Genomic DNA, 115,343 nt, shown 5'->3' on the forward strand with positions numbered 1-115,343 from the left:
AGCGTGGTGCCCAGCAGCGTCTCGGGCTCCATCGCCGCGATGTCCGTGGTGTTGAACCCGGCGGTGCGCGCGACCGTCGAGTGGAAGAACGCGTTGAGCAGCTTGCCGCCGACGCTGAACGGGCCGAACGTCTCGGCGTTGGACCACTCGAAGGCCAGGGTCAGCGCGATCCCGGCGACCAGCAGCAGCGCGCTGGTGGCCAGGGTGAGGCGAAGATGGAGCGACCAGCGGTGGAAGCCCCTGGTGCGGCGGGTGGAACGGGCCCGCAACAGCTCGATGATCACCGGGAAGCCGAGGCCGCCCAGCAGCGCGGCCAGCGCGATGGGCAGCAGGGTCCAGGGATCGTGGGCGAAGTGGGTGAGATTGCCGGGGTAGGGGCTGAGGCCGGCGTTGTTGAACGCCGAGATCGCGTGGAAGACGCCGTGGTAAAGCGCCTCGCCCAGGGGTTCGTGGTAGCCGATGGCGAGCCGCGCGGTGAGCAGCAGCGCGGTCACCGCCTCCACGGTGACGGTGATCAGCGCGACGCGGCGCAGCAGCCGGCGGATGTCGCCGCTGCCGGCGCTGGTGTCGGTGTCCAGGCTGAGGGCGGTGCGCAGCCGCAGCTTTCCGGCCACCACCAGGGCCAGCAGCGAGGCCAGCGTCATGATGCCGAAGCCGCCGATCTGGACCAGGGCGAGCACCACCGCGTCCCCGAAGCCGCTCCAGTAGCTGCCGGTGTCCACCAGCAGCAGCCCGGTCACACAGATGCCGGAGGTCGCGGTGAACAGCGCCGTCAGCAGGCTGGGGGACTCGCCGTGCGCGGAGGCCACGGGCAGCTTCAGCAGGATGGTGCCCAGCACGATGGCCAGGGCCATGGCCAGCACCACGAGCCGCGCGGGGTGGGTTCTCGCGAGGAGACGACGCAGGCGGGTCGCGAGGTGCGCCACGGGCATCCCCGTTTCTGCTCGCCGACGGAAAGCTTGGTTTGCCTGGGTTGGCGTCGCCGTGGGAGGGGCACGGCTGACAGCGAGTCAGCATAGCCAGTGCGCGGGGCTTTTGACCGTTTCTGGGGCGGTTCGCCGGAGTGCGATGCGGAAGTGTACTGGCGCGGACGGGTGTTAAGGATGTATTAATATGGTCAAGTGACCTCGGGGGGGTGACATGGGCGACTTCTTTTCCACCGCGTTGGAATTTCCCGCTGTCGTCTTCTCCATCCCCCTGGCCGTGGTGTTGCTCTACTGGCTGTTCGCCCTGGCCTTCGGCGTGGGCGCCGGCGCGGTGGACGCCGACGCGCCCGTCGACGCGGGTTCGGCCGGCGGCTTCGGCTGGTTCGGTCTCGGCGGGGTTCCGCTCGCCGTCTCGCTGTCGCTGCTGGTCGCGCTGGCCTGGTTCGTCTCCATGGCGGGCACGGAGCTGATCGACGACGGAGTCGTTCGGGCGTTCGTGCCGCCGGTCGCGCTGTTCGTCGGCTGGGCCGGCAGCTGGCTGGCCGTCCGGCCGCTGCGTCGGCTGTTCGTGGCGGAGAGCGGGATCTACCACCAGGACTTCGTCGGCCGGGTGTGCGAGGTGCGCACCAGCCGGGTCACCGGCGGCTTCGGCCAGGCCGAGGTGGCCGCCGACGACGGCGGCACCGCGATCATCCAGGTACGGGCCGAGGGCCCGGAGGCGGCTGAGTTGGCCGCCGGGCACCGGGCGATGATCTACGGCTACGAGGCCGACGGCGGGTTCTTCTGGGTGGCGCCCTATGACGCCGGTCCGTTGGCGCTCGACGCCGCGGACGTGCCCATCGAGGATCCCGATCCGGACGAACCGGGGCCCGGACGAAACCGGGCACGGGGCTGACGGCGTCCTCGTCTTCGGTCGGACGTTCCACGCTCCATCACCTCGATCTCGCACCACACCACTTGTCACAGCCGTCACACCCCGCCGGCCGGCACGACGCGGACCAGCTCCGCGAACACGATCCACGCCGGCCGCGCGACCGGGCGTCAGGCGTCCGCGCGACGGCACAGCTCACCACCGGGCGCTCCGCACCGTCGCGACCCACCGCGAACGGGGCGCCGCCGTGCGGGCCTCGCCGCCCGCCGAACTGAACACACAAGGGGGGCCAACCTCATGGACACTCTCGGGACCAGCCTTGGCGTGCTGATCGCCGCGATCCTGATCATCGTTCTGGCCACGTTGTTCCTGCTCACCCGGCTCTTCCGCAAGGTGGAACAGGGCAAGGCGCTGATCGTCTCCAAGGTGCGCAAGGTGGATGTCACCTTCACCGGGGCCGTGGTGCTGCCGGTGCTGCACCGGGCGGAGGTCATGGACATCTCCGTGAAGGCCATCGAGATCGGCCGGACCGGCCACGAGGGCCTGATCTGCCAGGACAACATCCGCGCCGACATCCGCATCTCGTTCTTCGTGCGGGTCAACAAGACGGTGTCGGACGTGATCAAGGTGGCCCAGGCCATCGGCACCGAGCGGGCCAGCGACCGGTCCACGCTGCAGGAGCTGTTCAACGCGAAGTTCTCCGAGGCGCTGAAGACCGTCGGCAAGCAGCTGGACTTCGCCGACCTCTACACCAAGCGCGACGAGTTCCGCGACCGCATCATCGCCGTCATCGGCACCGACCTCAACGGCTACAGCCTGGAGGACGCGGCGATCGACTACCTGGAGCAGACCCCGCTCGGTCAGCTCGACAAGAACAACATCCTGGACGCCCAGGGCATCCGGAAGATCACCGAACTCACCGCCGCCCAGCATGTGTTGACCAACGAGTTCCGGCGCAACGAGGAGAAGGAGATCACCCGCCAGAACGTGGACGCCAAGGAGGCCGTCCTGGAGCTGGAGCGCCGGCAGGCCGACGCGGAGATCAAGCAGCGCCGCGAGATCGAGACCGTGCGGGCCCGCGAGGAGGCCGAGACCGCCAAGGTCCAGGCCGAGGAGCGGCTGCGCGCCCAGGCCGCGCACCTGAAGACCGACGAGGTCCTCGGGGTGCAGAACGAGAACCGCGAGCGCGAGGTCGCCGTCGCCCGGCTCAACCGCGACCGGGTGGTGGCCATCGAGAACGAGCGGATCGAGAAGGACCGCATGCTGGAGGTCATCGCCCGCGACCGGGAGACCGGCCTCAACCGGATCGCCGCCGACAAGGAACTGGAGGGCGAGAAGCGGGACATCGCCGATGTGATCCGGGAGCGGATCGCCGTCGAGAAGACCGTCGCCCAGCAGGAGGAGGACATCAAGCGGCTGCGCGCGGTCGAGGAGGCCGAGCGGCAGCGGCAGGCCGTCATCATCGCCGCCGAGGCGGAGGCCCAGGAGCGGCTGGTCAAGGACATCAAGGCCGCCGAGGCCGCCGAGACGGCCGCCGTGCACCGCGCCAACGAGACCCTGACCATCGCCGAGGCCCAGCGCAAGGCCGCCGAGTTGGAGGCGCAGGCCGCGATCCGGCTGGCCGAGGGCAAGCGCGCCGAGGCCGCCGCGCCCGGCATGGCCGAGGCCGAGGTGCAGGAGCGGATGGCTCAGGCCATCGCCGCGACCAAGCGGGCCGAGGCGGACGCCGCCCGGGAGATGGGCCTGGCCGAGGCCGAGGCGCTGCGCGAGAAGATGGGCGCCGAGGCGACCGGCATCAAGGAGAAGGCCGAGTCGATGGCCGTGCTGGACGCGGCCAGCCGGGAGCACGAGGAGTACCGACTGCGCCTGGAGGCCGACAAGGACGTCAGGCTCGCCGGCATCGACGTGCAGCGGCAGATCGCCGAGTCCCAGGCCGCGCTGGTCGGCGCCGGCCTGGAGAACGCGAAGATCGACATCGTCGGCGGCGACACCGTGTTCTTCGAGAAGCTGGTCGGCGCCATCTCGGCCGGCAAGAGCCTGGACGGCTTCATCGACCGCTCCGAGCACGCGCAGGCCCTGGCCGGCCCGTGGCTGGACAAGGAGAACTCCACCTTCACCGAGGACATCGGCCGGATGGTCGGCGGCCTGGGCGCCGGCGGACTGCGGGACCTGACGCTGGCCGGGCTGCTCAGCGGCCTGATCGCCAAGGGCGGCGACGCCGGCGGCCAGTTGGGCGGCCTGCTGGAGACGCTGCGGGCCCAGGGCCTCGGCGACACCCGCGTCGCCGAACTGGCCGGCGCCAACGGCAGGTTGGTCAAGGGCGACGGACCCCGCCTGGAGAAGTAGGGGGACGGCGCCCCCGCCCTCCCCCGGCCCGGATGCCGGGGGAGGGCGGGGGCGCCGCGCGGGGCTAGGACGGCACAGACACGGCTGGGGGTAGCGAAGGTGACCACGCGGGTGGCGGAGAGCACCACGGAAGAACGGCTTGACCACGGCACCTACGAGGTGCTGAGAGACCGACTGACCACGGCCGCCGGCGAGTTGGCCGAACGGGCGCGGGCGCTCAACACGGAACGCGTGGCGACCTTCGGCGGCCGGGAGCTGGAGCTGGTCGCCACCGACCGGCTGCGCACCGAACGCGACAGCCTCCCCCGCGATCTGGTGCGGGTCGGCGACGCGCTGCTGCTGGGCTACCAGGTGCCGCCGGCCCCCGGCCAGTCCACCGACGTCGGCGATGTCTTCGGCCTCTACCGGCCGGCCGGCGAGGGCTTCGTGCCCGTACCGCCGGACGCCGTCCCCGGCCTGCTCGACGACCCCGCCTTCCGACGGGACTTCGCCGAACTCTTTCGCTACTTCCAGCAGTCCAGGCTGCTCAGGCTGCGGCTGGTCGGCGCACTGCTGCTCGCCGTCTTCCGCACCGGTGAACGCCTCGACGACATCCGGGTGTTGCGCTGGCGGCTGCACCCCGACGGCCGCCCCGAGTATGTCGACGCCAAGGGCGAACGCGACCATGTGCTGCCGCCCCCGCACGAGGTCGTCTGGGTGGCGACCACCCGCGAGGACCATGTCCCCGGCAAGCACCCGCATATCGCCATCGACGACACCGTCTATTTGGCGACTGCCGGCGGCACCCTGACCGTCAAGACCGAGAACGACACCGGCACCGCCGAGGGGCGCTACAGCGAGCCGCTGGCCGAACCGCTCCAGTCGCTGGCCGACGCCCAGGTCGCCTGGGCCCGCGCCGGCGCGCTGCTGCTGCTCTCCGTGCTGCCGTACAACGAGAGCGCGCACCGCTATCTGGTGTACAACTCCCGCACCAGGGAGATCGTCCGGCTCGACGGCCTCGGCCAGGGCTGCCGGGTGCTCCCCGACGACCAGGGCGTGATCTTCCCCGGCGGCTACTACCTCTCCGCCGCGCCCGCCGGATCCGCCGCCCGCGTCTTCGACATCGACACCGAGGACCTGGAGTACGAGCAGCTGCTCCGCTCGCCCAACGGCGAGGACCTGCTCTATGTCTTCCGCGCCCACGCGCGCGGCCGCGCCCTGCTGCTGCCGTACAACCTGATCGACAAGTCGGTGCGCAACCCGGTCAGTTGCCTGGGCTTCGCGCTCTTCGACGACGGCCGTCTGGTGGTCTGCCGCGCCGAGGCCGCCGAGGCGTCCCGGGTGCATCCCGTGCAGCTGTGGCACACCCCGTTCGCCAGCGAGGAGCACGCCGCAGGGCAGCCCGCCGGCACCGGGCCGCTCGCCCGGATCGGCAACGCCGACCTGGTGCGCGGCATCTCCGACGCCTTCACCGTCGCCCGGATGGCCGGCGAACTCGAACCGGACACCGCCGTGTTCGAGGCCGTGGTCGCGGCCTGCGACCGGCTCACCGACCAGTACCACTGGCTGACGCTGCCCGGCACCCACGCCCTGCACGAGCCGCTGGCCACCGTCCGCGCGTCCGCCGACCAGGTCATCGACGAGTACGAGCGGATCAGGCAGCTCCGCGAACAGGCCGCCGCCGCGCTCACCGAGGCGCGGGACGAGATCACCGCCCTGGTGCGGCGCGCCAGGGGCGAGGCCCCGCGCGGCGCCGCCGAATGGGTCACCCTGCTCACCCGGCTCCGCCGCGCCCAGGGCCGGGTCGCTGCGCTCCGCGACACCCGCCATATCGACACCGCCGGGCTGGACGCGCTCGACGAGACCCTGGCCGAGTCGCTGACCGCCACCGGCCGTCGCGCCGTCGCCTTCCTCTCCCGCGAGGACGCGTTCGACGAGAGCCACGCCGCCATCGCCACCCTCACCGAACGCGCCGGCACCGTGGAGAGCGTCGCCGACGCCGCGCCGCTCGCCGCCGAATGCGACGAGCACGCCGACGAACTCCGCACCGTCACCGATGTGATCGGCACCCTGGAGATCGACGACGCCCTGGTGCGCACCGATCTGCTGACCCGGATCGGCGAGGTGATGGGCGCCGTCAACCGGGCCCGCGCCGTGCTGGACGGACGCCGCCGGGAACTTCTGGAGACCGAGGGCCGCGCCGAGTTCGCCGCCGAGTACGCGCTGCTCGGCCAGTCCGTCACCGGCGCGCTGGCCGCCGCCGGCACCCCCGAGGAGTGCGACGAACACCTCGGCCGGCTGCTGCTCCAGGTGGAGAACCTGGAGGCCAGGTTCGGCACCTTCGACGACTTCCTCACCCAACTCGCCGACCAGCGCGAGGAGATCTACGAGACCTTCGCCGCCCGCAAGCAGGCCCAGCTGGACGACCAGGCCAGGCACGCGGAACGGCTCGCCGCGTCCGCCGAGCGGGTGCTCGACACCGTGGGCCGCCGCGCCACCGCGCAGAGCAGCCAGGACGAGGTCAACGCCTACTTCGCCGCCGACCCGCTGGTCGCCAGGGTCCGCGCCACCGCCGAGGAACTGCGCACCATCGGCGGCCATGTCCGCGCCGACGAGATCGAGGGCCGGCTCACCGCGCTGCGCCAGGAGGCCGGCCGCGCGCTGCGCGACCGGGCCGACCTGTTCGGCGCCGACGGCACCATCCGGCTCGGCAGGCACCACTTCACCGCCGTCCAGCAGCCCGTCGACCTCACCCTCGTCCCGCACGACGGCGGTCTCGCGTTCGCCGTCACCGGCACCGACTACCGGGCCGCCGTCACCGACCAGGAGCTGGCCGCCGCCCGGCACTTCTGGGACCAGCCGCTGGCCTCCGAATCCCCCGAGGTCTACCGCGCCGAACACCTGGCCGCCGCCGTGCTCACCGGGCTGCGCCCCGAGGAGCTGGCACAGGCCGCCGACGAGACGCGACTCCTCGAACTGGTAAGGAGGTTCGCCGAGGCCGCCTATGACGAGGGCTATGACAGGGGCGTCCACGACCAGGACGCGACGCGGATCCTGTCCGCCGTGCTACGGCTGCGCGAGGGCGCGGGACTGCTGCGCTTCCCGCCCGGGGTCCGCGCGCTGGCCCAGCTGTTCTGGGCCCATGGCACCGGCGAGGAGGCCCGCGTCGGCTGGATCGTCAGGGCCCAGTCGCTGGCCCGCGCGCGGACCGTGTTCCAGGGCTCCGGCGGCCCCGACGCCGTCGCCGCGCTCGCCGCCGAACTCACCGAAGCCGCCGACGCGTTCCTCGCCGCACTGCCCCGCTCCGGCGGCCTGCCCGAGCGGGCGCCCGCCGCGCTCGGCGACTATCTGGTCGAGGAGTTGAGCACCGGCAAGCCCGCGTTCGCCACCAGCGGCGCCGCCACCGCGCTGCTGGACGACTTCCGGTCCGCCATCGGCGACCCCGGCAGCCGCGAGCTGGCCCAGGACCTCAAGGCCATCGGGCCCGACCTGGCCGCCCGCCACCAGCTGGTGACCGCCTGGCTCGGCGCGTTCACCGCCGCCCACGAACGGGAGACCACCGACCTGCCCGAGGCCGCCGCCGTCGAACTCACCGGCGAAACGCTGGAACACCGCCAGCTCGACGCCCCGCTGACCGCCACCATCAGCGGCCTGCTGGGCAGCCACCCCAGGCTGCCCCGGGGCGAACTCACCCTGCGGCTCGACGAGTTCCTGGCCCGCACCGACGAGTTCCGCACCGTCCGGGTGCCCGCGCACCGCGCCTATGTGCGGCGCCGCAACGCGCTGCTGGACGCCGAACGCCGCCGGCTGCGCCTGGACTCCTACCGTCCCCGGGTGATGCCGGCGTTCGTCCGCAACCGGCTGCTGGACGAGGTCTATCTGCCGCTGATCGGCGACAACCTCGCCAAACAGCTCGGCACCGCCGGCGCCGACCGGCGCACCGACAGCCAGGGCCTGCTGATGCTGCTCTCCCCGCCCGGCTACGGCAAGACCACGTTGATGGAGTATGTCGCCGCCCGGCTCGGCATGGTCTTCGTCAAGGTGGACGGCCCCGCGCTCGGCCACCACACCACCTCACTGGACCCGAACGCGGCCCCCGACGCGGCGGCCCGCCGCGAGGTGGAGAAGCTCAACTTCGCGCTGGAGATGGGCAACAACGTGCTGCTGCATCTCGACGACATCCAGCACACCTCGCCCGAACTGCTCCAGCGCTTCATCCCGCTCTGCGACGCCCAGCGCCGCATCGACGGGGTGCGCACCGCCGACGGCGAGGCCGTCACCCACGATCTGCGCGGCAAACGCTTCGCCGTCTGCATGGCGGGCAACCCGTTCACCGAGTCCGGCAGCCGCTTCCGGGTGCCCGACATGCTCGCCAACCGGGCCGACGTGTGGAACCTGGGCGATGTGCTCAGCGGCCGGGAGGAGCTGTTCGCGCTCAGCCATATCGAGAACGCCCTCACCGCCAACCCGGTGCTGGCGCCGCTGGCCGCCCGCGAACGCGCCGACATCGAGCTGCTGGTGCGCCTCGCCAGGGGCGACGAGACGGCATCGCCCGAGCGGCTGCGCCACCCCTACACACCCAGCGATCTGGAGCAGATCCTCGCCGTGCTGCGCAAGTTGCTGCACATCCAGGACACCACGCTCCGCGTCAACGCGGCCTATATCGCCTCCGCCACCCAGGAGGACGCCACCCGCACCGAGCCCCCGTTCCGCCTCCAGGGCTCCTACCGCAACACCAACCAACTCGCCGAGCGCATCGTGCCGGTGATGAACGACGCCGAGGTCGAGGCGCTGATCGACGACCACTATCTGGCGGAGGCCCAGACCCTCACCACCGGCGCCGAGGCCAACCTCCTCAAGCTCGCCGAACTGCGCGGCCGCCTCACCCCCGAGCAGGCCGAACGCTGGGCCGACATCAGGGCCGGCTACGCCCGCTGACCCCCGCCGACCACGCCGACACCGCCCTCGCCCCGAGCACAAAGGCGAGGGCGGTGCCCGGATGCCCTGAGGCATCCCGGCACCGCCCTCATACGCGGGAGGCGGGAATCAGCCGCCGCGGATGGCGCCTTCGAGACCCTCGTCGGTCTCGCGGTAGGTGTCAGCCGCGGTCTTCAGGTACGTGCCCATGCCCTCAAGACCCTCGATGACCCTGCGCGCACCGGTGGTGAACTCGCGGTAGGACTCGTCGAAGGCACGGGAGGCGCGGCTCGTCACGAAGCCCGTCTGGACCAGGTTGTCGATGTAGCTCTGGAGCGACGACAGCTTCTGGTCGATCTGGTCCCGCTCATCGATGAGTCGGTCACCAGCCTCCTGCATATCGTCATAAGTCACATCCATATCGCTCATGGCGGTCCCCTCCTCTGGCCCTGGCGGGGGCCTTCCCCCCGCTGCGTGCGGTACGGCGTCGCGGTCACGTCCGAGACGGCACGCCGTCGGACCACAGCCTACGTGTGCGTCAACTCGGACGAAAGCCCCGTCCCCGGCAGCCTCCGCTCGACCTCAACAACACCAAGGACGTCGCCGGTTGGCGGCCGGTTGCGCTGAACCCAGAGGTATTTCGTGGGATTTCCGCGACGTGTAGCGGGAGGCGTTCGCGGGTCGTCCGCAAGCCCGTCACCGGCGCACGATCACCCCTCGCGCCACCCCACGCCCCCCGGGGCGCGGGACCGACAGCGGGACGACGGATTGGCGCCCCCGGCGCTCCCGTTTCGCTTCCAACCGGGACAAAACTGGGGCATCGTGGAAGCCATACGGAAGCACCGGGAACCAGCGGGGCTTTCACCGCATCTCCGCCCTCGGGGCGGCTGGCTCTCCCGCACCCGTCCGGGCTCTTGCCCCCCACGGGCACCATGCGGCGGGATGCGATGATGTGCGGGTTCAGCCAACTGGAGATCGTGTCAGCAACGGGAGGATGAGTGTGCGCCTGACCCTGACAGTAGTAGACCCGGTCGGGGGTCATCGGGCCGATACCGTGATCGACGCCGATCCGGAGACGCAGATCGCGGACCTGACGCCCGAGTTCACCCAGGCCGTGGGCAGTCGCTACGCGGCGGCGGGCGGACAGCAGGGCGGCCACGTCGAAGCGCCGGGTGGCGCCCATCTGTTCGTCAACGGCGAGTATGTCGATCCCGGTCTGACCCTCGCCCTCTCCCCGCTGCGCGAAGGCAGCGTGGTGAGCCTGCACAACCCGAGCGGCTGCTGGCCGCCGGAGCCCAACGGGCTCGTCGAGTTGCGCGTGGTGGGCGGTCCGGCGGCCGGTGCGGTGCACCGGATGGGCGTCGGCAAGGTCGAGATCGGCACCGGCCAGCAGGTCCACATCCAGGTGGGCGACCCGACGCTGCCCGAGCGGGCCATGACCCTGCGCGTCGCCGGCGACGGCACCTGCCGGGTCACCGTCTACAGCGATGAACAGCCCCTGATCGACGGCGAGCCCTTCTACCACACCGAGGGCGACCGCGCGGTCTGGAAGCTCGGCAAGCAACTCGCCATCGGCGACTCGCTGTTCGAGCTGACCCCGTACTTCCCGCCGGACGCCGCGCTCAAGGTCTCCGAGGACGGCGCAGGACTCGACTACAACCGGCCGCCGAGGCTGCTGCCGCCCGAGCGGCAGACCAAGTTCAGCCTCCCCAAGCCGGTCGGCGAACGCGAGAAGCGGCCGCTGCCCTGGCTGATGGCCATCCTCCCGGTGGTCGGCGCCGTCGCCATGGCCAGCATCACCGGGCGCTGGATCTTCCTGATGATGGCGTTCATGAGCCCCATCATGCTGCTGTCCAACTACTTCATGGACAAGAAGCGGGGCCGCATATCGCACGCCAAGAAGATGGAGGAGTACCGCGAGCGCAAGGCCAGGATCGAGAAGGACGCCCGGGACGCGCTGATCGCCGAGCGGTTCGCCCGCCGGCACGCCGCGCCCGACCCGGCGACCGTGCTCACCCAGGCCACCGGTCCGCGCACCCGCCTCTTCGAACGCCGCCGCACCGACGAGGACCATCTGCTGCTGCGGGTCGGCACCGTCCAACTGGACTCCGAGGTGGTGCTCAGCGACCCCGAGCAGGACGAGCACAAGCGCCAGGTCGCCTGGAAGATCGCCGACGCGCCCGTCACCCTGCCGCTGCGCAGCCTCGGTGTGATCGGCTACGCCGGCTCCGGCGACGCGGCCCGCGCGCTGGCCCGTTGGTCCGTCGGCCAGATCGCCGTGCTGCACAGCCCGGTCGACGTCCAGTTCGTGCTCCTCACCGACGGCACCGGACAGTACAGCTGGGACTGGATGCGCTGGCTGCCGCACGCCAGGCCGGCCCCCGAGCAGGACACCAACCTCCTGATCGGCAACGACGCGGAGACCATCGGCGCCCGGGTCGCCGAGCTGACCGGCGCGCTCGACGCCCGGCAGAAGGCCGCCAAGACGGCCAGGTCCAACGGGCCGACCAGCTTCAAGGATCCGGACATCGTCGTCATCTTCGACGGCTCCCGGAAGATGCGCTCGCTGCCCGGCGTGATCCGGCTGCTGCGCGAGGGCCCCGCCGTCTCCATCTTCGCGCTCTGCCTCGACGACGAGGAACGGTTCCTGCCCAGCGAGTGCCAGGCCGTCGTGATCGCCGAGCCCAACCCGGACCGCGCCTCCTCCGGCGGCGCCCGGCAGCCCGGCTACGCCACCGGCTTCCACACCTTCCTCGCCGTCCCCGGCGGCAGCCCGTTCGGCCAGGGCGGCCCCGGCGCGGTGCAGGCCCCGGCGATGACGGCCGACCGGCTACGCGTCGAACAGACCGGCGCCTATCGCCTCCGAGGCGTCCGCCCCGACTGGGTGCTGCCCGAATGGTGCGAGCTGCTGGCCCGTTCGCTCTCCCCGATCCGCGACATCAGCGGCGAGTCGGAGGACGCGGCGTTGCCCTCGTCGTCCCGGCTGCTGGACGTGATCGAGATGGAGCCGCCCAGCGCCGGCGCCATCGCGGCCCGTTGGCGGATGGGCGGCCAGTCCACGGAGGCGGTGATCGGCGAGTCCTACGACGGCGGCTTCGCCATCGACCTGCGCAGGGACGGCCCGCACGGTCTGATCGCCGGCACCACCGGCTCCGGCAAGTCGGAGCTGCTGCAGACCATCGTGGCCTCGCTCGCCGTGGCCAACACGCCGGAGAACATGACCTTCGTCCTGGTGGACTACAAGGGCGGCTCCGCGTTCAAGGACTGTGTGCAACTCCCGCACACCGTCGGCATGGTCACCGACCTCGACAACCACCTGGTGGAACGCGCGCTGACCTCGCTCGGCGCCGAGCTGCACCGTCGGGAGCACATCCTCGCCGACGTCGGCGCCAAGGACATCGAGGACTACCAGGACCTGATCCGGCGCAACCCTGGCCGGCTCACCCCGCTGCCCCGACTCCTCATCGTCATCGACGAGTTCGCCTCGATGGCGCGGGAACTGCCCGACTTCGTCAAGGGCCTGGTCAACATCGCGCAGCGGGGCCGTTCCCTCGGCATCCATCTGCTGCTCGCCACCCAGCGCCCCAGCGGCGTGGTCTCCCCGGAGATCCGCGCCAACACCAACCTCAGGATCGCGCTGCGCGTCACCGACGGCAGCGAGTCCTCGGACGTCATCGACGCCCCGGACGCCGGCTTCATCGCCAAGTCCACGCCCGGACGCGCCTTCGTCCGGCTCGGGCACGCCTCGCTGGTGCCCTTCCAGTCCGGACGCGTCGGTGGCCGCCGTCCTGGCGCCGTCGACGCGGCGGTCTCCCGCCCCTGGTCGGGACAGCTGGACTGGAACGGTCTCGGCCGCGCCGCGCTCAGGAAGCCGCCGGGGGCCAAGTCCCAGGAGGAGGAGATCACCGACCTCAAGGTGCTGGTCGACGCGGTGATCGAGGCCGACCGACAGCTCGGCTTCCCCAAGCAGCACAGCCCCTGGCTGCCCGCGCTCGGCGACGCCGTACTGCTGCGGGATCTCGAACACCCCGCGCCCCAGGGCATGTTGCCGGCCGCTCCCTTCGGAGTGGAGGACCTGCCCACCCAGCAGGCGCGGCGCTCCGCCGCGATCGACTTCCGCTCCTTCGGCCATATGCTGGTCGGCGGCGCCCCGCGCAGCGGCCGTTCCCAGCTGCTGCGCACCATGGCCGGCTCGCTGGCCTGGATCCACTCCACCGCCGATGTGCACATGTACGGCATCGACTGCGGCAACGGCGCGCTCAACGCGCTGACCAAGCTGCCCAACTGCGGCGCCGTCGTCACCCGTAACCAGGTGGAGCGGGTGCGGCGGCTGATCCGTCGGCTGCGCCAGGAGATGGACCGCCGCCAGGAGGTGCTGGCCGCCGACGCGCTGGCCGACATCAACGAGCAGCGCGCCACCGCCCAGCCCGACCAGCGGCTGCCGCATCTGGTGATCCTGATCGACCGCTGGGAGGGCTGGGTCTCCACCCTCGGCGAGATCGACCACGGCGCGCTCACCGACGAGATCTTCGTGATGATGCGGGAGGGCGCCAGCGTCGGCATCCATATCGTCATCGTCGGCGACCGCAGCGTTCTCTCCGGCCGGATCGCCACCCTCACCGAGGAGCGCTACGCGATGCGCCTCTCGGACAAGTCCGACTACTCCAGCATCGGCATGCCGGCCCGCAAGGTGCCCGAAGAGGTCGCCGACGGGCGGATGTTCCGCAACCAGGCGCTCACCGAGATCCAGATCGCGGTGCTCGCCGAGGAGCTGTCGGGCCAGGCCCAGGCGGCGGCGCTGGGCGCCATCGGCGACTGGGCCACCGAACGGGACGCGGCCGTGCCGCGCTCCAGGCGCCCGTTCCGGGTGGATGTACTGCCCAGCCGCCTCACCTTCGCCGACGCGTGGGAGATGCGCGACCCGGAGACGTCCAACTCCCGCCTCTGGGGCCTGATCGGCGTCGGCGGCGACGAACTGATGGGCTACGGCCCCGACCTGGCCCAGGGCACCCCGGCGTTCATCATCGCCGGCCCGCCCAAGTCGGGACGCTCCACCGTGCTCACCATGCTCGCCAAGTCCTATCTGGCGCAGGGTGTTCGCGTGGTGATCGCGGCTCCCCGGCCCTCCGCACTGCGCGATCTGGCCGGCCAGGACGGCGTGGTCCATGTCTTCACCGGCGACGATCTCTACGAGAAGGAACTGCGCGAGGCGATGAGCACCGCCTCGCTGGAGAACCCCATCGTGCTGCTGATCGACGACGGCGAGGACCTGCGCCGCTGCGACGCCGCCGACGAGCTGAAGGTCGTGGTCACCCAGGGCGCCCAACAGGGCCGTTACCTGGTGCTCGGCGGCGACGAGGGCGAGATCTGCGGCGGGTTCTCCGGCTGGCAGGTCGACGCGAAGAAGGCGCGCCGCGGTGTTCTGCTGTCGCCGACCACGCACCGCTCGGGCGACCTGATCGGCGCGAAGCTGCCGCGGAGTGCGGCGGCGGAGCAGCCGACGCCGGGGCGGGCCATTCTCCACCTGGGCGACGGCACGCCGTTCACGGTGACCACGCCGGCGCCCTGACGGGCCGCTGGTTGTCACTGTTTTGAACGCCTGAACGCCCCCGCGCAGCGGGGGCGTTCAGGCGTTGGCCTCTCCGGCCACCCGCGTGGGTTCGTTCACGTGGTGGGAAGTCGGATGCCGATGCCGGCCTCGGCGGCCTCCAGGGCTTCCTGGACGATGCCGCTGTTCAGCGATGCGGCGGGCGCCCAGCGGGCGTCGGGGCTCGTGTCCTCGGTGACATCGGGAACGGTGTCGAACGTCCCGCCGTCCAGCACCCACAACTCGCCGTTACCGGTGGCGGGTTGGACGGTCCAGGTGCGGGTGATATCGGCGAGGTGCCCGGTCTGACGGGCGAGGGTGAGCCGGCCGGTGAGCGCGAGGTCCCCGTGGGCCGGGACGGTTGCCTGCGGCAGCTCGTCGCGGTCGAGGAGGACGTATCCGTTGCGGGTGGTGACGAGGACGATGATCTGCCGAGTCATGTGCTTGTTCTCTGTTCTAGGTGTAGGCGGCGTCGGGGCGTTGGCCGTTGACGAGGACGGGGATGCGGCGTCGTCGGGCGGCGGCGGTGAGGGCGTACTGGACGATGGGGGGTGGTTCGTGCAACTCGCGGAGGGGGAGCCAACCGGCGTTGGGCGGGAGGTACTTGTGCGCGTTGCGGGGGAGGGCGGGCATGTGCCCGCCGTCCAGGACGTAGGTCAGCGTGTTGGTCTTGTGGGTGACGCTGATGGCGTGGGCGTCGGTGACGCCCCGGTCGTAGCCGGTCTGGTGCATCAACGTCTGGCGTGCGGTGAGCACGGGGCAGTGTCCGGGTGGGACGGTGCCGTGCGGCAGCGTCCAGCCGTCGGGCCCCTGGACCATGAGGAGGTGGTCGTCCTGGGTGGTGGACAGGACGAGGAAGGCTATGTTCATGAAGTTGTTTGTCCTTGCTGGTCAGTTGAGGGCGATGAGATAGCCGGTGAGGGCGGTGCCCAGGCACATCAGCCCGACGAAGGCCGGTCCGAATGCCCGGTCCAGGAACGCCAGCACCGGTCTCTGCGGGGGCGGCGGGTTCTCGTCCTCGTGCCGGCGCCGGACCACCTGCCAGTGCTTCTCGGCCCGCGCGAGGAACAGGTCGTGGTCCGGGTGTTGGGCGGTGTGATGGAGGCACCAGACCGCAACGGGCTTCGCGTCGTCGTCGAAGAGGGGCGAGCGGGCCTCGCAGACCATGCACTCCACGCCGTATATCCCGCTGGGCGCCCCGGGCCCGTGATCGTCGGTCAGGACCCAGTCCGCACCCTTGATGATCGGCTCACGGGTCATGACGTCGCCGCCTCGAACTGGTAGGCCCGCGTGAGGTGTTCGCGGTACGTGAGGTGGTCCGGGTGCAGGGCAAGGTGCTGCCCCGCCCACTCCGCCCCGTCCTCCGCGTCCTGCCCCTTCGGCCCGAAGAACCCGCAGGCCACGCACTCCATGACGAACAACGTCGGCTGGTCCGGATCGAGGGCGAACTCCGGGGCACTCACGGCACGTCCCCGCTCTTGATCCGATAGTTGCTCTCACTGGCGGCGTTCCGCTCCCGCAGCCGAGCGAGCAGCACGGCATGCGGGTCGGGCGCTGGCTGTGGGTCCGGACAGATCTTTTCGCTGGCGCCCATGGCCGCGTCAACTGCGTCGACGTGGCGGCTCGCCTGCTCAGGCGGGTGGCGCGAAGTGTCGGTCATAGATCGGCTCCTGGAGCGCGTCGGCGCCTCCGGATGCATGGCGCCGAACTTCGGAGACCGCAGGCTATGGCGACATGGAGCGACCGAACAGCGACGCAGCGTCCCATTTTCTGACTTCCATGGGACGAGGTGGCCGACCCCGCTCAAGGAAATAGGACAGTGTGTCCTAGGCGTCGAGGCCCAGGCGGTCGGCGAGGGCGCTGATGGGTGAGCTTCGGCGGCGTTCGCGGTTTCGTAGTTCGGCTGCTACTCGTCGCGCCGTGGCGTGGTAGCGCAGCCATTCCGGGGCGGTCTGTTCCGCGTTCAGGAGTGCCTGTACCGCGTGGCCGTCCTCCTTGAGGTCGGTGTGTGCGATCGCCCTGTCGACGTGGAAGCGGGCGGCCCAGGTGGGCGGCAAGGTTCCCACGGCGCGCACTTCGTTTGCCGCTCGAAGGGCCTCGCGGCTCTTTTCCATTTCGACCAGGAAGTTGACTTGGGCCACACCGAAGTTGGTGATTCCGAAGGGGGTCGCGTAGACGATCTGGTCCTGTCCCACCCGGGTTGCCGCCGCGCCGGCCAGGCTCAGCAGCTCATTCACCTCGGCTTCTTTCTCCTGCCGCACGGCAGCGGTGGCGGCTCGCAGCAGGAGAATTCCCCAGAGGGAAAGGTCGATTGGGCGAGAGCGAAACCCGGGTTCGATCTTTGTGGCATGTGCCAGGGCGATGTGCTCCGCATCGGCGAGCCGTCCCTGTTTTGTCAGAATCCAGGAGAGTGTGGAGAATCCCACGGTTTCCAGATGAGAGTCGTCGGACTGTCCGGCGGCGTGCATGGAGCGTTCGAGAGCGGTGAAGGCCGCGTCCTCCTTGCCCAGTGCCGCCAGGGTTGTGGCTCCCACCTGGTATGCCTCCGCGAGCACCGCCCAGGCGGCTGCCCTGTTCACGCCCTCGGTCACCTGCACGGTGGCCTGCGCATCGCGAATCAGGCTGGGCAGCATGGCGCCGATGTCGGCCAGGCGCCCCTCGCGCCGGATCCGCTCGGTGGACCGCAGCGACTGCCGCAGCCGTTCCAGGGTGGGGGGATCCTCCGGGTCCGGATCGTGGGCCTCTCCCAGCAGATCGTTGACGGGGGAGATGGCCTGTCTGAGCGCGAGCACCGACGGCGGATCCTCGCTCTCCTTCGCCTCGAAGGTGTTGAGCTGCCCCACCAGTACGGAGGTTTCCACGTCCAAGGCGTGAGCGAGCGCGTTGAGGGTCGCGAGCCGTGCCGTCTGCCGCCGTCCCTGTTCGAGTTTCCGTACGACATCGACCGAAAGCCGTGCTCGATCCGCCAGTTGCTCCTGCGTCAGCCCGCGCCTGACGCGAAGCCGTGCGATCCGATCGCCGATGCTTGACTCTTCGTGCATTGCGCCATCCCCGCCAAAGGTCGAATGCCAACGCTACGCCGGGGGATCGGATGCTGTCATGGAACAGGTGGAGTGATGGGCCGTCAGTCAACGGAGGGTGTATGGAACGCCTGGTGTTCTGGGATATCGACCACACTCTGGTGGCGATGCGGGGTGTAGGCGGGGAGTTGTTCGGGCGGGCGTTCGCCCGGGTGACCGGGCGGCGTATGGAGCGCATAGCCGCTGTGGACGGAATGACCGATCCGGTGATTTTCCGGGAGACGGCCGCCCTGCACGGGGTGAGCACCGGGCGGCGTGAGTTCGAGGAGTTCGCGATGGTGCTGGGCGAGGAGCACGCCCGGGCCGTGGCGGAGATCCGGTCTCGGGGAGTCGCGTTGCCGGGGGCGGCGTCCGCGCTGGCCGCGTTGGCGGAGGCGGGTGTGCGGCAGTGCGTCGTCACGGGGAACGTTCGGTCCAGTGCGCGGGTCAAGTTGGCTGCCTTCGGCCTCGACTCATTTGTCGACTGGGAGGCCGGTGCCTATGGGGAGGACGCCGAGACGCGGCCCGAGCTGGTGCGCATTGCGCTGAGGCGTGCAGGCAGTCCGGCGGTCGGCCAGGTGTCACTTCTGGGGGACACGCCTGCAGATGTCAGGGCGGCTGCCGAGGTCGGCGTTCGCGCTGTCGGCGTGGCCACCGGTCGCAGCGGCGAGGAGGAACTGGCAGAGGCTGGGGCCGACTTCACGCTCTCTGGCCTCGAAGACACGGAACACGTCGTCGGCCTGGCCCTGCCGCGCTGACCAGTCCGGAGCAAGCGGGGCTTTCCGGCGCGCGCCGAGGGAGAACCGGCCCAGCTGGAAGTCCGTACTCACTCAGCGGACGGTACCTGAGCCGTGAAGTCCCGGTAGGGGACCGCGTGGTGCCAGGCGGCGTCTCGTGTCTGGCAGACCCGCAGCACCTCCGCCGGATCGGTGGGTAAATCGGGTGCCCGGCGGTGGTGATGTGTCTACGGTCCGGGGATGGATCTGCGTATCGTGACGCTCGCCGAGCGGCCCGGGTTGAAGTCTTCTTTCGCGAGTGCCGAGACCGAGCCTTGGCCCGCGTTCATGGATGAGGACCCCATCGGCAACCTTTACTACAGCGATGTCAGGACGGCGCATCCGGAGTTTGGGCTGATCGCGTATGACGCCGGCGACCCGGATCAGGCGGTGGCCCGCGCGTTCTGTGTGCCGTTCGCCTGGGACGGTGACCCGGCGGCGGGGGAGTTGCCCGTCGACGGGTGGGACGGGGTGATCTGGCGGTCGGCGCGTGATCGGCAGGTCGGGCGGAAGCCGAACCTCGTCTCGGCGTTGGAGATCAGTGTTCCCAAGGATCTCCAGGGCACGGGGCTCTCCGGTCGGATGCTCGCGGCGATGCGGGAGAACGCGGCCCGGCTGGGGTTCGAGCATCTGGTCGCGCCGGTGCGGCCGAACCACAAGCATCTGGTCCCCGACCTGCCGATCGACGCGTACGCCGCGCTGGTCAGGGAGGACGGGCTGCCGCAGGATCCGTGGCTGCGCGTCCATGTTCGGGCCGGTGGACGGATCGTCGGCACCTGCAAACGCGCGATGGTCATCCCCGGCACGCTGGCGGAGTGGCGCTCCTGGACGGGCCTGCCGTTCGACGAGACGGGGCCGGTCGTGGTGCCCGGCGCGCTGGTGCCGGTCCACTGCGATGTCGAGCACGGTGTCGCGGTCTATGTCGAACCGGGAGTCTGGGTGCACCACCGGCTGTGAACGGCCCGTGGCCCGCCGGGTGGTTCAAAGCGCGTTCGAGTGGTCCGAACAGGAGCCGCGTGTGACGTGAAGAACCCGGGGGTGCGGGTTTGGGGGGCGCCGGTGGGGCAGCATCCTTCCGGCGGCGGCCGGGTGCCGTCGACTCGCCTCCGTTTTTGTGGCCGGGAGTTGGAAATGGGACGTCCCGCTGACTGGTCTCCGCTGGATCTGGATTCCGATCCGACGCCGGGGGATCCGGACGAGGTCCGTGAACTCGCGGACGAGCTGCAGGAGTTCGCCGACGATGTCGGGGAGGCGCTGGGCACCATCCGGGGGATGGCCTCGGAGCGGGCGATGTTGGACTGGGCGGGGCTCTCGGCCGACACGTTCCGCGCCGAGTTCGAGAGCGTGCCGGGGAACCTCACCAAGCTGGAGGAGTCCTACTCGCTCTGTTCGCAGGCGCTGCAGGGCTACTGGCCGCAGTTGCAGACCGCGCAGGGGATGGCCGACCGGGCGTTGGACCGGGCGATCTCGGCGCGGGCCGATCTGGCCGGCGCCAGCTTCGCGTTGGAGGAGGCGCAGGACTGGGTGGGCCGGGCCGGCGAGGAGGCCGAGCGGCTGCAGCGCGAGGGCGAACGGGAGAACGTCGAGCCGCCGGACGAGGACACCGTCCGGGCCGCGGCGCGGGATCAGCAGGCCGCCGCCTCGGCGGCCGGCGCGGCGCAGGCGCGGGTCGCGGACGCGGAGCAACGGCTGGACGCCGCACGGCAGTTGGCGCAGGACGCCCGCGAGATGCGGGAGGAGGCGGCCCGGATCTGCGCCCAGGGCGTCGACGAGGCGAGCGACGCCGGCATTCAGAACAAGAAGTGGTGGGAGAAGCTGATCGAGTGGCTGTCCGACGCCTGGGACACGCTGGTCAGCATCTGCAAGGTCATCGTCGCGGTGCTGGGCGTGGTGGCCATGATCATCGGTGGGCCGCTGGCGTTGGTGGTGCTGGCGGCGGCCGTGGTGGTGCTGGCGGATACGTTGGTGAAATTCGCCCAGGGCAAGGCGGGGTTGCTCGATGTGGCGTTCGCCGCGCTGGACTGCATCCCCGGGATGCGGGGCCTGACCACCCTCGGCGGGCTCGCCAGGGGCGTCAAGGGGCTGGCCACCACGGGGATCAAGGGGCTGAAGCAGGGCGCGTTGCGGCTGGGCCGGATCGGCCGGGGCGAGGGCATCCCGATGACCGCGCGCAACGCCTGCGGCGACCCGGTGGACGTGGCCACCGGCGAGCTGTTGATGTCGGCGGTCGATGTCGAACTGCCGGGCGTGCTGCCGCTGGTGCTGGAGCGGCACCATATCTCCAGCTATCGCGCGGGGGGTTGGTTCGGCTCGTCGTGGACGTCCACGCTGGACCAGCGGCTGGTCCTGGAGGAGCACGGCGCCCGGCTGCTCACCGCCGACGGGATGACGTTGCTCTATCCGCGTCCCATGGTGGACGAGCCGGTGCTTCCGGTGGAGGGGCCGCGTTGGACGCTCTCCTGGGACGGGCGGGCCGGCACGCCGTTGACGGTGGACCAACGGGACGGCATCCGGCTGCACTTCGCGCCCGTTGCCGGCCGGCCGGGCAGTGAGCTGCCGCTGGTCGCGATCACCGACCGGCATGACAACCGCGTCCAGTTCGCCTACGACGAGGCGGGCGCGCCGACCGATGTCCACCACTCCGGCGGCTACCACCTGGGCGTCACCACCCGGGACGGCCGGGTCACCGCGCTGCGGCTGCTCAGCCATCCCGAGCGGCCGGTCCTGATGTCCTACGGCTATGACGCGGCCGGACTGCCGCACGAGATCCGACAGGGCGACGACGGGCCGCCGCTGCGGTTCGCCTACGACCGGCACGCCCGGATGACCCGCTGGGAGGACCGCAACGGCTACTGGTACTCCTACGACTACGACGAACGGGGCCGCTGCGTCTTCACCACCGGCACCGACCGGGTGTTGGAGTACCGCTACGCCTACGACGAGGAGAACCTGCGCACCGACGTCACCGACTCGTTGGGGCAGACCACCCGCTACCAGTTCAACGACTGCTTCCAACTCATCGCCCAGACCGACCCGTTGGGCGCGACCACCAGCCACGTCCTGGACCGTTACGACCGCTCGCTGACCAGGACCGATCCGCTGGGCCGGGTCACCCGCTTCGGCTACAGCCCGGAGGGGCACCTCGCGGAGCTGGTCCGTCCCGACGGTCTGGCCGCCCGGCTCGACCACAACGAGTTGGGGCAGGTCACGGAGGTCGTGCAGGCCGACGGCTCCGTCTGGCGGCAGGCGTTCGACGCGGCCGGGGACCTGGTCGTCCTCCAGGACCCGGCCGAGCGGCGCACGCGGTACGCCTATGACGCGCATGGCGGACTGGCCGAGGTGAGGGACCCGTCCGGGGACACCACCCGGATCCGTTCGGACGCGGCCGGGCTGCCGCTGGAGGTGACCGGCCCGGACGGCGAGGTCACCCGCTACACCAGGGACCCGTTCGGCCGGGTCACCGCCGTCACCGACCCCTCGGGCGCCGAGACCCGCTTCGTATGGTCGGTCACGGGCCGACTGCTGAGCCAGACGGACCCGTTGGGCGGCGTCCGCAGCTGGGCCTATGACGCCGAGGGCAACTGCACCGCAAGCGTCGACGAGACGGGCGCCACCACCACGATCGACTACGGCGCCTTCGATCTCCCGATCCGCCGCACCGGGCCCGACGGCGTGGTCCACCGCATCGAACGGGACACCGAGCTGCGCCTGACCGGCGTGATCGACCCGCTGGGCCGGGCCTGGCGGTACGACTACGACCCCAACGGGCGGCTGCTCGCCCAGACCGACTTCGACGGCCGGGTCACGAGCTACCGCAGGGACGCCGCCGGGCAGCTCGTCGAACGGGTCAACCCGGCGGGGCAGTCGGTCCGTTACCGCTACGACCCGTTGGGGCGGGTGGTGGAGTCGGCCACCTCGGACGGCGGCGTGACCACGTTCACCCGCGATCCGATCGGCCGCGTCGTCGCCGCCGAGAGCCCGGGCACGGTGCTGACCCGTTCCTATGACATCCGGGGGGAGTGGCTGAGCGAGACGGTCAACGGCCGTACGTTGACCGTCAGTCGGGATGCCCTCGGGCAGATCGTCGAGCGCACCACGCCGGCCGGGGTGCACAGCGCCTGGGCCTACGCGGGGCTCGCGGCCCCCACCGCGCTGACCGTCGCGGGGCGCACCGTCGCGTTCGCCGGCACGGCACACGGCCGGGGCGCCGCCCGCACCTACGGCGGCCGGCTGACGGTCTCCGTCGAGCTGGACGCGGCGGGGCGGCCGACGGAGCAGCTGGTCACCGGGCCAGAGGGCCGGAACATCGCGGGACAGCGTTACGCCTACCGCGCCGACCACCACCTCACGGGCCTCACCGGCCGGGGCGGCCCGATCGATCTCACCCTCGACCCGAGGGGCCGGGTGACGGCCGTCAACGGGCCTGCCGGCGAGGAGCGTTACGCCTACACCGACACGGGCGACCAGGCCGAGGCCGACTGGGCGCACGGCGACCGTGCGGCGGCCGGGCCACGGAGCTACACCGGCACCCTGCTCACCGACGCGGGACGCACCCACTACACCTATGACGCGGCCGGCCGGGTGGTCGCCAGGCGGCGGAAGAACCTCTCCAAGAAGCCGGACAGCTGGGCCTACACCTGGGACGCCGACGACCGGCTGACCTCCGTCACCACCCCGGACGGCACCGTCTGGCGCTACCACTACGACGCCTTCGGCCGCCGCGCCGCCAAGGAACGGCTGGGCCCCGACGGCGAAACCCCGGTCGAACGCGTCGACTTCACCTGGCAGGACGCCGACCTGGTCGAGCAGACCGCCACCGGCGACACCCGGGGGCCCGCCACCCTCACCTGGGAGCACGAGGGCGGCACCCCGCTGCTGCAACTGGAGAGCACGGGCCGGTCCGCCGACCAGCACGAGACGGACCGACGGTTCTTCGCCATCGTCTCCGACCTGGTCGGCCGGCCCACCCACCTGATCGACGAGGAGGGGGAGACGGCCTGGGAGTCCCGCACCACCCTCTGGGGCGCGCCGCTGCCCGGCGGATCGAGGACGACCGACACCCCGCTGCGTTTCCCCGGCCAGTACGCGGACGCCGAGACCGGCTGGCACTACAACCACCACCGGCACTACGACCCGGAGACCGGCCGCTACACCACCGCCGACCCGCTCGGCCTCGCCCCGGCCGAGAACCCCCGGGTCTATGTGCACAACCCGCTGACCTGGTCGGACCCGTTGGGCCTGGCGCCCCATTCGGCGCTGATCACCGGGTTCCGGCTGCAGACCGCGCACCGGCTGAGCCGGCGGATGCGGGTGGACGCGGCCGGCAATGTCTCCATCACCGGCCGGCAGCATCTGTATGTCAACCTCAGCAACGACATCAGACACACCCTCAACTTCCGTGGCGGGCAGGGGGAGATCGTCTCCTTCCAGCTGCGGCAGAGCTTCCTCGACCAGATCCGGAGGACCGCCATCCCGCAGCGGAACCCCGGCCAGTACACGCCCGAGCAGTGGAAGCAGATGAAACAGACCCACCCGGAGATCTCCGACCCGACCAAGGGAGAAGATCTCTACGGACTGCCGGGCAGTATGCTCGACGAGTTCCAGGAGGCCATCGTCCCCGGCTCCGGAAAGATCATCAAGAACGAGTCGAGTTGAGCCGCGACCCGGCCGACCGAGCGCCCGGAGGAGACGCCGTGGTCCACGCGGAGGACGAGGAGCTGGCGGCCGAGCTGGCGGCCGAACGACACCGGCTCACCCACCGGCCCCCCGACGACGAGGGCATCCCCGCGTTCGCCTATCTGGAGGTGCGCCCCGGGGTGGCCGTCGGCGACTACGCCCGCCACCTCCGCTCGGTGCTCGACCCGACGCTGGCCATCGCCGCGACGGCCGACTTCGACGCGGCCGAGCTGCCGACCGGCGACATCCCCGACTGGTTCGCCCGCGTCTCCGGCCAACCGTCCCAGGAGACAGCGGAGTTCGCGGCAGCGGGACGGGCCAGCTACGCGGACCACCCGGGCACCGACGGGCCCTGGGAGCTGCGGGACTGGCTCTCCCGCTTCGAGCCCGAGTACGGCATGCGCGGCTGGGCCTGGTGGGACCTCACCGCCCCGGCCCCCGACCGGCTGCGGATCTGGGTGGACTGCGGCACCGAGCCCTGGTTCGCCCACCTCGACCTGCTGTGGCTGGCCTACACGGCGGGCGCGGTCTCCGTCGCACCGCCCGAGGTGGTGGAGAGCGACATCTGGGCCGCCGAACCGCCCGTGGGGTGAGCCCCGGGCCGGTTGTCAGTGCCTCCGGTTAGCCTCCGAAGGACACGACATCCGGCACCCGGCATCCCACGGAGGACGGCAGCATGACCGAGAAACACACGGCCGAGGCGACGCGAAGCGGCACCGGCCCCCCGGCCGACGTCCGGGGCGGCGCCAATATCGCCATGAAGATCCCGGCGGCCGACTACGCGGCCACGGTCTCCTTCTACCGCGACACCCTCGGCCTGGAAGTCGTCGACGAGGCCGAGGGCGAGGCCACCGGCGCCGCCACCGTCTCCCACACCTGCGCCTTCCGCTTCGGCCCCACCACGCTCTGGCTCGACCGGGTCGAGGGCCTGGCCCGCTCCGATCTCTGGCTCGAACTGCGCACGCCGGCCCTGGAGTCCGCCGTCGAACGCCTGGCCGCCGCCGGCCACCGCGTCTGTGACGAGGTCGAGCCCTTCACCGACCCGTCCACCAGGGCCCACTGGATCAGAAACCCGGCGGGCGTCGTACACCTCCTCGCCGAGAGCAAGCCGGAGGATTGACCGTCCGCATCGAACACACTATGTAGCCAGCCCTGTTGACAGGGTGTGAGAGGAAACCCGAGGGAACCACCGCACTGTCCTTTTCCTGCCCCGGAGGGCGTGACCGGCGCTTTTTCATGATCTATCGTGGTCTCATCACATGAGCGCGTTCGCCGCTCATACCCGTGACGGCGCCGCCCGGCCTGACCAGCCGGCCCGTTCGGCGCCGAGGCCGGCCAGACCAGCCGGCCGTGTCCCCAGGGGGGTTCGGGATGGTGCGCCCAGCCGACTGGAGTCCGGTAGACCTGGACCGGGATCCGACACCGGGAGATCCGGACGAGGTCCGTGAACTCGCCGACGACCTACGGGAGTTCTCCGACGATGTCGGCGAGGCGCTGGGCAAGATCCGGGGGCTCGCCTCGGAACGCGCGGTGCTCGACTGGGCCGGCCTCTCCGCCGACACCTTCCGCCGCGAGTTCGAGGGCGTCCCCGACAACCTGACCAAACTGGAGGACTCCTACGCGCTCTGCGCCGAAGCGCTCGACGGCTACTGGCCCAAACTCCAGACCGCCCAGGGCATGGCGGACCGCGCGCTGGACCGGGCGATCAGCGCCCAGGCCGATCTGGCCAGCGCCCAGTCCGCGTTGAGCGACGCCACCGACTGGGTCGGCCGCGCCGGCGAGGAGGCCGAACGGCTGCAACGCGAGGGCGAACGGGAGAACGTCGAACCCCCGGACGAGGCCGATGTCCGGGCCGCGACCCGCGACCACCGGGCCGCCGAATCCGCCGCCACCGCCGCCCGGGGCCGGGTGAACGACGCCCAGGAACGGCTCTCCGCCGCCCGCCAACTGGCCCTCGAAGCACGGGAGATGCGCGAGGAGGCGGCCCGGGTCTGCGCCCAGTCCATCGATGAGGCCAGCGACGCCGGCATCCAGAACCGCAAGTGGTGGCAGAAGCCCATCGACTGGGTGACCGACAACTGGGACACCATCGTCGACATCGCCAAGGCCATCGTCGCCGTCCTCGGCATCGTCGTGATGATCATCGGCGGGCCGCTGGCCTGGGTCGTGCTGGCCGCCGCGCTGATCGTGCTCGCCGACACCCTGATCAAATACGCCAACGGGGAGGCCAGCCTCTGGGATGTCGCGTTCGCCGCCCTCGACTGCATCCCGGGGTTCAAGGGCCTCACCACCCTCGGCGGCCTCGCCAAGGGCCTCAAGGGGCTGGCCACCACCGGGCTTCGGGGCCTGCGCGAGGGCGCCCTCGGCCTCGGCGGGCTGCTGCGCCGGGGCGGGCGGCAGGCCGACGACCTGGTCTGCCAGACCGACCCCATCGACATGGCCACCGGCGAGATGGTGATGGACGCCACCGATGTGCGGCTCCCCGGCGTGCTGCCGCTGGTGCTGCGCCGCCACCACCGCACCAGCCTGCGCGAGGGCACCTGGTTCGGCCGCTCCTGGACTTCCACGCTCGACCAGCGCCTCCTCCTTGACTCCGGCGGCGTGCGGCTGACCACCGAGGACGGCATGGTCCTCAGCTATCCGCGCCCCGACGCCGAGTTCGATGTGCTGCCCGTCGAGGGCCCCCGCTGGCCGCTGGCCTGGGACGGCGCCCCCGGCGGCGCGATCCGGGTCACCCAACGCCAGCACGGCCTCACCCTGCGGTTCGCCCCCGTGCCTGGCCGACGCGGCGGCGAACTCCCGCTGGTCGAGATCGCCGACCGGTTCGGCAACCGGATCCGCGTCGGCTACGACGCCGAGGGCGCGCCCAACGAGGTGGTCCACGACGGCGGTTACCGTCTGGGCCTGACCACGGCCGGCCGCCGGATCACCGCCGTCACCCTGCTCAGCGACCCCGACCAGCCGGTGCTGGCCCGCTACGGCTACGGCGAACACGGCGACCTCACCGAGGTGTTCGACTCCACCGGGCTGCCGCTGCGGCTGACCTACGACGACCGCCACCGCATCGTCGGCTGGCGGGACCGCAACGACACCTGGTACCGCTACACCTACGACGAGTCCGGACGCTGCGTCGCCACCGAAGGCACCGACGGCATCCTCGCCAGCCGCGTCGCTTACCACACCGAACGCCAACAGACCGTCTTCACCGACTCGTTGGGCAACACCACGGTCTACCAGTTCAACGACTGCTGGCAGCCCGTCGCCGAGACCGACCCGGCCGGCGGGACCACCCACCGCACCTTCGACCGCTACGACCGCCCCCTCACCGTCACCGACCCACTGGGCCGCACCACCTGCTACGTCTACGACGAGGACGGGCGGCTGACCACCATCGTCCGCCCCGACGGGCGCGAGGTCCGCTTCCACTACGACGAGGCCGGGCTGCCCACCTCGGTGGTCGAGGCCGACGGCTCCGTCACCCGCCAGGAGTTCGACGAACACGGCAACCGCACCGCCGTGACCGACGCCGCCGGCAAGGTCACCCGCTTCACCTACCACCCGGGCGGCGCCCTCGCCGGCACCGTCGACGCGCTCGGCAACGCCACCACGGCCGTCTGCGACGCGGCCGGACTGCCCGTCGAGGTCCGCACCCCGGACGGCGGCGTCACCCGCTACCGGCGCAACGCCCTCGGCCAACCCGTGGAGATCACCGACCCGTCCGGCGCGGTCAACCGCCTGGAGTGGACGCCCGAGGGCCGGCCGCTGCACCGCGTCGACCCGCTCGGCGGCCACCACAGCTGGCGCTGGGACCCCGAGGGCAACTGCCTGGAGAAGAGCGACCCCACCGGCTCCGTCGTCCGCTTCGAGTACGGCCCGTTCGACATCCCCGTCGCCGAGACCACCGCCGAGGGCGTGCGCCGCGAGTTCACCCGCGACACCGAGCTGCGACTGCGCCAGGTCCGCGAACCGGGCGGCGCCACCTGGGAGTACAGCTACGACCCGGCCGGCCGGCTGGTCGCCGAAACCGACTTCGACGGCCGCAGCCGCCGCTACCAGCACGACGCCGCCGGCCAACTCGTCGCCCGCGTCAACCCGTCGGGCGAGACGTTGACCCTGGAACGGGACGTACTCGGCCAGATAGTGACCCGGAGCGCGCCCGGCGTCACCGCCACCTTCGAACGCGACCCGCTCGGCCGGCTCCGGCGCGCCGTCCAGGACGGCACCGTCCTGGAGATCGAACGCGACGCCGTGGGACGCGTCACCCGGGAGATCTGCGACGGCCGCAGCACCTCCGTCGCGTACGACGCGCTGGGCCGCGTCCACAGCAGGACCACCCCCAGCGGCCACACCAGCCGGCACACCTACGACGGCACCGGCCACCGCAGCGCCGTCGACATCAACGGGCACCTCATGGAGTTCGCCCGCGACCGGGCCGGCCGGGAGACCGCCCGCACCCTCGGGCCCGGGCTCAGCCTCGACCAGGAGTGGGACGCCGCCGGCCGGCTGCGCCGCCAGTCGCTCACGGTGCGCGGCGCCGTCACCCACACCCGTGGCTACCGCTACCGCGACGACAACCACCTCACCGGCATCGCCGACTCCCGGCTCGGCGACATCGCCTACGACCTGGACCCGATCGGCCGGGTCACCGCCGTCACCGGCCCCGGCTGGGCCGAGCGGTACGCCTACGACGAGGCCGGCAACCAGACCCTCGCCGACTGGGGCGAGCGGCACCCCGAAACCGAGGCCACCGGCACCCGCAGCTACGCCGGCACCCGACTGGAACAGGCCGGCCGGATCCGCTACACCTACGACGCCGCCGGCCGCACCATGCTGCGCCAACGCACCCGCCTCTCCCGCAAGCCCGACACCTGGCGCTACACCTGGGACGTCGAGGACCGCCTCACCGCGCTCACCACCCCCGAAGGGGACCGCTGGCACTACCGCTACGACGCGCTCGGACGCCGGGTGGAGAAGCACCGCCGCACCGACGACGGGCGGATCGCCGAACGCGTCCTCTTCAGCTGGCTGGGCACCACACTCGTCGAACAGACCGCCGTCAGCGAGGCCGACCCCGCCCCCACCACCCTCACCTGGGACTACGACGGCCGCCGCCCCCTGGCCCAGACCGAACGCCGTGGCGCCACCGGCACCGCGACGCTGGAACAGACCCGACTCGACCAGGCCGAGGTCGACGAACGGTTCTACGCCATCGTCACCGACCTCGTCGGCACCCCCGTCCAACTCGTCGACGAAACGGGGGACATCGCCTGGACGGCCGACACCACGCTGTGGGGCGTCACCCGCCCCACGGCGGCGGACGCCCCCGGCACCCCGCTGCGCTTCCCCGGCCAGTACGCCGACGCCGAGACCGGCTGGTACTACAACTTCCACCGCCACTACGACCCGACCACCGGCCGCTACACCTCACCCGACCCGCTCGGCATCGGCCCCGCGCCCAACCCGGTCGCCTACCCGCGCAACCCCCATGTGTGGAGCGACCCGCACGGGCTGACCCCCTGCTATCTCTTCCGGGGAACCACCCGCGACTTCTCGGGCAGCCCCAACACCCAGAACATCGGCATCACCCCCACCTCCTCCGACCCCGGCGTGGCCACCGTCTTCGCCACCCACTCGGAGAGCTTCGGCGAGGCATTCGTCCAGGTCATCCCGACCAGGGCACTGGACGACGTGCCCTACCACGAGGGCTATATCCGCCGCGAGGCCGAATGGGGCGTCGAACTCCCGGCGGACGAACTGGGCCGCCGGGCCGAGCTGGAGGTGCCGGTCAGCGTCGCCCGGGACATCCTGGGCGACATGGGCATTAACATCCCCAACAACATCCCGATCGGCAGCATCGACTCCACCCTGGAGTTCGACGTCCCCAAGCTCAGCACCGACCAGATCAACCAGTTCATCTCGGAGGCCAGAAGGCGTGTCTGAACAAGCCGAGTTGTCCGTCCACCACATCGTCAGCACGGACCCCAACGGCGCGGTCTGCGTCGTCCGCTGCCTCGCGGGCCCGGCCCGTCGCGGCACGGTGTTCCGCGTCGCCGACGCCGAGTTCCGCCTCGACGAGATCGAGTGGTACGGACGCCAGGTCGACTCCCTCGACCCCGCCCACCACGGCAAGGTCCGCCTCACCGGCCCCACGACCGACCACCTCCGGCCGGGAGCCGTCCTGACCACCCCATGACGGCGGGGCACGCAATCGCCCGTGCGCGGGCGGTGACTAAGCTGGGGCGCCGGTCAGATGTTGTATCGCCTTCTGCGGATGCGGAGTTGCTGTGACCCGTCGAAACCGAACCACGTACACGGCCGCCCTGGCGGCCGGTGCTCTGCTGCTGACCTCCTGCGGCGGAGGCGGAGACGACACCGTCGACGACGAAATCGCCGGCGCCCAAACCACGGCCGAGAACACCCCGGAGCCGGAGCCTTCCGAGGACCCCACCCCCACCGAACCAGCCGACGACGACCGCCCGGAAATCGACCTGGGCCCGGACTTCGAGAACGTCTACGAAGACGACCTGACCGGCGACCCAGTGGCAGACGCAGCCCTCCGGGACCTGCGGGGTTTTGAGGACGCCGTAGCCGAAGTCATCGTGACAAACGATATTGGCCGCCCGGCACTTCGCTACTACGCGAGTGGCGAGGCTCTCGACACCGCGCTCCGCGTTCTTGACGGAATTATCGAGGACGGTCTTTCTTCCGCCGGGACCGTACGCTATTTCAACCGGAGCGTGACGATTCTGGAGGGTGAAGAAGCCGCCACCTTCACCCAGTGCCGTGACTCAAGCGGAGTGGACGGAATCAACTTCGTGACAGGGGAGATCCTTGACGAACGCGACCCCAGCTCAAAGCCGGACCTTTATGCTGGCCGTCTGGAGCTGAATTCGGAAGGCGTCTGGCAGACCGTGGGATTTGAGCAAGAGCCGGACTCCCCCCTGTGCGCATGAGCATGGCTTCCCGTTGCCGGCTCGCGGTCCTGGTCGCGGTTCTCGCTGTCCTCCTGCTTCCGCAGGCTGCCTCAGGGGACGACTACTGGGGAGAACGAGTCACGGAAGACTCAGACGAGTCTGCCGGCTCCGGGGGGCAGGACCTGGGGGCGGGGGTAGCGCGTATCGAGTTCTCGTCCGATTCACAGAGTGAGGACACCGGTTCCACGAGCACTTCGAGCGGGGCATGGTCGCCGCCGGCCTGTTACTACGCGCCGACTCGATCGCCCGAGCAGATGCAGGCGTTCGTGGCCGACTACTCGGAGCGCTTCTACAGGGCGCCTTTCCCGGACGAGGACAAGCAGGGCGTGCGGGACTTCATCGACTCCACCTATGGCGAGGATGGCGAGTTCCCCGACTACCATCTCGACCGCCAGGGTGAGGGCATGTTCTGGCAGGTGGTCAGGAACGAGGACCATCCCGATCGCAACGCCCGGTGGGAGTGTGAACCCCGTACGTTCTGGGTGGATTTCGGGGATGCTCCGCCTGCTGATATTCCGGAGGTGGTGGATATCGCGATGCTTGCGGAGTTGGCGTATGAGCGTATTCGTGTGCCGGATACGGTGGTTGAGTTGAATCCGGTGGGTGTGCAGACGGTGAATTTGCCGATGTGGGTGTGGTTGCCGGTGGGGGAGTTTGGGCCGGTGTCGGTGACGGCTTCCTTGGAGGGGTATGGGTTGTCGGCGACGACGACCGCCACCCCCGTTGGGCTGGCCGTGGAGCCGGGGACGGAGGATGCGGTGTCGCATCCGGGGTCGGGGGAGTGTCCGGTGGATGCGCCGGCGTATCACGGGGGGTTGGTGGGGCAGGAGCCGGTGTGTGGGGTGACGTATCTGCGGTCGACGGAGGAGGGGGGCGTGTACTCGCTGTCGGCGTCGTTGCGTTGGGAGATCACGTGGGAGGGCTCGGACGGCAGCGGCGGCACGTTGCCGGACGGTGTGTTCGAGACGACCTACGACCTGACCGTCGACGAGGTCCAGACAGTCGTCCGCTGACTGGTGGACCAAATCGATCCCGCACCCTCGCCAGGCGCGGCGCCAGATTCTCCATGTCGAACGTCTTCAATCAGTTGTTGGCTGGGAAACCCTCTATGCGCAAGCGGACCTTCGGCGATCGCGAGATCGCCATCGTCGATGTCGACGACGCTTCTTCCGGCGAGCACATCATCGAGTTCCACGACCCCGCGATCGGCTCCGCCGGCGCGCATCTGGCGGTGGTGATCCCGGAAGGCGGCGACTGGGGGGACGCGCTGGTGAGCGTCAGCCCGCGCGTGAACGAGATCTCCGCCGCCTTCGTCACCTGGTCACTTGAGACCGCGCGCGCCATGGCCTTCCCTCCCGCCACCCCCTGACCGCTGCATGGCGAACGGAGGTCCGCTGTGTCGATTTGTCCCGGTGGGATGTCAACCAGTCATGTGCAGTAGCGACGGCATCGGCCTGGCTGCGGCGACCGGAGGCCGGGCCGACCACGTTATGACGGAACGCGCCTTACCACCCCGGGTGTTGACCGCTCTGCGGACCGCCTCGGCATGGGGCTTCCCCGACAGCTGCACTCCCGCGGTCGGTCGCCTCCTTCGCCTTCTCGCCGCCTCCAAGCCGGGCGGCATCATCGCCGAGAGCGGTACCGGCGCGGGTGTCGGCACCGCCTGGCTCCACGCCGGCCTGAGCGCCGACGCCCGTCTGATCACGGTCGAACGCGACGCGCGGCTGGCCCGCCGAGCGGCCGGCCTCTTCGCCGACGACCCCCGCGTCACCGTGCTCACCGGAGACTGGACCCGGCTCGAACAACACGCCCCGTTCGACGTCTTCTTCTGCGACGGCGGCGGCAAACGCGACGCCCCCGACCGCGTCGTGGACCTCCTCGCCCCCGGCGGGCTCCTCCTCCTCGACGACTTCACCCCCTCCCCTCACTGGCCACCCCACTTCGCCGGCGGGGTCGACGAGTTACGTCTCCACTACCTGACCCACCCCGCCCTGACCACGACGGAAGTCCTCACCACCCCGACCACGTCGGCCATCGTCGGGGTGCGGAGTCGGTCGACTGCGGGCGGTGACTAAGCTGGTGGTCAGTCAGGTGTATGAACCGTCTTCTGGTGATGCGGAGTTGCTGTGACTCGTCGGAACCGAATCGCTTACGCGGCCGCTCTGGCGGCCGGTGCTCTGCTGCTGACCTCCTGCGGTGGAGGCGGAGACGACACCGTCGACGACGAAATCGCCGGCGCCCAAACCACGGCCGAGGACACCCCGGAGCCGGAACCCTCCGAGGACCCCGCCCCCACCGAACCAGCCGACGACGACCGCCCGGAAATCGACCTGGGCCCGGACCTGGAGAACGTCTACGAGAGCGAGGTTTCCGGGGGCCCGGAGGTGGATGCGATTGTTGAGTCCCTTCAGGGGTTCAACGACGCGGTGGACGAGGCCATCGTCAGCCGCGAGAACGACCGGCCAGCGCTGCGCTATTACATCGCCGGGGAGGCACTGGACAGAACGGTCCGGATCCTTGACAGCATGTATGAGGATGGCCATACCTCTGCCGGGAAGGCTCACTATGTCATTCGCGAGGTCAATCTTGTGGACGAAACGTCGGCAACCTTCAGTTACTGCCGGGACTACTCGGAGACGGTGACGCTCGATGTCAACACGGGAGAGATCGTCGAACCGGCTGAGCCTGGAGCTGTGCCCGATCTCTTCTTCGGCCGCGTAAAGCTGAACACGGACGGTGTATGGCAGGCGGTCGACTATGACCTTGAGCCCAATGCGGCCGAGTGCGCATGATGCGTGCCCTTTTATGGCGGCGTGTCGGGCTGTCCGCTTTTCTCTGCCTGGTGCTGACGGCGGGCTCGGACGGACGACGGGGATTGGAAGTCGAGATCCATTCCGAACGCCATGACCGTACCCTCGGGGCCAGTGTGGCGGCATCCGGGATCACCTACAGCTCGTCGGAGGGCGGCACCGGAGTAGGTTCTGTCGACAGTACGACATCCTGGTCTCCGCCCGCCTGTTACTACGCACCGACCCACACTCCCGAGGAATACCGCGCGTTCTGGGCCGAGTTGTCGAGCGAGTTCTATGGGGCAGGCCATCTCCCCGAGGACAAGGAGGCGTTACGGCAGTCCCTCAGTGACCTCTACGGGCCCGATGGCGAATATCCCGACTACAACGTCGACCGGCAGGGTGAGGGGATGTTCTGGCAGGCAGTGCGAAATGAGGAACATCCGGACCGCACTGCGCAGTTCGCGTGTGAACCCCGTACGTTCTGGGTGGATTTCGGGGATGCTCCGCCGGCTGATGTTCCGCAGGTGGTGGATATCGCGATGCTTGCGGAGTTGGCGTATGAGCGTATTCGTGTGCCGGATACGGTGGTTGAGTTGAATCCGGTGGGTGTGCAGACGGTGAATTTGCCGATGTGGGTGTGGTTGCCGGTGGGGGAGTTTGGGCCGGTGTCGGTGACGGCTTCGTTGGAGGGGTATGGGTTGTCGGCGACGACGACTGCGGCGCCGGTTGGGTTGAGGGTGGTGCCGGGGACGGGGGATGCGGTGGTGTATCCGGGGTCGGGGGAGTGTCCGGTGGATGCGCCGGCGTATCACGGGGGGTTGGTGGGGCAGGAGCCGGTGTGTGGGGTGACGTATCTGCGGTCGACGGGGGAGGGGGGCGTGTACTCGCTGTCGGCGTCGTTGCGTTGGGAGATCACGTGGGAGGGCTCGGACGGCAGCGGCGGCACGTTGCCGGACGGTGTGTTCGAGACGACCTACGACCTGACCGTCGACGAGGTCCAGACAGTCGTCCGGTAGGGGGCACCAGCCGTGAGAGAGGTGTGACCTGGCGGCCGTTGATGGCGTGATGAGCGGACTGATAGCGTGCGAATCACCGGATAGGGTAATGAGACCGTTCTTTTGCGTGAACGTACGCGACGTGCTTGTAGGTGTCTCCTCCACGTGGGAACCGGGGTTGGCGGATGAGAACTGAGGACCGGGTGTCCACGGCTGCCAAGAAGTCGATCGCCGTTGGCCCAGGGGTCGGGGACCGGTTGCCGGCTCCCCCGAGGGAGCGGAAGCCCGCGCTGGCGGCGTTGGCCGCTCTTCTGGTGCTGGTGGGTGCCCTGGGTGCCACGGTGTTGGTGATGCGCGCCGGGGACCGGATGGAGGCGATTCAGGTCACCGAGCGGGTCCCGATGGGGCAGCGCATTCCGGAGTCGGCCATGAAGATGGTGCTGGTCGCCGACGACGACGCCGTGGACTATGTGCCCTGGGAACAGCGGGGCAGCCTCGCGGAGCAGTACCGTCCGGTGACGGATCTGATGGCCGGCACGGTGCTGGTGGGCCAGATGCTCACGGGTGAGTCGACGCTCGCCGAGGGCGAGGTCATGGTCGGTGTCTCGCTCCAACCGGGGCAGTATCCCTCGGGGCTTGAGCCCGGCGACACGGTCGCCGCCTACTTCGTCGGGGACGCGGCGCCGCCCGTCGACGCCGAGGAAGGGGCCGAGCCGTCCGGTGGCGAGACGCTGTTGACGGACCGGGCCAGGGTCGCCGCGATCCATGGCGAGCAGGGGGTCACCGGCACCGGCACGCTGCCCGTGACGCTGCGCGTCGAGCAGTCCGTGGTGGCCGATCTGACCCGCGCGGCGGCGTCCGGCGACGTCTCGTTGGTGATCGTCGCCGCCCCCGGCGAGTGAGCGCCGGGATGACGCGGCGAACGGCTCGGGCCGGGGCCGGTGGAGGGGACGGGAACGGATGGCGCTGATCGCAGTGGCCGCGGACAAGGGCGCGCCTGGCGTCACCACCACGGCGGTCGCGTTGGCCGCGCTGTGGCCACGGCGCGCGCTGCTGGCGGAGATCGATCCGGCCGGCGGTGATCTGGTCTACCGCTCGGTGACGGCGAACGGCCGTCCGCCCGACCCGAGTACGGGAATTCTGTCGCTGGCCGCGACCGCCCGCCGGGGCATCGCCGCCGAGCAGTTGTGGGATCACGCGCAGCGGCTCTCCGGCGGTCTCGATGTGCTGGTCGGCCTGGCCAACTCGGATCAGGCGGCGGGGCTCACCGGCCAGTGGGCCGCGCTGGGCCGCGCGTTCGCCGAGTTGGCGCAGTCGCCGCACCAGGAGGTGGCCGCGGATGTGCTGGCCGACTGCGGCCGGTTGGACGCCGGTTCGCCGGTGCACGCCGTGTTGCCGCATGCCGCGCTGCTGTTGTTGGTGACGCGGGCCGCGCCGGAGCAGATCGCGCATGTGCGGGACCGGGCCGCCGCGTTGCACAACAAGCTGCACGGGCAGCAGCGCGGGTCGGCCCAGTTGGGGCAGCCGCAGATCGGGGTGGTGCTGGTGGCCGATCCGCAGCGCGGTGAGCGGGTCGCCACCCAGGTGAACGAGATGCTGATCGCCTCGGGCACCGGTTCGCGGGTGGTCGGCCTGGTGGCCGAGGACCCGGTGGGCGCCGAGCAGTTGGCGGGGCGGCGGCGCGGCCGTCTTGACCGTTCGCTGTTGGTGCGTTCGGTGCGCCGGGTGGTGGCCGATCTGCATCAGGTGTACCGCTCGGAGTTGGCGCCCTCGGGCAGCGCCCCGACCGGCCCGCAGCAGGTGCCGCCGCCGGTGCACGCGCCGCCGGGGGCGCCGGCCGGCCCGCCGCCGGGCTATGGCCCGCCGCCCGGGTACGGGCCGCCGCCGGGTTACGCGCCGCCGCCCGGCTACGACCAGCCGCCGGCGCCCGCGCCCGGGGCCCGTCCGTGGGAGCCGGGACTGTCGAGGGGGGCGTCGGGATGATCGAGCCGGAGCGCGGCAGCGAGGTCAACCACCAGTTGGTGAAGCGGTTCCGGCAGGAGGCCGGGGACCGCATCGCCGAGCAGCGGCGGATCGACCAGGCCAGCGGCGTGCGCCCGATGACGTCGGAGGACGAACGGCACTACGCGCGGGCGGTGATCGCGCAGGTGCTGGAGGAGTACGCGCGGTCCGAGATCGCCGAGGGCCGGGCGCCGTTGGACGCGGTGGCGGAGGAGGGCTATGCCTCCGCCGTGCACGCGGCGCTCTTCGGCGTGGGGCGGCTGCAGCCGCTGCTGGACGATCCCGATGTGGAGAACATCGACGTCAACGGTTGCGACCAGGTGTTCATCGGCTATGCGGACGGCCGCGAGGTGCGCGGCGATCCGGTCGCGGAGAGCGACGAGGAGCTGATCGAGCTGATCCAGATCCTCGGCGCCTACTCGGGGCTCTCGTCGCGCCCGTTCGACTCCGCCAACCCGCAGCTGGACCTGCGGCTCCCCGACGGTTCGCGGCTGTCGGCCGTGATGGACGTGACCAGGCGGCCCGCGCTCTCCATCCGGCGGGCCCGGCTGGGCAAGGTGTTCCTGGCGGATCTGGTCGGGAACGGCACGCTGACGCAGGAGTTGGGGCAGTTTCTGACGGCGGCGGTGCGGGCCAGGAAGAACATCATGATCGCCGGCTCCACCAACGCGGGGAAGACCACCCTGCTGCGGGCGCTGGCCAACGAGATCCCGCAGGACGAGCGGCTGATCACGGTGGAGCGGGCCCTGGAGCTGGGCCTTGACCAGTTCGCCGAACTGCATCCGAACGTGGTGGCGTTCGAGGAGCGGCTGCCCAACTCGGAGGGGCAGGGCGCGATCACCATGGCCGAGCTGGTGCGCCGCTCGCTGCGGATGAACCCGTCCCGGGTGATCGTCGGCGAGGTGCTGGGCGACGAGATCGTCACCATGTTGAACGCGATGAGCCAGGGCAACGACGGTTCGCTGTCCACGATCCACGCGAACAGCTCGCAGGAGGTGTTCAACCGGATCTCCACCTACGCGTTGCAGGCGGCGGAGCGGCTGCCGATCGAGGCCAGTCAGATGCTGATCGCCGGCGCGGTGAACTTCGTGGTGTTCATCGAGCGGCGGAACACCTACGCCCAGGGCGGCACGCTGCGGCGGTTCGTCAGTTCGGTCCGCGAGGTGAACGGGGTGGATGGCCGGGTGCTGTCCAGCGAGGTGTTCGCCGAGGGCGCGGACGGCGTGATCAGGCCGCATGCCGCGCTGTCGAACGCCGAGGAGCTGGCTGCGTACGGCTACCGGGGCGGATGGGGGTGAGAGCGTGACGATATCCGGCGGGTTGTTCTCGCTGACCACGCTGCTGGCCCTGGCCTGCGGCGTCGCGGTGGGCGGGGGGCTCGGGCTGCTGGTGGTGGCGCTGCGCGGGCGGCCGCCCCGGACGCCGGAGGAGGTCGCGGCGCGCCAGCGGCGGTTGTCCGAGCTGGCGACGTTCTTCGGCCGGCGCGGGACGCTGGCCCTCGGCATCGCGCTGGTGGTGCTGCTGCTGACCCGCTGGCCGATCGCCGCGCTGGCCACGGCGCTGTTGGCGTTCAGCTGGAACCAGCTGTTCGGCGGCGCGGCCGAGGAGCGGGCGGCGATGCGCCGGGTGGAGGCGCTGGCCAGTTGGACGGAGTCGCTGCGCGACACCATCGCCGGCGCCGTCGGTCTTGAGCAGGCCATCCCCTCGTCGGCGCGGGCCGCCGCGCCGGCGCTGCGCGGCCCGTTGAACAACCTGGTGGACCGGTTGCGGGCGCGGACGCCGCTGCCGGACGCGCTCCAGGAGTTCGCCGACGAGCTGGACGACTCATCGGCCGATGTGATCATCGCGTCGCTGATTCTGAACGCGCGGCTGCGCGGCCCCGGGCTGCGGGAGGTGTTGGGCGCGCTGGCCAGGTCGGCGCGTGAGGAGGTGGACATGCGGCAGCGGGTGATGGCGCAGCGCGCGTCCACCCGGCGCAGCGTGCAGATCGTGGTCGGGGTGAGCGTGGCGTTCCCGCTGGGGCTTGCCGTTTTCAACCCGAGCTTTGTCGAGCCGTTCGGTGATCCGCTGGGGCAGGCCGTGTTGGCCGTGGTCTGCGGTCTGTTCGGCCTCGGCTTCTGGTGGATGCGGCGGCTGTCCACGATCGAGACGCCGGAGCGGTTTCTGGCCCGGGCCGAGCCGGCCTCGGCGCTGCGTCCGCGCGAGCCGGCGGCCGGCCGGCGGGACGGGGGAGCGGCCCGATGAACTCGACGGTGACCTGGGCGGTGGTGGTGGGCGCGGTCTTCGGGCTCGGCGTCTACGCGCTGGTCAGGGCGTTCGTCCCGGCCAGGCGCGGCCCGGTGTCGACGGTGGCGCGGATCGACGAGCTGCGGGCGCGCGGCGGGATCGGCGGCTATCCGCCGCCCTCGGTGTCGACGGCCGGCGGCTCGTCGGCCGGCGCGGACCAGGGTTCGGCGCGCGGCCGGTTCACCGAGCTGCAGGCCGGGATCGGCGACCGGCTCGCCGAGCTGTACCGGCAACGGGGCTGGGAGCAGCGGTCGTTGCGGGCCGATCTGGCGCTGCTGGACCGCACCTGGGAGGGCTTTCTGGCGAACAAGGTGGTGCTGGCCGCGCTGGGTCTCTTCTTCGGCCCGTTCGTCTTCTCCATGGGCATGGTGCTGGGCTTCGGCAGCAGCCCGTTCATCCCGGTGTGGCTGGCGCTGGCGTTCGCGGCCGGTTTCTTCTTCCTGCCGGATCTGGAGGTGCGGCGGGACGCCAAGGCGAAGCGGCGGGACTTCCGTCGGGTGGTGGCCGCCTATCTGGATCTGGTGGCGATGAGCCTGGCCGGCGGCCGTGGCCTCCCCGAGGCGCTGAAGGCGGCGGCCGAGGTCAGCGACGGTTGGGCGCTGCGGCGCATCCAGTCGGCGTTGGCCGACGCGCGGATCACCGGGCTCACCCAGTGGCAGGCGCTGGGGCGGCTGGGCGACGAGCTGGGTATCGAGGAACTGAAGGATCTGTCCACGTCGTTGGCGCTGGTCGCGGACGACGGCGCGAAGGTGCGGGCGTCGTTGTCAGCGCGGGCTGAGACGATGCGGCACCGGGAACTCGCCGATATCGAGGGGAGCGCGGGGGAGAAGTCCCAGTCGATGTTGATCGCCCAGCTGGTGCTCTGTATGGGTTTTCTGATCTTTCTGATTTTCCCGGCCGGGATGCGCGTCTTCCAGGCGTGACGGTCGGGCGACGAAGCGTGGAGGTAGAGCCATGGTGCGCCATCCGGCGACCGACTTTCTGTTGACCTTTCTCCGGACCAGGCTGGCGCGTGCCAGGTCGGGCGAGTTGGACCGAGGGGCCTCGGCCATCGAGTGGGTGATCATCGCGGCCGTGGTGGTCGGGATCGTCGCCGGCGTGGCGGCCGTGATCATGAACGCGCTGGACGATCGCGCCGAGAGCGTGGGCGACTGCATCGAGGGCGCCCAGAACTACGCCAACTGCTGACCGTGCGGGCGTTGGGGTCGCTGGGGTCGTTCCTCCGCCGCCGGCTGGGCCAGGGGGCCGACCGGGGCGGCTCCGTGCTGCGCGCCGGCGGGGACCGGGGCACGTCGGCGATCGAGTTCGTGGTCCTCACGCCGGTGATGTTCTTCATGATCTTCGGCGCGGTGCAGTTCGCGCTGTACTCGTTCGCCGAGCATGTGGCCAAGGCCGCCGCCCAGGCCGGCGCGCGCACGGCGCGGGCGGAGGCGGAGGCCGACCCCTCGGGCTGGGCCGACTCGGCGGAGGCCAAGGCGTACGACTACATACGGCAGTTGGGCCCCGGGCTCTTCGAGTCGCCGCCGGATGTGGAGGCCAGCCAGCCTGCCGAGTTCACCGTCAGGGTCGAGGTCAGCGGGCGGGTGCCGTCCATCGTGCCGGGGATGAACCTGACGGTGACGGCCGCCTCGGAGGGTCCTGTCGAGCGCTTTGTCCCGGACGAGGGCTGAGCGCGCCATGGTCGGTGTGCCGCGCCGGACGGGCGCCCGTTCGCCGAACGGGAACAGGAACGGGAACGGGAACGGGCGGGATCGGGGCATGTCCTCGCTTGAAGTGGTCCTGCTCGCCCCGCTGATGATCGCGTTCATTCTGGTGCTGGTCGCTTTCGGTCAGCTGGTGTCGGGGCGCAATGCCGTCAACGGCGCCGCGCGGGATGCCGCCAGGGCCGGCTCGTTGGAGCGGTCCACCACGGCGGCGATGGGCGCCGCCACCCGGGTCGCCGAGGGGCAGTTGGACGACATCTGTGTCAGCGGCTCCGTCACGGTGCGCCGCACCACCGACGGCGGCCATGAGCCGGGCACGCTCTTCGGCGTCGAGGTCAGCTGCCGGGTGCGGGGCCTGGACATGCTCGGCGTCGGCGTGACGTCCACCATCTCCGGCCTCTCCAGCTCGCCCATCGACCCCTACCGGAGGTCCGGATGAGCGGCGCCACCCGACGTGAACGTGAACATGAACGTGAACGCGAGCGCGGCTCCGGCGCGCTGGTGGTGATCTTCTCCGCCCTGGTGGTGCTGGCGCTGGCCGCCTTCGTGGTGGACGGCGGCCTCTCCATCGCGCAGCGCGAACGGGCCGCCGACATCGCCGAACAGGCCGCCCGTTACGCCGCGCAGGACCTGGACGAGGCGGCGCTGCGGGACGGGGTCTCGCCGGCGCCGATCAACTTCGGCAACTGCGCCAACCGGATCGCCGAGTACGCCGTCTCGGTCGGCATGGAGCCGGCCGACATCGCCGCCTCGGAGTGCACGGAGACCGGGGTCAACCAGGTCACCGTGCGAATCAGACTCACCTACCGGCCGGTGTTCATCGGCTTTGTCTACGACCAACCGCTGACCGTCTGGGGCGAGGCCACGGCCGAGGCCCAGGTCGGCTGACGTCGACCAACCGGCGCCCCTCACCAACCGAGTTCGCCATCCGACCCACGGGAGCATCCGCCATGGCCCGCACTCCACCGCCCGTCCCGGGGAACCGGACGCCCGTCCCGGTCCGGGGGCGGCGCGGTCCGCGCGATGTGCTGCTCGCCTGTGTCGCCATCGTGGCGCTGCTCGCCCTGGTGGCGGGTGTGCCGTTGGCGCTGGCAAGCCTGGTCGGCTGGCCGCTGCCGCGCACCGCGCCCAGCTGGGACATGCTGACCGAGGAGATCTCCGCCGACACCTTTGTCGCGGTGCTCGCGGTGCTGGTCTGGGTGGCCTGGGCGCAGTTCACCGCCTGTGTGCTGGTCGAGGTGCGGGCGGCGGTCTCCGGGGTCGGCCTGCCCCGCCGGGTGCCGGGCGCGGGGCCCAGCCAGCTGCTGGCCCGCCAACTCGTCGGCGCTGTGCTGCTGTTGACCTCGGCGGCGGCCTCGCTGACGCCCGGGCTCAGCCAGTTGGGGCAGCCGACGGACTCGCCGGGCCAGGGCCGGGTGGTGGCGGAGGCCGCGCTGGTGCCGGGCGGCGGTCAGACGGTGGTGCTCTCCGCCGGCATCGCCGACACCCCCAAGGTGAACGAGGCGCCCGCGCCCGCCGAGGACGCGCGCACCGTCGAGGCGGCCGAATCGGAGGCGGACCAGGCGCTCTACTACCGCATCCAGCCGCCCGAGGGCCGCCACCACGACACCCTCTGGGGCGTCGCCGAACGCCATCTGGGTGACGGCCTGCGCTACAAGGAGATCTTCCAGCTCAACAAGGACCGTCTCCAGCCGGACGGCTCCCGGCTGACCGAGGCCAGCCTGATCAGGCCCGGCTGGATCCTCCAGATGCCGGCCGACGCCCAGGGCGGCGAGCTGGTCGAACTCCCCGACGAGGCCGAGGAGTTGACCTCCGAGGAGGTCGCCGAGTTCGAGCGGTACGAACGAACGGGCGCGCCGCCGGCCGCCGATGCCCTCGTCGACGCCGAGGAGCCGGCCGAACGGGTCGGCCCCGAGGACCGGCAGGCCGGCGCCGGCGGCAAGGGCACCGAACAGCCGACGACGCCCGGCGAGCAGCCGGCGCCGCCACCCCCGGCCGAGGCCGAACCGGCCGCCCCCGGCGGCGAGGAGCCCGGACTGCCCGACGCGCTGGTGGCCGCCCCGCTGCTGGCCGCCGGGCTGCTGGTGGCGCTGGGCCGGGGGCGCCGCATGGCGCTCTGGCAGAGCGCCGCGGGCGTGCTCGGCCGGGGCGTCGGCGACGGCCTCGCCCCGCCGACCCCGCGCGCCACCGACGCCAGGGACGCCCTGCTGGTCGGCGCGGCGCCCGATCAGGTCGCGTTCCTGGACCGGGCGTTGCGGCTGCTGTCGGCGGCGCTCGCCGAGGAGGGCCGGGTGCTGCCCGCCGTCTACGCGGCCTGGCTCGGCTCCCAGGAGCTGCATCTCCAGCTGTCGGGCCCGGTCGGCCGCCCGCCCGCGCCCTGGAGCCAGGGTCAGGACCGCACGTACTGGACGCTGGAGCGCGGCCAACTGCCCGAACGGCCCGACGGTGCCGAGCCGGAGGCGGAGGCCCCCTACCCGGGGCTGGTCAGCCTCGGGATGCGGGAGGAGCTGCGGCTGCTGCTCAACCTGGAGGCGGTGCCCGGCATCGTCGCCGTCCAGGGCGCGCCGGGCGACCGGGAGGCGGTGCTCGCCTCCATCGCCGCCGAGCTGGCCACCAGCGGCTGGTCGGACCGGATGACCGTCACCCTGGTCGGCTTCGGCGCCGAGCTGGCGGCCCTTGCCCCCACCCGGGTGCGGCATCTCGACGATATCGCCGGCCTGTTGGAGGTGATGGAGACGGAGACCGGGCTGCGGCGCGGCGCGCTGCGGCACGCAGGCCACGAGTCGCTGCTCAGCGGGCGCACAGGGCCCGCTCGTCAGCAACAGTGGGCGCCGCACCTGGTGTTGGTCGGCGCGCCGCCGAGCCAGGACCAGGCGGAGCGGCTTGCGGGGCTCGCCTCGATCTCGGCGCCGCTGGGCATCGGCTATCTGCTGGCCACCGAGCACGCGGAACTGCCGGGCGTCGCCTGGGAGTTCGCGATCAGCCCGGACGGCCTGCTGACCGAGCCCGAGATGGGGCTCACGCTCCGCGCCCAGCTGCTGCCCGCCGCCCAACGGGCCGCCGTGGTCGAGCTGTTCAGCGATCTCACCACGGCGCCGGCCGAGCCGGTCGCCGGCCATACCGTCGATCTGACCCGGGGCCGCCCCGGCGTCTATGTGTCGCTGCTCGGCGGCCTCGAAGTCACCGGCCTCGACGAGCCGGACGCCGAGCGCGCCGACCGTCTCCGGGAGGCGCTGGCGCTGCTGTCGCTGCACCGGGAGGGCGTGCACCGCCGGGTGCTGGGTTCCGCGCTGTGGCCGCGCGGCGTCACCGACGATCTGCGCGACGCGTTGATCGACCGGCTCGCCGCCTGGCTGGGCGCCGACCGGAGCGGCACCCCGCGCCTTTCGGCCGGCGGGGACGGGCGGCTGACGCTCTCCGCCGATGTGCTCTCCGACTGGGATGTGCTGCGCACCCTGCACCACCAGGTGCTGGTCAGCGAGGACCCCACCCAGACGGGCGGTCCGGCGGACCGGATGCGCAAGCTGCGTGACGCGCTGTCCCTGGCCGGTGGCCCGTTGCTCGCCGGGCGGCGGGAGGGCGGCGGCTTCGGCTGGCTCGAACACGAGATCGTCGACGCCCAGTACCCGCTGCTGGTCGCGGAGATCGCCCTCACCCTGGCCGCCGAGCACCGCGCCGCCGACGAGGGCGAGGCCGCCTATGCCGCCGTCCGCTCCGCGCTGGCCGCCGCGCCGACCGACGAACGGCTCTGGAACGAGCTGCTGCGCGCGGCCCATGCCACCGGCCGTCCCGACTGGCTGACGGGCGCCGTCCGCTGGCTGACCGCCCACCATGCCCAACTCTTCGGCCCCGCGACCCCGTTGCCCGCCGGGACGGAGGCCCTGCTGGACGAGCTGCTGCCGAATTGGCGTGCCACGGCCTGATGCCGTCCGGCAGGATGCGGCGCATGGGTGAGAACGAGCGCGGCGTCCCCGCGTTGCACGGCGCGGTGGTGGTGATCGCCGGGGTGATGGCCGCCGGGAAGTCGACGGTGGCGCAGGCGTTGGCGGAGCGGCTGCCGGCGGCGGCGCATGTGCGGGGGGACACCTTCCGTCGCATGATCGTCTCCGGCCGGGTGGACCCGGACCCCACGGCGGGGCCCGAGGCCGTCGCCCAACTCCGCCTGCGCCACCGGCTGTCGGCCGCCGTCGCCGACGGCTACGCCGAGGCGGGGCTGACCGCCGTGCTGCAGGACGTGGTGCTCGGCGACGAACTGCCGTATCTGGTCGGCCTGGTGCGTACCCGGCCGCTGTATGTGGTGGTGCTGGCGCCGTCCCCCGACGCGGTCGCCGACCGGGAGGCGGCCCGCGCCAAGACGGCCTATGCCGAGGCCGGCGGTTGGACGGTGGCCGCGCTGGACGGCTGGCTGCGGGAGCGCACGCCGAGGATCGGCCTGTGGCTGGACACCTCGGCCCTGGACCCGGCCGGCACGGTGGACGCCGTCCTGGCGGGCCTTGCCACCGCACGGGTGGCCTGAACGCCTCGGCGTCACTCCCCGACGATGCGCCGCACCGCCTCCGAGACGAGGTGTCGCCGTTCCTCCTCGTCGAACACCTCGGGCAGCGTGAGCTGTTCGACGATCAGCCAGTTGAGGGCGAGGATCAGCAGCTTCACCGAGGTGGCGTCCCCGGGGAGCCCCGACTGCTCGTGGTGGGCGACGTTATAGGCGATGTCGGCGCGCACCCGTTCGGTGAGCACCGCACGCAGTTCGGGGCGCCTGGTGCTCTCCAGGCGGAGTTCCAGCAGCGCCAGATAGCCGCTGCGGAACGAGGTGAGCCGGCCGATCAGGTCCGTCATCAGCCCGTGGAACTTCTCGCTGCTCGGCGCGATCGGCTCCTGTGCCGCGACGGTGGCCTCGTCCGGGACCAGCCGTTCGTAGACCCGGCTGCCGGACTGGGTGAGCAACTGGTCCCGGTTGGCGAAGTAGTTGGAGGCGGTGCCGGCCGGTACGCCCGCCTCCTTGTCCACCGCGCGGAAGGTCAGCCCGCGCGCGCCCTCCTGGGCCAGCACCTCGATCGCGGCGTCCAGCAGTTCGGATCGACGCTGGTCGTTTCTGCGCACCATTGACACCACTCCATTCGTAGTACTATCTTCAAAGCACTTCAAGCAGAGTACTACGAGCAGGGGTCATCCATGCGAAAGCTTGTCTACTACATCGCGGTCACCATCGACGGCCGCATCGCCGGCCCCGCCGACGAGTTCGACTTCTTCCCGCAGGGCGAGGGGGAGCAGCTGGCGGCGTACCAGGGATGGATGGTGGAGCGGCTGCCGGACACCATTCCGTCCTTCGGCCGGGAGGCCCTTGGCCTGGCCGGGACGCCCAACCGGCGTTTCGACACGGTGCTGATGGGCGGCGCCACCTACCGCGTCGGCGGCGCCAACCCCTATGCCCACCTGCGGCAGTATGTGGTCTCCCGCACCATGACGCCCGACCAGGACCCGGCGGTGACCGTGGTCGAGGACGATCCGCTGGGCCTGGTCAGGGACCTCAAGCGGGAGGAGGGGCAGGACATCTGGCTCTGCGGCGGCGGTCGGCTCGCCGGCGAGCTGCTGCCCGAGATCGACGAACTGATCATCAAGAGCTACCCGGTGGTCGCCGGCGACGGCATCCCCGCCTTCGACGGGAAGTTCGGGCCCACCCTCTTCACCGTCACCGAGCGGAGGTCCTTCGACAACGGGGTGGTCGTCAGCTGGATGGCTCGGCGGTGACCCCGACCGCCGGCCGAGGGCCGCACCCCCCACCCCGACGAGGAGCGCCGACCGCGCCCGTTACCTCGCCGCCTCGGCCGCGTCGTGCTCGGTGAGGAACTGCGTCGCGGCCAGCTCGGCGTAGAGGGGGTTGGCCGCCACCAGCTCGGTGTGGGTGCCGACGGCGCGGACGCGGCCGGCCTCCATCACCACGATCCGGTCGGCCGAGGTCACCGTGGAGAGGCGGTGCGCCACCACCAGCACGGTGGTGCGGCGGGCGATATCGGCGACGGTGTCGCGCAGCGCCGCCTCGTTCACCGCGTCCAGCTGCGAGGTGGCCTCGTCCAACAGCAGCAGGCGCGGGCGGCGCAGCAACGCGCGGGCGATGGCGACGCGTTGACGTTCGCCGCCGGAGAGCTTGGTGCCACGGTGACCGACCACCGTGTCCAGGCCCTCCGGCAGCCGCTCGACCAGGTTCCGCAGCCTGGTGGTGCGCAGCGTCTCGTCCAGCCCGGCCGGCGAGACCTCGGGCGCGCCGAAGAGGAGGTTGTCGCGGAGGGTGCCGGAGAGCACCGGCGCGTCCTGCTCCACATAGCCGATGGCGGCGCGGAGTTCGGCGAGGTCCCACTCCAGGATGTCCCGCCCGTCGACCATGATCCGGCCGCCGTCGCTGACGTCGTAGAACCGCTCGATCAGTGAGAAGACCGTGGTCTTGCCGGCGCCCGAAGGGCCGACGAAGGCCGTCATCCCGCGCGCCGGGACCTCGAAGTCGACGCCGTGGTGCACCAGCGGCAGCTCGGGCGCGTAGCGGAAGCGGACCCCCTCGAAGGCCAGCGCGGCCGGCTCGTCGGACGGGGACCGCGCCGGCTCGTCGGACAACGCCTCCGGCTCGGCCGGCATCCGCCAGACCTCCCGCATCCGGCTGATCGCGGCCGACCCCACCTGGTACTGGGTGACCGCCTGCACCACGTTCTGCAGCGGCGCCATCAGATAGAACACATAGAGCAGAAAGGCCACCAGGGTGCCGATCTCGATGGCGCCCGTTGCCACCCGCGCGCCCCCGACGGCCAGCACGGTGATAAACGCGCCCTGCATGGCCAGGCCCACGACATTGCCGGCGACAGCCGACCATTTGGCGGACTCGACGCTGGCCTCCCAGGAGCGCTCGGCCGCCGCGTGCACCGTGCGTTCCTCGCGCCGTTCGGCGCCGGCGGCCTTCACGGTGCGCAGCGCGCCGAGCACCCGCTCCAGGCTGGCGCCCATGTCGCCGACCGACTTCTGGGCGCGTTTGCTGGCCCGGTGGATCAGCGGCGAGATCACCCCGATCACCACGGCGGCGACCGCGATCACCCCCACCGTCACCCCGAGCAGCACCAGGTCGACGACGCCCATCAGCACCAGCGTGGCCACCAGCGTCAGCCCGCCGGTGCCGAGGCCGATCAGCGACTGGGTGGTCATCGCCCGCAGCAGGGTGGTGTCCGAGGTGGCGCGGGAGAGCAGATCGCCCGGCTCGCTGGCGTCCACCGCCGAGACCCGCAGCCGCAGCAGATAGGAGGTCAACGAGCGGCGGGCGGTGAGCACCACGGACTCGGCGGTGCGGTGCAGCACATAGGAGCCGAGCGCGCCGACCGCCGCGTTGCCGATCACCAGCAGCGTCAGCCAGAGCAGGGCGCCCGAGATGGCCCTGTCCGCCGTGAGGTTCTCGATCAGGCCACGGGCGACCAGCGGGAGCGCAAGACCGGTGGCGCTGGTCACCAGGGAGAGCAGCGCCCCGGCGAGCAGCGTCCAGCGGTGCGGCCGGACATACCCCATCAGCACCCGCCAGGCCGGCGGCTCGTCCTCGCGCCGTGTCTCGGTCCCCTTGTCAGTCACCGCACACCCCGTCTGCCTCCGACCTGCCTGCGAACCACACGCGTCTCCACCGGGAGGAACGCCCGACACGGGGCAAAGGTTGCCAGCGCGCCGCCGCACCGCGTCGGGCGGTACCGGGAACGGCGTCAACGGGCGTCGGGTTTCGGGGAGTTCGTCCCGTTGAGGGAAGGTCGGGGGCGGCGGAGAATGGACGGGCCACCGGAGGGGGCTGTGTGCGGTTCCACGGGATGGGCCGCGCGTCCGGAGGTTACTCCGCCCTACCCTGGAGCAGCCCCTCATGGATGGATCTGTCCGTTTTCCCCTGCCCGCCCGCCGGGCCCTGACCCTCTCCGGACTGCTGGCCCTGGTCTGTGCCGTGTTGCTCGGCCTGACCGCGCCCACGGTCCGCGCGGCCGAGCCGACCGCCGAGCCCGCCGCCGAACCGGTGCGGATCATGGCGCTCGGTGACTCCATCACCGGATCGCCCGGCTGTTGGCGCGCCCTGCTCTGGCAGGACATGCAGGCCGCCGGCTACACCGATGTCGACTTCGTCGGCTCCCGCACCCCCGACGGCTGCGGCTTCCCCTACGACGGCGAACACGAGGGCCACGGCGGCATCCTGGCCACCGGCATCGTCCGGGACAATCTGCTGCCCGGCTGGCTGGCGACCAGCGACCCGGACGTGGTGATGATGACGCTGGGCACCAACGACGTGTGGAGCGGCCTGTCCACCGAGACCCTGCTGGACGCCTACACCACCCTGGTCGGCCAGATGCGGGACGCCAACCCGGACGTCCGGGTGCTGGTCGCGCAGATCCTGCCGATGGACCCGCAGGGCTGCTCCGACTGCGGTGCCCGGGTGGTGGAGCTGAACGCCGCCATCCCGGGCTGGGCGGCCGGCCTCGACAGCGCCGAGTCGCCGATCACCGTCGTCGACCTGTGGACCGGCTTCGACACCGGGACCGACACCTATGACGGGGTGCACCCGGGCGACTCCGGCATCCGCAAGATGGCCGACACCTGGTTCCCCGCGCTGACCGGGGTGCTCGACGAGCTGGCCCAACTCCACTGAGCCGAGGGCCCGTTCGGTCCGGTGCCGACGCACGGGACCGAACGGGCCGCTCCCGCGTCCATCCGCGTGTCACACCGGCTGGCTACCATCGCGGCGTTCCGGGGGGTTCGCCTGACAGCTGGAGGTACGAGTGAGGTACACACGACTGGGAGCGACCGGGCTTGAGGTCTCGGCGATCTGTCTGGGGTGCATGAGCTTCGGCGTGCCCGAACGCGGCGCGCACCCCTGGTCGTTGGACGAGGAACGGAGCCGGCCGCTGATCCGGCAGGCCCTTGAGGCCGGGATCACGTTCTTCGACACGGCCAATGTGTACAGCGACGGCACCAGCGAGGAGATCACCGGGCGGGCGCTGGCGGACTTCGCGCGCCGGGAGGATGTGGTGATCGCGACCAAGGTGCACGGCCGGATGCGGCCCGGGCCCAACGGCGGCGGTCTGTCGCGCAAGGCGATCCTCAGCGAGATCGACAACAGCCTGCGCCGGCTCGGCACCGACTATGTGGACCTCTACCAGATCCACCGCCTCGATCCCCATACGCCGATCGAGGAGACCCTGGAGGCGCTGCACGATGTGGTGAAGGCGGGCAAGGCGCGCTATATCGGCGCCTCGTCCATGCACGCCTGGCAGTTCGCCAAGGCGCTGTTCGTCGCCGAGCGCAACGGCTGGACGCGCTTTGTCTCGATGCAGAACCACTACAACCTGATCTACCGCGAGGAGGAGCGGGAGATGCTGCCGCTCTGCGCCGACCAGGGCGTCGGGGTGATCCCGTGGAGCCCGCTGGCGCGGGGGCGGCTGACCAGGGACTGGGACGAGTCGACGGCGCGTTCGGCCACCGACGAGTTCGGCGCCACGCTCTACCGGCCCGAGGACCGGGTGGTGGTGGAGCGGGTGGCGGCCGTCGCCGCCGAACGCGGGGTGGCGCCGGCCCGGATCGCGCTGGCCTGGCTGCTGGCCGATCCCCGGGTGACCGCGCCCATCGTGGGCGCGACGGCGGCCCGGCATATCGAGGACGCGGTCGGCGCGGTGGAGCTGACCCTCACCGAGGAGGAGATCGAGCGGCTGAACGAGCCCTATGTGCCGCATGCGGTGGCCGGCTTCAGATAGCCCAACGGGCGGGCGGACGGGGCCGGTTCCGGAACCTGGGGGAGTCTCTTGACACCCCAATGGTCCAGACCTAACTTCAGCAGCCAGCCCAATGTTCAAATGGACGCTCATCGTTCACCCATATGAACGTCGAGTGTGAACGTCGAGGGCTGTCGAACGCCGCGTATCCGGTCCGTTGTTGCCTGAGAGAGGCCCCCCATGTTCAACAGACCCGCGTCCTCCGCCCCGTCAACCGTCCACAGAAGATGGCTACTCGGCGTGTTCGCCCTGGTGTCCGCGTTGCTGGTGGGCCTGCTCCAGGTCTCCACCGGCAACGCGGCCGAGGCCGACCGCGCCGAGGCCGGCTCGACGGCCACGGCCGACGATGTGCACCAGTTCGCGCCCGCCAGCTTCACCCACCCCGGGGTGCTGGTCAGCCGGCCCCAACTGGACTTCGTCCGCGCCCGGGTCCAGGCGGGCGAACAGCCCTGGGCCAACGCGTTCAACCAGATGATGGCCTCCCCGTTCGCCGACCAGTCGCGCACCCCCAGGCCGCGCGCCATCGTCGAGTGCGGCTCGTACTCCAACCCCAACCACGGGTGCACCGACGAGCGTGAGGACGCCATCGCGGCGTACACCAACGCGCTGGCCTGGTACATCACCCAGGACGCCCAGTACGCGCGCAAGGCGATCCAGCTGATGGACGCCTGGTCCGGGGTCATCCAGGACCACACCAACAGCAACGCCCCGCTGCAGACCGGCTGGGCCGGCGCCTCCTGGGCGCGCGCCGCCGAACTCATCAAGCACACCTACGGCGACTGGCCGGGCGCCGGCGCCTTCGGCAACATGCTGCGGAACGTCTATCTGCCGAAGATCATCGGCGGCTCCAACAGCAACGGCAACTGGGAGCTGACCATGATGGAGGCGGCCGTCGGCATCGCCGTCTTCCTCGACGACCCGGGCGCCTACGACCAGGCCATGGGCCGCTTCATGAACCGCGTGCCGGCCTTCATCTATCTGGAGTCCGACGGCGACCTGCCGCGCACCGTGCCCGGCAGCGGGCTGAACACCCCGCAGCAGATCATCAACTACTGGCACGGCCAGAACACCTTCGTCAACGGGGTGACCCAGGAGACCTGCCGCGACTTCACCCACACCGGCTACGGTCTGGCGTCCATCGCCCATGTCGCCGAGACCAGCCGCATCCAGGGCCAGGACCTCTACACCGGCCATATCGGTGAGCGGCTGCGCCACGGCCTGGGGCTGCAGGCCACCTACGAGCGGCAGCAGCCGCCCGGCTGGCTCTGCGGCGGCAGCGTCCAGCGCGGCCTCGGCCCGGTGACCGAGGTCGGCTTCAACGCGATGGGCAACCGCCTCGGCCACGCCATGACCAACACCCAGGCGTACACCGAGAGCACCCGCCCCCAGGGCAGCAACTGGCTCTTCGTCGCCTGGGGCACGCTGACCCACGCCAACCAGCCCAACTGACGTCCTCCCCGTACCGCCGCGCGCCCCCGCGCCCGCCGCCCGCCGATCACATCGGCGGCGGCGGGCGCGGGGGCGCCGGCTGTGGTTCGGGGCGCGGCCCGGGACGGTCCGGCCCGGGCGGCGCCGGCGGCTCGGGATCGGGCGGCGGCACGGGCACCGGGCCCGGCTGCGGCCCCGGCCTCGGCCCGCCTGGCCCCGGCGGATGCGGCGGCGGCGTGGGCTTGGGCGGAATCGGATCCGGCTCGGTCCCCGGCCTGGGCGTACTCATATGCGAACGCTCCCCTCGACGGCGTGCACGACCCGGCCTCGGCGGCGCCCGGCCGCCCCGGCCGTCAAATCCCCCGAGTGCCCCGTACATCGAGGGGCAAACGGGACACCCCCGTTTGACGGGAGAGGCGGCCGGTCACCCAGGTGCCGGAGGGACACGCGCGGGCCGCGACACGCGACCCGGCGGCGCTGCACCCGGTTGCGCCGCTCGGCCCGCGATGATCGAAACCGTGCCATACCGCCATCAGTCGTCGCGGCGGTCTGTTGCATGGCCGGTCTCGCCATGACCGGTCCCGATCGTGGCGGCCAAGGGAACGACGCCGGACAGGAGGGCTTGGGTGCTGGCACTTTTCGCCCTGCACATGGTGCTGGCGATGGCGCTCCCCTATCTCGCCGCCCGGCTGCCGCGCGGCGCCTGGTACCTGGCGGCGCTGGTGCCGCTGGTCGCCGTCGCCTGGGCGGCCTGGCACACCCCGAGCGTGCTCGACGGCGACGCCCCGGAGGAGCGGCTGCCCTGGGCCACTGGGCTGAATCTCGTCGTCGACCTCCGGCTCGACCCGCTCTCCCTGCTGATGGTCTTCGTGGTCAGCGGCGTGGGCGCACTGGTGCTGATCTACTGTGCCCGCTACCTCCCGGGCGCCGGCCGCGAGGCGGGCCTGCTGCTGACCTTCGCCGGGGTGATGTTCGGCCTGGTGACGGCGGACCACCTGATCGCGCTCTACATCTTCTGGGAACTCACCTCCGTCATCTCCTTCCTGCTGATCGCCGGCCGGGGCGAGGGCGCCGCGCACCGACGGGCCGCCGAACAGGCCCTGCTGACCACCGCCGCCGGCGGGCTCGCGATGCTCTTCGGCTTCATCCTGCTGGGCGCGGAGGCCGGCACCTACCGCATCTCCGAGCTGGTCGCCGACCCGCCGCGCGGCGGGCTGGTCTGGCTGGCGGTGCTGCTGATCCTGGTCGGCGCGTTCGCCAAGTCGGCGCAGATCCCGTTCTCCGCCTGGCTGCCGGCCGCGATGGTCGCGCCAACCCCGGTCTCCGCGTACCTGCACGCGGCGGCCATGGTCAAGGCCGGCGTCTACCTGGTGGGGCGGCTCGCCCCGGCGCTTGAGGGCGCGCAGCCCTGGCGCCCGCTGGTGCTCACCGTCGGACTGACCACCATGGTGGTGGCCGCCTGGCGGGCGCTGCGCCAGGTCGACCTCAAGCTGTTGATCGCCTATGGCACGGTCAGCGAACTCGGCATGCTGATCGCCATGTTGGGCGCCGGCACCCATACGCTGGCGCTGGCCGGCGAGGAGATGCTGCTGGCGCACGCCGCGTTCAAGTCCGCGCTGTTCCTGACGGTCGGGGTGATCGAGAAGAGCACCGGCACCAGGGATCTCACCAGGCTCTCCGGGCTCGGCCGGAAACAGCCGCTGCTCGCCGTGGCCGCGACCGTCTCCGCCGCCTCGATGGCGGGGCTGCCGCCGCTGATCGGCTATCTCGGCAAGGAGGCCGGCTACGACGGGTTCTGGCACGCGCCGTTCGGCGGCGGCGCCTTCGCCGTCGTCGGCCTCGCCCTCGGCTCGCTGCTCACCGTCGCCTACTCGGCGCGCTTCCTGTGGGGCGCCTTCGCCCGCAAGCCCGACGTTCCCGAGACCAGGCCCAAGCACCCGCCGTTCGGCCTGGTCGGCCCGATCTGCCTGCTGTCGGCGGCGGCCCCCGCCCTCGGCGTTTGGTACGTGGGCCTCGCCGAGCTGGTGGAACCGTACGCGGCGACGCCGGGGCTGTTGGCCGACCCAGGACCCGCCTACGCGATCAAGCTCTGGCACGGTGTCACCGCCCCGCTGCTGGTCTCCGCCAGCATGATCGTGCTCGGCCTGCTGCTGCACCAGGCCAGGCGCCCGGTGGAGCGGATCCGCGCGCATGTGCCCCGGCTGCCGGACAGCCAGCGCGGCTACGACCGCACCGTATGGGGCGTGGACCACCTCGCGATGTGGGTCACCCGACACACCCAGGTCGGCTCGCTCCCCTTCTATCTGACGGCGCTGCTGCTGACCGTCATCCTGATCCCCGGCGGCACCCTGCTGCTGCACCGGCCCGCCTGGCCGCATGTGGTCGGCTGGCACTCGGCGGCCCAGATCCCGCTCTCCCTGGTGGTGTTGACCGCGCTCGGCGCGCTGGTCGTGGCCCGCCACCGGCTGACCGCCGTGCTGCTGGTCGGCGCCGTCGGCTATGCCGTCGCCGGCCTCTTCCTGGTGCAGGGCGCGCCCGACCTGGCGCTCACCCAGTTCCTCGTCGAGACCCTGACGGTGATCGTCGTCGTCCTGGTGCTGCGCCGGCTGCCGTCCAACTTCACCCCCGAACGGCCGTCCCCGAAGGGCCTGTTCTTCCGCGCCGCGGTCGCCGTGACCGCCGGACTGTGCGTCGCCTACTTCGCCGTCTCGGCCACCGCGGTGCGCCAGTCCCTCGAACTCTCCGACACCATCCTGGAACGCACCCCGGAGACCGGCGCCGACAACGCCGTCAACGCGCTGCTGGTGGACTTCCGTGCCCTGGACACCCTGGGCGAGATCAGCGTGCTGATGGTGACGGCGATCGGCGCCGGCGCGCTGCTCGGCTACCGCTCCTCGCGTCGCCAGTGGCCCACCGGGCCGGCCGAGGGCAGCGCGGCGGCCCGCGCGTTCCGGGGCGTCCACTGGGATGTGCCGCGCGAGCCCTGGCTGCCCGAGGCGCACGAACTCCCCAGCCGCGACCGTTCGTTGCTGCTGGAAGTGGTGGTGCGGGCGCTGTTCCCCGCCGTGCTGGTGCTCTCCGTCTATCTGCTCTTCGCCGGCCACTACCGGCCGGGCGGCGGCTTCGCCGGCGGACTGGTCGCCGGGCAGGCGTTCACCCTGCGCTATCTGGTGGGCCGCCGCGCCGAGGCCGCGTTCCCGCTGCCGATCACCCCGCGCTCGGTGGCCGGCGGCGGCCTGGCGCTGGCCGCGATCGTCGCCCTGGCCCCGCTGCTCTTCGGCGAACCCCCGCTCTACAGCACCGAACTCCACTGGAACGCACCGCTGTTGGGCGATATCAAGCTCGTCACCAACATCTTCTTCGACCTCGGGGTCTATCTGCTGGTGCTGGGCGTCTGCCTCAAGCTGCTGTTCGCGCTCGCCCAGGCCAGGGACGCCGGGGACACCCTCGCCCCGTACCACGACCGGACCAGGAGGGTTGCCCGATGACCACCCTTGACCTGGTGATGGCGCTGGTGGTCGGCGGCCTCTTCGCCGCCGGCTTCTACCTGTTGCTGGACCGTTCCCTGATGCGGGTCCTGCTGGGCGTGATCGTCCTGGGCCACGCGGCCAACCTGCTGCTGTTGCTGACCGGCGGCCCACCGGGCGTCCCCCCGGTGCTCGGCGACGCCGACGCCGGGGAACGCTACGCCGACCCGCTGCCGCAGGCGATGGCGCTGACCGCGATCGTGATCACCTTCGGCATCACCACGCTGCTGCTGGCACTGGTGCACCGCGCCTGGCAGCTGGACGGCCACGACGAGGTGCGGGACGACGTGGAGGACCGGCGGATCGGCACCATCCAGGACCGGGCGGAGAGCGGCCCGCCGCTGCCGACCGACCGGGACCAGGAGCCCGGCGGAAGGCAGGAACGATGACCGCCTGGCTGTTGGTGGCCCCCATGCTGCTGCCGGTGCTCGCCGCCGGCGTCTCCTTCACCCTCTCCGGCAGCCGAGCGGCCCAACAGACCCTGGGCGTCGTCGTGTTGACCCTGGTCCTGGTCGACTCCGTGGTGCTGCTCGTGCTGGCCGAACGGGAGGGCCCGCGCGCCGCGACCATGGGTGGCTGGCCCGCCCCGCTGGGCATCACCCTGCTCGCCGACCGGCTCTCCGCGTTGCTGCTGACCGTCTCCGTCGCGGTCGCGCTCGCCGTGCTGGTCTTCTCCATCGGCCAGGGCTTCGCCGACTCGGGCCGCTCCTCGCCGGTGGCGTTCCACCCCGCCTATCTGCTGCTGACCGGCGGCATCGGCCTGGCCTATCTCGCGGGCGACCTCTTCAACCTCTTTGTCGCGTTCGAGATGATGCTCACCTCGTCCTATGTGCTGATCACCCTGGGCGCCGGCGCCGACCGGATCCGTGCCGGGATGACGTACACCATCACCAGCCTCGCCTCCTCGCTGCTCTTCCTCACCTCCATCGCGCTCTGCTACGCCGCCGTCGGCACCGTCAACCTCGCCGACCTCAGCCAGCGGATGGACTCCGTGCCCGGCGGGATGGTCGCCGCGCTCAGCGTGCTGCTGCTCCTGGTCTTCGGCATCAAGGCGGCCGTGGTGCCCCTGCACTTCTGGCTCCCCGACAGCTATCCGACGGCGCCGGCGCCGATCACCGCCGTCTTCGCCGCGCTGCTGACCAAGGTCGGCGTCTACGCGATGGTCCGCACCCAGACACTGCTCTTCCCGCGCGACGAGACCTGGACCCTGCTGGCCGTCGCCGCCATCGTCACGCTGCTGGTCGGCGTGCTGGGCGCGGTCGCCCAGGACGACATCAACCGACTGCTGTCCTTCGTCCTGGTCAGCCATATCGGGTTCATGCTGTTCGGCCTCGCCCTGTTCGACGTGCCGGGGCTGACCGGCACCGTCCTCTACACCGTGCACCACATCGCCGTGCAGGCCGGGCTCTTCCTGGTCGCCGGCATCGTGGTGCGGCTCGCCGGCACCGCCTCGCTCACCCGGCTGGCGCGCTCCGCGCCACCGCCCCCGGTGGTCGCCGGGCTCTTCCTGGTACCCGCGCTCAGCCTCGCCGGCATCCCGCCGACCTCGGGCTTTGTCGCCAAGTTCGTCCTCCTCCAGGCCGGCGGCGGCCATGGCGGCGCCATCCCGGTGCTGGTCGCCGCCGCCCTGGTCACCAGCCTGTTGACGCTCTACGCCATGGCCAGGCTCTGGCGGGCGGTGTTCTCGGCCGGCCCGGAACGGCCACCGCCCAGCCGCTACCCGGGCAACGTCCTGATCCTGGGCGCCGCCGCCGGCATCGTGCTGACCGGCCTCGGCATCGCCGTCGGCGCCGGCGAGATCGGCCGGATCAGCGAGCGCGCCGCCCACGACCTGCTGGAACGGGACGGCTACCGCGAGGCCGTGCTCGGAGAGGAGGCCGAGTGAACGCCAGGGACCGGGCCCGTGCGCTGGCCCGACGCGGCCCCGTGCTGCTGTGGCTCTGGGCGCTGTGGCTGCTGCTGTGGGGCGGGGTTCGCCCGATCCCGCTGGTCGGCGGCCTGCTGGTGGCGCTCGGAGTGCTGGCGCTGTTCGGCCTGCCCGAGGTCAACCGCCCAGCGCTGCGCCGCCCGTTGCGACTGCTGGGCCTGATCGGCCATCTGCTGGGCGAACTGGTCACCTCGTCCGTGGTGGTCGCCTGGCAGGCCGTCGCCCGTGGCCCGAACGTCTCCACCGGAGTCGTCGAGGTGCCGCTGCGCACCGACAGCGAACTGCTGATCGCCTCCACCGCGCTGCTCAGCCTGACCGTGCCCGGCTCGCTGGTGCTGGAGATCGACCGGGAACGGCGCCTGCTCTATATCCACGCGCTGCCGCTGCGTTCGCCACACGATGTGGAGCGCCGCCGGGAGGAGGTCGTCCAGGCGGAACGCCGACTGCGCCGCGCCTTCGGCACCGACGAGGGGGACTCCGACACCGACGAGAGGGAGGAGACCCGGTGATCACCGTCGCCAATATCGCGCTGGCGCTGGTCAGCCTGGCCGCCCTGCTGGTGGTCGTCCGGCTGGCGCTCGGCCCGGCCGCCCTGGACCGGGTCGTCGCGCTGGACGCCCTGGTCACGCTGATCGTGGTCGGCGCCGTGCTGGGCACCCTGGCCAGATCCGACACCACCACCGGCTATGTGCTGGTGGTGCTCTCCCTGTTGGGCTTTGTCGGCTCCATCGCCTCGGCCCGCCTCATCGAACGCCGGGAGGACATGCGATGAGCGCCCTCACCAGCGCGCTGGGCGTGCTGAACGATATGGTCTCAGCCGCGCTGCTGCTGGTCGGCGCGGCGTTCTGCCTGATCAGCGGCATCGGGTTGGTCCGCTTCCCGGACACGGTGTCCCGGTTGCACGCCGCGTCCAAGGCCCAGACCCTGGGACTGCTCTTCGTGGTGCTGGGCGCCGTGCTCCAGATGCCGCTCGGCAAGGCGCCCGCGCTGCTGCTCGTCGCCGCGTTCTCCCTGCTCACGGCCCCCGTGACCGGCCATATCGTGGCCCGTATCGCCTACCGCACGGACGCCGTGGAACGCCGCCAGATCGTGCTGGACGAACTGGCGGCACGGTTGATCAGCGAGAAACGGCTCAGGTCCGGCGAACGGGACCGGGATCCGGACGCGGACCGGGGCCCGGAGCCGCCGGGCGACCACTGAGCCGCGCCTTCGCTCTGCGGACGGGCGGCCTCAGAGCCTGGCCGCGACAAACTGCTCGAAGCCCTGCACACAGGGCCCGCAGTGGCTCTCGTGCACCACGGTCTCGCACAGCTCGGGCCGCTGGCCCCCGTCCGGACGCGCCATATGCTTGCCACACAGGGCGACGAGACTGGCCTTGGGGGTGACATGCCAGTTCCGGTGACCCTGCGCGTTTACTTCGGCTCGCATCTCATGCATCGCGGGAGCATCCTCTCGGCTTTCATTCGGGTGGTTTCGCTCCAGGTGGCAGCGTCCCTTAAACCGTGACATAGCCGACCGATGATCGCCTGTTGGGGCGTATCACACCAAAGGCCCCATGCTGCCCCGGGTTCGCCCCCCGGGCTGACGGTCCACCCGTCCAGGTGCTTCCATGGGCGGGCGCGAGGGTCGCGCCACCGAGTCCAGGGAGTCCTCAGATGGCGGAACAACCGGAGCAGCCCGAGCAGTTGGCGCACGGAACGCCTGCCGAACATGCCCCCGGGCCCGACATAGACAACTCCGTGCCCCATTCCGCTCGGATCTGGAACTACTGGCTCGGCGGCAAGGACAACTACGCCGCGGACCGGGCCATGGGCGACCAGATCATGAACTACTTCCCCGAGATCGCCGAGAACGCGCGCGGCAACCGCTACTTCCTCTGCCGCGCGGTGCGCTTCCTGGTCGAGGAGGCCGGGATCCGCCAGTTCCTCGACATCGGCACCGGGCTGCCGACCGTCGACAACACCCACGAACTGGCCCAGCGGATGGCACCCGAGGCGCGCGTCGTCTATGTGGACAACGACCCGCTGGTCCTCGCCCACGCCCGCGCGCTCCTCACCAGCACCCCCGAGGGCGCCACCGACTACCTCGACGCGGATGTGCGCGACCCCGACGGAATCCTCCAACAGGCCGCCGCCACACTGGACTTCGACCGGCCCGTCGCGCTGATGCTGCTGGGCGTGCTGCAGTTCGTCGAGGACATCGAGGAGACCAGAGCCATCGTCGCCCGCCTGGTCGACGCGCTGCCGCCCGGCAGCTATGTGGCGCTCTCCCACCCGACCAACGCGGTGCGCGGCCCCCGGATGGACGAGGCCGTCAAACAGTGGAACGACGGCGGCGGCTCACCCCGACTGACCCTGCGCACCACGGACGAGGTCACGTCCTACCTGGACGGCCTTGAGGTGCTGGAACCCGGCATGATCTCCACATCCCTGTGGCGCCCCGAACTCTTCGCCGCCGACGAAACCCGCCCCATCGACGACTTCGGCGGCATCGCCCTCAAACGCTAGCCTCCGGCGGCGGGGCCGCGATCCGGCCCCCGGGCCCTGCCCCGAGGCGGTGACCGCTGCCGGGCTGAAGGGCGCGGTTGATTCGCCGTCCGGCGGGGGATACCGGTTCGTCGTCTGCCTGCGGCGGGCCGGTCCCGTTCGCGGTCCGCTCACCGGTACCGGCCTTCGCGCCGAGCCCGCCGGGTTTTCGTGGACGGGGGAGTGGTCAGTCCAGCAGTGCCTGGGTTTCCCGGTGCAGCCGCAGCGCGGCCGTCGTGTCGAACGTCGGTCTGTCGACCGAGAGTCGGCGGCGGCCCCGGTGCGCGGTGAACCGCTCCTCCGGTGGGTCGTCGAGCAGAGCGACCAGCGGCCGGATCGCCTGCTCCACGCCGCGGCCCAACAGCGCGAGCGAGGCCGCGCTCAGTGCCCGCAGCGGTTGCGGCTGGCTGGCCGGCATGCCGGTGCGGACCACGCCGGGGTGATAGCCGACATAGCGCACCGCCGAGTCCGGACGGACCTGGGGGAACGCCGCCCCCAGCAGATCGTTGGCGCGGAAGGACTGCAGGGTGGCTCTGGTCCCGCCGTAGCGCCGCGTCAGCTGGAGGTCGTCCCAGTGGATCCGGCCGAGCCGCAGCCCCGGCGTGCCGACATTGGCGATCACCGGCCCGGGCGACCGCTCCAACGCGGGAAGCAGCCCATGGCTCAGCACATAGCGGCTCAGATAGGCGAGGGCGAAGCTGTGCTCGAACCCCTCCGCCGTCTCCACCCGACCACCGGTGAGCCGGTAACGCTGCGCGCAGAGCACGAGGTTGTCCAGGATCGGCTCGGCCTCGACCAGTGAGTCGACCAGCCGACGGCCGGCCGCCACCGAGCTGAGATCGACCCGCAACACGGTCAACTTCCCTTTCCACGCCGCGCGTTGAGCCTCCGCGCGAAGAACGGCCCCCCGCTGTTCACTACTGCCGACGGCGATCACATGGGCGCCCTGACGCAGATAGTGCGCCGCGATTCCCTTGCCGATTCCGCTGGTTCCTCCGGTGACGACCATGGTGCGCACGGCGAACTCCCTCGCCCGAGCAAGGCGGATAGCCTTTATCCACTTAACGGGGCGAGCGTAGCACGAAGTGGATATGAGCTATCCACTTAATGGGAGGAGAGGCGGATGCCCGAGCCGCAGAAGAAGGGGCGCCCGCTGCGGCGGGACGCCGAGCAGAACCGGCGGAAGGTGGTCGACGCCGGCCGCGAGGTCTTCGCCGAACGCGGGCTGTCCGCGACGCTTAACGATGTCGCCCACCACGCCGGCCTCGGCGTGGGCACGGTCTATCGCCGCTTCCCCGACAAGGCGAGCCTCGCGGAGGCGGTCTTCGCCGATGAGCTGGCGGACATCCGCACGATGGCCGCCGAGGCCCTGGCCGACGGGGGCGAGGCGTTCGAGGCGTTCGCCGCGTTTCTGGAACGGGCGTTGGAACGGCTGGCGGACAACCGTGGCCTACGCGAGGTGATGCGCCAGGGCGGCTTCGGCTCGGACCGACTGGCGGCGACGCGGGCCGAGTTGACCCAGGACTGCGGACGCCTGATGGACCGCGCCCACGCGGCCGGGACGCTCCGCGGGGATGTGACACCGGCGGACATCCCCGCCATCGTCGCGATGTTCGACGCGGCCCTCGACGCCTCCCCCGACGACTGGCCCCGCTACCTCTCCATCATCGTGACCGGCCTCCACACGCCGAGGACCCCCTGAACGCGAAAGGCCGTGGAGAACCGGCCTGGGCCTGGTCCTCCACGGCCCCCGCTATCCTGCCGTCACACCGCCCAATTACTGGGGGACAAGGGATCTGCAGATTTGCTGGGCGTCATCCGCGTGGGGAATTCCTTGTCGCCGAGTACGATGCAAATTTCTTGGGTGGTGAGCCCGTCATCCGCTATCTGCGGCTGCTCCGAGGGTTCCGATATGACGGTCGGAGCCGGGGCAGGAGCCATGGCGTCCGCGTGGTGAGAGCCGAGGCTCAGCAGGATCAATGACAGAAACGCGTTGTCCACGCGCGATTGCTCCTCAGATTCGTTCTCTACATGACCGCCGCCGCCAGTCGAGACCCGACTGCGGGGTGGTCGCCCATCTTCAACTGCGCGCTCCGCGCTCGTCAAATTCGGGTGAACTTCTGGGAGTGGAGGACCCGTTGGGTCATCTTCGGGAGCCGCCCTGGGCAAGCTTACCCCGGTAACGTTGAAGGCGGACTGCTAACCGAGGGCGCTCCGCAGGCCAATCCCCGACAACTCTGCTTCCGCCAGGATGCGAGATACCTGGGCTTCCTCCGCGCGCGCTCCAAGGCGCTGAAAGAGGGTGAGCGCTTCTTCGAGGTATCCGACTGCCTGCTCGCGCCGTCCTCTGGCGAGCGCACCAAGCCCCAGGCCATGGAGGGCGCCGGCCTCCTCCTTGGAGGCGTTGATCTGGCGGGCCAGCGCCAGGGAGGCCATGTGCTGCGGGATGGCCTCCTCATGCCTTCCCAGCTTATGGAGTGCCCTGCCTATCCCGTTGAGCGCCGCGCACTCGCCCCTCTTGAACTCCATGTACCTGAGCATGGGCAGCACCTCGCGATATCCATCGAGAGATGCGGATAAATCGCCGGCGTCAAGAAGAGTGTGCGCGATGTTCAGCCGCAAGGTCGCCCTGTCCAAATGCGTACTCTCGGGCTCAAGTGCCATTGCTTGTCTGAAGTGGTCAAGCGACTTCTCATACTCCTGCCGAGTCCTGAAAAGCTCGGCCAGGTTTTGCAGTGCTGCAACGACCCCTCTTTTGTATCCGGCGGCACGGGAGCCTTCCAGGAACGCGTTAAAAGTCATTAACGCCTCATCCAGATTCCCAAGTCCCAGATGAATGACGCCCAAAAGGTTATGCGCGCGCGCCTGCCTAAGAGCGTCGGGTAGACTCATAGCGAGTTTGACTGACCGCTCCTGTATCGGCAGCGCCTCTCGGTTCCGTCCGGAGGAGTAATAGCTGAATCCGAGTTGATACAACGCCTCGACCTCCCCCTCGCGGTCACCTCGCATTCGTGCCAAGGCCAACGCAGTATCCGCCGCGGTCACCGCCGTCTCGGATTCGCCGGCGTGCGTGCCGAGGGTGGCGAGGTCGATCAACGCGCGGGTTTCCGCGTGGCCGTCGCCGATGCCGTGCCAGTAGTCCACGGCCTCGGCGACGTAGGGCCGGGCCGTCGCCAGATACCCCTGGGTGGTCAGAAAACCACCCAGTACATGGACCAACAGAGCGCCTCGGCCGTGATCCCCTCTACTCCGGAGATATTCGAGTATCGCCAGCAGGTTCGACGACTCGGCGACGAACCAGCCGTTCGCATTGGCCTCGTCCAACCAGCCGGCGGTGCCGGCCGGCTGGGCGGCGTCGGGGACGGTGATGCGGCAGCGGTAGGGGAAGGCGAGGCGGTCGGCCCGGTCGGCGACGTGCAGATACGCGTCGAGCAGGCGGTCGACCGCCGCTCGTGACTCCGCCGCGTCGTCCTCGGCAGCGACCAGCGCGCGGGCGTAGTCGGCCAGCAGATCGTGCAGGCGGTAGCGGTGCGAGCCGGGCTCCATCAGAAGATGCTCGTGGAGAAGACGCTCCAGCGATCTTTCGGCCAAGTCCACCGGCAGGTCGGCGAGTACGGCCGCCGCGTGGGGGCCGAACGCGGGGCCCACATGCAGGCCGAGTCGGCGGAACAGTCGCTGTTCCTCGGGGGACAGATCTTGAACCGAGAGTGCGAAAACGTTCTCGATGTCCCGTGTTCCGTCATGGAGTTCCCGTGTTCGACCGCTTGCGCGATTCAACTGTCGAACGAGATCATCGACGCTCCAGGAGGAGTGCGTGAGAAATCTACTGGCCGCGATTTCCACGGCCAGTGGCAGGTTTCCGCAGAGTCGAGCAACCTTGCTCGCCTCGGCGGCACTTGGTCTTCGTTCCGCGCCGACGCGATCTTGGAATAGCGCGATGGCGTCGTCCTCGGAAAGCGTGCCCAGGGACAGGGTGCGGGCGACACTCACCGCCGCCAGATGCCGGCGGCTGGTAATGATCAACAGCGACTCGGAGGGGCCGGGCAGCAATGGGCTCACCTGTTCGGGTCCTGCCGCATTGTCCAGGATGACGAGTGCGCGTCGCGAGCTGAGAACGGAACGCCAGGTGGCGGTCAACTGCGCGGGATCCGCGGGGATTTGCTTTGCCGGGAGGCCCAGGAGGTTCAGGAGTTCGGTGAGTGCTCTTGTGGTGTCCAGCGGCTTCTGGTGGGCGTCATAGCCACATAAGTCGATCATGATGTGGCCATCGGGAAACGCCGACTTGACCTGGTGTGCGATGTGGACGGCGAGTGCGGTTTTGCCCACGCCGCCCATACCGTCAATCGCATTGATCGTCACAGTTGACGGCCGCTGCTTTCCCGTTCCGTTGACCATGGACAGCAGCTTGTCGATCTCGTCCCGGCGGCCTACCCAGTCCGTGTCGCCGGGTAGGTTGCTGATCGCCGAGGTGATCCGTGGCGCGGGCCGGGGGCCGTGGCCCAGGGCGGTGAGCAGTTCGGTCAGGGGGGTGCGGTCGCGGGCGGCCGCGCGCACGCGGAGCAGGCGTTCGCCCAGGTCGGTGCCCAAGTCCTCGATCAGCGCGCGCTCGGTGCGGCGGAGCAGTCGCTCCAGTTGGAGGGTCCGTCCCGCGCCGTAGAGGGCGCACCCGAGATACTCGACCAAGGCCTCGTCCTCGGGACGCGTGTCGGCCAGCGGTTCCAGTTCGGCGATGACCTCGTTGAAGTCGCCCCGGAGGAGGTTGATGCGGCTGCGTAACAGCAGTACGCCGACGCGCTTCTCGTGCAGCGTTCCGCGAACACGGTCGGGCCAGCGGCCCCTGAGGCCGGCCAGGGGGTCCCCGCGCCATAATCGGTCTGCCTCGCCGAGGAGTTTTGTCGCCTCACCGAGACTGCCGCTGTCCGTAAGCGCTCGTGCCTGTTCGGTAAGGCTCAAATAACGTCGTACGTCGATCGTTTGGGGATCGGCGTCCAGGCTGTAGGCGTGCTGCCGGCCGCGTACCGCGCTGGTGGGTGAATCCGAGAGAGCGCGCATCCTCCGGCCGATGCGGGAGACGTAGGTGCGGATGCCCTCCCGGGCGCTGGGCGGCGGATGGTCGTCCCATACGCGGTGGATCAGGGTTTCGGCGCTGAGCAGTTGGCCCACATCCCAGGCCAGTGCCGCGAGGACGAGGCGTTCCTTGGCGGAGCCAAGGGAGCTGCGCCTTTCGGCCCCATACCGCAACTCGACCGTCCCAAGCATCAAAACTTGGAAGTCCACCAGCGCCTCCCGCCGGCTAGGCCCTTTGTTGCGAGCATGGCATGGCGGCGACTTTGTGAGCCAGAGCACGTCGGCACCACGACGGGAATTCGAACATGCGGCGGAACCCTGTCCGTTGCTTCCCCCGTCGCATGGATAGCCGGGGCTTCCGTGGGTAGTCGAGATGCCGTTTGAGCGGATGGCCGACACCGAGCGCATCCTGGGGACCATGTGACACCAGCCGCGTGTGCGCCCTCACCGACCCTCAGCGGAATTCGGCCAACTTCGGGGCGCGCGCCCCGCGCACGCCGGCGGTCGGGTGGCTCTGGGAGAGTGGCGGCATGGGTGCCATGGGACTGACGGTGATCGACGGTGTGGAGTTGGGGCGGCGGCTGTCGATGGCGGGGGCGGTCGACGCGGTCGAGGCGGCGCTGTTGGGCGGGCTTGATCCGGAGGCGGACGTCGCCAGGTCCGCCGTCGAAGTGCCCGCCGGGCAGCTGTTGTTGATGCCGGCGGCCGGCGAGCGCTATGTGGGGGTGAAGGTCGCCGGGGTTGCGCCGGCGAATCCGGCGCTCGGGCTGCCGAGGATCGTCGCGTCCTATCTGCTCGCGGACGCGGCCACCCTGCGGCCCGTCGCGTTGCTGGACGGCTCAGCGCTGACGTCCCTGCGCACCCCGGCCGTCTCCGCCGTCGCGGTGCGCCGGCTGGCGGTGCCGGAGGCGCGGCGGCTGGTGGTGTTCGGCACCGGGCCGCAGGCGTGGGGGCATGTGGCGGCGCTGCGGGAGGTGCGCCCGGTGGACCGGGTGGGCGTGGTGGCCCGATCGCCCGAGCGGGGACGGGAGTTGGTCGAGCGCTGCCGGAACGCGGGCCTGGCCGCCGAACTGGTCGGGGCCGACGCGGTCGCCGAAGCGGATCTGGTGGCCTGCTGCACCTCGGCGCGGGAGCCGCTGTTCGACGGGCGGGCGGTCGCCGACCACGCCACGGTGGTGGCGATGGGCTCGCACGAGCCGACGGCGCGTGAGGTGGACGGCGCGCTGGTCCGCCGCTCGACGGTCGTGGTGGAGGCGCGCGCCTCGGCGCTGCGGGAGGCGGGGGACCTGTGCGTTCCGCTGGCCGCCGGCGAGATCGGCCCCGACGTGATCGCCGGGAACATGGCGGAGCTGGTGCGGGGCGAGCTGCCGCTGCCGGGCGATCGTCCCCGGTTGTTCAAGGGGGTCGGAATGTCCTGGCAGGACCTGGTGGTGGCCACCGCCGCGATGGGCTGAGCCGCGCCCGGCTTCTGTGTCAGTCCCGGCGGGCCCTGGCGGTGGCGACCAGGGCGAAGCCGACGGCGAGGGTGACCGTGCTGAGGCCGGCCAGCGCGGCGCCGAAGATCGGGTCGGCCGGGTCGAGGAACGAGTAGACGGCGACATCGGCGGAGAGATACGCCGCCAGGTAGAGCAGCAGCACGCCGGCCCAGCTCAGCGGGTACCACCAGCGCGCCGACCGTTGCCTGCGGCCGATGAAGAGCCAGTCGACGAGCACCGCCAGCGGGGTGAGCAGATGCTCGAAGAGGCTCCAGGTCTCGTCCAACCCGCCGCCCATGGCGGTGAACCAGGTGATCATCACCAGCAGCAGAGTGACCGCCAGCAGCCCGCGCAGCCAGGCGGTCGGCGGTTCGGGGCGGCGCAGCGCCGCCGCGCTGAGGGTCAGCACCGTCACCATCGCGTAGCCGATGCCGGCCGCCACGCTTGCCAGCTGGCTGAGCGCGAGGAGGGTGCCGCCGCCCGTCGCCTGGTAGCCGATGAGGGCACAGCCGATGATCAGTACCCGCCACAGGGTCTCGCCGAACAGCGCCCCGGCCGGCGTCAGCGCCGGCGTGGGCGCGAGCGTCGCGGCCGGTCTGGCCGGCGCCGGCCAGGGGTAGGTGGCGGTGGAGTACGGTCGCTGAGTCATCGGCGGACGGGTCCTTCGGCAGAGGTGCTCAGACGCCGGCAAGGCCGGACTTCGCCGAGCGTAGGTCCTGCGGACGTCCTGAGAACGACGCGAAAGACTCTTGCGATGCGGTTGTCGAGAAGGGGTTTCCAAGCTGTGACAGGAGCGTCGGGAGTCAGTCGGCCGACGACCTCAGCAGCCCCCGGACATAGGCCGCCTGGCCGACGTGCTGCAGGTCCTCGGCCACCACGCTGATCAGCCGGACGCCCAGCGTGACCGGCGGGTTCCACCGTTCGTCGACCGGCTCGGCGAGATCGCCGACGTTGACCTTGCCCAGGTACTGGACGGTCCGCTCGTGGACCGCCTGGTGGTAGCCGATCAGCAGATCGGCGCTCGGGGCGCCCAGCGCCTCGACCTCGTCGGTGCTGTGGCCGAAACCGGTCGCCTCGGGCGGGAAGGGCAGCGCGAAGCGGTCATACCAACGGTCCCTGGTCCATACCTGCTCGCGTCCGGCCAACTCGGCGATATGGTCGTCCTGGACCCGGGTGAGATGCCAGACCAGCCAGCCGATGGGGTTGGCCTCCGGGCCGACCCGGGTGCCGACCTCGTCGGGGGTGAGCCCGGTGACCGTCACCTCGACCTCCTCCCTGATCCGGTCGAAGGCGTCGACCAGCAGCTCGGTGCTCGCGTTCACGGCAACTTCCCTTCCACGTCCGGGTGTTCGGTGATGCGGAGTGATTCGGAGTGATTCGGCGTTCGGGCGGCCGCGCGGGATGCCGACGGGGCGCGGTCGCGGCGAACACCGCACAGTGACTATGGCACCGCGCGCGGCGGTAGCCGCTGAACACGCGACGGCGCGCCCCCCGCGTTGTCGCGGGAGGCGCGCCCGGTACCGCTGACGAACGACCGGTCAGCCAATCAGCCGGTCGGCCGGTTCAGTCTTCGTCCTGCCGTGTCTCCGGTGGCGCGGCGAGCCGGGGGAGCAGCTGTGCGGTCAGCAGGGTGGCCAGCGCGGACGAGTCGCCGCCCGAGCCGGCGTCGGTGCGGACCACCACCGGCTGGGGCGCCTTCCCCGCCAGCTCGGCGCCGACCTCAAGACGGCGACGGGCCAACTCGTACTGCAGCACCGCCCGGTTGTCGCGGTACGCCTGGGCGAGGCGGGACTGCGCCCTGGCCTCGTTCTCGGCGGCGATCAGCCCGCTGCGGCCCCTGGTCTCGATCTCGAACCTGACCCGTTGGGCGTTGGTCTCCTGCTGCTCCAGCAGCTGGGCGACCTCCTCGCGGGCGTTGTTGAGCGCGGCCTTCACCTCGACGATGCGGGCGTCGCGCACCTTCTTGGCCCGTTCGATATCCATCTGGAGGCTGTCGATCCGACGCTTGCGGGTGAGCCCCCACTCCTGGTCGTAGGCCTCCCGCTCCTTGGCCACCCGCTCGCGGGTCGCCAGATGCTGCTGGTACTGCGCGGGCAACTGCACATCGGGGATGTTGCAGCCGGTGATGCGCACGCCGTAGCGGGAGAGCTGCCGGTTCAGCAGCTCCTGCATGTCGGCGACATCGGAGCCGCGCAGATCGTAGGCGTGCTCGGTGCGGACCTGGCGGGCCCGCTGCCGGATGGCGTCCTGTACGGCGCTGGAGAGCACCAGATCGAAGTTGCCCGCGCCGATGATCCGGACGAAGAGCACCGCGTCCGTGATCCTGAACTTCAGGAAGAACTCGATCGACCGAAGCGGCACGTTCTCCCTGGTGGGACAGGCCATCACCGGTGCCGAGTAGGGGATCTCGGTGGAGGTGTCCACCACGAACTCGACGCGCGACCAGGGGTGCCACAGATAGTGACGCCCGGGGGCAAGCGTGCGGACGACCGCCCCGTAGCGGGTGAGGATGCCGTTGGTGCCCTGCTCTACCTCGACGATCGAGGACCGCCACCACCAGAGGACGCCGAGCAGCAGCAGCAACACGCCGAAGCAGTAGGCGAGTACGGCCAGCGTGTCATAGGCGATATCGGCCGAACCGCCGTCCTGGGCGGCCAGCATCACGCCGGTCAGCATGGAGAACAGGCCCACCCACAGCGGGGCGATCCAGCCCAGCCGCCTGCGGTGGCGCGGGATGATCACGGGGGTGAGGGTGCCGGCGTCGCCGCCGCGCAGCAGTTGGGCGACATCGCTCCAGGGAGCGACCGCCTCGGCGATGGTCGACCTGTTGGTCCGCACGGTGCTCATTCACCGCCCTCCTCGTCGTTCCCGAACGGCTGCCCCGAGGGGGCGCCGAAGGACTCCCCCAACGTGCCGAAGTGCCCCGTGGCGCGCGGATCGTCGGGCGCGCCTCCCACGTTCCGGTCGGCCGGCTCCCCAACGGCCGAACCGACGTCCGAACCGACGGCCGAGCCGACGTCCGAAGCCACGTCCGAACCGGCGGCCGCGGTACCGGCGGGCGGTTCGGGAACGGTGGGCCGGTCGGCCTCCCGCAGCGCCTCGATCTCCGCCTGACGGCCGGCGATCCTGGCCGCCACCTCGGGCAGCCGGGCCCGCACCGCCGCCATGTCGGCCTCGCTGAACAGCTCGGCGCCGTGCTCCCCCACCAACTGCCTGGCCAGCGCCAGATAGTCGACGCCGGTATGGCCGTCCGCGTCCCGCTCGGCGCCGATCCGCACCAGTCGGGGCAGATGGTCGGCGACCTGCTCCAGGGTGTCCAACACCTGCTGCTGGTAGCGGTACTCCAGGATCTCCGGCGCCTCGGCGGCCGTGACGGCGCGGATGTCGAGCGCCTGGGCCTCCAGCAGCGCCGCGTTGGCGCGCGCCTCCGACTCGGCCATCACATACCGTTCGCGGGCCAGGGCCTCGGCGCGGTTGCTCTCCCGCTCGACGGCGGTGTCCATCTGCGCCTGGTACTGCGCGATATCGGCCTGGATCGCGGAAAGCGTCTCCTGCCGGGTCGCCAACTCCTTGGTCAGATCGCCCTCGTCCTGCTCCTTGCGCAGCTGGAGCGCGTACTCGTGGGTGTACGCCTCCTTGGCCACCCGCACCATCTCGGGGGCGGCGAGGTCCATCCGGTAGCCCCGGTCGCCCGGCTCGGCGTGGGTGATGTTGGCGTTGGTCAGCGCGACGGCGGGCAGGAACTGCTGGTTGAGCTGCTCCAGCAGCCGACCGGTCTCCTCGCCGACCATGTTGTAGATGCCGGCGGCCTCCTGTTCGTAGATGAGGCTGCGGATGGTCTCGCTGACCGCGTTGTTCAGCTTCTCCTGGAAACCGCGCACGGCGCCCAGGGTGTAGACGAATTCCACCGGGTCGGAAATTCGGAACTGAATGAAGAGATCGATGGACGCCTTGACGCCGCTGCGCGTCGGGGCCTCACGCACCGGCGCGTTGAAGGGGTACTCCCTGGTGGTGTTGATGATGTAGGAAACCCGCTTCCAGGGATTGAGCAGAATCACCCGGCCCGGGCCGACGACCTGCTCCAGCTTTCCGAAGCGGGTGATCAACGCATGGCAGCCGTCCGGCACCATCACCATGCCCTGGCGCCACCACACAAAGCCCACGGCCACCAGGACCATCAGCCAGGAGTGCGCGCCGAAGAGCGGGTTGGTCAGTATGTCGTCGGTGGTCGCGGCGACCACCACGGTGCCCACCAGCACCACGACCAGCAGGAGCAGCACCGGCAGCATGGAGAGCAGGGAGCGTCCGCGCGGGATCACCATCGGGCAGATGACGTGCACCTGTTGGGCCCCGACGCGGCGCTGCTCGCTGCGGTTGAGCGCCTCTCCGGCGTCGTCCAGCGGCACCGACTTCTGTTCCATGACGGTGTCGATACTGCCGCCCTGGTCACGCGCGGCGGGAAAGTCGCTGGGATCCATTCCGTCTTCCCGCTGCGTGGGCTGTTCCTCGCCCTCGGTAACGGGTGCGGATTCCCGGCGGCGCAGTTGGCCGCGCGCCTCTTCCCTGAGGGCCGTTCGCGGATTGGCCCCGTCGGCCACGGCTCGTGCGACGTTTCTTATCGACTGAGTTCGTGCCATGAAATCCCCCCATCGTCTGTGCGTACATGCGCGGGTCATTGGACACCATGCACCGGGCCGAGGAAAAGCCGGGGGCATCGATCGTTACAGGGTTATCGATCCGTGGTGGGGCGGCGATCCGGCGGCCCTGGCCCGGCCCCCGGTGGGCGCCCGAGGCGCGCGGTGCGGTTTGCCCTGGAACACCGGGATGGGCGCCAATTGGCAGCATACGTCGCCCCGTTGGGCTCCCGCCGTGTGCGAACCGTTGACAAACCCGTGACATGCTTGAAAACTCTGACTGCCGGCCCGCAAGAGATTGACTAACACAACTCAATTCTTTGCGAGCAGTCTGCAAGTTCGCGGCAGCCGGGTCGACCTGGTCCGTTGCCGCGCCACCCCCCACCACGACCGCACCCCACCACGACCGCACCCCACGACGACCGCCCCCACCCAGCCCGTCGACGTGCCGGCGGCCCCTCGGCCGCCCCTGGGACGCCCGGGCCGTACCCACACCTTCGGCACCCGCGCACCCGGACCGGCCCACACCCCCACAGCGGACCGGACCGTGGCCGCGCATCGCTCTGTCGCCCCCCACAGAACAGAGGACACCCATGAAGAGAAAGCAACGCGGCTGGCGTCTGGCCAGCGGCGTGTCCCTGGCCGGACTCGTCGCCGTCGGCCTCCCCATGGCCGCGACCGCCGCCGAGGACGCGGCGGACGCGGGCGAGAGCGGAGCCCAGGAGATCAGCCCCGTCGCCGAGGCGGCCGGCGCCGACACACCGTTCGTCTCGTACGAGGCGGAGGCCGGCGACTACTCGGGCACCCTGCTGGAGGCCGAACCGGAACGCCCGCACGGGCAGACCAACTTCGCCACCGAATCCTCCGGCCGACAGTCCGTGCGGCTGGACAGCACCGGGGAGTATGTCGAGGTCACCTCGACCGGCGCCTCGAACTCGATCGTGGTGCGCAACTCCATCCCCGACGCCCCGGGCGGCGGCGGCGTCGAGGAGACGCTGAGCCTCTACGCCGACGGCGAGTTCGTCCAGAAGCTGACGCTCTCCTCCAAGCACAGCTGGCTGTACGGCAACACCGACGACCCCGAGGGCCTGACCAACACGCCCAGCGGTGACGCGCGTCGGCTCTTCGACGAGTCGCACGCGCTGCTCGACACCACCTACCCGGCCGGCACCACGTTCCGTCTCCAGCGGGACGCGGACGACTCGGCCGACTTCTATATCGTCGACCTGATCGACCTCGAAGAGGTCGCGCCCCCGGCCGCGCAGCCGGCGGACTGCACCTCGATCGAGGAGTTCGGCGCCGTGCCGGACGACGGCGAGGACGACACCGACGCCCTCCAGGCGGCCGTGACGGCCAACCAGGAAGGCGAGATCGACTGCGTCTGGATCCCCGAGGGCCAGTGGCGGCAGGAGCAGAAGATCCTGACCGACGACCCCGAGGACCGCGGCCAGCACAACCAGGTCGGCATCAGGGACGTCACCATCCGGGGCGCCGGCATGTGGCACTCCCAGCTCTACACGTTGACGCCGCCGCACGAGGCCGGTGGCATCAACCACCCGCACGAGGGCAACTTCGGCTTCGACATCGACCACAACACCCAGATCTCCGACATCGCCATCTTCGGCTCCGGCACCATCAGGGGCGGCGACGGCAACCACGAGGGCGGCGTCGCGCTCAACGGCCGCTTCGGCGAGGGCACCGAGATCAGCCGGGTGTGGATCGAGCACGCCAACGTGGGTGCCTGGGTCGGCCGCGACCTGGACAACATCCCCGAGCTGTGGGGCCCGGCCGACGGCCTGGTCTTCAGCGACGTCCGGATCCGCAACACCTACGCGGACGGCGTCAACTTCACCAACGGCACCCGCAACTCCACGGTGACCAACTCGTCGTTCCGCAACACCGGTGACGACTCGCTGGCCATCTGGGCCAACCGCTATGTCCAGGACCCGTCCGTGGACATCGCGCACACCAACACCCTGTCCAACAACACGATCCAGCTGCCCTGGCGGGCCAACGGCATCGCGGTCTACGGCGGGTACGACAACGTGATCGAGGGCAACACCATCTCGGACACGATGAACTACCCCGGCATCATGCTGGCCACCGACCACGACCCGCTGCCGTTCTCCGGCGAGACGCGGATCTCGGGCAACGTCCTGCACCGCACCGGCGGCGCATTCTGGGGCGCGGCGCAGGAGTTCGGCGCCATCACCATCTTCCCCGCCAGCCAGCCCATCACCGGGGTGGTCATCGAGGACACCGAGATCTACGACTCCACCTATGACGGCATCCAGTTCAAGTCGGGTGGCGGCGAGGTGCCGGGCGTCGAGATCTCCAACGTGGTGATCGACGGCTCCGTCAACGGCGCCGGCATCCTGGCGATGGGCGGCGCGCGAGGCAGCGCCAACCTGAACAACGTCACGCTGAGCAACAACGCCGACGGTGACGTGGTCGTCGAGCCGGGCTCCCAGTTCGTCATCAACGGCGGGCCGGGCGAGGAGTGATCGCCCACCACTGAGCCGCTGAGCGCGGTTGCTCGGCCGCTCCGCCGAGCGACCGAGCGGCTGAGACCAACCCCCGTGGCCCCGGGCCGAGGGTGGGGCGTCGCCTCCAGGACGCCCCACCCCGAACCGGGGCCACCCGGTTTTCTTGGGGGCGCACCGGTTTCCGACGTCCATCGAGCTTCGGGCAACGCCAGGGCCTCCGCCCGGCCAGACCGGCCCCAGCCGCCGGAGGCGCCATCACACGGCGGGGGCCGTGGCCGACGCCGGCCCGGCGCGAGGGCTCTGTTCCGCAACGTCGAACGTCTTCCGCGCCCGTTCGGGGCGTGTCATCCTCCACCACAGCCATAGGTCACATACCTGAAATGTGTTCACGTATCTGGAGGTTGACCATGCATGCCAGCGGTTCGGGAAGTGTCGGGCCGGCGGTGGGACGTCGCGCGTTGCTCGGGGGCGCGATCGGCGTCGCCGTCGCCGCCGTGGGAGCGCCCCGGCTCGCGAACGCGGCAAACGCCGGGAGCGCGGCCGGCGCCGGGAACGCGGCCGGTGCGGCGGAACTCTGGGCCGAGTATGTGGCCGCCCCCTATGCCCATCCGCAGATCCCCTTCGTCGGCCGGGCCGGCGCCTTCGGCGGCACCGACGACCTGCCGAACCCCGAAGTGGTCGCCAACGCGCTGGACTTCGGCGCGGATCCGGACGGCGAGGCCGACTCCGCGCCCGCCATCCAGGCCGCCATCGCCGCAGCCGCCGAGGCCGGCGGCGGCGCGGTGCTGCTGCCCGCCGGGCGGTACCGCATCGACGATCTGCTGCACATCGGCGCCGACGGCGTGGTGCTGCGCGGCGAGGGCAGCGGCCGGACGGTGATCGAGGCCACCCGCAGCCTGACCGATCTGATCGGCCGCTATGGCAGCCGTTACGGTGGCGACAAGTCGAGCTGGTCCTGGGCCGGCGGCCTCATCTGGCTCTGCCCCACCGCACGTTGGCGTTCCCTGACGGATGCCATCAGGGCGGAGAGCTGGCCCTTCGAGGGCTGGACGGGCAACGCGCGGGACGAGTATGAGTCCCTGACGGAGATCACCGGCTCGCCCTCGCTCGGGGACTGGACCGTCCAGGTGGCCGGCACGGACGGTCTCGCCGAAGGCGACCGGGTGCTGCTGCGGCTCGCCGACGACGCCGAGCACACGCTGCTCGCGCATATGGCGGGCGAGGTGCCGGGCACCGCCTCCTACGACTGGGCCTCGCGCACCAAGTTGACCAGCTATGTGCCCTACGAGTGGCCCTGCCGGCTGACCGCCGTCGATCACGAGGCCGGCACGGTCACCCTGGACCGGCCGCTGCCGCTGGACGCCCGCCCCGAGTGGGATCCCCGGCTGACCACCCTGGTCCCGCCGCTGGTCGGCGCCGGCGTCGAGGGACTTACCCTGGTCTGTCCCGAACTCCCGCTCTCCGAGCATCTGTTGGACACCGGCTTCAACGGGGTCGCGCTGCAGTGCGCCTGGGACTGCTGGGTGCGTGACGTCGAGGTCACCCATACCGACAACGGCTTTCTGCTGGTCTCGGCGAAGGGCTGTACCCTGCGCGACACCACCGTCTCCGGGCGCGGCAGCCACCATCCCTACTGCTGTCGGGAGGGCTCGCACGACAACCTGGTCGAGGGCTTCACCCTCCTCGACCGCACCTCCCCGCCGCCCGCCAACACCCAGCTGCACGGCATCAATGTCGAGGGCCTTTCCAGCTACAACGTCTGGTCGCGCGGCCGGATGGAGATGGGCACCTTCGACTCCCACCGGGGGATGCCGTTCGCCAACGTCCGCACCGAGATCACCGTCAACAACAACGGCACCCACGGCGGCGACGACACCGCTGGGCCGCTCTATGGAGCGCGGTTCACCCACTGGAACGTCACGGTGACCAACGGACGCGCCGGCATGATCAAACTCGATGAGATAGCGCCGCGCAGCGCCACGGTGGCGATCAACGAGGTAACGGAGTTCGGCCAGATCGATCAGCCGGACTTCGTCGGCGAACTCCACACCCGCCTTGAGTCCTATGGCGACCCCTCGGCCGCCGACCCCGTCAACCTCCACGCCGCCCAACGCGACCTCTGACCCCCGGGGGGCGGCCAGCCGACGGAACAGCCGGGGAAGCCGGGGGCATGCGCATCGTGCACCGGCCCGGAACGGGAGACGCCTCCTCCCCGTGGAGGAGGCGCTACTCGTTGGACCGGCCGTTCTCGGCCTTCGCGCGCAGGCGCAACCGCTGGGGAAGCACGGTGTACTTGGGGTCGCGGGCGGAGGCCAGGCCGGCGTGGAAGACGGCGAAGCGGGTGGCGGCCGAGGCGGCGAGGAGGGCGGCGCCGCTGAGGGCGGCGGCGGGGCGGTTGCGGCCCGCGAAGAGGGTCGCGCCGGCCGTGCCGAGCAGGGCGAGGCGTTTGGCGGTGGTCAACAGGCGGCCCGGGCGGCCCTGTTGGTAGGTCTCGCCGGCGATGCCGGCGCTGGTGACCAGGGAGCGCAGCGCGATCAGTTCGGCGCCCGTGGCCAGCGCGGCGAGGCGGCGGGCCGGGCGGTTCTCGGTGCGCGGGCCGGCCAGCAGGGCCATGCCGGCCGCCGCGGTCGCGGCCGAGGCGACAAAGAGGTACGGGAGTTCGCGGTGGCCCTCGTGCCAGGCCGGTACGGCGGTGTTGCCCAGCAGCACCCCGGTGTAGGCGGCGACGGTCGGGCCGATGGCGCCGGCGGCGAGGGTGGCGGCGGTGCCGACGCGGGGCAGCAGGCCGGTGACGGCGCCGGCGGCCGCGAGTCCGGCGGCCGGACCGTAGCCGGCGAGGATCCAGGAGCCCACGCTCATCGGGGAGGTGGGCTTGGCGACCCGCAGCATGTTGAGGAACCGTTCGGGGCGGCCCAGATCGTGGACCAGGGCCACCGTGGAGAGGGAGATCGCGCCCAGTGAGCTGAGTTTCATGGCGCGGGCGGTGGCGGGATGCCCGGTGAACTGGGCCGCCGCCGCCAGCGTTGAGCCGGCGCCGGCCAGCCCGCCGAAGAAGAGGTAGCCGGCGATGTCCTTGGCCTCCCAGGCCGGGATCTTGAGCACCGGACGGCCGTAGTAGGAGCTGAACTCGGCCTGTGGCACCATCCGTCGCTCGCCGCCACGGCGCCTGCCCGCGGCGGTCGAGCCGGCGTGCCCGTCGAGTCCGTTGCCGAACAGGGCGTCCCGGCCCGGGCGTTCGCCCTCAAGACCGTGTCTGGTGACGCGTGCCTCGCTCATCGCGACCTCCGGTGGGTCAGGGTGCAGACGGCGGCCACGCCGCCGAGCAGGGTGAGGGCGGCCGCTCCGGCGTGCCGCCACATGCGGGGCAGGTCACGGGTGGTGACCTGCGGGTCGGGCGGCAGACCGTAGACCTCGGGTTCGTCGAGGAGCAGGAAGAACGCCCCGTTCCCGCCGACGCCGTCGTCCGGGTCGGCACCGTAGAGCCGGGCGTCGGGCACGCCCGTCTCATGGAGTCGGGCCAGCCTTTCGGCGGCGCGTTCGCGCAGCTCGTCGAGCGGGCCGAACTGGATGGAGTCGGTGGGGCACGCCTTGGCGCAGGCCGGTTCCTGTCCGGCGCCGAGCCGGTCGTAGCAGAGGGTGCACTTCCAGGCGCGGCCGTCGCCCTCGCGCTGTTCGATCACCCCGTAGGGGCAGGCCGGCACGCAGTAGCCGCAGCCGTTGCAGACGTCCTGTTGGACGACCACGGTGCCGAACTCGGTACGGAACAGCGCGCCGGTGGGGCAGACGTCCAGACACGCGGCATGGGTGCAGTGTTTGCAGACGTCCGATGCCATCAGCCAGCGCAGTTCGGTGCGTCCGTCCGGGGTGGGGGTGCCCGGAGTGGTGGGGGTGATCGCGGCGTCGGCGACCGGCGTCGCCGAGCCCTGGGCGGCGAGCGCCAACACGTCCAGATCCTCGTGGGGTTGATGCGCCTGTTGACCGCCGAGTGGCTTGTTCTGTTCGACGAAGGCCACATGGCGCCAGGTGGAGGCGCCGAGCGAGCCGGTGTTGTCATAGCTCATGGCGGTGAGTTCCAGGCCGTCCTCGGGGACGAGGTTCCACTCCTTGCAGGCCACCTCGCATGCCTTGCAGCCGATGCAGACGGAGGTGTCGGTGAAGAACCCCATCCGCTCCGTTCCTGGGAGTTCGGGCAGCAACGTTCAGACCTCCGTGCCTGTCGTCTCGGTGGCGCCGGCGCGGCGTCGGTAGTCGGCCAGCAGGGTGCGCAGTTCGGGGCCGCGTGGGCGGCGTCCGGGACGGATGTCGGCGGAGAGCGCCTTGTCCTCCTGGATATGGGCGTTGGGGTCGAGGACGATCGCGACCAGCTCGTTGGCCGCGTCGCCGGTGGCGTAGCCGTTGGGGCCCCAGTGGTAGGGCAGCCCGATCTGGTGCACGGTGCGTCCCTCGGCGCGCAGCGGCGCCAGCCGGGTGGTCACCAGGACGCGCGCCTCGACCGCGCCGCGCAGGGTGACCACGGTGGCCCAGCCGCCGTGTTCCAGCCCGCGTTCGCCAGCCAGTTCGGGCGACACCTCGCAGAAGAACTCCGGTTGCAGCTCGGCGAGATAGGGCGACCAGCGGGTCATTCCGCCGGCGGTGAAGTGCTCCGTCAGCCGGTAGGTCGTCACCACGAACGGGAAGACGCCGGCGCCCGGTTCCTCGCCCGATGGGTGGTACTCGTTGCCCGGCCTCGGATACGTCAACCGCACCGGATTGCGCGGGTGTTCGGGGTGCAGCGGGTTGCCGAACGGGGAGTCCTGCGGTTCGTAGTGGCTGGGCAGCGGGCCGTCGGTGAGCCCGGCGGGCGCGAAGAGCCAGCCCTTGCCGTCGCCCTGCATGATGAACGCGTCGTCGCCGCGCAGTGCCGCGACGCCGTCGGCGTCGCCGTCCGGCACATGGTCGGGGCGCAGGTCGGGGACGAAGTCCGGGTTGTCGTGTCCGGTCCAGCGGGCGGCGTCCTCGTCCCACCAGACATACGCCTTGCGTTCGCTCCACGGCCGGCCGTCCGGGGCGGCCGAGGCGCGGTTGTAGAGGATGCGGCGGTTGGCCGGCCAGCTCCAGGCCCATTCGGCGGCCACCCAGTCCTGTTGCTGGTGCGGCTTGCGGCGCGCGGCCTGGTTGACGCCGTCCGCGTATACGCCGCAGTAGATCCAGCAGCCGCAGGAGGTGCTGCCGTCGTCGCGGAGTTCGGTGTAGGCGGAGAGCGGCCGGCCGTCGGGGCCGCGTCCGTTGATCTCGGCGAGCACCGCCTCGGGAACCGGCTCCCGGTGGGGGCCGGAGAGCGGATAGTCCCAGGCCAGATCGAGGATGTGCCGGTCGGCCGGGTCGGTCGAGTCGGCGAGCTTCGCCCGGATGCGGGCGCCGAGGTGGTAGGCGAACCACAGCTCGCTGCGCGCGTCGCCCGGTGGTTCGACGGCCGCGTGGTGCCACTGGAGCCAGCGGTTGGTGTTGGTGAACGAGCCGGACTTCTCGGTGTGGGCGGCGGCCGGCAGGAAGAACACCTCGGTGGCGTTCTCCGCCGGGACCAGCTCGCCGTTCTCGACCTCGGGCCCGTCGCGCCACCAGGTGGCCGACTCGATCAGGTTGAAGTCGCGGACCACCAGCCAGTCGAGGTTGGCCATGCCGAGCCGCTGCAGCCGGGCGTTGGCCGAGCCGACGGCCGGGTTCTCGCCGAGCAGGAAGTAGCCCTTGCAGTCGCCGTCGAGCTGGGCGAACACCGTGTCGTAGGTGCTGTGGGAGCCGGTGATCCGGGGCAGGTGGTCGAAGCAGAAGTCGTTCTCGGCGGTGGCCGCCTCGCCGTAGTACGCCCTGAGCAGGCTGACCAGATAGGCGCGGCTCTCGGCCCAGAACCCCTTGTGGGTGCGCACGGACTCGACGAACGTGTCCAGGTCCGGGTGGTTCATGGCGTGCGGCATCGGGAGATAGCCGGGCAGCAGGTTGAACAGGGTGGGGATATCGCTCGATCCCTGGATGCTGGCATGGCCGCGCAGCGCCTGGATGCCGCCGCCGGGCCGGCCGATGTTGCCCAGCAGCAGCTGCAGCACGCTGGCGGCGCGGATGTACTGGGCGCCGACGGTGTGTTGGGTCCAGCCCACGGCGTAGCAGAACGCGCTGGTGCGCTCGGGCCCGGAGTTCCGGGTCAGCGCGTCGGCGACCTGGGCGAAGACGTCCCTGGAGATTCCGCAGACGCGTTCCACCAGTTCGGGGGTGTAGCGGGCGTAGTGGCGGCGCAGGATCTGGTAGACGCAGCGCGGATCGGTCAGCGTCTCGTCGCGTTCGGGCGAGGTGGGCACATCGTGGCCGCCTGAGCCGTGGGATTCGGCGCCGCCGGCGCGGTGCTCCTGCAGCAGCTCCTCGCTCGGCTGGGCGTCGGGGCTGCCGGCGGGGGCGCGGACGGGGCTGCCCCGGTAGGCCCAGCTGGCGGGGTCGTAGACGCCCTGCTCCGGGTCGAGCCCGGAGAACAGCCCGTCCAACTCCTCGGTGTCCCGGTAGTCGTCGCTCACCAGGGTGGCCGCGTTGGTGTAGGCGAGGACGTACTCCCTGAAGTCCTTCTCCTCCTCCAGCACATGGCGGATCAGGCCGCCGAGGAACGCGATATCGCTGCCGGCGCGCAGCGGCACATGGAGATCGGCCAGGGCGCTGGTGCGGGTGAACCTGGGGTCCACATGGATGACGGTGGCGCCGCGTGCCTTGGCCTCCATGACCCACTGGAAGCCCACGGGGTGGCATTCGGCGAAGTTGGAGCCCTGGATCACCACGCAGTCGGCGTTCTGCAGGTCCTGCATGAAGGTGGTGGCGCCGCCCCGGCCGAACGAGGTGCCGAGCCCGGCGACCGTCGAGCTGTGGCAGACCCGCGCCTGGTTCTCGACTGAGACGATGCCGAGGCCGGTGAAGAGCTTCTTGAGCAGGTAGTTCTCCTCGTTGTCGAGGACGGCGCCGCCCAGGCTGGCGATGCCGAGGGTATGCGCGACATACCGTCCGTCCCGCTCCCAGGCCCAGGTGGCGCGGCGGGTCTCGATCACTCGGTCGGCGATCATGTCCATGGCCGTGTCCAGGTCGAGCGGCTGCCAGTCGGTGGCGTGCGGCGCCCGGTAGAGCACCCCGTGCTGCCGGGTCTCGCCGGTGACCAGCTGCCGGGTGGCGGCCCCCTTGGGACAGAGCCGGCCGCGGCTGATCGGCGAGGCGGGATCGCCCTCGATCTGGGTGATCCGCTCGTCCTGCACATAGATCCGCTGGCCGCAACCGACCGCGCAGTAGGGGCAGATGGAGTCCACCACCCGGTCGGCGCCGGCGGTGCGGGGCCGCAGCTCGTTGGTCACCCGGGAACGGGCCGCCGAGCCGCGTGGGTCCTGTCCGGCCAGCTGCCGGTAGACCGGCCAGTCCTGAATCCAGGTCCGCACGCCCATGCCGGGTCCTTCCGATCGGTCGCTCCGGGTTGTCCGGTTATCTGACAGATGAGGGGATCATCACCTGGTTGACCTCGCCCCGCGAGTCGACGGCGCCGCCCGGTGGCAGCATCGACGGCATGGAAGCGGCCTTTGTGGAACGCCTCGGCCCGCCGGAGGAGATCCGGCTCGGCCTGCTGCCCAAGCCGGTCCCCGGACCGACGGATGTCCTCGTCCGGGTGGCCCTGACCACCGTCAACCCGGTGGACGCGCTGGTGCGTTCGGGTGCCTTCCCGACGCCGGCGCCGCTGCCGCTGGTGCTCGGCAGGGACGCGGTGGGCACGGTCGCCGAGGCCGGGCCCGGCACCGGGTTCGCCCCCGGCGAGCCGGTGTGGACCAACAGCCTGGGGCACGGCGGTCGGCAGGGCGCGGCGGGCCAGTACGCGGTGGTGCCGGCCGACCGCCTCTACCGACTGCCGGCCGAGACCAGCCCCACCACGGCCGTCACCGTGCTGCACCCGGGCGCCACGGCCTGGCTTGCGCTCTTCCGCCACGGACGGCTGCGCGCCGGCGAAACGGTGCTGGTCTCCGGCGCGGCGGGGAACGTGGGCGGCGCCGCCGTCACGTTCGCCGCCGAGGCGGGGGCGCGGGTGCTGGCCCTGGCGCGCGACGAGGACGCCGACCACTGCCGCGACCTGGGCGCGGCCGTGGTCCTCGACTACCGCGACCCGGAGCTGACCGCCCGGCTGGCGCGCGCCGCGCCCGACGGGGTGCCGCTGCTGGTGGACGCCTCGGGCCACACGGAGCTGTCCTGGGCCGTCGACCGGCTGGCGCCGCGCGGCCGACTGGTGCTGCTGGCCGGGCCCGACCGTCGGCCGCCGCTGCCGGTCGGCCCGTTCTACCAGCGGGACCTGTCGCTGCGCGGCTTTGTCATCTCGCACGCGACCGTGCCCGAGCTGGCCGACGCCGCGACGGCCGTCAACCGGCTGCTGGCGCGCGGCGCGTTGGCGTCCCGCCGGGTGGAGACGCGCCCGCTCTCCGCCATCGCCGACGAACACCGCGCGGCCGAGACCGGCGGCACCCCCACCGGCCGCCGCGTCATCCTCCCGATCCTCCCGACATAACCCGGAGGCGGGAGACGGCATCCGCCGGACGTGACCCCGCGCGGCCGTTCGTGGACGGTTCGGAGTGCCTTACCCGGATGGTGTCGTGGGGTGGTCTGTCATGGCTCCATGACCAGCGGTGACAGTGCGGCGGGGCGGGAGCGGACGGCGTGGCTACGGTTCAAGGACGCCGTGTTGGGGCCGCCGTTGCGGGACAGCGAGCTGCGGCGGGAGACGCTTTCCAACCGGACGGCGCTGGGGGTGCTCGCCTCGGACGGGCTGTCGTCCACCGCCTACGGCGGGGAGCAGATGCTGCGGGTGCTGGTGCCGGTGGTCGGCACCGCCGCTTTCAGTCTGCTGCTGCCGCTGACGGGGGCGCTGCTGCTGGTCCTGCTGGTGCTGACCCTCACCTACAGCGATGTGGTGGTCAGCTACACCAGGGCCGGCGGCAGCTATGTGGTGGCGAAGGAGAACTTCGGCCCCAGGATCGCGCAGATCGCCTCGGTGGCGCTGCTCGTCGACTATGTGGTGACGGTCGCGGTCCAGGCCGCGGCCGGCGCCGATGCGTTGTTCTCGTTGGTTCATCTGATGGGGGACGGCTGGTCGGCGATCGACGGGTTCAAGGTGCCGGTGACGGTGCTGATCGTGCTGCTGTTGGCCTATGGCAATCTCCGGGGCGTACGGCAGGCCGGTCGGATCTTCGCCGTGCCCGCCTATCTGTTCATCGCCGCCGTCTCCCTGATGTTGCTGGCCGGGCTCTGGCGGCTGGCCACCGACACCATGCCCCGGGCCGACGTGCATGCCGACGGCGCACTGGAGTTGGGCACCTCGGGGGACGGGTTGCTCTACGGGGCGACGGTCTTCGTGGTCCTGCGCGCGTTCGCCAACGGCGGGGCCTCGCTGACCGGGCTTGAGGCGGTCTCGAACAGCGTCTCGGTCTTCCGCGAGCCGCGCGGGGTCAACGCCCGCAGGACGTTGCTCACCATGAGCGTGCTGCTGGCCGGGATGATTCTCACGGTGGCCTGGCTGGCATCCGTCACCCACACCGTGCCGTACCGGGACGGCAGCCCGACGGTCATCGCGCAGGAGGCCCATCTGGTCTTCGGGGACGGCGTGTTGGGCCTCGCGGGCCTGCTCTTCGTGCAGGTGGCCACGGCGGCGATCCTGTTCACCGGGGCCAACACCTCGTTCTCCGGCTTCCCGTTCCTGGCCGACTTCGTCGCCGAGGACCGGTTTCTCCCCGAACGGCTGACCCGGCGGGGGCAACGGCTGGCGTTCTCCACCGGGATCATCGCGCTGACGGTGGTCTCCGTGGTGCTGCTGCTGGTCACCCGGGCGCAGGTGGAGCGTCTTGTGGCGCTCTACGCCATCGGGGTCTTCACCGGGTTCGCCATGGCCGGCGCCGGACTCACCGTGCACCACTGGCGGGAGCGCGGCCGGTACTTCCGGCTCAAGCTGGCCGGCAACGCGCTGGCGGCGGTGGTGTCCTGCGCGGTGGTCGGGATCTTCGCGCTGACCAAGTTCACCGAGGGCGCCTGGCTGGTGGTGGTGGTCTTTCCGCTCGGCGTCTGGGCGCTGATCAGGATCAACCACGAGTACCGGGCGGAGGCGGCCGCGTTGGGCACGGTGGAGCGCAAGGGCGCCGACCAGCCCGTCTGGAACCGCCATGTGGTGCTGGTGCTGGTGGACGCGCTGGACCTGGCCGCCCTGCGCGCCCTGCGCTATGCCCACACCCTGCACCCCGATGAACTGCGCGCCGTGCATGTCGCCTTGGATCCGGTGCGGGCCGAACGGCTGCGGAGCCGCTGGGCGGCCAGCGCGACCACCGCCGTTCCCCTGGAGATCGTCGACTGCCAGGACCGGCGGCTCACCCCGGCGGTCACCCGCGTCGCGGTGCGGCAGACGGCCGACGGCCGGACCGCGTTGACGATGCTGTTGCCGCGTCGGCTCTACACCACCAGGCTGGGAAAGCTGCTGCATCCCCATGTGGCGGAGCGGATCGCCCGGGCGGTGCGGCATCTGCCCTCGACCGCCGTCACGATCCTGCCGGTGGATGTGGGCGGCACCGCGCGGATGGTGCACGACCACGTCGAGCGGCGGGCGAGGGAATCGGGCGGGGAGCCGGGTTAGCGGCCCCGTGACGTCAACCGGCGTCAACCAACGTGTCCGGAGGGGGCGTTCCGAGCGGACCGCCGCCTGTGTCGTTCTGCGAGTGGCAGAATGACATCACCATCTCGTGTGGGTAGGTACCCGCCTACCCGATCGGCAGCGTATGGGACTCGAAGAAGCCCCGCAGAAGGGGGGTATGGCGTGTCGGCTGGACGCTCGGGACCAACGGCCACGCAGCTGTTCCTCGGGGCCAGGCTCCGCCGCATGCGGGAGGCCGCCGGCTGTTCGGTGGCCGCGGCCGCGGTGGCGCTCCGGATCTCCCCGGTGGCGATGCGTCGGCTGGAGAGCGGCCATCTCCCGCCGGAGGAGGCCCAGATAGCGCCGCTGCTGACGGCGTACGGCCAGGCCGAGTCCATCGACGAACTCCTGGACGAGGTGGCGCGCGCTCGACGTCCCGGCTGGTGGGAGGGGTATCGGGAGGTGCTTCCCGACTGGCTGGCGGACTATCTCGCGCTGGAGGAACACGCGCAGATCATCCGCCTCTATGCCCCCGCCACCGTGCCGGAGCTGCTGCAGAGCCCGCGCTACGCGGAGGCGCTGCTGCGCATCCAACACCCCGACGACGACGCGCGCCTGATCAACCGCCGGCTCGAACTGCTCATCGGCCGGCAGGCCGTGCTGCGCCGCACCACCCCCAGGCCGCCCTCCGTCTGGGCGCTGGTGGAGGAGGCGACGCTGCGCCGACAGGTCGGCGGTCCCGCAGTCATGCGGGAGCAGTTCGAGCATCTGCGGGAACTCGCCGAGGAGTTGCGGTTCACCATCCGGGTGATGCCGATGCACACCGCGCATTCGGCGCTGCTCTGCGGCCCGGTGCAGATGGTCCGCTACCAGGCGGCGGACCTGGCCGACCGGGTGCTGCTGCGTACGCTGGACGGCGCCGAGGTCAGCGACCGGCCCGATGTCGTCCGCCAGTACCTGATGGCGCTGGATTCCGCCGCCTCCGTGCGCGACAGCCTGCCGATCACCGAGTGGATAGCCAACTGGGAGGAAAAAGCCGTTGCTTGAGGAACAAATCGACCCGAACAAGCCCGACCCGGCACGGGTCTACGACTGGTTCCTGGATGGCAAGACCTCCTATCCGGCCGACGAGCAGGCCGGCCAGTTCGTCGCCGGAATATGGCCGGGCGTCAAGACCGCGGCCCGGGCCAACCGGGCCTTTATCCACCGCGCGGTGCGCTGGCTCACCGGGGAAGCCGGCATCCGGCAGTTCCTCGATATCGGCACCGGCATTCCGACCGAGCCCAACCTGCACCAGACGGCGCAGAGTCTGGCGCCCGACGCGCGGATCGTCTACACGGACAACCGGCTGATCGTGCTGCGTTATGCCGAGGCCCTGATGACGGGCACACCGGAGGGGCGAACGGCCTATCTGCACGCGGACTTCTTCGATCCGCCGAGCATTCTGGGCAGCGCCGAGATGCGGGCGGTGCTGGACTTCTCCCAGCCGGTCGCGCTCTGCCTGAACGCCCTGTTGCACTACATCGCGGACGACCCCGAGCGGGGGGTGACCGCGCACGATCTGGTCGCCGCGTATGTCGACGCCCTGCCGTCGGGCAGCTGTCTGGTGGTCACCCATGTGACGTCCGACTTCGACCCGCCCACCTGGGACCGCATCATCTCCGGTGACCGCGCGGCCACCGGGCAGATGGGGCAGGTGCGGACCGAACCGGAGATCGCCCGGTTCTTCGACGGCCTCGAACTGGTCGAGCCGGGCCTCGTTCCGCCGCAGGACTGGCGCCCGGACGGCCCGGTGCCGGCCGAGGCCACCCATGCCGCCGTCTCCATGTGGGCGGGCGTGGCCCGCAAGCCGTAGGCCACCGCATGGCACCGGGGGGCGCGCCCAGCACTGGGCGCGCCCCCCGGTTTCGTACCAGCCGGTGTTCTCCGTGCGTGGATCAGCCGATGGCGACCGCCTTCGCCGATTCCAGGAGCGCCAGCAGAACCGTCTTGCTGGAATCGCGTTGCCGCACGTCACACATGACGACGGGGGCGGGATTCCGCAGGTTCAGCGCGGCGTTGACCTCCGCCGCTGTGACCTCGGTGCGGCCGTAGAAGCAGTTGATGCCGATGGCGAAGGGGATGCGTCGCTGTTCGAAGAAGTCGACGGAGGCGAAGCTGTCCGCCAGCCGGCGTGGGTCGGTCAGCACGACCGCCCCCAGCGCCCCGGCGGCGAGATCGTCCCACATGAACCAGAAACGTTCCTGCCCCGGCGTGCCGAAGAGGTAGAGCACATGCTCGGCGTCCAGCGTGATCCGGCCGAAGTCCATGGCCACCGTGGTGGTGGTCTTCTCCGGGATCTGGGCGAGGTCGTCCACGCCGACGCTCGCCTGTGTCATGTACTCCTCGGTCTCCAGCGGGGGAACCTCGCTGACCGAGCCGATCATGGTGGTCTTGCCCACCCCAAAGCCGCCAGCGACCAGGATTTTCAGGGCCGTTGGCATGGCCAGCGACGATCCCCCCGGCTGGCTATAGCCTGCGGATTCCATTGATGACCCTCTCCAGTAGTTCCACACTGGGGGCTGTCGCCTCATGACTCGGCTTTTTGATAGAGATCATGGATTTGTCGAGCAGGTCCCCGCAAAGCACTTTCACCACACTGGCCGGCAGGTCAAGCCGCGCCGCGATTTCGACGATCGCCAGTGGGCGTTCCTGACATAGATCGAGGATGGCGGTCAACTCCGGTTGTTCGCGGCGCCTGTCGTGGCTGTGCGAGGCCGGCATGGAGACCACCAGGGTGATCAGGGCGAATTCAGATCCGTCTGGTGAGGTACGGCCCCCGGAGATGGCGTAGGGGCGGACGAGGTATCCGGACTCCTCGTCGAACCACGATGCTTTCTTCCTGACCGTCACCGAATTAGTGTCCCGAAGCCGTCGCGGACGAGGGTTCCGTGCGCGGGGCGGCGCTGAGGTACTCGCCGACCTGCTGCACGATGCGCGTCATCTCGTAGGCGGCCATCCCCGCGTCCACCTGGTCCGAGGTGAGCACCGCCAACTGGGCCCGCTGGCCCGCGTTGGTGACGAAGAGGAAGGCGTTGTCCATCTCGATGACGGTCTGCCGCACCGAGCCGCCCTGGAAGCGGAGCGAAGCGCCACGGGAGAGGCTCTGGAGCCCGGAGGCGACGGCCGAAAGGTGCTCGGCGTCGTCCCGGCCCAGCGCGGAGGACCGCGCGAGTGGCAGCCCGTCCTGGGACAGCACGATCGCATGGTGAACCTCGGGCACCCCGGCCACCAGGTTGTCCAGGAGCCAGCCCAGGTGGGCACTGGCATGGGTCTGGTCGGTCATCGCTGATCCTTCCTCGCAGTTCCTTCCGCATCGGCGTCATATCCGGCGGGTTGCGCCTGCGGGTCATGTCCTTCGGCAGAGGGTGCGGACGGTGTGGCGCGGGCGCGTTTGTTTCCCGACTGGATGGCCGCCATGGTGGCGCCTGCCCGACCGGGGGAGAGCGGACGGGACGATTCGTCGTCCTGCCCGGGGCGCAGGTGCGCCTCCTTGCGAAGCTGTTCCGCCAGGCGTTCGCCTCGAACGCGCACGGGGAGCTTCAGAGGCGCGTTGGCTCCGTCACCGGCCTGTGACGGCCCGTCGGGGGCGGGGGATGTGATGTCCGCATGTGCACGGGGCATATCTTCCGCTCTCTCGACGGTCTTGTCGATCGAGGAGCCGGACGGGACCGTTCGCGTGGGGGGACCAGAGGAGCGTTGGCGGCGTGGTGTCGAGCCACCGGTGTCGGAGGTACGGGAGGTGGGGGACGTGGGGGAGTTGACGGGGGACTGACCCGGGGCGGACGAGGAGGCGGTGGCCCCCGATCGTGACTCCGGGGGGTTGGGCGTGCTGGGCAACAGGCCGGCACCTCCGTAGGCGGGGTATCCGCTTTCGTCGTAGACGGCGGGCGGGTGGGGCAGTGCCTCCGTTTCGACGAGCGAACCCTGGGACAGGCTCGCCATGGAATCCTGCTGGGGAGGGACGCCCTGCTCGCGGCCGGCGAACTCGTGCTCGCCGCCCGTCGCGTGCGCGGGCTCGTGGTGCGGATCGGCGGACTCGCGGTCCTCGGCGCGGGCGAGGTCCCGCTCGTCGAACGCCGGGCGCTCGTCCCCGAGGGCGGGGGCCGGGTCCAGGCCGCTGCCGATCGACTGCCGTTCCTTGGTGGCGCCGGGCAGGGCGTTGAACGGCTGGGTGGTCTCCAGCTCGGCGGCGGCGTTCTTGGCGGCCTGGGCGTCGGACACGATCCCGGAGAGGACCGAGGTGTTGCCCTCCTCCAACAGCTCGTTGGGGATCAGCACCACGGCGAGCGTGCCGCCGTAGGGCGAGGAGCGCAGCACCACTTCCAGTCCGTGCCGCCTGGCGAGCCGGGCGACCACGAAGAGGCCGAGGCGGGGGGCCTCGCCCAACGCCATCATGTCCAGCTTGGGCGGATCGGCGAGGAGTTGGTTGAGCCGGGCGTACTCGGCCTCGGCCATGCCGAGACCCCGGTCGATGATCTCCACCGCGACCCGGCCCCTGGCCACCATCTGGGCGTTGACCGAGACCTTGGTGTCCGGCGGGGAGAACGAGGTGCCGTTCTCGATGAGTTCGGCGAGCAGGTGGACCACGTCGGCCACGGCGCGGCCGGTCAGCGAGACCCGGGGCGCGGGCGGGGCGTCCACCCTGCTGTAGTCCTCGGTCTCGGAGATCGCGCTCCGCATCACCTCGTAGACGGGGACCGGCTCACCCCAGCGACGGCCTGGCACGGCGCCGCCGAGGATCAGCAGGTTCTCGGTGTGGCGACGGACGCGGGTGGCGAGGTGGTCGACCGCGAAGATCTCCTTGAGCAGCCGGGAGTCCTGCTGCTCGCGCTCCAGCTTGTCCAGCTTGGGGATGATCCGGTTGATCAGGATCTGGGTGCGGCGGGCCAGACCGAGGAAGACGGTCTCGGATCCCTCACGGCGCCTGGCCTGCTGGACGACGGTCTCCAGGACCTGCTGGCGCTGCTGCTGGAACGCCTTGGCCAGCTGCCCCAACTCGTCGTCGCCGTATGCCTTCGCCTTCTCCTCGTCGCTCTCCGATCCCGGCAGTTTGGCCTGTGCCACCCGACCGAGCTGTTCGATCAGCTCCGGCAGGGTGGTCTCGGTCAGCTCCTTGGTGTCGGAACGCAGCGCGGAGACCCGACGCAGCAGGGACTGGGTATAGCGGATGCTCAGGAAGACGGCCCAGACGAGCGCCGCGAGGACCAGGATGGTGCCCACGATCGCGCCGATGAGCAGCCGGGTGCTGCGCGAGGACGCGCTGTCGACAATGCTGTCCAGCGTGTTGCCGCTCAGCGTGTGCAGCTCTGCGCCGATCATGTCGGCGGCCTCGCGCCAGGCGGTGTGGTTGGTCGGCAGCACGGTGACCCCGCCGCCACCGAGCGACTCGACGGCGATCAGCATGCCGAGCTGCTGGCTCTTGACAAGGTTCTCGAAGGCGCCGATCTGGCTCGACGGCAGATCCGTCGGGTCCATCCCGGTACGGGCCTGGTGCTGCAGGGCCAACGCCTGGGCATATGCCTGGACGACGGCCTCGCTCTCGGCGTCGTCACCCTCCGACAGGTACAACAGGGCGTCCTGTCGGGAGGCGGCCTCGGAGCCGCGGGCCAGTTCGGTGACGGCGATGGCCTGGTAGGCCAGCTCCGCGTCGTCGATCCTGGCCGCGGCGCCCATCAGGGTGATGGCCTCGCCGATGGCGCCGGTGAACCACTGGTACGGCGCCAGTCCGGCAAGTTCGCCGCTGTCGATCGCCTCGCGCTGCGGCGAGAGTTCGACGAGCGAGCCGTCGAACTGGCCGGCCAGGCTTCGAATGGTGGCGCTGGCGGAGTCCAGCCCTGAGCGGGCGCTCCGGAAGCGTTGGGTGGCGTCGGCCGTGGCTGTCCTGGCCTCTTCCAGGGCCTCATGGGAGCCGCTGTCGCCGTCGGTCTGCCAGGCGGCGGTCAGGCGGCGTTCGTTCTGAAGGGCGGTGATCAGATCGTGGGTCGGGGGCCCGATCGATTCGGCGCGGTCGGCGTCAGCGCTGAGCTTGAAACTCTCCGAGACCAGGGCGCTGCCCGCCCAACCCCACAGAACGGTGAGGGTGAGTGCGGCGATGAGGACCGGCAGAACGAGCGATATCCGAAGAGATCTACGCGATGTTCTGGGATCTCTGCGTCGGTCGCGTATGCCTGACATCTGATTCCTCGGGGGCGGCGGAACGATGATAGCGATGAGGGACATCCAAAGCAGGATGTGTGCAATGTCCGGTTGCTACAGTGAAAATGTCGTTTGCGCAGCGTAACGCCACGTCAACTAACGTCCAACCCGGTGCACCGTACCAGGTCATGCCGATGTTGTTCGGCCACGGGCCGTTGAACTCGAACAACGCATCTGGCCAGTGCTTCACCGCTTCCGATGTTCCGGAACTCGGCCCCCGTGACACAACCATCGCCGCCTCTCCCGAGAAGCTTCACAGCAGTGCCATCAGTCGGGGCGTGTAGAGCGCTTCGAAGGAACCCACGCCCGCCACCAGGTCGAAGTAGGTGGTGGTCAGTTCCTCGTCCTTGCACACCGCGCGCAACAGCGCGAGCCGTTCCTGGTGCACCTCCAACTGGGCGACGCTCAGGGTGGCTTCGAAACCGCCGAGGAGGGCCTTGTCCCGCTCCGCCGCATAGCCCGCCAGGGCCTCGTCGAGACGGAGGGGATGGTCCATGTCGTCCCCTATGTGTCGCACCAGCGATTCGACCTGGAGGAACGCGTCGCTGATGCCACGCGCCGTGATCGAGTCCTTGTGGTGCCCGGCGTCGCCGACCAGCGCCCAACCGGGGCCGCTCGCCTGCCGGAAGAAGTTCTGCTGGTCCCCCGTGCCGCGCAGCCGCTCCACCTGCCGCTTCCCCCGCATCCGCTCGAAGAGAGCGGGAGCCGTGGTGCGTATCTGCTCGTGGTAGGCCCGTTCCAGATCCACCCGCACCTCGTCGAAGCGGTCCTGGGGAAAGTACGTCAGCACCAGGGTCGCCCCGTCGTTGGTCGGCACCGCCGCCACCCAACTGCCCGGCCGCTCATAGAGTTCGAGCCCCGCCGGCAGGTCGTCCCAGTAAGCGTAGTAGGCACAGGTGAGGCGAGGTTTCCGCCGCGTGAACGACGCGTCACAGAGGTCCGCGGTGCGCGACCGCATCCCGTCCGCGCCGATCACCAGCGAGGCGCGCTCGCTGAACCGCCCGCCCTGGTGGGTGCCTTCGACGCCGACGACCCGGCCGCTCTCGTCCCGCAGCAGACCCGTCACCGTGTGCCGTTCCCTGAACTCGACCCCGGCCGCGATCGCCCCGTCGAGCAGGATGGCGTCCAGCACATGACGGCGCGGCGCATGGGCCGCCCGCTGCCCCTCGACGCCCCGGCCGCATCCGGTCAACCGGACGTCCTCGACCTCGTAGTGGACCTGTTCCAACGCCGGACAGCCGGAGGCGACCACCTGCTCCAGCAGGCCCCAACGCGCCAGCGCGGCGATACCCGGCTGGTGGATGAGGTGGGTGGAAAGGGTGTCGGACGGGAATCCCGCCCGGTCCACCAACAGGACGCGGAATCCGGCCCGGGCGAGCAGCATGGCCGTTGGGGATCCGGCACACCGCGCACCGACCACGATGGCGTCGAACATTATGTGAGCCTCACAAAAAGTTGGCTGTACAGCGAAACCGCTTTGTCCGGCGTCTTCTCTGACAGCTTCTCCTGGGGATATTCGGGCAATTCGGGGCGCCATTCGGCTGCGGGGAACGGCAGCCGCAGCGGTGGGGAGCCGCCGGCGCTCTCGACTAATAGGCGGACGGCTGTTCCAGGGCGCCGGTCAGGGCGCGACGGTCGATCTTTCCGTTGGCGTTCAGGGGGAGTTCGGGGAGCACCGAGATACGCCGGGGGATCATGTACGGCGGCAGCCGGTCGCCGAGTGCCGCGTACAGCGGCTGCGGATCGGCTTCCGGGCCGACGACGGCGGCTGCCAGCTCCTTCTCCCCGTCCGGGCCCCGCACGGCCAGCACCACCGCGTCCCGCACGCCGTCCTGTTCACGCAACAGTGCCTCGATTTCGCCCGGTTCGATGCGGTATCCACGGATTTTCACCTGATGGTCCACGCGCCCCAGATGCACCAGACGACCGTCCTGGACGGCCACCCGATCGCCGGTGCGGTACCAGTGCGCATCGGTGAGTGGCGCGTTCCCGGTGTAGGGATGCACCGTGCCGGTCTCGTCGATGCTGAGAAAACGGCCCACGTTGTTGGCCGGATCCAGATAGCCGGGAAAACGCTGGGCACCGCGTACGCAGAGTTCACCGTCGTCGACGGCGGCGCCCGCCTCGTCCAGGAGCACGAACTCCAGCTCGGAATAACCCTCGCCGAGCGGGACCGTGCCATTGGCCGGGTTCGGCCAGTCGGCCGGATCGGGCGGCAGTTGGTACTCGGTGCAGGAGACGGTCGTCTCGCTGGGGCCGTAAAGGATTTCGAGCACGCTGTCCGGCGCCGCCGCCCGCCATGCCCGGGCGCTCGCCAGGGGCAGCGGCTCCCCGCCGAAGACGCTCCGCCGCAGGGTCGGCAGCGCTCCGGGCTTGAGGGTGCCCAACTGGGCGGCGAAGGAGACCAGCGACGGCACCGAGAACCAGTGCGTCAACTCCCGGCCGGCGATGAACTTGACCGGCGACAGCAGTTGGCTGCGCATCGGCACCACCAGCGTGGCGCCCGAACCCCAGGCGACAAAGAGGTCGTATACGGAGCCGTCGAAGGTCAGCTCGAAGGTGCCCGACATCCGGCTGCCCGGGCCCGCGTCCGCGCGGGGCACCACATGCGACAGATAGGCCGTGACATTGCGGTGCAGCACCGGCACCCCCTTGGGCGTCCCGGTGGAGCCGGATGTGAAGACCACATACGCCCGGTCGTCGGGGCCGGCGGCGCACGGCGGAGCCTGTTCGCCGCCGGCGGCGAACGCGCGCAGCCCGGCCACCGAGGGCGCCACCACCGGGACACCCAACTCCGTCGCGCCATAGGCCGGTTCGGCCACCGCCAACTCCACGCCGGCGGCCGACGACACGGCGGCGTTGCGCGTCGCCGGAGCCTCCGGGTTGAGCGGCACCACCGTGGCGCCGGCCCGCAGCGCGGCCAGATAGCCGACATAGGTCACCAGCGACCGGCTGGCCACCAGGCCGACGGCGCGGGGCGGTCGCCCGCCGCACACCTGGACCAGATGTGCGGCGAGCCCCTCGACCAGCCGGCGCAACTCCCCGTAGGTGAGGCGTTCGTCGCCCACCTCCAACGCCGGTTGTTCGGGGTGGTGGGCCGCCGATTCGGCGAACCACCCGTACAGCGTCTCGCGCCCGCCGGTCATGCCGCCTGAGCCTCCAACACATGCAGCCAGTTACGGAAGTCGCCCACGGTGCGGAGCTGGGCCAGCTCCTCGGCCTCGACCTCGTAGCCGTGGTCCGATGCCAGGCGCAGGATGATCCGCACCCGTGCCAGCGAGTCGATGCCCATATCGGACAGCAGCGAGCCGTCCGGATAGTCGTCCGCCGCCGTTCTGGCGTGCTCGCGCAGCACCGTGGTCGCCAGATCGCCGCCGCCGTGCTCGGACCCGAAGTGCTCGCCGGGCCAGAAACGTTGGGTCTGCCAGGGGTAACGCGGCAGCTGGACGAAGCGGTGGTCCGGGCCGAACACGCTCTCCCAGCGCACCTCGTGGCCCCGTCGGTACTGCTCGGCGATGGCCGCCAACGGCGTCGCCTCCGCCTCGGGCTGGGTGGGCCGCGTCGGATCCCGCAGCGCCTCCAGCATCTCCTCGTGCGAACCGGCGACGACGGCCAGCCGGAACGCGTGGTGCTGACGCCGGGTCGCCGCGCTGAAGCAGATGTCGCGCAGCGCGAACTCGGCACCCCGGCCGCCGGGGGAGAGATAGTCCGCATAGGAGCGGACGAGGGCCTGGAGCGCCGGGATCGACCGCGCGGAGAGCGTCAACAGGCAGACCTCGCCCGGCCGTTCCGAGCGGCGGGCGGCGGCATACCGTTCGGCGACCGTCTCGCCCTGGCGCACCACCAGGTGCGCGTTCAACGTCGACGAACCCTGTCCGCTGATGCCGGCGATGGCCGGCCGTCCGGTCTCCGGCAGATCGTGCGGCCGGGTGGCGATGGCGATCGGCAGCCCGGCCCAGTCGACCTTCGGGTTGGGGGTCTGTACATGCAGGCTCGGCGGGACCTGCGCGTACTCCAGGGCCAGGACCGTCTTGATCAGGCCGGCGATCCCGCCGGCCGCCTCCGCATGCCCGATGTTGGTCTTCACCGACCCCACCAGGCAGGGCCGGTCAGCCGGCCGGCCCTCGCCCAACACCTGGCCCAGCGCGGTGATCTCGATCGGGTCCAGGGTGGGCGAACCGGAGCCGTGGGCCTCCACGAAGTCCACGTCGGCCGGGGCGATGCCCGCGTCCTCGTGGGCCCAGCGCAGGACCTCGATCTGCCCGGCGAGCGAGGGCGTCAGCACGGACTGGCTGGTGGCCCCGTCGTTGCTGATCGCGCTGCCCTGGATCACCGCGCGGATCCGGTCCCCGTCGGCGATCGCCTGCCGCAGCGGCTTGAGGATCACCACGCCGACGCCGTCGCTGGGCGCGAACCCGTCGGCGTCGGCATCGCCGAACTTGCTGCGGCCGTCGTGTGCGATCCCGCCGGCCTGGGTCATCAACACGCCCTCGTCCGGGCGCAGCAGCAGGTTGACCCCGGCGGCGATGGCCAGCGGGGTCTCCCGGGCGCGCAGGCTCAACACGGCCGAGTGGATGGCGGTCAGGGAGGAGGAGCAGGCGGTGTCGATCGCCACACTTGGCCCGCGTAGATCAAAACTGTGGGAGATCCGGGCGGGCAGCAGGGAGCGGTAGTTCTGGAACGAGGAGGCGTTCACGGTGGTCAGGCCCCGCCGGTACTGCTCCTCCAGGAAGTCGGAGCGCGCGGCGCCGACGAAGACCCCGGTGCGGGTGCCGGCCAGATCCTCGGGACGTTGCCCGGCATCCTCCAGCGCCTCCCAGGTGGCCATCAGCAACAGGCGCTGCTGCGGGTCGAGTTCGACGGCCTCGCCGGCTGATATGCCGAAGAACTCGGCGTCGAAGTCGGCTATCCCGCTGACATAGCCGGCCCGCCGGGTGCCGATCATCCCGGGGCCGGGCTCGGGGGAGTACAGGGCGTCCACGTCGTAGCGGTCGGTCGGGGTGTCGCTGGTCGCGTCCAAGCCGTGTCGCAGCACCTCCCACAGCTGATCAGGGTCTGCCGCGCCCGGGAGCCGGCAGGCCATGCCGATCACGGCCACCGAGCGTTCTTCGACCTCCGCTGTCGAACTCTTCACCAGTCCACTCCTCTGCATTCTCTGACGTCCCTGCGATGGTGCTGCGTTCGTGCGTGATGCCTGCGCTTGGTGCTCTGTGCTTGGTACTTGCGTGCTCTGTGCCTGGTGCTCTGTGCCTGGTGTCTCGTGCTTCGTGCGGGTGGGGCCGCGTGTCTGGTGCCTGGTGCCTGATCCCTGGTGCCTGGGGGGTGCCGCGGACGGTTGTGACGCCGCGATGTCTTTGTGTGCCTGCCGCCCTTACTCTGCGTATATCTCGCCGGGGCTTTGGTCTCGCTCTGTAACTCTCCGCTCGCTGGTAGTTCCCATGCGTGGTCGAACTTATGCGGGGCCGGACCCCTCGTCCGCCCCCGCCCCCCTTATCGGTGTGACAGGTTCGGCCGGTGTCGGCCGTACCTTGTCGAGTCCAATGCGGGTTCTGTTCTGCTGCTGATCAGCCTCGCTCACCTGGCTCTATGCCGGTGTCATATGTCTTACGCGAGTGCATGGTGCCGTCCCTGGGTGGGTATCCACCCGCGGTTCCCGAACCATGCCCTCGTCGGGGCAACCTTGCCGACCGGAAAGAGGTCGCGCCCCACATGGCTGCGGGCAGGGCCGACTCTTCGTAACGTCCGGCGCGTCCGTGACGTCCGATCCATGGCGAATGGCCGGATCACGTCACTGACGTCCCCTCTGCGGACGGTTCCTGTCGGGTGCTTCATAGCCTCATGACTCGCGGCGTGGTGCTGCGGATTGGCACGGCAGGGAGACCCTACGCGAAAGTAGGCGCTCAGATCACCGCTCTTAACTGCCTCTTTACGACAGTGACACGACATTGTCTGAACACGTTCTGCCGCAGGAGTGGCCGCCTGTCGCGCCACTCGCCCCAACTGCCCCAACCGACGCATTGGTGCTCCGGTGGAGGGCGGGGGCGGCGGCGTGCTCGCGGATGCCGACATGAAGACCACCGCACGATTGTCGTACGAGGCAATCGGATCCGCTCGTTTCTGATTGGGAATGACGGGAAGTGGCTGTGGGAGGGTTGAAGGGGACTGGATCTGGACAAGCTGTCGGGTTGCGCCTCATGCCCGCCGACGGAGGACCAGGTGCGGACCAATGGTGCGGGAGGAGCCGGTGTGACGCAGCCGGTGTGACAAAAGGCGCCGCAAGTGCCCCGGTGGGGCGGCGCATAGCCCACCGCTTCTGGTTTCATGTGTGCCCATGAAGCCCCTGACACCCGATCAAACCCCCAACGAGGGTGAGCAGCGCAGGCGCCGGCTGCAGCTTCTCGGTCTGAACGACTCCGAGCCCGAGGCAAAGTTCGATCGCGTCGCTCGACTTGCGGGCAACCTTGCCCAAGCCCCCCTTGCCATGGTCAATTTCATCAGCGATGAACGTCAGATGTTCCGGGGGATGTACAGCCCGCCGGCGGCGGAGGACGGCATCGGTGCTGATGGCGATGGTCGAGGCATAGCCTTCGACCTCAACAGCCTTCCCGAGATAGCCAGAGAGGCTCCGATCGACTACGGGTTCTGCCCACATGTGGTCGCTCAGGGCTCACAGTTGGCCTTGGACGACGTCTTCGACTATCCGCGTTTCAAGGGCAATCCGCTGGTCAACGAGATGGGCGTGCGGGCCTACCTCGGCACCCCGCTGCTCGACCACACCGGCCAGATCCTCGGGACCGTCTGTGTCGCCGACACGCGCCCCCGGCAGTGGGACGCCCGACACATGGAGGGCATGCAGAACCTCGCCGAGACGCTGCTCTCCGAGTTCCAGCTCCGGGACAGCCTGCTGACGCAGCAGCAGGAGATGTTCGCCGTCTTCGACGGCGCTCCGTTCCCCATCATGCTCACCCAGGGCCCCAACCATCTGCTGCGGTACGCCAACGCCAAGCAGGGCGCGTCGTTCGGGCGGGTCCAGCAGTTGAGCGCGGGGCGCGAGTCCCTTCCGGGCCTGGACGCGGTCGGCGTTTTCGCGACCATGGACCGGGCGTACCACACCGGCCAGACCGCCAGCCTCGCCGACGCCAGGATCGCCTCCTACGACGCGACGACGCCGCAGAACTTCACCTTCACCTGCACCCCGGTGCGGCTCTCCCCCAAGGCCCCCGTGAGCGGGGTGCTGACGGTGGCGGTCAACATCACCAACCAGTCCCCGGCGCAGAACGACGCGCAGCAGATGGCGGCCGAGTTCACCTCCCAGGTGGAGCGGCTGGGCACCGGTGGGGTTCCCGGCTGGTCCCAGGCGAGGCCGGCGATCTGAGGCCGTGCCGTGCGGGTGGCTCCACGGCGCTCGCCGGCCGGCCCAGGCGTGGCCAGAGCCCGGTCCGGCCGGAGCGACCGCAACAACCGACTGACCGGCCGCGTCGAGCGGCTGGCAATGGACGACAGAGGGGTGACTTTCAGCCAATCTCTGCTGACTGACGTAACGGTCACCGTGTCGAGTAGTGGACGCGGTGGCCGTTATGTCGTGTGTGGCGGGCTTTCGCCCTGACCTCCTTGCCGTCGGCAGGACTCCGGTTCTCATCCGAACGGCCTCGCTCGGGGTGCGCCCCGCGCCGGGCCGCCGTTGGCTGGAGCCCGTGGCGGTGCCAGCCGACGTTCTCGTGGGCGCGCCGCCGAGGGCCGGGCGACGACAAGGACACGGGAACATGACGGAGACCTCCACACGGGCGGCGGTCGCCGCCGGGATGGCGGCCGGCTATCTGCTGGGCCGCACCAAGAAGGCGAAGCTGGCCCTGGTGCTCGCCTCCTACGCGCTGGGCCGCCGGGTGCGGCTCAACCCGCGTGAACTCGTCACCGAGGGGCTGCACCGGCTCGGCGGCACCGACCAGTTCGCCAGGATCAGCGACCAGGTGCGCGGCGAGCTGCTGTCCAGCGGCCGATCCGTGGTGTCGGCGGTGGTGCACCGCGGCTACGAGACCGTCGCCGACGGCCTGGCCAGCCGCACCAAGACCCTCCTGGAGAACGCGGTTCCCGGCGTCGGCGAGGAGGAGCCCGAGCCGGCGGCGAAGCAGCCGGCTCGGCGATCTGACCGGAAACATTCGCGAGCGGACACGGATTCGGACGCGGATTCCGGTGCCGACCCGGATCCCGATGCCGATGCCGATGCCGATGCCGATGCCGACGCGGGCGCCTCCGCGGCTGCCGAGGACGAGACCGATGAGGAGGCGGGCGGCGGGCGCGGGCGGGGGAGCCGTGCGCGGTCCTCGGGGCGCCGCCGCCCCGGCGAGCCACTGCCCACCAGGGAACGTGCGCCCAGGCGGCCCAGCCGGCGCACATCGGCCACCAGCGGCTCCCGGCAGAAGGGCGGTGCCAGCTGATGAGCCCCCAGGCCGCGAAGGCACCCGAGGAGACCGAAGAGGGCGGGAAGAACGGCGCGGAGGAGAAGCCGTCGGGACTTGAGCGGCTTCGCGAGGAGCTGCTGAGCTTTCTCGGCGCCCAGGCGCAACATCTGGTCGACAAGGCCGGCGAAAAGCTGACCGATGTGGCTCATCGGATCGCCGAGTCGGCGGAGGACAGCAAGGCCGTTCCGGATACCGCCACCCGCCTGATGAAGGGTGAGAATCCGGCCAAGGCTGCCGCTGGTTCGACGCTACGAGGGCTCAAGGACAAGGTGACTCCCGGGGGCGGCTCCTCGGGCGACGAGGAGGGGGACGGGGACGGCGGGCAGGCGGCGACCGGCGGTGAACAGGAGGCCGGAGACACCAAGGTCACCAACATCGTCGAGGTGATCGACGTGGGTAAGCCGTTGCGCACCTGCTACGACCACTGGACGCAGTTCGAGAAGTTCGGTGTCTTCACCAAGGGCGTCAGCAACGTCTCCACCTCCGACGACACCACCACCGAGTGGAAGACCAAGATCGCGTTCTCCGAACGCAGCTTCGAGGCCACCATCGAGGAGCAGGTGCCGGACGACCGCATCGTCTGGCGCTCGGAGGGCGCCAAAGGATCGACGCGGGGCGCCGTCACCTTCCACGAGCTGACTCCGACGCTGACCCGGATCATCGCGGTCGTCGAGTACCACCCGTCGGGCTTCTTCGAGAAGACGGGCAATCTCTGGCGGGCCGTTGGCCGCCGGGTCCGCCTGGACCTCAAACACTTCCAGCGCTATGTGACCTTGGCGCCGGAGGAGGAGATCGAGGGTTGGCGCGGCGAGATCCGGGACGAGGAGGTCGTGCGCAGCCACGAGCAGGCGCTTCAGGAGGAGCGCGGAGAAGCCGGCGGACCCGAGGACGACAACGACAACGACACCGACGAAGAGCGGCCGGAAGGACAGGACGATGAGTGAAGAGAGCTCGCAGCAGGGCTATGACCCGGAGGACGCCGATGTGCTCCTCGACGTTCCGGTGCTCAAGCTCGACGAACTGAAGATCGAGGCGGATGACCTCAGGGCCAAGATCTCCCTCAAGGCGGAGGTGTTGAGCCTGCTCAAGCTCAATGTCGGCGCCGATGTCACCCTCGGCAAGCTGGAGTTGGACCTCAAGGGCGTGGACGCCCAGGCGCTCCTCAAGGTGCGTCTCGACCAGGTCGCCTCGATCATCAAGGAGGTCCTCAACACCATCGACCAGAACCCCCGCATCATCGAGCAGGTGGTGCAGGAGGCCTCCGCGACCGCGGGCGGAGCGGTCGATCGCGCGGGGGGAGCGGTGGAGAAGACCGGCGAGGAGGTCTCCAAGACGGGCGAGGAGATGTCCGTCGCGGGCAAGGTGACCGATGTGGCCAAGGATCTGGCGAGGAAGGCCGCGGCCAAATCCGGGGCGACTTGAAGAGAACACGCGGAGCGCGGCGACGAGACCGGCACCGAGCCGGACTTGGCCTTCTCCGCGATCGTGCGTGCCGACGAGATGCGTTGGGGCGAGGTGCCCGATGCCCGGATCGCCTTCCACGGCTGCCCGGGTCATTCCTCTCTCTCGGCCTCCGATCGGACCGACCTCCCCGACCAGGTCGCCCCCGGAGTGCGCTACCGCGACGCCCGGGTGCGCTATGTGCTGGCCACCCAACTCGCCGCGCAGGACGGCGAGGACGAATGCGCCGATCCGCCGACGGCCTGACGACGCCCCCCTGCCGCCGCGCCGCTCGGATGGACTAGCCTCCACCTCGTGAGGTGATCCCCCGTGGCGACCGTAGCCGTCGCCACCGAAGCGAACCCCTGTCAATCCGTGGGCTGTTGCCCCCGGACGCTTCCGTGTGGAGAGATCACCAGAATGACGCGTCAATCGCCCGCTTCGGCCATGCCCCACGACCTGGACGCCCTGCTGGCCCGGGCACAGGCAGACTCCTCCGTCCTCGGCGTGCTGCTCAGCGGATCCCGAGCCCACCACGGCATGGGGACCGAGCACTCGGACCACGACATCCATGTGGTGGTCCGGGACGACGGCCCTTCGGCTTTCGCCGACTGGGACGGATACCGCTCCCCGACACTGGACCTGGTCGTGCTTCCCCTGGCCGACTTCACCCGGCGGGGACTCCCCGGGGACGAGCAGAGCTGGATGCGCTACGCCTACGTCCACGCCCGGCTGTTGTTCGACCGGTTCGACGGCGGGATCGCCGAACTCCTGGAGCGCAAACGAGCACTGCTCCCCGACGAGGCCCGGGCGGCCGTCGACGGCTGGCTGGACGCCTACGTGAACCAGACCTACCGCTCCCTGAAGAGCTTCCGCGACGGGCGTCCGGAGCTGGGACATCTCGATGCCGCCGAGAGCGTGCCCTTCTTGCTCGAGGTCGCCTTCGCGCTCCATCGGCGGGTGCGGCCCTACAACAAGTTCCTCGGCTGGGAGTTGACCAACCACCCGTTGGCCACCGCCGGCTGGAGCGCCGAGCGGCTGCTTCCGCTCCTGCGCCGCCTTCTCGCCGACGGTGATCCCGGCGTCCAGCGCGGGCTGTTCGCGGAGGTGGAGCCCGTCGCCCGTGCCGCCGGCCATGCCGCCGTGCTGGACTCCTGGGGCGTTGACCTGGAACTCCTGCGCCCGCGCGGCTGACGAGCCCGCCCGGCCGGTCGGCCCGGCGTCGGCCGGCCGGGACTCGTCGTGAACGTGGGGTGATTCGTTGTCGAACAACGGACGCATCGCATGCCCTCCAGTGGCCTGACTCCTCGCCGATGTTGCGCGGAGTAATTATTAGTGTGCCACTGGACACGGAGAGTGACAAGGGGGTAGGTTACGGAGAGTGATGATTCTCAAGATGTTTTCGGTAGGACGACCGCGCCGCCCTCTGGGCTCCGCCCTTGGCGGTGTCTCTCGGTGGCCCGCGATGGTGATGGCCTCGGTGCGATCGCGTTCACGGCTCCCGGCCCGCCTCCGCCGCCATGGCCCGCCACCGCCCGGGTGGTCGGGGCGGCCGGGCCACCCCCGCTCCACCGCGGCCGGTTCCGGGGCCCCCGCACCAGGCGCTCTGGGCAACGGGCCCGAAGGCGCTAGGCTGACGAGCGCAGCTGGTTCGCCCTGTCCGCCAGGCAGGCGCGTCGTAAGAGGGAACCCGGTGGGAATCCGGGACTGCCCCGCAGCGGTGAGTGGGAACGACCGCCGTCAAACGCACTGGGCTCCAAGAGCCTGGGAAGCGACGGCCATTAGGTCTTCGCCTGAGCATTCAGGCCGGAGGTGCCCGCGAGTCCGAAGACCTGCCGCTGCCCGTGGGCGACCGTCGCTCACGGTTGTTTCGGTGACCTCGTGGGCGGGTCGGCGTGCTGGTGACGAGTGCCTTGAGCGGCGGCAACGGCCGCGCCGGGCCCTTCCGTCGCCGTGCTCCTTCGCTCCCGCGCGCGGTCGCCGAGACCAGCCAGGAGACATGCTCGCGAAGGAGAGTTTCTTGACCAGCGAGTCCGCAGCCGCGGCACCACGGGCCACCGTGTACGGCTACCCCCGTCAGGGATCCAACCGGCAGCTGAAGAGGGCGATCGAGGGGTACTGGAAGGGGCGCGTCACCGCCCCGGATCTGCTCGAAACCGCCTCCCGACTGCGCCAGGCCAACTGGCGTCAGCAGGCCGACGCCGGCCTGCACGAAGTCCCCACCGGAGACTTCTCGTTCTACGACCATGTGCTGGACACCAGCGTGATGGTCGGCGCCATTCCGCCCCGGCACCGCTCGGCCGTCGAGGCCGACGCCCTGGCCGGCTACTTCGCCATGGCGCGTGGCACCCAGGACGTCGCCCCGCTGGAGATGACCAAGTGGTTCGACACCAACTACCACTATCTGGTCCCCGAGCTCGGCCCTGACACCGTCTTCACCGCCGATTCCAGCAAGCAGCGCGCCGAGTTGGGCGAGGCGCTGGCCCTCGGCCTGGCCGCCAGGCCCGTTCTCGTCGGCCCGATCACCTATCTGCTGTTGGCCAAGCCGGCCCCCGGCGTCGCCGAGGACTTCGAGCCGCTGACGCTGCTGGACCGCCTGTTGCCGGTCTATGCCGAGGTGTTGGCCGATCTGCGCGCCGCCGGCGCCGGCTGGGTGCAGATCGACGAGCCGGCACTGGTCCAGGACCGCACCCCCGCCGAGCTGTCCGCCGCCGCGCGCGCCTACCGCGATCTCGGCGCCCTGGTGGACCGGCCCAAGCTCCTGGTCGCCTCCTACTTCGACCGCCTGGGCGAGGCCCTTCCCGTTCTGGCCAAGGCCCCGGTCGAGGGGCTGGCCATCGACTTCACGGGGGCCGCGGCCGGCAACCTGGAGGATCTCGCGGCGGCCGGCGGTCTGCCGGGCAAGCGCCTGGTCGCCGGAGTGGTCAACGGCCGCAACGTCTGGATCAACGATCTCGAACGGTCGCTCGCGACCCTTGCCACGCTCCTCGGGCTGGCCGGCAGCGTCGATGTCGCCGCCTCCTGCTCCCTGCTGCACGTCCCGCTGGACGCCACCGCCGAGCGGGACATCGACCAGCAGATTCTCCGTTGGTTGGCCTTCGCCCGCCAGAAGGTCGCCGAGATCGTCACCCTGACCCGCGGTCTGGCCGAGGGCAGCGGCGCGATCGCCGCCCAACTCGCCGCCAACCGCGCCGATCTCGCCTCGCGCGCCGGCTCCCCGATCACCCACGACCCGGCGGTGCGGGCCCGCGCCGCCGCGGTCACCGAGGCGGATGGCCGCCGTTCGCAGCCGTATCCCGAGCGCACCGCCGCGCAGCGCGCCCAGCTGGCGCTGCCGCCGCTGCCCACCACCACCATCGGCTCCTTCCCGCAGACGGTCGAACTCCGCACCGCCAGGGCGGATCTGCGCGCCGGCCGGCTGGACGCGCCGGGCTACGAGGAGCGGGTGCGGCACGAGATCCGCGACACGATCGCCTTCCAGGAGAAGGCGGGGCTCGATGTGCTGGTGCACGGCGAGCCCGAGCGCAACGACATGGTGCAGTACTTCGCCGAGCAGCTCACCGGCTATCTGGCCACCCAGCACGGGTGGGTCCAGTCGTACGGCACCCGCTATGTCCGGCCGCCGATCCTCGCCGGCGACATCGCACGCCCCGAGCCGATGACGGTGCGCTGGGCCCAGTACGCGCAGTCGCTGACCGACCGCCCCGTCAAGGGCATGCTGACGGGCCCGGTCACCATGCTGGCCTGGTCCTTCGTCCGCGACGACCAACCCCGCGCGGACACGGCCCGCCAGGTCGCGCTCGCCCTGCGCGACGAGGTGAACGACCTGGAGGCCGCCGGCACCGCGGTGATCCAGGTGGACGAGCCGGCGCTGCGGGAGACGTTGCCGCTGCGCGCCGCCGACCAGCCGGACTATCTGGCCTGGGCCACCGAGGCCTTCCGGCTCACCACCAGCGGGGTCCGCCCCGACACCCAGATCCACACCCATATGTGCTACGCCGAGTTCGGCGACATCCTGCAGGCCATCGACGATCTGGACGCCGATGTGATCAGCCTGGAGGCGGCCAGATCGCATATGCGGGTCGCCGCCGAACTCGCCGACGCCCGCTACCCCAGGGAGGTCGGCCCCGGCGTCTACGACATCCACTCCCCGCGGGTTCCCGACCCATCCGAGGTCACCGAACTGCTGCGGGCCGGGCTCGCGGCCATTCCGGCCGAGCGCCTGTGGGTCAACCCGGACTGCGGTCTGAAGACCAGGGCCTGGCCGGAGGTGCGCGATTCGCTGACCTCCCTGGTCGAGGCCGCGCGCACCCTGCGCGGTCAACTGCCCTGATCCGAACACCCCTCGGGCCTGTCGCGCCCCACCCGGGGTGGGCGCGGCGCGACAGGCCCGCCCACCCCGGCGAAGGCCGAAACAGGAGCAGGAAGTTCACGAAGTTGGGAAGAACGATTCCTGTCGCCCCGGGCTTAGGGCAGGCTGTCGGTGTGAGCACTGACACACTTGACAGTGACGGCCAGCGGCCGAATCAGCGCACGTCGACCCCCGAGGAGCAGCTGCTGCCGGAGGCCCTGGTGGAGCGGATCGTGCAGGCCGTGCGCCTGGTCGGCCTCCCGCTGGCGGTGGAGACGGGCGGTCCCGGGGTCTACCTGGATCGGGAGGGCCCGATAGAGGGTTCGGTCGATCATGTGGTGATCCGCTGGCACGCGTCGAACCTGCTGTCCGACGTCGCGGAGAAGGAGCTGCCGGCCGGTCCCGCCGAGCGGCTGATGAGCGCATCGCTCACGGCGATGGAGGACGCCCTCGCCGAACTCCTCGCCGCGAGTGGGCTGGTGGTCGCCAAGCATCCGTTCACCCGCTCGCTGGCCGTCTGGGGGATCGACGGCCCGCCGCCGGTCGAGGGAGGGGACGAGCCGACGGCCCACCCCCACCCCCTCCCCTGAGGCCCCGGGCCGCCCGGAACCGCCGGCCCGTCCCGAACTCCGTTGCTTCAGCCGACCCGTTCCGCCGCCTCGTCCCACAGCGCCACGCTGTGCCCCGCCACCCGGGCGGCGATGCGGCCGAGCACCTCGTCCACCGGCTGCGCGTCGAGCCTGCGCCCGTCGCGCAGCCGCACGGCGAGTTCCCCGGCCGCCGCCTCCCGCGCGCCCAGCACCGCCTGGTAGGGAACGAGCCGATGCTGGCGCACCCGCGCCGCCAGGCTCCCCTGCTCCGGGCCGACCACCCGGGCGCGCAGACCCAGTTCGGCGGCGCGCAGCGCCACCGCCCCGGCATCGGCGCACTCCGCGTCGGAGACCGGGAGCAGCACCAGCTGGAGGGGCGCCAGCCAGGGCGGAAACGCGCCGCCGTGCTCCTCGATCAGATGCGCGACGGCCCGCTCCACGCTGCCCACGATGCTGCGGTGCACCATCACCGGACGATGCCTGGCCCCGTCCGGGCCGATATAGCCGAGATCGAACCGCTCCGGCTGGTGGAAGTCGACCTGGACGGTGGAGAGGGTGAACTCCCGCCCCGCGCCGTCGGTCACCTGCACATCGATCTTGGGTCCATAGAACGCGGCCTCGCCCTCCACCGCGTCATAGGGCAGCCCCGAGCTGTCCAACACCTCGCGCAGCAGGACCACCGAACGGCGCCACAACTCCGGGGCCGCCACATACTTTCCGCCCTCACCCGGCAGCGAGAGCCGATAGCGCGGCGGCGCGATACCCAACGCCCGGTACGCCCGTCGGATCAGGCCGAGTGCCGCGCTCGCCTCCTCGGCGACCTGGTCGAGGGTGCAGAACACATGGGCGTCGTTGAGCTGGATCGACCGCACCCGGGTCAACCCGCCCAGCACGCCGGACAGTTCGGATCGGTACATGCCGCCGAGCTCCGCCATCCGCAGCGGCAGCTCCCGGTAGCTGTGCGCGCGGGAGCGGAAGATCAGCGCATGGTGGGGGCAGAGGCTCGGCCGCAGCACCATCTGCTCGTCGCCGACCTCCATCGGAGGGAACATGTCATCGCTGTAGTGCGACCAGTGCCCCGAGATCTCGTACAGCTCACGTTTGCCGAGCACCGGCGAGTAGACGTGCTGGTAGCCGGCGCCGCGTTCAAGCCGGTGGACGTACTCCTCCAGGGCGTGGCGCACGGCCGCCCCGTCGGGCAGCCAGTAGGGCAGCCCGGCGCCGATCAACGGATCGGTGTCGAACAGGTTCAGCTCGCGGCCGAGCTTGCGGTGGTCGTACACGGTGGTCTCCCTCGTTCCGGACCGCCGCCGACCGCGTGGTGCGCGGAGCGGCGGATTGGGGTGGGCCTCGGACGAGCGACCACACGGCGAAGCCCCGGGGCGCTCGCCCCGGGGCTTCGACTAGGCATTCGTCAGCGCGCCGGGACACTCTCCGGCGTCGTCGTCATGGCGGCACGCTGCATAACGGCCAGGCTAACAGAGCGGAACCGGCCGGCGGGAGGACAACGTCCGCCCACCGGCCGGCCCCTGGCCCGCCCTCCGATCGTGGCCCGGAGCCCCGACGAGGGCGCCGTTCAGGGCGCGAGCTCCTCCGTGAGCTGGCTCAGCACCACGCCGTCCTCGCCGTAGGCGGTGACGGTCAGCTGCCCGGACGGCGGTTCCGGCAGGGCCACGTGGTAGGCGCCCCAGCCGGTCTCGCCCTCCAGCGTGATCAGCTCGGCCTCCCGCTCCTGACCGTCCACGACCACCGTCAGCCGGTCAACCGCCGGGTCCGACTGCCAGGTGCCGGTGCCGACGGCACCGGCACCGGTAGCGGTGACGCCGATGGTCAACGGCTCGGTCACGGCGGTCCCCGGCGGTTCGTCCCACTCCGCGAACGCGTCCAGCGGGGCGACGAGCAGGGATCCGTCGGGCCACAGCGCCAGGCCCTGGCCCTGGCCGATCTCGACCGGAACGCCGGGCTCGACGACCGTGGCCGAGCCGGGCGCCGCCGGGACGGCCAGGGCGGGTCCGGTTCCGGTCTCGTTGTCGCCGCCCAGCCATTGCGAGAGGGGGGCGACGGCCACCGCCGCGCCGACCAGCGCCGCCGTCACCAGCCCTGTGGCCGCGTGACGCCGGCGGCGCGACCGCCGCCCCCGGGCGACCACCAGATCCGTCGGCGGTGGGCCCACCGGCACCGACGCCGCCTCGCGGCGCAGTGCCCTGCCCAGCTCCGTGTCGCCGGCCCGGCCGTCGGCGGTGACGACGATCGGATCGGACCAGTTTCCTTCCCCGCCGCGCTCGTTCATGTCCCCGCCTCCTCAGGCCGCACGCGCGTCTCCTCGATCTCCCGCGTCCCCTGGGTCTCGCGGAGCGCGAGGAGGGCGCCGTCCGCGCGCAACTTCGCCAGTCCGCGCGCGGTATGGCTGCGTACGGTGCCGACGCCGGTGCCCAACAGCCGTGCCACCTCGGTCTCGCTCCGGTCGTCGAGATAGCGCAGGACGACGGCCGCCCGCTGTCTCGGCGTCAGCCGCTCCAGCGCCGGGAGCAACACGCCCCGGGCGGCGATCTGTTCGGCGCTGTCCGACTCCGCACGTTCGGGGAACCGGTCGGTGAGCCATTCGCGCACCCTGCGGCGCCGAAAGCGGTCCACATTGGCGTTGATCAGCACCCGCCACACATAGGCGTCCGGATCGTCGGCCCGCCTGACCCGTTTCCACCGGGCACACGCCTTGGTCAGCGCGGTCTGGGCCAGATCCTCCGCGTCGTGGTGGTTGCCGGTGAGCAGATAGGCGGTGCGCAGCAACGCCGGCCACCGGGCCGCCATATAGGCGCGGAAGTCCGACTCGACGTCCAGGGCGTCCAGGTCCGTGTCCTGGGGACGTCGCTCGGGCGACGGACCCTCGGCGGATCCGGCCTGCGCGGCCGTGCCGGGGGACGGCCGGCGAGGGTGGGTCCCGTCGTCGACATCCACCGTGCGTCCGGCCGGGGCCGGTGGGCCGGGCATCAGGGGGCTCGCCGTCCTCACGCGGCGGGCCGGTGCACATCGGCCGTCTGCTCCGGGCCGCCCTCGATCTCGCCTATCACCGCACCGTCCTTGTCGTAGGCGGTGAGCTTCACATGGGGCAGACCGGTGATCGGCCCGTCGAAGTAGTAGCCACCCCAGCCGGAGGCGCCGGGGAGTCGGATCAGGTTCGCCTCATGGTAGACCCCGTCGATCTCGGCGGCGATCCTGGACGGCGCGCACTCCGTCCGCCAGACCCCGCCGAAGTAGTTGTCCGCCTCGGCCTGTTCGGGACCGCGGAAGAGCGAGATGCCGTCGAAGGTGAAGCGGTCGTCGGCCAGGTCGGGACCGCCGTACTGGAACTGGAAGCGCACCGCCTCCCAGAACCAGGTGTCCTCGCTGGGGCCGAAGACGTACTTCTGGTCGGCCGAGGGGATCAGGGCCAGGGCGATCTCGTCGTCCAGGGCGATCCGCTCCAGCGGCCGGACGGTGCGCACATCCGTCCTCGGGGCGCAGGCGCGGTGGCCGCGGTCGCGGTCGCTGTCGATCGGGGCGGCCTGGGCGGAGCCGTTGGCGACGCCCAGCAGGCAGGCGGTCGCGATTCCCACAAGAGCGGTGCGGAGCAGGCGGGTGGTCATGGTGTCGCGTCCCTTCGGCGGAGGCTCTGTCACCAGGAGAGACGTCCGGCGGGTCGGCCGGCTATGACGTCGAACCGCATCGGATGGCGAACGGGTGGGCGGAGCACCGGCCGGCGAGCCGCCAAGGGCCCGATGATCAGCGGGGATTGTCAGTGGTCCCCCGTAAAATTGGGGGTGTTCGCATGGTTCGCCGTCGCCCCGGAGGATGCCGATGGCCGTCGTCGCAACACCCCTTCCCCTGCCCCTCTCCTCTCTGACCGTTCCCCAACTGCGCAAGAGGCCGCTGCCCGCCGGGCAGCCGCGAGCGTGGTACGAGTCGCACAACCGCAGGCTCAAGGCGCTGCGGCTGGCCACGGCCCTGTTGGACACCGGGGTGTACCACCCGGTCCAGGCGAGCGACGAGCGCATACGTGCCCTCGCCCCCCTGATCGGTGTGCACCCGCCCTCCGACACCACCTGCCGCCTGGTCCGTTCGTTGATGCGCCGCTGAACGCGTGCGCCGCGTGGCCTCCCGCCCATCCGGTGGGAGGCTCCCGGCGGCGGTCCCGCTCGTCTTCTGATCAACTTCGGCGCCAAGTTACCGAGTTGGTGTCGATCTCGGTTCTGTTATCGGACAACCGTGTGCATGCGACGTTAAGGTGATGGAGCGTCACTCGGAAGTCTTCGCCCAGAAGTCTTCACCCAGGTTCGTCGCTCAGAAGTCGTCACTCGGGAACCCGTGCTGCCCTGCCGTCGACGGGCAGGGGAAGGGGCCAGATGGTGGGGGAGAGACAGCCGGTCTTCGAGCGGGAGGCCGCGATCCGTGGCGTGCACGCGCTGATGCAGCCCGGCTATCCGCTCCCGGCCGGGCAGCGCCGCCCCGCCGTGTTCTTCCAGGGCGGCCCTGGCAGCGGGAAGACGCTGCTGCTCAACGACCTCGCCGACCGGGTCGACCAGTATGTTCCCTACGCACACGTCGACTTCGAGGACAGCCGCCACGACGAGATCCCCCACACGCTGTCCGTTCTCGCCGAACGACTGGCCCGCTACCGCCCGCGCTACCGCCGACTGCGTTTCCCCCGCCTGCTCATCGCCCTGCTCGTCGCCGAACAGGACCTCAGCCTCTATGACTTCGAACAGGCCAGAGAGGCCCTTCGACACCATCTGAAGGAGCGGCGCGGCGCCCGCTGGCCGCAGCGGTTCCTGGGCGAGCTCATCGGTGAGCAGCCCGAGGCCGGCGCCTCCGTCGGTGCGATGACGCTGGTCTTCCGCCTGCCCCTGCACCTCCTCGCCTCGGTGCTGGCCCTGTTCTTCCCGATCTTCCCGCGCCGCTCCCAACGCTGGTTCGGCCACCGGGACCGGGGGCGGACCGACCACGAGTTGGACACCCTGATCGAGCTGAACGCCTGGGCCCGCGAGGTGCGCAACGCGTCGCCCGGGCTCGCCGACCGCTCGGCCAGGGAGAGCCTGGACAAGCTGCTCTGCGAGGCGTTCCTCGCCGATCTGCGGGACGCCCCCAGGCGGGTTCGCGCGCTGCCGACGCCCCTGCTGTTGCTGGACAACGTGGACGCCCCGGCCGGGCGGGCCTTCCTGGGCCGGCTCTGGGAGGCGCTGCCGCCGCTGGATGTCGGCGGCGCCGCCGAGCCGTTGACCCTGATCGCCACCGGCCGCCGGCCCACGCCCGAGATGTCCGACTCGGCGGTGGGCCGGTTGGAGGATGTGCTGACCGATCCGGTGGCCGGCGGCAGCGCGTATCCCGCGTGGCTGAGCTATCCGCTGCCCGATCTGACGCGTTCCGACATCCAGCGGCTGCTGAGCGATGCCTCCGCCCGTGGCCCGGTCCACCGCCGACTCGCCCGCCTCGTCCACGAGTTCAGCGCCGGGCATCCGGAGGCGGTCGGGGTGCTCGCCGCCGTGCTCGCCCGGTTACCGCACCGGGCGGAGTCGGTCGGGGAGTTGCTCGCCAGGCCGGCGCCCGCGCTCGCCGAGGCGGCCGCGCCGATCGATCCCGAGGGCGTGCCGACGGCCGAGGAGTGGCTGCTGGCGCGGCTGGCCCCCGGGGACGACAACCTGCTCACCGCGCTGGCGCGCTGCTCCGCCGCCCGCGACGAGGCGGGCGGCCTGTGGCTCAGCCATCAACCGGATCTGGTGGACGCCGCCTGGCTGCAGGTGGTGCACCAGGTCGCCCCCTGGGACGCGTCGTCCAGCGCCGGCTCCGCCGTGCTGAGACAGCTGCTCCGCCGTCGGCTCGCCCGGCTGCCCGACGCCCCGGCCGGCTGGCGCGAGGTGCACGCCAAACTGCGCGACCACTGCGCCGAACGGGACGATCTGGCCGGCCGGTTGTACCACCAGCTGGCCATGGACGAGCTGCGCGATGTCGCCCTGGAGCTGGCCCGCCAGCTGCCCCGCATGCCGGGTGCCGACTGGCTCGCCCTGCTCCACCGGGTCGCCGAGGCCCCGCTCGGCTCCGTCGAGGATCAGCGCCGGCAGCCACACGCGCTGTTCCACCAGATGGTGCGCGACTCGGGGGTGGCCTCGTCCGGCGACGACACCATCACCCGCGCGGTGCATCTGCTGGCCGCCCTCCGCATCGTCGGCGATCCGCTCAACGGCACCGCTCGTCCGCTGCTGTACACCCAGATAGCCAACGCCCTGGGGGCTCTCGCCCCCCGTTCCCCGGACGGCCTTGTGGTGCTCCAGCAGTCCGTCAAGGAGTACCAGGCGCAGGCCCTCTGGTGGACCTGATCCGGCCCCGACATCCGGCGACCGCCATCCGCACGCGAAACCCGAGGAGAGCAGATGCCCCGTTCCGCCACGGCTCCCGGGCGCGGGGGCCCCGCCCAGAGCGGCGGCCCCTCGTTCAGGCCGCCGCCCCGCCGTGGGCTCTGGCTGCTGTCCCTGCTGGTCGGCGCCGCCGCGGTCGCCCTCGCGGTCACCCTGGTGCCCGGCTGGGTCTCGGACAAGGAGTGCGACGGCACGCGGCTGACGGAGCGCGGCGGGGAGTGCGTCGGGGTCAGCGACGGCTCCTTCGCTTTCCTGCCCGCCGAGGCGGACAGCGCGTTGGTCCAGCGCTTCCGGGACATCCAGGCGCTGATCAAGGCGGAGAACGACCGGGTCGCGGCCGAGCGCGACGACTATGTGAAGGTCGGCCTGCTCTCCACGCTGACCCCCGACGAGCGGGGTCCCCATTCGGCCGACCGCGTGCTGCACGCCCTGGAAGGCGCCCATACCGCGCAGGTGCGCGCCAACCAGAGCCGTGAACTGGGCGATCCGGCGCCGCAGATCCAGCTGCTGCTCGCCAACGCCGGTTCCCGCCACGACAAATGGGAGCCGGCCGTGACGGAGCTGATCGCCATGCGGGACGACGAAGCCCCGCTCGTCGCGGTCGCCGGTCTCTCCATCAGCACGGAGCACAGCGCGAACGCCGCCGGCCGGCTGGCCGAGCACGGCATCCCCATCGTGGCCGCTTCGGCCAGTGCCGACCAGCTCAACAGCGCGACGGTGCCGGGGCTGATCCGGGTCACCGCCAGCAACACCGACTTCGTGTCCGCTCTGCGGGAGTACGTGCGCGCCAGGGAGGATCTGGACGCGGCCGTCCTGGTGCACGACACCCGGGCGCCCGACCTCCATGTCACCACCCTCACCGAGGCGTTCCGCACCGAGCTGGCCGCCGAGCTGGGCGACAACCCGGACCAGCCGTTCCAGGGCACCACCACCGGCGAGTCGGCGCCGCCCGCGCTGTTCCGCGCGGCGGTGCAGAACGTGTGCGCCACCGAGGCGGACATGGTCCTCTTCGCCGGCCGCGCAGCCGATCTCGACGCCTTCGTCGACTCCCTGCACAGCCGGCCGTGCCGGGGGCGGCCGATAGCGGTGTTGTTCGCCGAGACCGGGCCCGTGATAGACGAGAGCGAGTACGAGCGGCTGGTGGAGAGCCACATCACCATCGTGCAGTCCTCCGCCATGGACCCGGTCTGGACGGGGACGGAAGGCGCCGACCCGCTGGCCCCGCCCGGTTTCCCCGCCTTCCAGGCGGCATATGCCGCGCAGATCGCCTACCAGGACGATCCGGCCACCGCGCTCAGGGACGGCTATGCCGTCGCCAACCACGACGCGGTCGCGGTCGCGGTGCAGGCCATCCGCGTCAGCCACGCCGAGGCCCCCGAGACCCCGATGACGGCCGAACGGGTCACGGACGCCCTGTTCCTGCTGCATCTCGACAACGCGGTCGAAGCCGCCGGCGGAACCCTCAGCTTCACCACCGACCGCGAGGGCGACCCCGGCGGGAAGCCGGTGCCCGTCATCGAGACCCCGCCGGGGCCCGACCGCCCCGAGCTGTACACCACACCGCTCTCCTGACCGCCCGGCCGCCGGCCCCGGGCACACCCGCGGACATGAGTTCGCTCCCGCGCGGAAACCCGCTCGGCGGCGCGCCGTGCGACCATGCCTCGACAGTGCCGCGCACGACAAGGAGGCAGCTGCGATGTCCGAGGCCGAACGCTTTATCACCGTCTCGCTGGACAAACGAGGCGTCAGCTGTACCGCCCGGCTCCTCAGCGAGAGAGCCCCGATCACCTGCGACGCGGTGTGGAACGCGCTACCGCTGGGCGGCGACGTCTACCACGCCAAGTACGCGCGCAACGAGATCTACGCCCTGGTGCCCCCGTTCGCCCCCCAGGAGCCGCCCCTGGAGAACCCGACCATCACCCCGATCCCCGGCGATCTGTGCTACTTCACCTTCTCCGACACCCAGTTGGGCACCAGCTCCTACGGGTACGAGCAGGAGGCCAAGCACCAGGGCAGAACGACCGTGGTGGATCTGGCGCTGTTCTACGAGCGCAACAACCTGCTGATCAACGGGGACGCCGGCTGGGTTCCCGGCATCGTCTGGGGCGCCGTGGTGGACGGCCTCGACCGGATGGCCGACGCCTGCCAGGACCTGTGGCGCGCCGGCGCCCTGGGCGAATCGCTCAACTTCCGGCGCGCCTAGGCAGGTTCGTTCAGAACGGCGGCAGCGTCGGCTCCGGGAGGCCGGCGACTCCCGCCGCGTAGAGCGCGTGCGCCACCCGTAGCACGGTCGCGTCGCCATGGCGCGGCGCGACCAGCTGAAGACCGATCGGCAGCCCCGCCGCGTCCAGGCCGCAGGGCAGCGAAGCGGCGGGCTGCTGCGTCAGGTTGAACGGATAGGTGAACGGCGTCCACTCCGTCCAGCGGCGCATCCCCGAGCCCTCCGGCACCTCGACGCCACCGGCGAACGCGGTGAGCGGCATCGTCGGGGTGACCAGCAGGTCGTACCGCTCGTGGAACGCGCCCATCGCGCGCCCCATCGCCATCCGCACATCGACGGCGGCCAGATAGTCGAGCGCGCTGTACCCGGCCCCCTCGGCACGGACCTCGGCCACCCCCGGATCCAACGCGGCCACCTGCCGCTCGTCGAAGAACTCGGTCACCCGGGCCACCCCGCTGAACCACAGCACATGGAAGGCCGCCCGCATCTCGTCGAACGAGGGCAGCGGCGGGTCGGTCTCCTCCACCACCGCGCCCAGCTCGGCCAGCCGCTCCACGGCCTGTCGTACGGCGGCCGCGATCTCCGGGGCCACCGAGACCTCGCGCAGCGCCGGCGAGTAGGCGATCCGCAGCCCCCGCACCCGCTCCGGGCCGCCGACCAGGGCGCCGGCGTAACTGCTGGTGGGCGGCGCGAGTTGGGACCAGTCGCGGGAGTCGGGACGGCTGATCACATCGAGCAGCAGCGCCGCGTCCACCGCGTCCCTGGTCATCGGCCCCACATGCGCCAGGGTGCCGAAGGCGCTGGCCGGGTAGAGCGGCACCCGGCCGTAGGTGGGTTTGAGCGCGAAGATCCCGCAGAACGAGGCCGGGATGCGCACCGAGCCCCCGCCGTCCGTGCCCAGGCTGAGCGGTCCCGCGCCCAACGCGACGGCGGCCGCCGAGCCACCGCTCGACCCGCCGGCGGTGCGCCCGGGGGCGTGCGGATTCCCCGTCACGCCGTGCAGCGGCGAGTCGGTGACCCCTTTCCAGCCGAACTCGGGCGTCGTCGTCTTTCCGACGAACACGGCGCCCGCCTCGCGCAGCCGCTGCACCGAGGGCGCGTCCTCCTCGTACCGCCCGTCGGCCGGCACCGCGGCCGAACCGCGCCGGGTGGGGTGGCCGCGCTGCAGCAGGATGTCCTTGACGGTGACCGGCACGCCGTCCACCGGACTGCGCGGCTCGCCGCGCCGCCACCGCTCCGCTGACTCCCTGGCCTGCGCGGACGCCCCCTCGTGATCGATCA

Annotated in this window: 91 protein-coding genes, 2 pseudogenes and 1 riboswitch (2 of these 94 running past the window's edge); of the genes and pseudogenes, 59 read left to right on the forward strand and 34 right to left on the reverse strand. The window is 70.9% G+C overall.

What is annotated here, in order from left to right; genetic code table 11:
- Window positions 1–926, reverse strand: the 5' portion of a protein-coding gene (locus tag AOM46_RS00510; RefSeq protein ID WP_234313572.1) for a TrkH family potassium uptake protein. It extends 445 nt beyond the left edge of the window; the window shows 926 of its 1,371 coding nt (coding positions 1–926); its start codon is at window positions 924–926; its stop codon lies off the left edge, out of view.
- A 214-nt stretch (window positions 927–1,140) separates the two neighbouring features.
- On the opposite strand from AOM46_RS00510, the gene AOM46_RS00515 reads away from it, so the two are divergent.
- The 3 genes from AOM46_RS00515 (at window position 1,141) to AOM46_RS00525 (ending at window position 9,060) form a co-directional block, all read left to right on the forward strand.
- The gene (locus AOM46_RS00515) at window positions 1,141–1,821 is read left to right on the forward strand and encodes a hypothetical protein (RefSeq protein ID WP_067225791.1); all 681 of its coding nucleotides are present in this window, start codon (window positions 1,141–1,143) and stop codon (window positions 1,819–1,821) included.
- 273 nt (window positions 1,822–2,094) lie between these two features.
- Entirely contained in the window at window positions 2,095–4,143 is a 2,049-nt protein-coding gene (locus tag AOM46_RS00520) for an SPFH domain-containing protein (RefSeq protein WP_062203922.1), read from the forward strand.
- Window positions 4,144–4,254: 111 nt separating this feature from the next.
- Entirely contained in the window at window positions 4,255–9,060 is a 4,806-nt protein-coding gene (locus tag AOM46_RS00525) for a DNA repair ATPase (protein WP_234313573.1), read from the forward strand.
- 108 nt (window positions 9,061–9,168) lie between these two features.
- Here the strand turns inward: AOM46_RS00525 and AOM46_RS00530 are convergent, their stop codons facing one another.
- Window positions 9,169–9,468 (reverse strand): WXG100 family type VII secretion target, encoded by a 300-nt coding sequence (locus tag AOM46_RS00530; RefSeq protein ID WP_234313574.1) that lies wholly within the window; start codon window positions 9,466–9,468, stop codon window positions 9,169–9,171.
- 571 nt (window positions 9,469–10,039) lie between these two features.
- Between AOM46_RS00530 and AOM46_RS00535 the strand changes: the two genes are divergently transcribed.
- Complete coding sequence (locus AOM46_RS00535; RefSeq protein ID WP_062203928.1) at window positions 10,040–14,608, forward strand: FtsK/SpoIIIE domain-containing protein; 4,569 nt, start codon at window positions 10,040–10,042, stop codon at window positions 14,606–14,608.
- Between the two features lie 95 nt (window positions 14,609–14,703).
- Here AOM46_RS00535 and AOM46_RS00540 read toward each other — a convergent pair whose 3' ends face one another.
- The 6 genes from AOM46_RS00540 to AOM46_RS00565 form a co-directional block, all read right to left on the reverse strand.
- Window positions 14,704–15,066 carry a hypothetical protein gene (locus AOM46_RS00540; RefSeq protein WP_062203931.1) on the reverse strand — a complete coding sequence of 121 codons (363 nt, stop codon included), beginning with the start codon at window positions 15,064–15,066 and terminating at the stop codon, window positions 14,704–14,706.
- A 16-nt stretch (window positions 15,067–15,082) separates the two neighbouring features.
- Window positions 15,083–15,496 carry a hypothetical protein gene (locus AOM46_RS00545; protein ID WP_062203934.1) on the reverse strand — a complete coding sequence of 138 codons (414 nt, stop codon included), beginning with the start codon at window positions 15,494–15,496 and terminating at the stop codon, window positions 15,083–15,085.
- A gap of 21 nt (window positions 15,497–15,517) precedes the next feature.
- The gene (locus AOM46_RS00550; RefSeq protein ID WP_062203937.1) at window positions 15,518–15,886 is read right to left on the reverse strand and encodes a hypothetical protein; all 369 of its coding nucleotides are present in this window, start codon (window positions 15,884–15,886) and stop codon (window positions 15,518–15,520) included.
- Complete coding sequence (locus tag AOM46_RS00555) at window positions 15,883–16,089, reverse strand: hypothetical protein (RefSeq protein ID WP_062203940.1); 207 nt, start codon at window positions 16,087–16,089, stop codon at window positions 15,883–15,885. Before AOM46_RS00555 ends, AOM46_RS00550 begins: the two co-directional genes overlap by 4 nt.
- Complete coding sequence (locus AOM46_RS00560) at window positions 16,086–16,286, reverse strand: hypothetical protein (RefSeq protein WP_062203943.1); 201 nt, start codon at window positions 16,284–16,286, stop codon at window positions 16,086–16,088. Before AOM46_RS00560 ends, AOM46_RS00555 begins: the two co-directional genes overlap by 4 nt.
- Before the next feature lie 166 nt (window positions 16,287–16,452).
- Window positions 16,453–17,667: a helix-turn-helix domain-containing protein gene (locus tag AOM46_RS00565; RefSeq protein WP_062203947.1), complete on the reverse strand. Its 1,215-nt coding sequence runs from the start codon at window positions 17,665–17,667 to the stop codon at window positions 16,453–16,455.
- A gap of 101 nt (window positions 17,668–17,768) precedes the next feature.
- Here AOM46_RS00565 and AOM46_RS00570 point away from each other — a divergent pair, with 101 nt between their 5' ends.
- Window positions 17,769–18,443 carry an HAD family hydrolase gene (locus AOM46_RS00570; protein WP_062203949.1) on the forward strand — a complete coding sequence of 225 codons (675 nt, stop codon included), beginning with the start codon at window positions 17,769–17,771 and terminating at the stop codon, window positions 18,441–18,443.
- Window positions 18,444–18,511: 68 nt separating this feature from the next.
- Here AOM46_RS00570 and AOM46_RS35965 read toward each other — a convergent pair.
- Window positions 18,512–18,610 (reverse strand): annotated as a pseudogene (locus AOM46_RS35965) (hypothetical protein); the annotation flags it as partial.
- 52 nt (window positions 18,611–18,662) lie between these two features.
- Here AOM46_RS35965 and AOM46_RS00575 point away from each other — a divergent pair.
- The 23 genes from AOM46_RS00575 (at window position 18,663) to AOM46_RS00685 (ending at window position 45,404) form a co-directional block, all read left to right on the forward strand.
- A complete protein-coding gene (locus AOM46_RS00575; RefSeq protein WP_062203951.1) occupies window positions 18,663–19,418 on the forward strand; it encodes a hypothetical protein in 756 nt (251 codons plus the stop codon).
- Between the two features lie 174 nt (window positions 19,419–19,592).
- Window positions 19,593–24,116 (forward strand): DUF6531 domain-containing protein, encoded by a 4,524-nt coding sequence (locus AOM46_RS00580; RefSeq protein ID WP_062203954.1) that lies wholly within the window; start codon window positions 19,593–19,595, stop codon window positions 24,114–24,116.
- Window positions 24,117–24,154: 38 nt separating this feature from the next.
- On the forward strand, window positions 24,155–24,730 hold the full coding sequence (locus AOM46_RS00585; RefSeq protein ID WP_062203957.1) for a hypothetical protein: 576 nt from the start codon (window positions 24,155–24,157) through the stop codon (window positions 24,728–24,730).
- An 83-nt stretch (window positions 24,731–24,813) separates the two neighbouring features.
- Entirely contained in the window at window positions 24,814–25,257 is a 444-nt protein-coding gene (locus tag AOM46_RS00590; RefSeq protein WP_158920158.1) for a VOC family protein, read from the forward strand.
- A gap of 251 nt (window positions 25,258–25,508) precedes the next feature.
- Window positions 25,509–30,077: a DUF6531 domain-containing protein gene (locus AOM46_RS00595; protein WP_062203960.1), complete on the forward strand. Its 4,569-nt coding sequence runs from the start codon at window positions 25,509–25,511 to the stop codon at window positions 30,075–30,077.
- The gene (locus AOM46_RS00600; RefSeq protein ID WP_067225794.1) at window positions 30,070–30,330 is read left to right on the forward strand and encodes a hypothetical protein; all 261 of its coding nucleotides are present in this window, start codon (window positions 30,070–30,072) and stop codon (window positions 30,328–30,330) included. Before AOM46_RS00595 ends, AOM46_RS00600 begins: the two co-directional genes overlap by 8 nt.
- Before the next feature lie 91 nt (window positions 30,331–30,421).
- Complete coding sequence (locus AOM46_RS00605) at window positions 30,422–31,090, forward strand: hypothetical protein (RefSeq protein ID WP_062203965.1); 669 nt, start codon at window positions 30,422–30,424, stop codon at window positions 31,088–31,090.
- Window positions 31,087–32,124: a hypothetical protein gene (locus tag AOM46_RS00610; RefSeq protein WP_158920160.1), complete on the forward strand. Its 1,038-nt coding sequence runs from the start codon at window positions 31,087–31,089 to the stop codon at window positions 32,122–32,124. Before AOM46_RS00605 ends, AOM46_RS00610 begins: the two co-directional genes overlap by 4 nt.
- Window positions 32,125–32,177: 53 nt before the next feature.
- A complete protein-coding gene (locus tag AOM46_RS00615; protein WP_158920162.1) occupies window positions 32,178–32,480 on the forward strand; it encodes a hypothetical protein in 303 nt (100 codons plus the stop codon).
- Between the two features lie 61 nt (window positions 32,481–32,541).
- Window positions 32,542–33,186, forward strand: coding sequence for a class I SAM-dependent methyltransferase (locus AOM46_RS00620; RefSeq protein ID WP_199823900.1), 645 nt, complete (start codon window positions 32,542–32,544; stop codon window positions 33,184–33,186).
- Between the two features lie 51 nt (window positions 33,187–33,237).
- Window positions 33,238–33,903 (forward strand): hypothetical protein, encoded by a 666-nt coding sequence (locus AOM46_RS00625; protein WP_062203977.1) that lies wholly within the window; start codon window positions 33,238–33,240, stop codon window positions 33,901–33,903.
- Window positions 33,894–34,919: a hypothetical protein gene (locus tag AOM46_RS00630; RefSeq protein ID WP_158920164.1), complete on the forward strand. Its 1,026-nt coding sequence runs from the start codon at window positions 33,894–33,896 to the stop codon at window positions 34,917–34,919. Before AOM46_RS00625 ends, AOM46_RS00630 begins: the two co-directional genes overlap by 10 nt.
- A 164-nt stretch (window positions 34,920–35,083) precedes the next feature.
- The gene (locus AOM46_RS00635) at window positions 35,084–35,800 is read left to right on the forward strand and encodes a hypothetical protein (protein WP_062203983.1); all 717 of its coding nucleotides are present in this window, start codon (window positions 35,084–35,086) and stop codon (window positions 35,798–35,800) included.
- Window positions 35,801–35,858: 58 nt separating this feature from the next.
- Window positions 35,859–36,881, forward strand: a complete 1,023-nt coding sequence (locus tag AOM46_RS00640) for a hypothetical protein (protein ID WP_062203986.1) — start codon at window positions 35,859–35,861, stop codon at window positions 36,879–36,881.
- On the forward strand, window positions 36,878–38,197 hold the full coding sequence (locus AOM46_RS00645) for a CpaF family protein (protein ID WP_062203988.1): 1,320 nt from the start codon (window positions 36,878–36,880) through the stop codon (window positions 38,195–38,197). Before AOM46_RS00640 ends, AOM46_RS00645 begins: the two co-directional genes overlap by 4 nt.
- 10 nt (window positions 38,198–38,207) lie before the next feature.
- Entirely contained in the window at window positions 38,208–39,143 is a 936-nt protein-coding gene (locus AOM46_RS00650) for a type II secretion system F family protein (protein ID WP_234313630.1), read from the forward strand.
- Window positions 39,140–40,108 carry a type II secretion system F family protein gene (locus tag AOM46_RS00655; protein WP_062203991.1) on the forward strand — a complete coding sequence of 323 codons (969 nt, stop codon included), beginning with the start codon at window positions 39,140–39,142 and terminating at the stop codon, window positions 40,106–40,108. The genes AOM46_RS00650 and AOM46_RS00655 overlap by 4 nt, the downstream gene beginning before the upstream one ends.
- 31 nt (window positions 40,109–40,139) lie before the next feature.
- On the forward strand, window positions 40,140–40,373 hold the full coding sequence (locus AOM46_RS00660) for a hypothetical protein (protein WP_062203993.1): 234 nt from the start codon (window positions 40,140–40,142) through the stop codon (window positions 40,371–40,373).
- A gap of 11 nt (window positions 40,374–40,384) precedes the next feature.
- Entirely contained in the window at window positions 40,385–40,855 is a 471-nt protein-coding gene (locus AOM46_RS00665; RefSeq protein ID WP_370592613.1) for a TadE family protein, read from the forward strand.
- Between the two features lie 88 nt (window positions 40,856–40,943).
- Window positions 40,944–41,327 carry a TadE/TadG family type IV pilus assembly protein gene (locus AOM46_RS00670; RefSeq protein ID WP_234313575.1) on the forward strand — a complete coding sequence of 128 codons (384 nt, stop codon included), beginning with the start codon at window positions 40,944–40,946 and terminating at the stop codon, window positions 41,325–41,327.
- Window positions 41,324–41,776: a pilus assembly protein TadG-related protein gene (locus tag AOM46_RS00675; protein WP_062204003.1), complete on the forward strand. Its 453-nt coding sequence runs from the start codon at window positions 41,324–41,326 to the stop codon at window positions 41,774–41,776. The genes AOM46_RS00670 and AOM46_RS00675 overlap by 4 nt, the downstream gene beginning before the upstream one ends.
- 62 nt (window positions 41,777–41,838) lie before the next feature.
- Complete coding sequence (locus AOM46_RS00680) at window positions 41,839–44,811, forward strand: BTAD domain-containing putative transcriptional regulator (RefSeq protein ID WP_062204007.1); 2,973 nt, start codon at window positions 41,839–41,841, stop codon at window positions 44,809–44,811.
- Between the two features lie 23 nt (window positions 44,812–44,834).
- The gene (locus AOM46_RS00685; protein WP_062204011.1) at window positions 44,835–45,404 is read left to right on the forward strand and encodes an AAA family ATPase; all 570 of its coding nucleotides are present in this window, start codon (window positions 44,835–44,837) and stop codon (window positions 45,402–45,404) included.
- 11 nt (window positions 45,405–45,415) lie between these two features.
- On the opposite strand, the gene AOM46_RS00690 is transcribed toward AOM46_RS00685, so the two are convergent.
- The gene (locus AOM46_RS00690) at window positions 45,416–45,991 is read right to left on the reverse strand and encodes a TetR/AcrR family transcriptional regulator (RefSeq protein ID WP_062204014.1); all 576 of its coding nucleotides are present in this window, start codon (window positions 45,989–45,991) and stop codon (window positions 45,416–45,418) included.
- A gap of 69 nt (window positions 45,992–46,060) precedes the next feature.
- Between AOM46_RS00690 and AOM46_RS00695 the strand changes: the two genes are divergently transcribed.
- Entirely contained in the window at window positions 46,061–46,636 is a 576-nt protein-coding gene (locus AOM46_RS00695) for a dihydrofolate reductase family protein (protein ID WP_062204017.1), read from the forward strand.
- 60 nt (window positions 46,637–46,696) lie between these two features.
- Here AOM46_RS00695 and AOM46_RS00700 read toward each other — a convergent pair whose 3' ends face one another.
- Window positions 46,697–48,427: an ABC transporter ATP-binding protein gene (locus AOM46_RS00700; RefSeq protein WP_062206186.1), complete on the reverse strand. Its 1,731-nt coding sequence runs from the start codon at window positions 48,425–48,427 to the stop codon at window positions 46,697–46,699.
- Between the two features lie 337 nt (window positions 48,428–48,764).
- Here AOM46_RS00700 and AOM46_RS00705 point away from each other — a divergent pair, with 337 nt between their 5' ends.
- From AOM46_RS00705 to mnhG, 9 genes are all read left to right on the forward strand, one after another.
- The gene (locus AOM46_RS00705) at window positions 48,765–49,538 is read left to right on the forward strand and encodes an SGNH/GDSL hydrolase family protein (protein WP_062204020.1); all 774 of its coding nucleotides are present in this window, start codon (window positions 48,765–48,767) and stop codon (window positions 49,536–49,538) included.
- Window positions 49,539–49,668: 130 nt separating this feature from the next.
- Window positions 49,669–50,640 carry an aldo/keto reductase gene (locus tag AOM46_RS00710; RefSeq protein WP_062204022.1) on the forward strand — a complete coding sequence of 324 codons (972 nt, stop codon included), beginning with the start codon at window positions 49,669–49,671 and terminating at the stop codon, window positions 50,638–50,640.
- 198 nt (window positions 50,641–50,838) lie between these two features.
- Window positions 50,839–52,107: an alginate lyase family protein gene (locus AOM46_RS00715; protein ID WP_062204025.1), complete on the forward strand. Its 1,269-nt coding sequence runs from the start codon at window positions 50,839–50,841 to the stop codon at window positions 52,105–52,107.
- Window positions 52,108–52,712: 605 nt separating this feature from the next.
- The gene (locus tag AOM46_RS00720; RefSeq protein WP_158920166.1) at window positions 52,713–55,574 is read left to right on the forward strand and encodes a Na+/H+ antiporter subunit A; all 2,862 of its coding nucleotides are present in this window, start codon (window positions 52,713–52,715) and stop codon (window positions 55,572–55,574) included.
- Window positions 55,571–56,002: a Na(+)/H(+) antiporter subunit C gene (locus AOM46_RS00725; protein ID WP_062204031.1), complete on the forward strand. Its 432-nt coding sequence runs from the start codon at window positions 55,571–55,573 to the stop codon at window positions 56,000–56,002. The genes AOM46_RS00720 and AOM46_RS00725 overlap by 4 nt, the downstream gene beginning before the upstream one ends.
- Window positions 55,999–57,498: a Na+/H+ antiporter subunit D gene (locus AOM46_RS00730; RefSeq protein WP_062204034.1), complete on the forward strand. Its 1,500-nt coding sequence runs from the start codon at window positions 55,999–56,001 to the stop codon at window positions 57,496–57,498. The genes AOM46_RS00725 and AOM46_RS00730 overlap by 4 nt, the downstream gene beginning before the upstream one ends.
- On the forward strand, window positions 57,495–58,049 hold the full coding sequence (locus AOM46_RS00735) for a Na+/H+ antiporter subunit E (RefSeq protein ID WP_062204037.1): 555 nt from the start codon (window positions 57,495–57,497) through the stop codon (window positions 58,047–58,049). The genes AOM46_RS00730 and AOM46_RS00735 overlap by 4 nt, the downstream gene beginning before the upstream one ends.
- The gene (locus AOM46_RS00740; protein ID WP_067225797.1) at window positions 58,046–58,312 is read left to right on the forward strand and encodes a monovalent cation/H+ antiporter complex subunit F; all 267 of its coding nucleotides are present in this window, start codon (window positions 58,046–58,048) and stop codon (window positions 58,310–58,312) included. The genes AOM46_RS00735 and AOM46_RS00740 overlap by 4 nt, the downstream gene beginning before the upstream one ends.
- Window positions 58,309–58,740, forward strand: coding sequence for a monovalent cation/H(+) antiporter subunit G (mnhG, locus tag AOM46_RS00745; protein WP_062204040.1), 432 nt, complete (start codon window positions 58,309–58,311; stop codon window positions 58,738–58,740). Before AOM46_RS00740 ends, mnhG begins: the two co-directional genes overlap by 4 nt.
- A gap of 30 nt (window positions 58,741–58,770) precedes the next feature.
- Here mnhG and AOM46_RS00750 read toward each other — a convergent pair whose 3' ends face one another.
- A complete protein-coding gene (locus tag AOM46_RS00750; protein WP_234313576.1) occupies window positions 58,771–58,968 on the reverse strand; it encodes a hypothetical protein in 198 nt (65 codons plus the stop codon).
- Between the two features lie 227 nt (window positions 58,969–59,195).
- On the opposite strand from AOM46_RS00750, the gene AOM46_RS00755 reads away from it, so the two are divergent.
- Window positions 59,196–60,047 (forward strand): SAM-dependent methyltransferase, encoded by an 852-nt coding sequence (locus AOM46_RS00755; protein WP_078856348.1) that lies wholly within the window; start codon window positions 59,196–59,198, stop codon window positions 60,045–60,047.
- A gap of 205 nt (window positions 60,048–60,252) precedes the next feature.
- On the opposite strand, the gene AOM46_RS00760 is transcribed toward AOM46_RS00755, so the two are convergent.
- Window positions 60,253–61,074 (reverse strand): SDR family NAD(P)-dependent oxidoreductase, encoded by an 822-nt coding sequence (locus tag AOM46_RS00760; RefSeq protein WP_067225899.1) that lies wholly within the window; start codon window positions 61,072–61,074, stop codon window positions 60,253–60,255.
- A gap of 114 nt (window positions 61,075–61,188) precedes the next feature.
- Between AOM46_RS00760 and AOM46_RS00765 the strand changes: the two genes are divergently transcribed.
- Window positions 61,189–61,767, forward strand: coding sequence for a TetR/AcrR family transcriptional regulator (locus tag AOM46_RS00765; protein WP_062204048.1), 579 nt, complete (start codon window positions 61,189–61,191; stop codon window positions 61,765–61,767).
- Between the two features lie 62 nt (window positions 61,768–61,829).
- On the opposite strand, the gene AOM46_RS00770 is transcribed toward AOM46_RS00765, so the two are convergent.
- Both AOM46_RS00770 and AOM46_RS00775 read right to left on the reverse strand, forming a co-directional pair.
- Window positions 61,830–62,066, reverse strand: a complete 237-nt coding sequence (locus tag AOM46_RS00770) for a hypothetical protein (RefSeq protein ID WP_062204051.1) — start codon at window positions 62,064–62,066, stop codon at window positions 61,830–61,832.
- Window positions 62,067–62,264: 198 nt separating this feature from the next.
- The gene (locus tag AOM46_RS00775) at window positions 62,265–65,342 is read right to left on the reverse strand and encodes a tetratricopeptide repeat protein (protein WP_062204054.1); all 3,078 of its coding nucleotides are present in this window, start codon (window positions 65,340–65,342) and stop codon (window positions 62,265–62,267) included.
- Between the two features lie 329 nt (window positions 65,343–65,671).
- On the opposite strand from AOM46_RS00775, the gene AOM46_RS00780 reads away from it, so the two are divergent.
- The gene (locus AOM46_RS00780; protein ID WP_107079978.1) at window positions 65,672–66,586 is read left to right on the forward strand and encodes an ornithine cyclodeaminase family protein; all 915 of its coding nucleotides are present in this window, start codon (window positions 65,672–65,674) and stop codon (window positions 66,584–66,586) included.
- Between the two features lie 19 nt (window positions 66,587–66,605).
- On the opposite strand, the gene AOM46_RS00785 is transcribed toward AOM46_RS00780, so the two are convergent.
- The 4 genes from AOM46_RS00785 to AOM46_RS00800 form a co-directional block, all read right to left on the reverse strand.
- A complete protein-coding gene (locus tag AOM46_RS00785) occupies window positions 66,606–67,256 on the reverse strand; it encodes a hypothetical protein (protein ID WP_062204059.1) in 651 nt (216 codons plus the stop codon).
- A 154-nt stretch (window positions 67,257–67,410) separates the two neighbouring features.
- On the reverse strand, window positions 67,411–67,929 hold the full coding sequence (locus tag AOM46_RS00790; RefSeq protein WP_062204062.1) for a DUF664 domain-containing protein: 519 nt from the start codon (window positions 67,927–67,929) through the stop codon (window positions 67,411–67,413).
- A gap of 241 nt (window positions 67,930–68,170) precedes the next feature.
- Entirely contained in the window at window positions 68,171–69,454 is a 1,284-nt protein-coding gene (locus AOM46_RS00795) for an SPFH domain-containing protein (RefSeq protein WP_062204065.1), read from the reverse strand.
- On the reverse strand, window positions 69,451–71,244 hold the full coding sequence (locus AOM46_RS00800; RefSeq protein ID WP_078856350.1) for an SPFH domain-containing protein: 1,794 nt from the start codon (window positions 71,242–71,244) through the stop codon (window positions 69,451–69,453). Before AOM46_RS00800 ends, AOM46_RS00795 begins: the two co-directional genes overlap by 4 nt.
- 590 nt (window positions 71,245–71,834) lie before the next feature.
- On the opposite strand from AOM46_RS00800, the gene AOM46_RS00805 reads away from it, so the two are divergent.
- Together AOM46_RS00805 and AOM46_RS00810 are read left to right on the forward strand one after the other, a co-directional pair.
- The gene (locus AOM46_RS00805) at window positions 71,835–73,745 is read left to right on the forward strand and encodes a right-handed parallel beta-helix repeat-containing protein (RefSeq protein WP_062204068.1); all 1,911 of its coding nucleotides are present in this window, start codon (window positions 71,835–71,837) and stop codon (window positions 73,743–73,745) included.
- 389 nt (window positions 73,746–74,134) lie between these two features.
- Window positions 74,135–75,850, forward strand: a complete 1,716-nt coding sequence (locus tag AOM46_RS00810; protein WP_062204071.1) for a glycosyl hydrolase family 28-related protein — start codon at window positions 74,135–74,137, stop codon at window positions 75,848–75,850.
- 103 nt (window positions 75,851–75,953) lie between these two features.
- On the opposite strand, the gene nrfD is transcribed toward AOM46_RS00810, so the two are convergent.
- From nrfD to fdh, 3 genes are read right to left on the reverse strand one after another with little or no spacing between them, the layout of a single operon-like run.
- Window positions 75,954–77,003, reverse strand: coding sequence for an NrfD/PsrC family molybdoenzyme membrane anchor subunit (gene nrfD, locus AOM46_RS00815; RefSeq protein WP_062204074.1), 1,050 nt, complete (start codon window positions 77,001–77,003; stop codon window positions 75,954–75,956).
- Entirely contained in the window at window positions 77,000–77,893 is an 894-nt protein-coding gene (locus AOM46_RS00820; protein ID WP_062204077.1) for a 4Fe-4S dicluster domain-containing protein, read from the reverse strand. Before AOM46_RS00820 ends, nrfD begins: the two co-directional genes overlap by 4 nt.
- A 33-nt stretch (window positions 77,894–77,926) precedes the next feature.
- Window positions 77,927–81,169 carry a formate dehydrogenase gene (gene fdh, locus AOM46_RS00825; RefSeq protein ID WP_062204080.1) on the reverse strand — a complete coding sequence of 1,081 codons (3,243 nt, stop codon included), beginning with the start codon at window positions 81,167–81,169 and terminating at the stop codon, window positions 77,927–77,929.
- A 119-nt stretch (window positions 81,170–81,288) separates the two neighbouring features.
- Here fdh and AOM46_RS00830 point away from each other — a divergent pair, with 119 nt between their 5' ends.
- From AOM46_RS00830 to AOM46_RS00845, 4 genes are all read left to right on the forward strand, one after another.
- Complete coding sequence (locus tag AOM46_RS00830; RefSeq protein WP_062206195.1) at window positions 81,289–82,272, forward strand: NADPH:quinone reductase; 984 nt, start codon at window positions 81,289–81,291, stop codon at window positions 82,270–82,272.
- 108 nt (window positions 82,273–82,380) lie between these two features.
- The gene (locus AOM46_RS00835; RefSeq protein ID WP_062204084.1) at window positions 82,381–84,381 is read left to right on the forward strand and encodes an APC family permease; all 2,001 of its coding nucleotides are present in this window, start codon (window positions 82,381–82,383) and stop codon (window positions 84,379–84,381) included.
- A gap of 90 nt (window positions 84,382–84,471) precedes the next feature.
- Window positions 84,472–85,425: a DUF5753 domain-containing protein gene (locus AOM46_RS00840; protein ID WP_078856351.1), complete on the forward strand. Its 954-nt coding sequence runs from the start codon at window positions 84,472–84,474 to the stop codon at window positions 85,423–85,425.
- Window positions 85,418–86,233, forward strand: coding sequence for an SAM-dependent methyltransferase (locus tag AOM46_RS00845; RefSeq protein WP_062204089.1), 816 nt, complete (start codon window positions 85,418–85,420; stop codon window positions 86,231–86,233). Before AOM46_RS00840 ends, AOM46_RS00845 begins: the two co-directional genes overlap by 8 nt.
- A gap of 82 nt (window positions 86,234–86,315) precedes the next feature.
- On the opposite strand, the gene AOM46_RS00850 is transcribed toward AOM46_RS00845, so the two are convergent.
- From AOM46_RS00850 to AOM46_RS00880, 7 genes are all read right to left on the reverse strand, one after another.
- Window positions 86,316–86,861 (reverse strand): ATP/GTP-binding protein, encoded by a 546-nt coding sequence (locus tag AOM46_RS00850; protein ID WP_062204092.1) that lies wholly within the window; start codon window positions 86,859–86,861, stop codon window positions 86,316–86,318.
- 25 nt (window positions 86,862–86,886) lie between these two features.
- Window positions 86,887–87,270: a DUF742 domain-containing protein gene (locus AOM46_RS00855; RefSeq protein WP_062204095.1), complete on the reverse strand. Its 384-nt coding sequence runs from the start codon at window positions 87,268–87,270 to the stop codon at window positions 86,887–86,889.
- A 4-nt stretch (window positions 87,271–87,274) separates the two neighbouring features.
- The gene (locus tag AOM46_RS00860; protein ID WP_062204098.1) at window positions 87,275–87,703 is read right to left on the reverse strand and encodes a roadblock/LC7 domain-containing protein; all 429 of its coding nucleotides are present in this window, start codon (window positions 87,701–87,703) and stop codon (window positions 87,275–87,277) included.
- Window positions 87,700–90,594 (reverse strand): nitrate- and nitrite sensing domain-containing protein, encoded by a 2,895-nt coding sequence (locus tag AOM46_RS00865; protein WP_062204101.1) that lies wholly within the window; start codon window positions 90,592–90,594, stop codon window positions 87,700–87,702. Before AOM46_RS00865 ends, AOM46_RS00860 begins: the two co-directional genes overlap by 4 nt.
- A gap of 274 nt (window positions 90,595–90,868) precedes the next feature.
- Window positions 90,869–92,050, reverse strand: a complete 1,182-nt coding sequence (locus tag AOM46_RS00870) for an NAD(P)/FAD-dependent oxidoreductase (protein WP_062204104.1) — start codon at window positions 92,048–92,050, stop codon at window positions 90,869–90,871.
- Window positions 92,051–92,204: 154 nt separating this feature from the next.
- Entirely contained in the window at window positions 92,205–93,761 is a 1,557-nt protein-coding gene (locus AOM46_RS00875) for an amino acid adenylation domain-containing protein (RefSeq protein WP_062204106.1), read from the reverse strand.
- Entirely contained in the window at window positions 93,758–95,749 is a 1,992-nt protein-coding gene (locus AOM46_RS00880) for a beta-ketoacyl synthase N-terminal-like domain-containing protein (protein WP_234313577.1), read from the reverse strand. Before AOM46_RS00880 ends, AOM46_RS00875 begins: the two co-directional genes overlap by 4 nt.
- A gap of 1,197 nt (window positions 95,750–96,946) precedes the next feature.
- Between AOM46_RS00880 and AOM46_RS00885 the strand changes: the two genes are divergently transcribed.
- The 8 genes from AOM46_RS00885 to AOM46_RS00920 all read left to right on the forward strand — a co-directional run bounded on the left by AOM46_RS00885 (window position 96,947) and on the right by AOM46_RS00920 (window position 105,455).
- Window positions 96,947–97,990, forward strand: coding sequence for a GAF domain-containing protein (locus tag AOM46_RS00885; RefSeq protein ID WP_062204113.1), 1,044 nt, complete (start codon window positions 96,947–96,949; stop codon window positions 97,988–97,990).
- A 388-nt stretch (window positions 97,991–98,378) separates the two neighbouring features.
- On the forward strand, window positions 98,379–99,050 hold the full coding sequence (locus AOM46_RS33745) for a hypothetical protein (RefSeq protein WP_062204116.1): 672 nt from the start codon (window positions 98,379–98,381) through the stop codon (window positions 99,048–99,050).
- Entirely contained in the window at window positions 99,050–100,018 is a 969-nt protein-coding gene (locus tag AOM46_RS00895) for an SRPBCC family protein (protein WP_062204118.1), read from the forward strand. The genes AOM46_RS33745 and AOM46_RS00895 overlap by 1 nt, the downstream gene beginning before the upstream one ends.
- Window positions 100,011–100,496, forward strand: coding sequence for a hypothetical protein (locus AOM46_RS00900; RefSeq protein WP_062204122.1), 486 nt, complete (start codon window positions 100,011–100,013; stop codon window positions 100,494–100,496). The genes AOM46_RS00895 and AOM46_RS00900 overlap by 8 nt, the downstream gene beginning before the upstream one ends.
- A gap of 45 nt (window positions 100,497–100,541) precedes the next feature.
- The gene (locus AOM46_RS00905) at window positions 100,542–100,781 is read left to right on the forward strand and encodes a hypothetical protein (RefSeq protein ID WP_062204126.1); all 240 of its coding nucleotides are present in this window, start codon (window positions 100,542–100,544) and stop codon (window positions 100,779–100,781) included.
- Between the two features lie 180 nt (window positions 100,782–100,961).
- The gene (locus AOM46_RS00910; protein WP_062204129.1) at window positions 100,962–101,708 is read left to right on the forward strand and encodes a hypothetical protein; all 747 of its coding nucleotides are present in this window, start codon (window positions 100,962–100,964) and stop codon (window positions 101,706–101,708) included.
- Window positions 101,709–102,180: 472 nt separating this feature from the next.
- Window positions 102,181–102,351: riboswitch (cobalamin riboswitch) on the forward strand.
- Between the two features lie 183 nt (window positions 102,352–102,534).
- Window positions 102,535–104,847: a 5-methyltetrahydropteroyltriglutamate--homocysteine S-methyltransferase gene (gene metE / locus AOM46_RS00915; RefSeq protein WP_062206199.1), complete on the forward strand. Its 2,313-nt coding sequence runs from the start codon at window positions 102,535–102,537 to the stop codon at window positions 104,845–104,847.
- A gap of 152 nt (window positions 104,848–104,999) precedes the next feature.
- Window positions 105,000–105,455 (forward strand): hypothetical protein, encoded by a 456-nt coding sequence (locus AOM46_RS00920; RefSeq protein ID WP_062204132.1) that lies wholly within the window; start codon window positions 105,000–105,002, stop codon window positions 105,453–105,455.
- A gap of 47 nt (window positions 105,456–105,502) precedes the next feature.
- Here AOM46_RS00920 and thrS read toward each other — a convergent pair.
- From thrS to AOM46_RS00940, 4 genes and pseudogenes are all read right to left on the reverse strand, one after another.
- Window positions 105,503–106,744 (reverse strand): annotated as a pseudogene (gene thrS / locus AOM46_RS00925) (threonine--tRNA ligase); the annotation flags it as partial.
- A gap of 287 nt (window positions 106,745–107,031) precedes the next feature.
- Window positions 107,032–107,745, reverse strand: a complete 714-nt coding sequence (locus AOM46_RS00930) for a hypothetical protein (RefSeq protein WP_062204139.1) — start codon at window positions 107,743–107,745, stop codon at window positions 107,032–107,034.
- On the reverse strand, window positions 107,742–108,443 hold the full coding sequence (locus AOM46_RS00935) for a SigE family RNA polymerase sigma factor (protein WP_078856355.1): 702 nt from the start codon (window positions 108,441–108,443) through the stop codon (window positions 107,742–107,744). Before AOM46_RS00935 ends, AOM46_RS00930 begins: the two co-directional genes overlap by 4 nt.
- A gap of 17 nt (window positions 108,444–108,460) precedes the next feature.
- Window positions 108,461–109,078 carry a hypothetical protein gene (locus AOM46_RS00940; protein ID WP_062204143.1) on the reverse strand — a complete coding sequence of 206 codons (618 nt, stop codon included), beginning with the start codon at window positions 109,076–109,078 and terminating at the stop codon, window positions 108,461–108,463.
- 211 nt (window positions 109,079–109,289) lie between these two features.
- Between AOM46_RS00940 and AOM46_RS00945 the strand changes: the two genes are divergently transcribed.
- From AOM46_RS00945 to AOM46_RS00960, 4 genes are all read left to right on the forward strand, one after another.
- The gene (locus tag AOM46_RS00945; RefSeq protein ID WP_370592615.1) at window positions 109,290–109,568 is read left to right on the forward strand and encodes a hypothetical protein; all 279 of its coding nucleotides are present in this window, start codon (window positions 109,290–109,292) and stop codon (window positions 109,566–109,568) included.
- A 266-nt stretch (window positions 109,569–109,834) separates the two neighbouring features.
- Window positions 109,835–111,802, forward strand: a complete 1,968-nt coding sequence (locus AOM46_RS00950; protein WP_062204148.1) for a hypothetical protein — start codon at window positions 109,835–109,837, stop codon at window positions 111,800–111,802.
- A gap of 54 nt (window positions 111,803–111,856) precedes the next feature.
- Window positions 111,857–113,413, forward strand: a complete 1,557-nt coding sequence (locus AOM46_RS00955) for an ABC transporter substrate-binding protein (protein ID WP_062204151.1) — start codon at window positions 111,857–111,859, stop codon at window positions 113,411–113,413.
- 124 nt (window positions 113,414–113,537) lie between these two features.
- Window positions 113,538–114,044 (forward strand): DUF3830 family protein, encoded by a 507-nt coding sequence (locus AOM46_RS00960; protein ID WP_062204154.1) that lies wholly within the window; start codon window positions 113,538–113,540, stop codon window positions 114,042–114,044.
- 10 nt (window positions 114,045–114,054) lie between these two features.
- Here AOM46_RS00960 and AOM46_RS00965 read toward each other — a convergent pair whose 3' ends face one another.
- On the reverse strand, window positions 114,055–115,343 hold the 3' portion of the coding sequence (locus AOM46_RS00965) for an amidase (RefSeq protein ID WP_062204157.1). It continues 136 nt past the right edge of the window; only the last 1,289 of its 1,425 coding nucleotides appear in the window; its start codon lies off the right edge, out of view; its stop codon occupies window positions 114,055–114,057.

It is taken from the genome of Streptomyces sp. NBRC 109706 (genome assembly GCF_000974485.1).
In the GTDB taxonomy this organism is placed as follows: domain Bacteria; phylum Actinomycetota; class Actinomycetes; order Streptomycetales; family Streptomycetaceae; genus Streptomyces.

What these genes read in the sequence shown, in the direction of transcription:
- AOM46_RS00595 (WP_062203960.1), top strand. Translation starts at nt 25,509, where the DNA reads ATGGTGCGCCCAGCCGACTGGAGTCCGGTAGACCTGGACCGGGATCCG.
- AOM46_RS00835 (WP_062204084.1), top strand. Translation starts at nt 82,381, where the DNA reads ATGACCAGCGGTGACAGTGCGGCGGGGCGGGAGCGGACGGCGTGGCTA.
- AOM46_RS00940 (WP_062204143.1), bottom strand. Translation starts at nt 109,078, where the DNA reads ATGACCACCCGCCTGCTCCGCACCGCTCTTGTGGGAATCGCGACCGCC.
- AOM46_RS00800 (WP_078856350.1), bottom strand. Translation starts at nt 71,244, where the DNA reads ATGGCACGAACTCAGTCGATAAGAAACGTCGCACGAGCCGTGGCCGAC.
- AOM46_RS00885 (WP_062204113.1), top strand. Translation starts at nt 96,947, where the DNA reads ATGAAGCCCCTGACACCCGATCAAACCCCCAACGAGGGTGAGCAGCGC.
- AOM46_RS00575 (WP_062203951.1), top strand. Translation starts at nt 18,663, where the DNA reads ATGGATCTGCGTATCGTGACGCTCGCCGAGCGGCCCGGGTTGAAGTCT.
- AOM46_RS00545 (WP_062203934.1), bottom strand. Translation starts at nt 15,496, where the DNA reads ATGAACATAGCCTTCCTCGTCCTGTCCACCACCCAGGACGACCACCTC.
- AOM46_RS00660 (WP_062203993.1), top strand. Translation starts at nt 40,140, where the DNA reads ATGGTGCGCCATCCGGCGACCGACTTTCTGTTGACCTTTCTCCGGACC.
- AOM46_RS00655 (WP_062203991.1), top strand. Translation starts at nt 39,140, where the DNA reads ATGAACTCGACGGTGACCTGGGCGGTGGTGGTGGGCGCGGTCTTCGGG.
- fdh (WP_062204080.1), bottom strand. Translation starts at nt 81,169, where the DNA reads ATGGGCGTGCGGACCTGGATTCAGGACTGGCCGGTCTACCGGCAGCTG.
- mnhG (WP_062204040.1), top strand. Translation starts at nt 58,309, where the DNA reads ATGAGCGCCCTCACCAGCGCGCTGGGCGTGCTGAACGATATGGTCTCA.
- AOM46_RS00565 (WP_062203947.1), bottom strand. Translation starts at nt 17,667, where the DNA reads ATGCACGAAGAGTCAAGCATCGGCGATCGGATCGCACGGCTTCGCGTC.
- AOM46_RS00785 (WP_062204059.1), bottom strand. Translation starts at nt 67,256, where the DNA reads ATGACTCAGCGACCGTACTCCACCGCCACCTACCCCTGGCCGGCGCCG.
- AOM46_RS00520 (WP_062203922.1), top strand. Translation starts at nt 2,095, where the DNA reads ATGGACACTCTCGGGACCAGCCTTGGCGTGCTGATCGCCGCGATCCTG.
- AOM46_RS00945 (WP_370592615.1), top strand. Translation starts at nt 109,290, where the DNA reads ATGGCCGTCGTCGCAACACCCCTTCCCCTGCCCCTCTCCTCTCTGACC.
- AOM46_RS00715 (WP_062204025.1), top strand. Translation starts at nt 50,839, where the DNA reads ATGTTCAACAGACCCGCGTCCTCCGCCCCGTCAACCGTCCACAGAAGA.
- AOM46_RS00805 (WP_062204068.1), top strand. Translation starts at nt 71,835, where the DNA reads ATGAAGAGAAAGCAACGCGGCTGGCGTCTGGCCAGCGGCGTGTCCCTG.
- AOM46_RS00670 (WP_234313575.1), top strand. Translation starts at nt 40,944, where the DNA reads ATGTCCTCGCTTGAAGTGGTCCTGCTCGCCCCGCTGATGATCGCGTTC.
- AOM46_RS00960 (WP_062204154.1), top strand. Translation starts at nt 113,538, where the DNA reads ATGTCCGAGGCCGAACGCTTTATCACCGTCTCGCTGGACAAACGAGGC.
- AOM46_RS00705 (WP_062204020.1), top strand. Translation starts at nt 48,765, where the DNA reads ATGGATGGATCTGTCCGTTTTCCCCTGCCCGCCCGCCGGGCCCTGACC.
- AOM46_RS00750 (WP_234313576.1), bottom strand. Translation starts at nt 58,968, where the DNA reads ATGCGAGCCGAAGTAAACGCGCAGGGTCACCGGAACTGGCATGTCACC.
- AOM46_RS00680 (WP_062204007.1), top strand. Translation starts at nt 41,839, where the DNA reads ATGGCCCGCACTCCACCGCCCGTCCCGGGGAACCGGACGCCCGTCCCG.
- AOM46_RS00690 (WP_062204014.1), bottom strand. Translation starts at nt 45,991, where the DNA reads ATGGTGCGCAGAAACGACCAGCGTCGATCCGAACTGCTGGACGCCGCG.
- AOM46_RS00640 (WP_062203986.1), top strand. Translation starts at nt 35,859, where the DNA reads ATGGCGCTGATCGCAGTGGCCGCGGACAAGGGCGCGCCTGGCGTCACC.
- AOM46_RS00725 (WP_062204031.1), top strand. Translation starts at nt 55,571, where the DNA reads ATGACCACCCTTGACCTGGTGATGGCGCTGGTGGTCGGCGGCCTCTTC.
- AOM46_RS00560 (WP_062203943.1), bottom strand. Translation starts at nt 16,286, where the DNA reads ATGACCGACACTTCGCGCCACCCGCCTGAGCAGGCGAGCCGCCACGTC.
- AOM46_RS00580 (WP_062203954.1), top strand. Translation starts at nt 19,593, where the DNA reads ATGGGACGTCCCGCTGACTGGTCTCCGCTGGATCTGGATTCCGATCCG.
- AOM46_RS00875 (WP_062204106.1), bottom strand. Translation starts at nt 93,761, where the DNA reads ATGACCGGCGGGCGCGAGACGCTGTACGGGTGGTTCGCCGAATCGGCG.
- AOM46_RS00540 (WP_062203931.1), bottom strand. Translation starts at nt 15,066, where the DNA reads ATGACTCGGCAGATCATCGTCCTCGTCACCACCCGCAACGGATACGTC.
- AOM46_RS00610 (WP_158920160.1), top strand. Translation starts at nt 31,087, where the DNA reads ATGAGCATGGCTTCCCGTTGCCGGCTCGCGGTCCTGGTCGCGGTTCTC.
- nrfD (WP_062204074.1), bottom strand. Translation starts at nt 77,003, where the DNA reads ATGAGCGAGGCACGCGTCACCAGACACGGTCTTGAGGGCGAACGCCCG.
- AOM46_RS00550 (WP_062203937.1), bottom strand. Translation starts at nt 15,886, where the DNA reads ATGACCCGTGAGCCGATCATCAAGGGTGCGGACTGGGTCCTGACCGAC.
- AOM46_RS00590 (WP_158920158.1), top strand. Translation starts at nt 24,814, where the DNA reads ATGACCGAGAAACACACGGCCGAGGCGACGCGAAGCGGCACCGGCCCC.
- AOM46_RS00700 (WP_062206186.1), bottom strand. Translation starts at nt 48,427, where the DNA reads ATGGGGTATGTCCGGCCGCACCGCTGGACGCTGCTCGCCGGGGCGCTG.
- AOM46_RS00515 (WP_067225791.1), top strand. Translation starts at nt 1,141, where the DNA reads ATGGGCGACTTCTTTTCCACCGCGTTGGAATTTCCCGCTGTCGTCTTC.
- AOM46_RS00615 (WP_158920162.1), top strand. Translation starts at nt 32,178, where the DNA reads ATGTCGAACGTCTTCAATCAGTTGTTGGCTGGGAAACCCTCTATGCGC.
- AOM46_RS00910 (WP_062204129.1), top strand. Translation starts at nt 100,962, where the DNA reads ATGCCCCACGACCTGGACGCCCTGCTGGCCCGGGCACAGGCAGACTCC.
- AOM46_RS00810 (WP_062204071.1), top strand. Translation starts at nt 74,135, where the DNA reads ATGCATGCCAGCGGTTCGGGAAGTGTCGGGCCGGCGGTGGGACGTCGC.
- AOM46_RS00830 (WP_062206195.1), top strand. Translation starts at nt 81,289, where the DNA reads ATGGAAGCGGCCTTTGTGGAACGCCTCGGCCCGCCGGAGGAGATCCGG.
- AOM46_RS00950 (WP_062204148.1), top strand. Translation starts at nt 109,835, where the DNA reads ATGGTGGGGGAGAGACAGCCGGTCTTCGAGCGGGAGGCCGCGATCCGT.
- AOM46_RS00935 (WP_078856355.1), bottom strand. Translation starts at nt 108,443, where the DNA reads ATGCCCGGCCCACCGGCCCCGGCCGGACGCACGGTGGATGTCGACGAC.
- AOM46_RS00895 (WP_062204118.1), top strand. Translation starts at nt 99,050, where the DNA reads ATGAGCCCCCAGGCCGCGAAGGCACCCGAGGAGACCGAAGAGGGCGGG.
- AOM46_RS33745 (WP_062204116.1), top strand. Translation starts at nt 98,379, where the DNA reads ATGACGGAGACCTCCACACGGGCGGCGGTCGCCGCCGGGATGGCGGCC.
- AOM46_RS00675 (WP_062204003.1), top strand. Translation starts at nt 41,324, where the DNA reads ATGAGCGGCGCCACCCGACGTGAACGTGAACATGAACGTGAACGCGAG.
- AOM46_RS00695 (WP_062204017.1), top strand. Translation starts at nt 46,061, where the DNA reads ATGCGAAAGCTTGTCTACTACATCGCGGTCACCATCGACGGCCGCATC.
- AOM46_RS00795 (WP_062204065.1), bottom strand. Translation starts at nt 69,454, where the DNA reads ATGAGCACCGTGCGGACCAACAGGTCGACCATCGCCGAGGCGGTCGCT.
- AOM46_RS00900 (WP_062204122.1), top strand. Translation starts at nt 100,011, where the DNA reads ATGAGTGAAGAGAGCTCGCAGCAGGGCTATGACCCGGAGGACGCCGAT.
- AOM46_RS00645 (WP_062203988.1), top strand. Translation starts at nt 36,878, where the DNA reads ATGATCGAGCCGGAGCGCGGCAGCGAGGTCAACCACCAGTTGGTGAAG.
- AOM46_RS00530 (WP_234313574.1), bottom strand. Translation starts at nt 9,468, where the DNA reads ATGAGCGATATGGATGTGACTTATGACGATATGCAGGAGGCTGGTGAC.
- AOM46_RS00760 (WP_067225899.1), bottom strand. Translation starts at nt 61,074, where the DNA reads ATGGTCGTCACCGGAGGAACCAGCGGAATCGGCAAGGGAATCGCGGCG.
- AOM46_RS00870 (WP_062204104.1), bottom strand. Translation starts at nt 92,050, where the DNA reads ATGTTCGACGCCATCGTGGTCGGTGCGCGGTGTGCCGGATCCCCAACG.
- AOM46_RS00860 (WP_062204098.1), bottom strand. Translation starts at nt 87,703, where the DNA reads ATGACCGACCAGACCCATGCCAGTGCCCACCTGGGCTGGCTCCTGGAC.
- AOM46_RS00765 (WP_062204048.1), top strand. Translation starts at nt 61,189, where the DNA reads ATGCCCGAGCCGCAGAAGAAGGGGCGCCCGCTGCGGCGGGACGCCGAG.
- AOM46_RS00620 (WP_199823900.1), top strand. Translation starts at nt 32,542, where the DNA reads ATGTGCAGTAGCGACGGCATCGGCCTGGCTGCGGCGACCGGAGGCCGG.
- AOM46_RS00780 (WP_107079978.1), top strand. Translation starts at nt 65,672, where the DNA reads ATGGGACTGACGGTGATCGACGGTGTGGAGTTGGGGCGGCGGCTGTCG.
- AOM46_RS00730 (WP_062204034.1), top strand. Translation starts at nt 55,999, where the DNA reads ATGACCGCCTGGCTGTTGGTGGCCCCCATGCTGCTGCCGGTGCTCGCC.
- AOM46_RS00850 (WP_062204092.1), bottom strand. Translation starts at nt 86,861, where the DNA reads ATGCCAACGGCCCTGAAAATCCTGGTCGCTGGCGGCTTTGGGGTGGGC.
- AOM46_RS00820 (WP_062204077.1), bottom strand. Translation starts at nt 77,893, where the DNA reads ATGGGGTTCTTCACCGACACCTCCGTCTGCATCGGCTGCAAGGCATGC.
- AOM46_RS00955 (WP_062204151.1), top strand. Translation starts at nt 111,857, where the DNA reads ATGCCCCGTTCCGCCACGGCTCCCGGGCGCGGGGGCCCCGCCCAGAGC.
- AOM46_RS00570 (WP_062203949.1), top strand. Translation starts at nt 17,769, where the DNA reads ATGGAACGCCTGGTGTTCTGGGATATCGACCACACTCTGGTGGCGATG.
- AOM46_RS00865 (WP_062204101.1), bottom strand. Translation starts at nt 90,594, where the DNA reads ATGTCAGGCATACGCGACCGACGCAGAGATCCCAGAACATCGCGTAGA.
- AOM46_RS00635 (WP_062203983.1), top strand. Translation starts at nt 35,084, where the DNA reads ATGAGAACTGAGGACCGGGTGTCCACGGCTGCCAAGAAGTCGATCGCC.
- AOM46_RS00685 (WP_062204011.1), top strand. Translation starts at nt 44,835, where the DNA reads ATGGGTGAGAACGAGCGCGGCGTCCCCGCGTTGCACGGCGCGGTGGTG.
- AOM46_RS00755 (WP_078856348.1), top strand. Translation starts at nt 59,196, where the DNA reads ATGGCGGAACAACCGGAGCAGCCCGAGCAGTTGGCGCACGGAACGCCT.
- AOM46_RS00840 (WP_078856351.1), top strand. Translation starts at nt 84,472, where the DNA reads ATGACATCACCATCTCGTGTGGGTAGGTACCCGCCTACCCGATCGGCA.
- AOM46_RS00930 (WP_062204139.1), bottom strand. Translation starts at nt 107,745, where the DNA reads ATGAACGAGCGCGGCGGGGAAGGAAACTGGTCCGATCCGATCGTCGTC.